The organism is Burkholderia sp. Bp8994, assembly GCF_003853805.1.
Taxonomy (GTDB): domain Bacteria; phylum Pseudomonadota; class Gammaproteobacteria; order Burkholderiales; family Burkholderiaceae; genus Burkholderia.
Window position 1 is genome coordinate 1 of record NZ_QTQH01000002.1, and the last position, 113,262, is coordinate 113,262.

Annotated in this window: 103 protein-coding genes (1 of these 103 only partly in view); 63 read left to right on the forward strand and 40 right to left on the reverse strand. The window is 67.8% G+C overall.

All coding sequences use genetic code 11. The annotated features are described in order from the left end of the window. Positions 1 to 348: 348 nt before the first annotated feature. The 3 genes from DIE04_RS01840 to DIE04_RS01850 all read left to right on the forward strand — a co-directional run bounded on the left by DIE04_RS01840 (position 349) and on the right by DIE04_RS01850 (position 4,372). Positions 349 to 732 carry a hypothetical protein gene (locus DIE04_RS01840; RefSeq protein ID WP_185500301.1) on the forward strand — a complete coding sequence of 128 codons (384 nt, stop codon included), beginning with the start codon at positions 349 to 351 and terminating at the stop codon, positions 730 to 732. A 47-nt stretch (positions 733 to 779) separates the two neighbouring features. Then, a complete protein-coding gene (mgtA, locus tag DIE04_RS01845; RefSeq protein ID WP_124520662.1) occupies positions 780 to 3,560 on the forward strand; it encodes a magnesium-translocating P-type ATPase in 2,781 nt (926 codons plus the stop codon). Between the two features lie 68 nt (positions 3,561 to 3,628). After that, positions 3,629 to 4,372, forward strand: coding sequence for a transporter (locus DIE04_RS01850; protein ID WP_124489633.1), 744 nt, complete (start codon positions 3,629 to 3,631; stop codon positions 4,370 to 4,372). Positions 4,373 to 4,424: 52 nt separating this feature from the next. On the opposite strand, the gene DIE04_RS01855 is transcribed toward DIE04_RS01850, so the two are convergent. Both DIE04_RS01855 and DIE04_RS01860 read right to left on the reverse strand, forming a co-directional pair. After that, complete coding sequence (locus DIE04_RS01855; protein WP_124520664.1) at positions 4,425 to 4,709, reverse strand: transcriptional regulator; 285 nt, start codon at positions 4,707 to 4,709, stop codon at positions 4,425 to 4,427. Positions 4,710 to 4,780: 71 nt separating this feature from the next. Further along, complete coding sequence (locus DIE04_RS01860) at positions 4,781 to 5,656, reverse strand: LysR family transcriptional regulator (protein ID WP_124520666.1); 876 nt, start codon at positions 5,654 to 5,656, stop codon at positions 4,781 to 4,783. 93 nt (positions 5,657 to 5,749) lie between these two features. Between DIE04_RS01860 and DIE04_RS01865 the strand changes: the two genes are divergently transcribed. The 6 genes from DIE04_RS01865 (at position 5,750) to DIE04_RS01890 (ending at position 10,269) form a co-directional block, all read left to right on the forward strand. Continuing rightward, positions 5,750 to 5,986, forward strand: coding sequence for a hypothetical protein (locus DIE04_RS01865; RefSeq protein WP_185500292.1), 237 nt, complete (start codon positions 5,750 to 5,752; stop codon positions 5,984 to 5,986). Between the two features lie 195 nt (positions 5,987 to 6,181). Next, positions 6,182 to 7,261: a serine hydrolase gene (locus DIE04_RS01870; RefSeq protein ID WP_124520670.1), complete on the forward strand. Its 1,080-nt coding sequence runs from the start codon at positions 6,182 to 6,184 to the stop codon at positions 7,259 to 7,261. A 46-nt stretch (positions 7,262 to 7,307) separates the two neighbouring features. Beyond that, entirely contained in the window at positions 7,308 to 7,544 is a 237-nt protein-coding gene (locus DIE04_RS01875; RefSeq protein WP_044843266.1) for a hypothetical protein, read from the forward strand. 184 nt (positions 7,545 to 7,728) lie between these two features. Further along, positions 7,729 to 8,184, forward strand: a complete 456-nt coding sequence (locus tag DIE04_RS01880) for a MarR family winged helix-turn-helix transcriptional regulator (RefSeq protein WP_124489628.1) — start codon at positions 7,729 to 7,731, stop codon at positions 8,182 to 8,184. Positions 8,185 to 8,254: 70 nt separating this feature from the next. Next, a complete protein-coding gene (locus DIE04_RS01885) occupies positions 8,255 to 8,818 on the forward strand; it encodes a cysteine hydrolase (RefSeq protein ID WP_124520672.1) in 564 nt (187 codons plus the stop codon). Further along, a complete protein-coding gene (locus DIE04_RS01890) occupies positions 8,815 to 10,269 on the forward strand; it encodes a DHA2 family efflux MFS transporter permease subunit (RefSeq protein WP_124520674.1) in 1,455 nt (484 codons plus the stop codon). Before DIE04_RS01885 ends, DIE04_RS01890 begins: the two co-directional genes overlap by 4 nt. Before the next feature lie 34 nt (positions 10,270 to 10,303). Here DIE04_RS01890 and DIE04_RS01895 read toward each other — a convergent pair whose 3' ends face one another. Beyond that, positions 10,304 to 10,900 carry a LysE family translocator gene (locus tag DIE04_RS01895; RefSeq protein ID WP_124520676.1) on the reverse strand — a complete coding sequence of 199 codons (597 nt, stop codon included), beginning with the start codon at positions 10,898 to 10,900 and terminating at the stop codon, positions 10,304 to 10,306. A gap of 95 nt (positions 10,901 to 10,995) precedes the next feature. On the opposite strand from DIE04_RS01895, the gene DIE04_RS01900 reads away from it, so the two are divergent. After that, on the forward strand, positions 10,996 to 11,871 hold the full coding sequence (locus tag DIE04_RS01900; protein WP_044843261.1) for a LysR substrate-binding domain-containing protein: 876 nt from the start codon (positions 10,996 to 10,998) through the stop codon (positions 11,869 to 11,871). Between the two features lie 131 nt (positions 11,872 to 12,002). Here DIE04_RS01900 and DIE04_RS01905 read toward each other — a convergent pair whose 3' ends face one another. Further along, the gene (locus tag DIE04_RS01905) at positions 12,003 to 13,721 is read right to left on the reverse strand and encodes a SulP family inorganic anion transporter (protein ID WP_124520678.1); all 1,719 of its coding nucleotides are present in this window, start codon (positions 13,719 to 13,721) and stop codon (positions 12,003 to 12,005) included. A 312-nt stretch (positions 13,722 to 14,033) separates the two neighbouring features. Here DIE04_RS01905 and DIE04_RS01910 point away from each other — a divergent pair, with 312 nt between their 5' ends. Beyond that, a complete protein-coding gene (locus DIE04_RS01910) occupies positions 14,034 to 15,275 on the forward strand; it encodes a mechanosensitive ion channel family protein (RefSeq protein ID WP_044843259.1) in 1,242 nt (413 codons plus the stop codon). 67 nt (positions 15,276 to 15,342) lie between these two features. On the opposite strand, the gene DIE04_RS01915 is transcribed toward DIE04_RS01910, so the two are convergent. Next, a complete protein-coding gene (locus tag DIE04_RS01915; RefSeq protein ID WP_124489623.1) occupies positions 15,343 to 16,764 on the reverse strand; it encodes a PLP-dependent aminotransferase family protein in 1,422 nt (473 codons plus the stop codon). Positions 16,765 to 16,917: 153 nt separating this feature from the next. Here DIE04_RS01915 and DIE04_RS01925 point away from each other — a divergent pair, with 153 nt between their 5' ends. From DIE04_RS01925 to DIE04_RS01955, 7 genes are all read left to right on the forward strand, one after another. Beyond that, positions 16,918 to 19,242 (forward strand): FdhF/YdeP family oxidoreductase, encoded by a 2,325-nt coding sequence (locus DIE04_RS01925; RefSeq protein WP_124520680.1) that lies wholly within the window; start codon positions 16,918 to 16,920, stop codon positions 19,240 to 19,242. A gap of 12 nt (positions 19,243 to 19,254) precedes the next feature. Beyond that, a complete protein-coding gene (locus DIE04_RS01930) occupies positions 19,255 to 20,175 on the forward strand; it encodes a bestrophin family protein (RefSeq protein ID WP_124520682.1) in 921 nt (306 codons plus the stop codon). Between the two features lie 135 nt (positions 20,176 to 20,310). After that, positions 20,311 to 20,640 carry a hypothetical protein gene (locus DIE04_RS01935; RefSeq protein ID WP_124521816.1) on the forward strand — a complete coding sequence of 110 codons (330 nt, stop codon included), beginning with the start codon at positions 20,311 to 20,313 and terminating at the stop codon, positions 20,638 to 20,640. A gap of 247 nt (positions 20,641 to 20,887) precedes the next feature. Then, positions 20,888 to 21,220: a sugar ABC transporter ATPase gene (locus DIE04_RS01940; RefSeq protein ID WP_124520953.1), complete on the forward strand. Its 333-nt coding sequence runs from the start codon at positions 20,888 to 20,890 to the stop codon at positions 21,218 to 21,220. 138 nt (positions 21,221 to 21,358) lie between these two features. Next, positions 21,359 to 22,948 carry an ABC transporter substrate-binding protein gene (locus DIE04_RS01945; RefSeq protein WP_124520684.1) on the forward strand — a complete coding sequence of 530 codons (1,590 nt, stop codon included), beginning with the start codon at positions 21,359 to 21,361 and terminating at the stop codon, positions 22,946 to 22,948. A gap of 79 nt (positions 22,949 to 23,027) precedes the next feature. After that, positions 23,028 to 23,570 carry a class I SAM-dependent methyltransferase gene (locus DIE04_RS01950; RefSeq protein WP_124520686.1) on the forward strand — a complete coding sequence of 181 codons (543 nt, stop codon included), beginning with the start codon at positions 23,028 to 23,030 and terminating at the stop codon, positions 23,568 to 23,570. Between the two features lie 26 nt (positions 23,571 to 23,596). Continuing rightward, the gene (locus DIE04_RS01955) at positions 23,597 to 24,850 is read left to right on the forward strand and encodes a hypothetical protein (protein WP_124520688.1); all 1,254 of its coding nucleotides are present in this window, start codon (positions 23,597 to 23,599) and stop codon (positions 24,848 to 24,850) included. 36 nt (positions 24,851 to 24,886) lie between these two features. Here DIE04_RS01955 and DIE04_RS01960 read toward each other — a convergent pair whose 3' ends face one another. Both DIE04_RS01960 and DIE04_RS01965 read right to left on the reverse strand, forming a co-directional pair. Beyond that, a complete protein-coding gene (locus DIE04_RS01960; protein WP_124520690.1) occupies positions 24,887 to 26,218 on the reverse strand; it encodes a type II toxin-antitoxin system HipA family toxin in 1,332 nt (443 codons plus the stop codon). Positions 26,219 to 26,221: 3 nt separating this feature from the next. After that, the gene (locus tag DIE04_RS01965; protein ID WP_044843249.1) at positions 26,222 to 26,470 is read right to left on the reverse strand and encodes a helix-turn-helix transcriptional regulator; all 249 of its coding nucleotides are present in this window, start codon (positions 26,468 to 26,470) and stop codon (positions 26,222 to 26,224) included. 257 nt (positions 26,471 to 26,727) lie between these two features. Here DIE04_RS01965 and sapR point away from each other — a divergent pair, with 257 nt between their 5' ends. The 9 genes from sapR (at position 26,728) to DIE04_RS02010 (ending at position 34,690) form a co-directional block, all read left to right on the forward strand. Continuing rightward, positions 26,728 to 27,609 carry a sap1 transcriptional regulator SapR gene (gene sapR, locus DIE04_RS01970; protein WP_044843248.1) on the forward strand — a complete coding sequence of 294 codons (882 nt, stop codon included), beginning with the start codon at positions 26,728 to 26,730 and terminating at the stop codon, positions 27,607 to 27,609. Between the two features lie 15 nt (positions 27,610 to 27,624). Beyond that, positions 27,625 to 28,188: a D-alanyl-D-alanine dipeptidase gene (ddpX, locus tag DIE04_RS01975; protein WP_124489615.1), complete on the forward strand. Its 564-nt coding sequence runs from the start codon at positions 27,625 to 27,627 to the stop codon at positions 28,186 to 28,188. A gap of 64 nt (positions 28,189 to 28,252) precedes the next feature. Then, a complete protein-coding gene (locus tag DIE04_RS01980; protein WP_124520692.1) occupies positions 28,253 to 29,854 on the forward strand; it encodes an ABC transporter substrate-binding protein in 1,602 nt (533 codons plus the stop codon). A gap of 10 nt (positions 29,855 to 29,864) precedes the next feature. After that, positions 29,865 to 30,935: an ABC transporter permease gene (locus DIE04_RS01985; protein WP_124489613.1), complete on the forward strand. Its 1,071-nt coding sequence runs from the start codon at positions 29,865 to 29,867 to the stop codon at positions 30,933 to 30,935. A 66-nt stretch (positions 30,936 to 31,001) separates the two neighbouring features. Next, positions 31,002 to 31,916, forward strand: coding sequence for a nickel transporter permease (gene nikC / locus DIE04_RS01990; RefSeq protein ID WP_124492228.1), 915 nt, complete (start codon positions 31,002 to 31,004; stop codon positions 31,914 to 31,916). Between the two features lies 1 nt (position 31,917). Beyond that, the gene (locus DIE04_RS01995) at positions 31,918 to 32,832 is read left to right on the forward strand and encodes an ABC transporter ATP-binding protein (protein ID WP_124520694.1); all 915 of its coding nucleotides are present in this window, start codon (positions 31,918 to 31,920) and stop codon (positions 32,830 to 32,832) included. Then, positions 32,829 to 33,590 carry an ABC transporter ATP-binding protein gene (locus tag DIE04_RS02000; RefSeq protein WP_124520696.1) on the forward strand — a complete coding sequence of 254 codons (762 nt, stop codon included), beginning with the start codon at positions 32,829 to 32,831 and terminating at the stop codon, positions 33,588 to 33,590. Before DIE04_RS01995 ends, DIE04_RS02000 begins: the two co-directional genes overlap by 4 nt. Positions 33,591 to 33,735: 145 nt before the next feature. After that, positions 33,736 to 33,990 (forward strand): GlsB/YeaQ/YmgE family stress response membrane protein, encoded by a 255-nt coding sequence (locus tag DIE04_RS02005; protein WP_124488210.1) that lies wholly within the window; start codon positions 33,736 to 33,738, stop codon positions 33,988 to 33,990. Positions 33,991 to 34,354: 364 nt separating this feature from the next. Beyond that, positions 34,355 to 34,690: a type 1 fimbrial protein gene (locus DIE04_RS02010; RefSeq protein ID WP_124520698.1), complete on the forward strand. Its 336-nt coding sequence runs from the start codon at positions 34,355 to 34,357 to the stop codon at positions 34,688 to 34,690. A gap of 31 nt (positions 34,691 to 34,721) precedes the next feature. Here the strand turns inward: DIE04_RS02010 and DIE04_RS02015 are convergent, their stop codons facing one another. From DIE04_RS02015 to DIE04_RS02025, 3 genes are all read right to left on the reverse strand, one after another. After that, positions 34,722 to 35,594, reverse strand: coding sequence for a LysR substrate-binding domain-containing protein (locus DIE04_RS02015; RefSeq protein ID WP_124520700.1), 873 nt, complete (start codon positions 35,592 to 35,594; stop codon positions 34,722 to 34,724). Between the two features lie 221 nt (positions 35,595 to 35,815). Continuing rightward, entirely contained in the window at positions 35,816 to 36,706 is an 891-nt protein-coding gene (gene bla / locus DIE04_RS02020; protein ID WP_124488122.1) for a class A beta-lactamase, read from the reverse strand. Positions 36,707 to 36,895: 189 nt separating this feature from the next. Beyond that, positions 36,896 to 37,732 carry a peptidoglycan DD-metalloendopeptidase family protein gene (locus tag DIE04_RS02025; protein ID WP_124488123.1) on the reverse strand — a complete coding sequence of 279 codons (837 nt, stop codon included), beginning with the start codon at positions 37,730 to 37,732 and terminating at the stop codon, positions 36,896 to 36,898. A gap of 536 nt (positions 37,733 to 38,268) precedes the next feature. On the opposite strand from DIE04_RS02025, the gene DIE04_RS02030 reads away from it, so the two are divergent. Continuing rightward, on the forward strand, positions 38,269 to 39,165 hold the full coding sequence (locus DIE04_RS02030) for a LysR substrate-binding domain-containing protein (protein ID WP_124520701.1): 897 nt from the start codon (positions 38,269 to 38,271) through the stop codon (positions 39,163 to 39,165). A gap of 51 nt (positions 39,166 to 39,216) precedes the next feature. Beyond that, positions 39,217 to 39,603, forward strand: coding sequence for an ester cyclase (locus tag DIE04_RS02035; RefSeq protein ID WP_044843235.1), 387 nt, complete (start codon positions 39,217 to 39,219; stop codon positions 39,601 to 39,603). Between the two features lie 19 nt (positions 39,604 to 39,622). Here DIE04_RS02035 and DIE04_RS02040 read toward each other — a convergent pair whose 3' ends face one another. Together DIE04_RS02040 and DIE04_RS02045 are read right to left on the reverse strand one after the other, a co-directional pair. Then, positions 39,623 to 40,363: a sulfite exporter TauE/SafE family protein gene (locus DIE04_RS02040; protein ID WP_124488125.1), complete on the reverse strand. Its 741-nt coding sequence runs from the start codon at positions 40,361 to 40,363 to the stop codon at positions 39,623 to 39,625. A 231-nt stretch (positions 40,364 to 40,594) separates the two neighbouring features. Then, on the reverse strand, positions 40,595 to 41,611 hold the full coding sequence (locus DIE04_RS02045) for an aldo/keto reductase (protein WP_124520703.1): 1,017 nt from the start codon (positions 41,609 to 41,611) through the stop codon (positions 40,595 to 40,597). 138 nt (positions 41,612 to 41,749) lie between these two features. Here DIE04_RS02045 and DIE04_RS02050 point away from each other — a divergent pair, with 138 nt between their 5' ends. Then, positions 41,750 to 42,661 (forward strand): LysR family transcriptional regulator, encoded by a 912-nt coding sequence (locus DIE04_RS02050; RefSeq protein ID WP_124488127.1) that lies wholly within the window; start codon positions 41,750 to 41,752, stop codon positions 42,659 to 42,661. Between the two features lie 51 nt (positions 42,662 to 42,712). Here DIE04_RS02050 and DIE04_RS02055 read toward each other — a convergent pair whose 3' ends face one another. Beyond that, positions 42,713 to 43,867 (reverse strand): porin, encoded by a 1,155-nt coding sequence (locus DIE04_RS02055; RefSeq protein ID WP_044843230.1) that lies wholly within the window; start codon positions 43,865 to 43,867, stop codon positions 42,713 to 42,715. Positions 43,868 to 44,248: 381 nt separating this feature from the next. Between DIE04_RS02055 and DIE04_RS02065 the strand changes: the two genes are divergently transcribed. Both DIE04_RS02065 and DIE04_RS02070 read left to right on the forward strand, forming a co-directional pair. After that, positions 44,249 to 45,352, forward strand: a complete 1,104-nt coding sequence (locus DIE04_RS02065; protein ID WP_044843341.1) for an OpgC domain-containing protein — start codon at positions 44,249 to 44,251, stop codon at positions 45,350 to 45,352. A gap of 61 nt (positions 45,353 to 45,413) precedes the next feature. Beyond that, positions 45,414 to 46,352: an esterase family protein gene (locus tag DIE04_RS02070; protein WP_124520705.1), complete on the forward strand. Its 939-nt coding sequence runs from the start codon at positions 45,414 to 45,416 to the stop codon at positions 46,350 to 46,352. Positions 46,353 to 46,482: 130 nt separating this feature from the next. Here DIE04_RS02070 and DIE04_RS02075 read toward each other — a convergent pair whose 3' ends face one another. Beyond that, positions 46,483 to 47,721, reverse strand: coding sequence for an SfnB family sulfur acquisition oxidoreductase (locus DIE04_RS02075; protein WP_124520707.1), 1,239 nt, complete (start codon positions 47,719 to 47,721; stop codon positions 46,483 to 46,485). 293 nt (positions 47,722 to 48,014) lie between these two features. On the opposite strand from DIE04_RS02075, the gene DIE04_RS02080 reads away from it, so the two are divergent. Both DIE04_RS02080 and DIE04_RS02085 read left to right on the forward strand, forming a co-directional pair. Beyond that, on the forward strand, positions 48,015 to 49,280 hold the full coding sequence (locus DIE04_RS02080; RefSeq protein WP_124520709.1) for an acyl-CoA dehydrogenase family protein: 1,266 nt from the start codon (positions 48,015 to 48,017) through the stop codon (positions 49,278 to 49,280). Then, entirely contained in the window at positions 49,277 to 50,677 is a 1,401-nt protein-coding gene (locus DIE04_RS02085) for an LLM class flavin-dependent oxidoreductase (RefSeq protein WP_124520711.1), read from the forward strand. The genes DIE04_RS02080 and DIE04_RS02085 overlap by 4 nt, the downstream gene beginning before the upstream one ends. 116 nt (positions 50,678 to 50,793) lie before the next feature. On the opposite strand, the gene DIE04_RS02090 is transcribed toward DIE04_RS02085, so the two are convergent. Further along, entirely contained in the window at positions 50,794 to 52,008 is a 1,215-nt protein-coding gene (locus tag DIE04_RS02090; protein WP_124520713.1) for an FAD-dependent monooxygenase, read from the reverse strand. A 183-nt stretch (positions 52,009 to 52,191) separates the two neighbouring features. Here DIE04_RS02090 and DIE04_RS02095 point away from each other — a divergent pair, with 183 nt between their 5' ends. The 3 genes from DIE04_RS02095 (at position 52,192) to DIE04_RS02105 (ending at position 55,124) form a co-directional block, all read left to right on the forward strand. Next, positions 52,192 to 53,136 (forward strand): LysR family transcriptional regulator, encoded by a 945-nt coding sequence (locus tag DIE04_RS02095; RefSeq protein WP_124488134.1) that lies wholly within the window; start codon positions 52,192 to 52,194, stop codon positions 53,134 to 53,136. 113 nt (positions 53,137 to 53,249) lie between these two features. After that, the gene (locus DIE04_RS02100; RefSeq protein WP_124520955.1) at positions 53,250 to 54,008 is read left to right on the forward strand and encodes an SDR family oxidoreductase; all 759 of its coding nucleotides are present in this window, start codon (positions 53,250 to 53,252) and stop codon (positions 54,006 to 54,008) included. 138 nt (positions 54,009 to 54,146) lie between these two features. Beyond that, complete coding sequence (locus DIE04_RS02105; RefSeq protein WP_124520715.1) at positions 54,147 to 55,124, forward strand: helix-turn-helix domain-containing GNAT family N-acetyltransferase; 978 nt, start codon at positions 54,147 to 54,149, stop codon at positions 55,122 to 55,124. Between the two features lie 13 nt (positions 55,125 to 55,137). On the opposite strand, the gene DIE04_RS02110 is transcribed toward DIE04_RS02105, so the two are convergent. From DIE04_RS02110 to DIE04_RS02130, 5 genes are all read right to left on the reverse strand, one after another. After that, positions 55,138 to 55,470 carry a cupin domain-containing protein gene (locus DIE04_RS02110; RefSeq protein ID WP_124520717.1) on the reverse strand — a complete coding sequence of 111 codons (333 nt, stop codon included), beginning with the start codon at positions 55,468 to 55,470 and terminating at the stop codon, positions 55,138 to 55,140. 104 nt (positions 55,471 to 55,574) lie between these two features. After that, positions 55,575 to 57,002 carry an MFS transporter gene (locus DIE04_RS02115; RefSeq protein WP_124520719.1) on the reverse strand — a complete coding sequence of 476 codons (1,428 nt, stop codon included), beginning with the start codon at positions 57,000 to 57,002 and terminating at the stop codon, positions 55,575 to 55,577. Between the two features lie 311 nt (positions 57,003 to 57,313). Beyond that, a complete protein-coding gene (locus tag DIE04_RS02120; protein WP_124488138.1) occupies positions 57,314 to 58,792 on the reverse strand; it encodes a sensor domain-containing diguanylate cyclase in 1,479 nt (492 codons plus the stop codon). A gap of 142 nt (positions 58,793 to 58,934) precedes the next feature. Further along, positions 58,935 to 60,029, reverse strand: coding sequence for a TrkA family potassium uptake protein (locus DIE04_RS02125; protein WP_044843218.1), 1,095 nt, complete (start codon positions 60,027 to 60,029; stop codon positions 58,935 to 58,937). Positions 60,030 to 60,089: 60 nt separating this feature from the next. Then, on the reverse strand, positions 60,090 to 61,424 hold the full coding sequence (locus tag DIE04_RS02130; RefSeq protein WP_124520721.1) for an FAD-binding oxidoreductase: 1,335 nt from the start codon (positions 61,422 to 61,424) through the stop codon (positions 60,090 to 60,092). A gap of 246 nt (positions 61,425 to 61,670) precedes the next feature. On the opposite strand from DIE04_RS02130, the gene DIE04_RS02135 reads away from it, so the two are divergent. Continuing rightward, on the forward strand, positions 61,671 to 62,318 hold the full coding sequence (locus tag DIE04_RS02135) for a hypothetical protein (RefSeq protein ID WP_124520957.1): 648 nt from the start codon (positions 61,671 to 61,673) through the stop codon (positions 62,316 to 62,318). A 230-nt stretch (positions 62,319 to 62,548) separates the two neighbouring features. Here DIE04_RS02135 and DIE04_RS02140 read toward each other — a convergent pair whose 3' ends face one another. Both DIE04_RS02140 and DIE04_RS02145 read right to left on the reverse strand, forming a co-directional pair. Continuing rightward, a complete protein-coding gene (locus DIE04_RS02140; RefSeq protein ID WP_124520723.1) occupies positions 62,549 to 62,833 on the reverse strand; it encodes a hypothetical protein in 285 nt (94 codons plus the stop codon). Positions 62,834 to 63,185: 352 nt separating this feature from the next. After that, complete coding sequence (locus DIE04_RS02145) at positions 63,186 to 63,395, reverse strand: hypothetical protein (protein WP_044843214.1); 210 nt, start codon at positions 63,393 to 63,395, stop codon at positions 63,186 to 63,188. Between the two features lie 533 nt (positions 63,396 to 63,928). Between DIE04_RS02145 and DIE04_RS02150 the strand changes: the two genes are divergently transcribed. The 4 genes from DIE04_RS02150 to DIE04_RS29995 all read left to right on the forward strand — a co-directional run bounded on the left by DIE04_RS02150 (position 63,929) and on the right by DIE04_RS29995 (position 68,376). Continuing rightward, entirely contained in the window at positions 63,929 to 64,783 is an 855-nt protein-coding gene (locus DIE04_RS02150) for a helix-turn-helix domain-containing protein (RefSeq protein ID WP_044843213.1), read from the forward strand. Positions 64,784 to 64,903: 120 nt separating this feature from the next. Continuing rightward, the gene (locus DIE04_RS02155) at positions 64,904 to 66,571 is read left to right on the forward strand and encodes an ATP-dependent helicase (protein ID WP_124520725.1); all 1,668 of its coding nucleotides are present in this window, start codon (positions 64,904 to 64,906) and stop codon (positions 66,569 to 66,571) included. Between the two features lie 189 nt (positions 66,572 to 66,760). Beyond that, positions 66,761 to 67,978 carry a DUF6402 family protein gene (locus tag DIE04_RS02160; protein WP_185500293.1) on the forward strand — a complete coding sequence of 406 codons (1,218 nt, stop codon included), beginning with the start codon at positions 66,761 to 66,763 and terminating at the stop codon, positions 67,976 to 67,978. Beyond that, complete coding sequence (locus DIE04_RS29995; protein WP_260426896.1) at positions 67,945 to 68,376, forward strand: hypothetical protein; 432 nt, start codon at positions 67,945 to 67,947, stop codon at positions 68,374 to 68,376. The genes DIE04_RS02160 and DIE04_RS29995 overlap by 34 nt, the downstream gene beginning before the upstream one ends. 202 nt (positions 68,377 to 68,578) lie before the next feature. Here the strand turns inward: DIE04_RS29995 and DIE04_RS02170 are convergent, their stop codons facing one another. Beyond that, on the reverse strand, positions 68,579 to 70,138 hold the full coding sequence (locus DIE04_RS02170; RefSeq protein ID WP_124520727.1) for a methyl-accepting chemotaxis protein: 1,560 nt from the start codon (positions 70,136 to 70,138) through the stop codon (positions 68,579 to 68,581). A gap of 230 nt (positions 70,139 to 70,368) precedes the next feature. On the opposite strand from DIE04_RS02170, the gene DIE04_RS02175 reads away from it, so the two are divergent. After that, the gene (locus DIE04_RS02175; RefSeq protein WP_124488142.1) at positions 70,369 to 71,883 is read left to right on the forward strand and encodes an MDR family MFS transporter; all 1,515 of its coding nucleotides are present in this window, start codon (positions 70,369 to 70,371) and stop codon (positions 71,881 to 71,883) included. A gap of 91 nt (positions 71,884 to 71,974) precedes the next feature. Here DIE04_RS02175 and DIE04_RS02180 read toward each other — a convergent pair whose 3' ends face one another. Then, positions 71,975 to 72,973: a quinone oxidoreductase gene (locus tag DIE04_RS02180; RefSeq protein WP_124520729.1), complete on the reverse strand. Its 999-nt coding sequence runs from the start codon at positions 72,971 to 72,973 to the stop codon at positions 71,975 to 71,977. Positions 72,974 to 73,098: 125 nt separating this feature from the next. On the opposite strand from DIE04_RS02180, the gene DIE04_RS02185 reads away from it, so the two are divergent. Beyond that, positions 73,099 to 74,091: a LysR family transcriptional regulator gene (locus tag DIE04_RS02185; RefSeq protein ID WP_124521824.1), complete on the forward strand. Its 993-nt coding sequence runs from the start codon at positions 73,099 to 73,101 to the stop codon at positions 74,089 to 74,091. A gap of 13 nt (positions 74,092 to 74,104) precedes the next feature. On the opposite strand, the gene DIE04_RS02190 is transcribed toward DIE04_RS02185, so the two are convergent. Together DIE04_RS02190 and DIE04_RS02195 are read right to left on the reverse strand one after the other, a co-directional pair. Continuing rightward, positions 74,105 to 75,163, reverse strand: a complete 1,059-nt coding sequence (locus DIE04_RS02190; RefSeq protein ID WP_260439257.1) for a porin — start codon at positions 75,161 to 75,163, stop codon at positions 74,105 to 74,107. A 130-nt stretch (positions 75,164 to 75,293) separates the two neighbouring features. Continuing rightward, complete coding sequence (locus tag DIE04_RS02195; RefSeq protein WP_124520735.1) at positions 75,294 to 76,658, reverse strand: MFS transporter; 1,365 nt, start codon at positions 76,656 to 76,658, stop codon at positions 75,294 to 75,296. Positions 76,659 to 77,057: 399 nt separating this feature from the next. Here DIE04_RS02195 and DIE04_RS02200 point away from each other — a divergent pair, with 399 nt between their 5' ends. The 5 genes from DIE04_RS02200 to DIE04_RS02220 all read left to right on the forward strand — a co-directional run bounded on the left by DIE04_RS02200 (position 77,058) and on the right by DIE04_RS02220 (position 81,284). Next, the gene (locus DIE04_RS02200) at positions 77,058 to 78,077 is read left to right on the forward strand and encodes an AraC family transcriptional regulator (protein ID WP_124520963.1); all 1,020 of its coding nucleotides are present in this window, start codon (positions 77,058 to 77,060) and stop codon (positions 78,075 to 78,077) included. Between the two features lie 100 nt (positions 78,078 to 78,177). Next, a complete protein-coding gene (locus DIE04_RS02205) occupies positions 78,178 to 78,741 on the forward strand; it encodes a GNAT family N-acetyltransferase (protein ID WP_124520737.1) in 564 nt (187 codons plus the stop codon). A 9-nt stretch (positions 78,742 to 78,750) separates the two neighbouring features. Beyond that, complete coding sequence (locus DIE04_RS02210; RefSeq protein ID WP_124521827.1) at positions 78,751 to 79,608, forward strand: MerR family transcriptional regulator; 858 nt, start codon at positions 78,751 to 78,753, stop codon at positions 79,606 to 79,608. 123 nt (positions 79,609 to 79,731) lie between these two features. Further along, complete coding sequence (locus DIE04_RS02215) at positions 79,732 to 80,712, forward strand: sulfonate ABC transporter substrate-binding protein (protein ID WP_124520741.1); 981 nt, start codon at positions 79,732 to 79,734, stop codon at positions 80,710 to 80,712. 170 nt (positions 80,713 to 80,882) lie between these two features. Next, entirely contained in the window at positions 80,883 to 81,284 is a 402-nt protein-coding gene (locus DIE04_RS02220) for a cupin domain-containing protein (RefSeq protein ID WP_124520743.1), read from the forward strand. 136 nt (positions 81,285 to 81,420) lie between these two features. On the opposite strand, the gene speB is transcribed toward DIE04_RS02220, so the two are convergent. After that, a complete protein-coding gene (speB, locus tag DIE04_RS02225) occupies positions 81,421 to 82,383 on the reverse strand; it encodes an agmatinase (protein ID WP_124520745.1) in 963 nt (320 codons plus the stop codon). 433 nt (positions 82,384 to 82,816) lie between these two features. On the opposite strand from speB, the gene DIE04_RS02230 reads away from it, so the two are divergent. From DIE04_RS02230 to DIE04_RS02250, 5 genes are all read left to right on the forward strand, one after another. Next, entirely contained in the window at positions 82,817 to 83,488 is a 672-nt protein-coding gene (locus DIE04_RS02230) for a lysoplasmalogenase (RefSeq protein WP_124520747.1), read from the forward strand. A gap of 247 nt (positions 83,489 to 83,735) precedes the next feature. After that, positions 83,736 to 85,328, forward strand: coding sequence for an NAD(P)/FAD-dependent oxidoreductase (locus tag DIE04_RS02235; RefSeq protein WP_124520749.1), 1,593 nt, complete (start codon positions 83,736 to 83,738; stop codon positions 85,326 to 85,328). Positions 85,329 to 85,349: 21 nt separating this feature from the next. Next, a complete protein-coding gene (locus tag DIE04_RS02240) occupies positions 85,350 to 86,288 on the forward strand; it encodes an SDR family oxidoreductase (RefSeq protein ID WP_124520751.1) in 939 nt (312 codons plus the stop codon). Beyond that, positions 86,285 to 87,190 (forward strand): metal-dependent hydrolase, encoded by a 906-nt coding sequence (locus DIE04_RS02245; RefSeq protein WP_124520753.1) that lies wholly within the window; start codon positions 86,285 to 86,287, stop codon positions 87,188 to 87,190. The genes DIE04_RS02240 and DIE04_RS02245 overlap by 4 nt, the downstream gene beginning before the upstream one ends. A 4-nt stretch (positions 87,191 to 87,194) precedes the next feature. Further along, entirely contained in the window at positions 87,195 to 88,118 is a 924-nt protein-coding gene (locus DIE04_RS02250; protein ID WP_124520755.1) for an alpha/beta fold hydrolase, read from the forward strand. Here the strand turns inward: DIE04_RS02250 and DIE04_RS02255 are convergent. Then, positions 88,079 to 88,633, reverse strand: a complete 555-nt coding sequence (locus DIE04_RS02255; RefSeq protein WP_124520757.1) for a putative glycolipid-binding domain-containing protein — start codon at positions 88,631 to 88,633, stop codon at positions 88,079 to 88,081. The two genes, DIE04_RS02250 and DIE04_RS02255, sit on opposite strands and share 40 nt — an antisense overlap. A gap of 243 nt (positions 88,634 to 88,876) precedes the next feature. On the opposite strand from DIE04_RS02255, the gene DIE04_RS02260 reads away from it, so the two are divergent. From DIE04_RS02260 to DIE04_RS02280, 5 genes are all read left to right on the forward strand, one after another. After that, a complete protein-coding gene (locus tag DIE04_RS02260) occupies positions 88,877 to 89,770 on the forward strand; it encodes an urea transporter (protein WP_124520759.1) in 894 nt (297 codons plus the stop codon). Further along, complete coding sequence (locus DIE04_RS02265) at positions 89,745 to 90,521, forward strand: class II aldolase/adducin family protein (RefSeq protein WP_124520761.1); 777 nt, start codon at positions 89,745 to 89,747, stop codon at positions 90,519 to 90,521. The genes DIE04_RS02260 and DIE04_RS02265 overlap by 26 nt, the downstream gene beginning before the upstream one ends. Positions 90,522 to 90,571: 50 nt before the next feature. Beyond that, on the forward strand, positions 90,572 to 90,760 hold the full coding sequence (locus DIE04_RS02270) for a 4-oxalocrotonate tautomerase (RefSeq protein ID WP_124520763.1): 189 nt from the start codon (positions 90,572 to 90,574) through the stop codon (positions 90,758 to 90,760). A 114-nt stretch (positions 90,761 to 90,874) separates the two neighbouring features. Next, positions 90,875 to 91,096, forward strand: a complete 222-nt coding sequence (locus DIE04_RS02275) for a hypothetical protein (protein WP_124520765.1) — start codon at positions 90,875 to 90,877, stop codon at positions 91,094 to 91,096. A gap of 149 nt (positions 91,097 to 91,245) precedes the next feature. Further along, on the forward strand, positions 91,246 to 96,087 hold the full coding sequence (locus DIE04_RS02280; RefSeq protein WP_044843192.1) for an NAD-glutamate dehydrogenase: 4,842 nt from the start codon (positions 91,246 to 91,248) through the stop codon (positions 96,085 to 96,087). Positions 96,088 to 96,102: 15 nt separating this feature from the next. Here DIE04_RS02280 and DIE04_RS02285 read toward each other — a convergent pair whose 3' ends face one another. The 4 genes from DIE04_RS02285 to DIE04_RS02300 all read right to left on the reverse strand — a co-directional run bounded on the left by DIE04_RS02285 (position 96,103) and on the right by DIE04_RS02300 (position 100,563). Then, entirely contained in the window at positions 96,103 to 96,963 is an 861-nt protein-coding gene (locus tag DIE04_RS02285; RefSeq protein WP_124520767.1) for a class I SAM-dependent methyltransferase, read from the reverse strand. Positions 96,964 to 97,057: 94 nt separating this feature from the next. Continuing rightward, positions 97,058 to 97,891: an arylamine N-acetyltransferase gene (locus DIE04_RS02290; RefSeq protein WP_124520768.1), complete on the reverse strand. Its 834-nt coding sequence runs from the start codon at positions 97,889 to 97,891 to the stop codon at positions 97,058 to 97,060. Between the two features lie 117 nt (positions 97,892 to 98,008). Continuing rightward, positions 98,009 to 98,701: a hypothetical protein gene (locus DIE04_RS02295; protein WP_124488168.1), complete on the reverse strand. Its 693-nt coding sequence runs from the start codon at positions 98,699 to 98,701 to the stop codon at positions 98,009 to 98,011. 377 nt (positions 98,702 to 99,078) lie between these two features. Continuing rightward, entirely contained in the window at positions 99,079 to 100,563 is a 1,485-nt protein-coding gene (locus DIE04_RS02300) for an amidase (protein WP_124520770.1), read from the reverse strand. 381 nt (positions 100,564 to 100,944) lie between these two features. Between DIE04_RS02300 and DIE04_RS02305 the strand changes: the two genes are divergently transcribed. From DIE04_RS02305 to DIE04_RS02320, 4 genes are all read left to right on the forward strand, one after another. Then, the gene (locus DIE04_RS02305; RefSeq protein ID WP_044843188.1) at positions 100,945 to 101,379 is read left to right on the forward strand and encodes a universal stress protein; all 435 of its coding nucleotides are present in this window, start codon (positions 100,945 to 100,947) and stop codon (positions 101,377 to 101,379) included. 486 nt (positions 101,380 to 101,865) lie between these two features. Then, positions 101,866 to 102,114 (forward strand): adhesin, encoded by a 249-nt coding sequence (locus DIE04_RS02310; protein WP_124520772.1) that lies wholly within the window; start codon positions 101,866 to 101,868, stop codon positions 102,112 to 102,114. Between the two features lie 461 nt (positions 102,115 to 102,575). Next, positions 102,576 to 103,862: an Nramp family divalent metal transporter gene (locus tag DIE04_RS02315; RefSeq protein WP_124520774.1), complete on the forward strand. Its 1,287-nt coding sequence runs from the start codon at positions 102,576 to 102,578 to the stop codon at positions 103,860 to 103,862. A 104-nt stretch (positions 103,863 to 103,966) separates the two neighbouring features. After that, positions 103,967 to 105,202: a DUF2252 family protein gene (locus tag DIE04_RS02320; protein ID WP_124520776.1), complete on the forward strand. Its 1,236-nt coding sequence runs from the start codon at positions 103,967 to 103,969 to the stop codon at positions 105,200 to 105,202. Positions 105,203 to 105,267: 65 nt separating this feature from the next. Here DIE04_RS02320 and DIE04_RS02325 read toward each other — a convergent pair whose 3' ends face one another. From DIE04_RS02325 to DIE04_RS02360, 8 genes are all read right to left on the reverse strand, one after another. Beyond that, positions 105,268 to 105,669 (reverse strand): PPC domain-containing DNA-binding protein, encoded by a 402-nt coding sequence (locus tag DIE04_RS02325; protein WP_124520778.1) that lies wholly within the window; start codon positions 105,667 to 105,669, stop codon positions 105,268 to 105,270. A gap of 160 nt (positions 105,670 to 105,829) precedes the next feature. Next, positions 105,830 to 106,381, reverse strand: a complete 552-nt coding sequence (locus DIE04_RS02330) for a GNAT family N-acetyltransferase (RefSeq protein WP_124520780.1) — start codon at positions 106,379 to 106,381, stop codon at positions 105,830 to 105,832. 132 nt (positions 106,382 to 106,513) lie between these two features. Further along, complete coding sequence (locus tag DIE04_RS02335) at positions 106,514 to 107,914, reverse strand: MFS transporter (RefSeq protein WP_044843182.1); 1,401 nt, start codon at positions 107,912 to 107,914, stop codon at positions 106,514 to 106,516. A gap of 38 nt (positions 107,915 to 107,952) precedes the next feature. After that, entirely contained in the window at positions 107,953 to 109,197 is a 1,245-nt protein-coding gene (locus DIE04_RS02340) for an NAD(P)/FAD-dependent oxidoreductase (RefSeq protein ID WP_044843181.1), read from the reverse strand. Beyond that, positions 109,194 to 110,156, reverse strand: a complete 963-nt coding sequence (locus DIE04_RS02345; RefSeq protein WP_124520782.1) for a VOC family protein — start codon at positions 110,154 to 110,156, stop codon at positions 109,194 to 109,196. Before DIE04_RS02345 ends, DIE04_RS02340 begins: the two co-directional genes overlap by 4 nt. A gap of 18 nt (positions 110,157 to 110,174) precedes the next feature. Next, positions 110,175 to 111,665: an aldehyde dehydrogenase gene (locus DIE04_RS02350; RefSeq protein WP_124488176.1), complete on the reverse strand. Its 1,491-nt coding sequence runs from the start codon at positions 111,663 to 111,665 to the stop codon at positions 110,175 to 110,177. 111 nt (positions 111,666 to 111,776) lie between these two features. Then, complete coding sequence (locus DIE04_RS02355; protein ID WP_124520783.1) at positions 111,777 to 112,604, reverse strand: aspartate dehydrogenase; 828 nt, start codon at positions 112,602 to 112,604, stop codon at positions 111,777 to 111,779. Beyond that, a protein-coding gene (locus DIE04_RS02360) for a thiamine pyrophosphate-binding protein (protein ID WP_124488177.1) crosses the window boundary here: on the reverse strand, positions 112,597 to 113,262 show its final stretch. It continues 1,005 nt past the right edge of the window; 666 of the gene's 1,671 nt are visible here — the last part of the coding sequence; its start codon lies off the right edge, out of view; its stop codon occupies positions 112,597 to 112,599. Before DIE04_RS02360 ends, DIE04_RS02355 begins: the two co-directional genes overlap by 8 nt.

Sequence of the window (113,262 nt, forward strand, 5' to 3'; positions counted from 1 at the left end):
GGGTGTTCTTCTCGGTCCCCCCCTCGCGGGCCCGCCCCCCCCACACCTCCCGCCCGCGGCCCCCCCCCCCCCCGCCCGCGCCGGGCCCTCCCCCCCCCGCGCGCGACTCGTGCGTTTTCTGCCGTCCGGCGTCCCGACTGTCCGGCATCGCGCCGATAACATTTCGCAAGCATCTTCCGACAAAAGGGTTGACGCTTCGCACAACGAGCCTTTACCATCGCCCCCGTCTGAATTACATGGAGTGTTCTGTGAACACCGATGCGAGTTGTAGTTGGTCCTCGACCAACTTGACTGCTGCCTGAGGAAACCGCGCAGAGCCTCGTCTTCTGCCGCATCCCGGGAAGCAGGATGCGGCGTCCTTCCGGCCTGACCGGCCAGAATCCCCCGCCGAATTTTTTCGATATCGCCGAATGTCCGCGCTGCGCAACCCTGCGTTGCAGCGTGCGTACGTTCGTGCTGCGCGCAGCGCAAGCTGCGTGCGTGTTCCGTTCGCGTGCCGTCCGGCCGCGCGCCCTCGTGCGTGCGCGGCTTCCGATCGCCCGTGCCGCCTACTCGCAACCGACAGGAGTGCAGATGAACTCGGACGACAGTAGTCGATTACCGCTCGCCGGTGCGACGCCGCGCATCGATCCTTCGGCCGCACTCCGCGCGCCGGCGAGCGTTCCCCCCTTCACCGATCCACAGCCGATCGCGCCTGACGCGATGCGGCGGGGAGCGCTCGTGCGTCGCTGACGTCACGGTCGCTCCCCGCCCGCCGCCTCGTGCGCAAGGAGCGACTCATGACACGACACAACACTTCGCAAACATCGCAAAAGAAACAGCGCGGCTTCATCAACGCCGGCCCCGGTCAGCAGAACGAACCGCGCAACATGCGCGCCGCGCAGGAAGCGGCCCGCCCGCTCGAAGAAACCTTCAAGTCGCTGCGCACCAGCACGCGCGGCCTCACCTACGACCAGGCCGCCGATCGCCTGCAGCACAATGGTCCGAACGAGATCGCGCACGACAAGCCGCCGCTCTGGACGCGCCAGCTGCTGCACGCGTTCCACAATCCGTTCGTCTACGTGCTGCTGGTGCTGGCCACGATCAGCTTCTGCACCGACGTCTACTTCGCGGCGCCCGGCGATCGCGACTTCGTCGGGATGACGATCCTGCTGACGATGGTCACGATCAGCGCGCTGCTGCGCTTCGTGCAGGAATTCCGGTCGCTGCGCGCGGCCGAAAAGCTCAAGGCGATGGTCCGCACGACGGCGACCGTGCAGCGCGCGTTGACCGACGTGTCCGAGCCCGCTCGCCGCGAGGTGCCGATGCGTGAAGTGGTGGTCGGCGACATCGTGCACCTGTCGGCCGGCGACATGATCCCCGCCGACGTGCGCCTGCTCGCGTCGCGCGACCTGTTCATCAGCCAGGCCGTGCTGACCGGCGAAGCGCTGCCGGTCGAGAAATACGACACGCTCGGCGCGGTCGCCGGCAAGTCGGCCGGCGCAGGCGCGACGGGCTCGTCCGCCGCCGCGAACGATGCGTCGAAGTCGCTGCTCGATCTCGAGAACGTGTGCTTCATGGGCACCAATGTGGTGAGCGGCACCGCGACGGCCGTGGTCGTCGCGACCGGCGAAGACACCTACTTCGGTTCGCTCGCACGCAACGTCGTGAGCCACAAGCGCATCGAGACCAGCTTCGACCGCGGCGTCGCGAGCGTGAGCTGGCTGCTGATCAGGTTCATGTTCGTGATGGTGCCGATCGTGTTCATGATCAACGGCCTGACCAAGGGCGACTGGCTGAGCGCGCTTACGTTCGCGCTCGCGGTGGCCGTCGGCCTCACGCCCGAGATGCTGCCGATGATCGTGAGCGCGAACCTCGCGCGCGGCGCGATCGCGATGGCGCGTCGCAAGGTCGTCGTGAAGAGGCTGAACTCGGTGCAGAACTTCGGCGCGATGGACGTGCTGTGCACCGACAAGACCGGCACGCTCACGCAGGACAAGATCATCCTCGAGCACCATCTCGACCTGTCCGGCCACAAGAACGAGGACATCCTGCGGCTCGGCTGGCTGAACAGCTTTCATCAGAGCGGCCAGAAGAACCTGATCGACATCGCGGTGGTCGCGCGCGCCGACGAGATCGGCGAGCGCGTGAAGCCGCACGGCTACAAGAAGATCGACGAGCTGCCATTCGACTTCGTGCGGCGCCGCCTGTCGGTCGTGGTCGAGGACACGCACGGCACGCACCAGCTGATCTGCAAGGGCGCGGTCGAGGAAATGCTCGCGGTGTCGACCCACGTGCAGGACGAGGACGGCGTACGTCCGCTCGATTTCGTCGCACGCAACCGGCTGCTCGAACAGGCGAACGCGTACAACGAGGACGGCTTCCGCGTGCTGGTGCTCGCGACGCGCACGATCCCGCGCGGCGACGAACTCGAACAATACCGCACCGCCGACGAGCGCGATCTCGTCGTGCGCGGCTTCCTGACCTTCCTCGATCCGCCGAAGGAATCGGCCGCGCCGGCGCTTGCCGCGCTGCGCGAGAACGGCGTGTCGGTGAAGGTGCTGACGGGCGACAACCCGACCGTCACGATGAAGGTCTGCCGCCAGGTCGGCCTCGAACCGGGCAAGCCGATGCTCGGCGCCGAAATCGAGGCGCTCGACGACGCGACGCTCGCCGAGGTCGTCGAACGCACGACGGTGTTCGCGAAGCTCACGCCGCTGCAGAAAGCGCGCATCGTGAAGGCGCTGCAGGCGAACGGCCACACGGTCGGCTTCCTCGGCGACGGCATCAACGACGCACCGGCGCTGCGCGACGCCGACGTCGGCATCTCGGTCGACAGCGGCGCCGACATCGCGAAGGAAACCGCCGACATCATCCTGCTCGAGAAGAGCCTGATGGTGCTCGAGGAAGGCGTGATCAAGGGCCGCGAGACGTTCGGCAACATACTGAAGTACCTGAACATGACCGCCAGCTCGAACTTCGGCAACGTGTTCTCGGTGCTCGTCGCCAGCGCGTTCCTGCCGTGGGAGCCGATGCTCGCGACCCAGCTGCTCGTGTTGAACCTGATCTACGACACGTCGCAGATGCTGCTGCCGTGGGACAAGATGGATCCCGAGTTCCTGAAGAAGCCGCGCAAGTGGGAAGCCGGCAACATCGGCCGCTTCATGCTGTGGGTCGGGCCGACGTCGTCGGTGTTCGACATCACGACCTACGTGCTGATGTGGACCGTGTTCGGCGCGGGCGCGATGTATCACCTGCACGGCGGTTCGGGCGGCCAGATCGTGATGAACTCGGGCTGGTTCATCGAGAGCCTCGTGTCGCAGACGCTCGTCGTGCACCTGCTGCGCACGCAGAAGATCCCGTTCCTGCAGAGCACGGCCGCGCTGCCGGTGCTGCTGTCGACGTTCACCGCGATCGCGATCGGCTGCTGGCTGCCGTTCTCGCCGTTCGCGGATTCGCTCGGCTTCATGCACCTGCCGGGCACCTACTGGCTGTGGCTCGCGGCGACGATGGTCGGCTACATCCTGCTCGCGCAGATCGTCAAGACGATCTATGTGCGTCGCTACAAGCAGTGGTTCTGATCGCCTCCGAAACGACGGCGTGCCGGCCCGCGCGGGCCGGCCGCCCACGACACGACAACGGTGACTTCATGAAAAGAATGCTTTCTCTCGCGGCCGCGAGCGCCCTGCTCGCGCCGTTGTACGCGTACGCAGCCCATCCGCTCGTCAGCGACGACACGGGTACGCAGGGCAACGCGAACTGGCAGTTCGAGTTCAACGGCGAGCAAACCTCGAAGCAGGACGAAAACGGCCGCCATCAATTGTGGAACGCGACACTCACGCGTGGGTTCGGCGAGCACGTCGATCTCTACGTGAACGCGCCTTACACGCATCTGCAAACGCGCACCGACGACCACGGCGCAGGCATCGGCGATGTCGAGATCGGCATGAAGTGGCGCTTCGTCGAACGCGGGCCGCTGTCGCTTGCGCTGAAACCGCAGGTGACGATGCCGACCGGCAACGACGATCGCGGGCTCGGCACAGGCCGCGTCGGCACCGGCGCCACGCTGCTCGCGCAAGCCGACGTCGCGCGCTTCTCGCTGCTCGCGAATGCGGGCCTCGCGTACCAGCCGAACCGCCAGGGCGACCTGCGCTCGGTCTGGGCCGTGTCGGCCGCGGCGCTTTACAAGGCGACCGACAAGGTGCAGCTCGTGGCCGACATCGGCCTGTCGCGCAACACCGAGAGCACGGCCGGCGCGAATCCGGCGTTCGTGATCGCGGGCGCGATCTACTCGCCGAAGCCCTGGCTCGATCTCGACGTCGGCTACCGGCATGGGCTGAACGACCAGACCTACCGTCATTCCGTCATGGGTGGGGTGACGGCGCGGTGGTGATGTTGCATGTCGAACCGCAATATGACGGGTCGCCTTCGGGCGACCCGTTTTTTCATCTGCGGTCGTTCCCACCGAACAGTTGCGCGCACACGGCGCGCCCCTCTTCGGTCAAGGCGGCGCTGCCGGTGCCGTCGTCGTTCAGCGTCGTCGCGCTCAGGCCGGCGGCGTCGAGTTGCGTCAGCACGCGGCGCAGCGTGCTCATCGGCAATTGCGTGCGCTTCGCGATCTTCGGCAGCGACCACGTTTTGCCGGACGGATCGGTCGCGGCTTCATGCAGCGTCGCGAGCGTCGCAACGAGTGCGGGATCGAGCGGGGAGTCGTCGGGTTCTGAAGTCATCGGGTCGGGTTCGTGAGCCGGCGCCGGGCCGGCATTCGGGCGGAAGGCGATCGCGGACACTATACGCCCGGTCACGCGCCCTTGATCGAGGCGCGCATGAACGACACGAAACGCGTGGTCACGGGATCGTCGCGGCCGGACAGCCACGCGAGCCCGACGCGCCATTTCGCGTCCCTGCCGGCGAGCGGCAACACGGTCGCGTCGCGCAGCAGGTACTGCGCGTGCGACGGAATGAACGCGACGCCGACCCCGGCCGCGACCGACGTGAGCACCGATTGCACGTCCTCCGCCTGCTGCGTGACCTGCGGCACGAAGTGCCGCCCGACGCACCACCGGTCGATCTGCGCGGCGAGCCCGGGGCCGCGTGCGCGCTGCAGCGCGATGAAGCCGATCTCGTTGAGCACGTCGAGATCGGCCGGCACGCGCTTGAAGCCGAGGTACGGCGGCACCGCGAGCGCGAGCGCCTCGTCGATCACCTTGAACGACGACAACCCTTCATCCGACGGCAAACGCAGGAACCCCGCGTCGAGCTTGCCCGCGCGCATCCGGCGGGTTTGCTCGGACGACGACAGGTCGCTCAACGTGACCGCGACACCCGGATTGCGGCGCCGGAATTCCGCGACGAGTTTCGGCACGAGCGTCAGCACGGACAGGCAGATGCCGAGCCGCAGATGGCCGCGCTGCCCGCTGGTCGCCTCCCGTGCACGCGCGAGGATTTCGTCGGCATCGCGCACGAGCGCCTGCGCGTCGGGCAGGAAGCGTTCACCGAACGGCGTCAGCTCCGCGCCATGCCTGCCACGTTCGAACAGCTTGCCGCCGAGGCTCGCCTCGAGCGCGCCGATCTGCTTGCTAAGCGCCGGCTGGCTCATGTGCAGCGTGTCGGCCGCGCGGCTGAAATGGCTGAGTTCGGTGACCGTCAGGAAGGTTCGGAGCAGTTTCAATTCCATTCTTTTAAGGAATCGTAGCGATCGAAACATTCATTTTACTGATCGAACCGCGTGGCGTTCAATACGGGCATGCCCTTCGCGGAATTCACTGTCATGCCTGTTGATCATCTAGCCGAGTGCCTGACCGATATGTCGTGCGATACGGTCGTCGCCGACACGGGCGGTGTCGAGCCCGACACGCCGATGCCCGAGCGTCGTACCGCACGCTCCGACGGACGCGGCCGCCGCTTCCGCTTCGGCGATGCGCTGGACGACACGCCACCGCGTGTCGTCACCGGTTCGATCGCGATCAGCTTCGCGGTCGTGTCGCGGCGGAACTGGCCGCGCTGATTCGACGCAGCGGGCGCCTTTTGCCCGCCGCACGCGTTCGGCGCTTCACAAAAGCCTCGACATTCCGCCCGGATCGCACACGATTGCGCGCACATCCATCGTCATCGCCACACAATCGACCTTATAATTTCCCGCACCCGCTGACCGCCCACGCATTTCGCGCCGCCGCAACGCGCGTGAAAAGGAGACTCTCGCTTGACCGGACTCATCGCGCGCCTGCCTCGTGCCCGGACCACCCTGCTCATCGCCCTCTCGTTCCTGACACTTGCGTTCGCAACGAACGCGTCGGCGCAGCGTGCGCAGCCGCATCGCACGGCGACGCCCCATGCGCATGCGAAAGTCGTCAAGAAACAACCCGCCCACCGCAAGCACAAGGCCGTCAAGCACCGCCGCCCGCGCGTGACGCATCATGCAGTCAAGCGTCACGCGGCGCCCGCACCGCAGCACCGGCGCGCGAAACGCACGAACGCGGTTCGCCCGCGCCCCGCCGCGCAGCCGCGCCTGCTCGCGAGCTGCGGCTACAGCCCGCGAGCGGTGAGCTCGCTACATTCGCGCGCGGCCTACGTGCTCGACGTCGACTCCGGCACACCACTGCTCGCCCGCAACGCACGCACGGTGCGGCCGATCGCGTCGATCTCGAAGCTGATGACCGCCGTCGTCGCACGCGACGCGGACCGGCCGATGAACGGCGTGCTGCGCGTCACCTCTCGCGATCGCGACACGATCAAGTTCACCGGTTCGCGGCTGCCGATCGGCGCCGAACTGTCGCGCCGCCAGATGTTCCATATCGCGCTGATGTCGTCGGAAAATCGCGCGGCCGCCGCGCTGAGCCGCGACTATCCGGGCGGCCGTGCCGCGTTCGTTAAGGCGATGAACCGCGAGGCGCGCCGGCTCGGGATGCGCGATACGCATTTCCGCGAACCGACCGGCCTGTCGCCGCACAACGTGTCGACCGCCGAGGATCTCGCGCGGCTCGTCGGCGCGGCCGCGCAGGATCCGCTGATCCGCTATTTCTCGACGGACACGTCGACCACCGTGCAGGCCGGCGACGGCGAGCTGCTGTACGTGAACTCCGATCCGCTCGTGCGTAACGGTCGCCTGCCGATCCGACTGCAGAAAACCGGCTTCATCAACGAATCTGGGCACGGCGTCGTGATGCGCATGCGCGTGAAGGGCCGCCGCGAAACGGTCGTGCTGCTCGGCGCACCGACGCGCGCCGGCGTGTCGAGCGATGCGCTGAAGATCCATCGCTGGCTGACCTGCTCGATCCGGTAAACGCGACGCGCGCGGCCGGCACATTCATCCACGAAGGAGCGATGCCATGCAGGACGAGTACCGTTTCAACGCGTTCGGACGCCTGCTCGCCGTCGTGCGGACGAACGGCCGCTGGGCGGTGTTCGATCTCGGCACCGAAGGCAAGCGGCGACCGGCCAACCTGCATGTTCCGTCCGCGCTCGCCGCGGACGAACTCGCGCAATATCTCGGCGACCTGCTGCACGAAAATGCGTCGCCGAAGTACAACGACGTCGTGCCGGTTCCGTTGCCGCGCCGCGCGTAGCGTCCGGCCGCACACTGCCCACAGTCCGACAATCGGCGGTTGCCGAGCCGCCGCCCGCTGTTCCTCTCCCGGCCTCGCCGGCGCATCGTGCGTCGGTGCGCGGTGCGTCGTACGTCATGCGCCGTGCATCGCGAACGCCCGCCAAACTAGACAGTTAAACTTGCAAGTTTAACTGTCGTGTTCTATGATCCGCCGCATGACTCCGCCACGCACACCCCGCATTTCCGCCGACACCGTCGCCGCCGACTTGACCCTCGCGGTCGGCCAGCTGATTCGACGGCTGCGCGCCGAGATCGAATCCGAAGGGCTCGGCATGTCGCAGACGAGTGCGCTCGCGCGGCTCGAACGACAGGGCCCCATGACGACCGCCGACCTCGCGCGCGCCGAGGCGATGAAGCCGCAGTCGATGAAGGCGATTCTCGCGGGTCTCGAGGAAGACGGGCTCGTCGAACGCGAGCCGCATCCGACCGACGGCCGCCAGATCCTGTTCCTGCTGACCGCGGCCGGCCTGGCGGCACGGCGCAAGCGCAACACCGCGAAGCACAAGTGGCTTGGCGCCGCGATCGAGAAGCTCGACGCCGAAGACATCCGCACACTCGCCGCCGCGATTCCGCTGATCCGGCGCATCGGCGAGCAGTGATCCTGCGTGCGTGCCGCGCGGCATTCGTACGGCACGTGCCCCTTCTCCCCATGCACGGAGCATCCGCATCATGAGCACAACCCGTCTCGACACGCATACGGCACTCGTCGTCATCGACCTGCAAAAGGGCATCGTCGCGCTGCCCACCGCCCACCCGGTCGCACCGGTGATCGAGCGCACGCGCGAACTGCTCGACGCCTTCCGCAGCCGCGGCCTGCCGGTCGTGCTTGTCAACGTCGCCGGCGGCGCACCGGGCCGGACACAACTGCCGCCGCGCAAGGATCCGTTCCCGGCCGACTGGGCCGAGCTCCTGCCCGAACTGAACCGCCAGCCGGGCGACCACGCCGTGACGAAGAAGACCTGGGGCGCATTCACCGGCACCGATCTCGACGCGTACCTGAAGGCGGCCGGCGTCACGCAGATCGTGCTGGCCGGCATCGCGACGAGCATCGGCGTCGAATCGACGGCCCGACAGGCGCACGAACTCGGCTATAACGTGACGCTCGCGGTCGATGCGATGACCGACCTCAACGCGGACGCGCACACGAACAGCGTCGAACGGCTGTTCCCGCGTCTCGGCGAGACGGGCTCGACGCACGAGATCGTCGCGCTGCTCGACCGCCGCGGCGCGTGAACGACCCACGCGCGCGGCCGGCGCCGGGCCGTGCGGCCGAACGGCTCGGTCCGTCGATCTGGAAAGTCAGCGCGGTCGCGACGCTCGGCTCGCTGCTGTCGCAACTCGACGCGACGATCGTCAACGTCTCGCTGTCGAGCCTCGCGACCGACCTGCACGCGAGCCTGTCGACGATCCAGTGGGTGACGAGCGGCTACCTGCTCGCGCTCACGCTGGTGTTGCCGCTGAACGGCTGGCTGGTCGATCGCATCGGCGCGAAGGCGCTGTACCTGTGGTGTTTCTCAGCGTTCACGCTGACGTCGGCGCTGTGCGGGCTCGCGTGGTCCGCGCCGTCGCTGATCGCGTTCCGCGTGCTGCAAGGCGTCAGCGGCGGGCTGCTCGCGCCGATGGCGCAGATGATGATCGCGCGCGTGGCCGGCCAGCAGATGGCGCGCGTGATCGGCTATGCGGCGGTACCCGTGCTGATCGCACCGATCCTGGGGCCGGTCGTCGCCGGTACGATCCTGCAGTACGCGTCGTGGCGCTGGCTGTTTCTCGTGAACCTGCCGGTCGGCGCGCTGGCGCTGGCACTGGCCGTGTGGTTCCTGCCCGGCGACCGCGAGGAAACGCAGCAGCGCGAACTCGACTGGGTCGGCCTCGCGCTGCTGTCGCCGGCGCTCGTTCTGTTCCTGTATGGCGCGGAGCGCATCGACGCGGTACCCGGCATCGCCGCGATCGCGGGCTCGGTGCTGCTGCTCGCCGCGTTCCTGCGCGTCCAGCTGCGCAAAGGCGAGCGGGCGCTGATCGACCTCGCACTGTTTCGCTCGCGCGTGTTCGGCGCGGCGGCGGCCACGCAGTTTCTGTCGAACGGCGCGATCTACGCGGGCCAGATGCTGATTCCGGTGTTCCTGATCGAGGCGTGCGGCCGCTCGCCCGGCGAGATGGGCTGGCTGCTGGCGCCGCTCGGGCTCGGCATGCTCGTCACCTATCCGTCGATGGGCGCGCTGACCAGCCGGTTCGGCGTGCGCCGGCTGGCCGCCGCCGGCGCGCTGCTCGCGCTCGCCGCGACGCTGCCGTTCGTGTATCTCGCGCTGGCCGGCTACGATCCCGCCGTGCTGGTGCCCGCGCTGATTCTGCGCGGGATGGGCCAGAGCGCGATCGGCGCGCCGTCGATTTCCGCCGCGTATGCGTCGGTCGAGCGGCACAACCTGCCGATGGCGACGACGTCGCTCAATATCGTCCAGCGCCTCGGTGGCCCGACGTTCACGACGATGTGCACGCTGTTTCTCGCGTGGCGGCTGCAGGCCGAATCCGCGTCGACGGGCGGCACGCACGGGGCCGCCTACGCGTGGACGTTCGGCCTGCTTTGCGCACTGCATGCGGCGAGCTTCGCGACGACACTGCGGCTGCCGCGATGGTCGAGCGGCGCGGGCGGACGGCCCGCGGGGGCCGCGCGGGACGGTTCGCGCTGAGTGTCGGGGCTGCGCCGTGCGCGCAGCGCCGCTGCTACAGCCACATCGGCACGATCGAAGCCGCGAGCAGGATCCCCAAGCCCGCATTCACGCAGCGCCACTGCCGCTCCGTGCGGAGCACGCGCGCGAACAGCAGCCCGGCACAACACCAGAGCGACAGCGACGCCATCGCCGCCACGCCGAACGCCAGCCCGAGCAACGCGCCGAGCCGCACGGGGCCGGACGCGAGCGCGGCGAACGACGCGGCCGCGCCGAGCGTCATCGCCCAGCCCTTCGGGTTGTGCCACAGCATCCATACGCCGCTGACGAATCCTTGCGGCCGCTGCGCGGCCGCGTCGACACCGGGCTTGCCGCCGCGCGCGATGCGCGTGGCCAGCCACAGCAGATACAGCGAGCCGAGCACCTTCATCCCGAGCTGCAGCGCGGGCAGGGCCAGCAACACGCTGCCGAGCCCGGCCGCCGCCGCGGCGGCCATCGATGCCAGGCCGGCCGCGATGCCCGTCATCATCGGCAGCGAACGCCGATAGCCGAAATGCGCGCCCGATGCGGTTGCGAGGGTCGTCGCGCCACCCGGTGTCACCGTGGACACGATCACGAACAACAGCAGCGGCAAATAGTCTTGAAGCGGCACACGGGCTCCCGGTTCGGGTCGTCGAAGCTCCGTTTTACCCGCGCTCCGTGCATTACGACAGCGAAAGATTTTTATGCCAGTCATTAGCATTCATAATGCGAACCATGACACGCAACCTCGACATCGCCCTGCTTCGCGCCTTCGTCACGGTCGCCGATCACGGCAGCATGACGGCGGCGAGCCGCGCGCTGCACCTGACGCAAGGCGCGGTCAGCCAGCAGGTCGCGCGGCTCGAAACGCTGTCCGGCCCGCTGTTCGTGCGCGAGCATCGCAACCTGCTGCTCACGGCGGACGGCGAGCGTCTGCTCGCGCAGGCGCGCCGGCTGCTCGCCGCGCACGACGCACTGCTGACCGAGCTGACGGCCGGTGCGATGGAAGGCGCTGTGCGCATCGGCGCGCCGCAGGATCTCGTCGGCAGCTGTCTCGCGCCGATCCTGAAAGGCTATGCGCACGCGCATCCGCAAGTCGCGCTGTCGCTCGTGTGCGCGGCGTCGCCCGCACTGCGCAAGGCGCTGAGGCAAGGCGAGATCGATGTCGCGCTGATCGAGGCGCCGGTCGGGCCGTCGCGCGGCGAATGCATCGCCGTCGACCGTCTGGTCTGGGTCGGCGCGAAAGGCGGTAGCGCCCATCTGCAGACGCCGCTGCCCGTGTCGATGGTCGACCAGACCTGCGCGTTCCGCCCGACCGTGCTCGACGCGCTACGGGCCTGCGATCGCGCGTGGCGCACCGTGTTCGAGAACGGCAGCATCGACGCGACGGCCGCGACCGTGCGCTCCGATCTCGCGGTGACCGTCTGGCTCGCGTCCACCGTGCCGGCCGATCTCGACATTCTGCCGGCCGACAGCGGCCTGCCCGCCCTGCCGAACTTCGCGATCAACCTGCATCTGCCGCGCGGCCAGCACGCGCCGGCCGCGGCGGAACTGGCCCGCCATTTGCGCAACGGCTTCGCGCGCGTGCGCGCAGCCGCTTAGCGGTGAAGCTTCCCGCGTTCCGCCTCCCGCCTCCCGCGTTCCCCCAGCTTTCCGCTTTCCGCTTTCCGCTTTCCGCTTTCCGCTTTCCGCTTTCCGCTTTCCACCTCTCGCCTTCCGCCTTCCAATTTCCGCTACGTGACCCCCGGCTCCTGCTGCGCCGGCGTCACGCCCGCCGCTTCCAGCGCCTGGTGCAGTGTCGGGAAAATGCACGACGCGCCGACGATCTCCGTGATCCGGTGGCGCTCCATATCGGCGTGCAGGTAGCGGTTCACGCGCCCGAACAGCACGCCGATCCGGCGCGCGTGCAACGCCTTGACGAGATCGGTGATCGTCCGCGCGGCGGAGTAATCGAGATCGGTGATCGCGCCCGCGTCGACGATGAACCAGCGCAGCGGTACCGGCGACGCGTCGACGAGTTCGGTCACTTCGGCGGCGAACCGATGGTCGTTCGCGAAGAACAGGTCGGAGCCGAACCGGTAGACGATCAGCCCCGGCGCCGTCATCGCGCCCGGCCGGGCCGGCACCGGCAGCCACCGCCCGTTGCCGTCGGCGGCTTCGAGCACCATCGTGTGCGGCTGATAGCTGTGCCGCACGTGCCGCATCAGCGACAGCGCGACGGCCAGCAGGATCCCGTGCTCGACACCGACCGTCACGACGGCCGCGGCGGTGACGAGCGCGAGCGTGAATTCGCCAGGGCTTTCCCTGCGGATCGCCGCGAGGCTGCGCACGTTGATCAGCCCGAGCGCGATCGTGAACACGATGCCGGCCAGCACCGCATGCGGCAGGTACTGCAGATACGCACTCAGGAACAGCAGCACCGCCGCGACGACCGCGGCGAACGCCAGATGCCCGATCTGGCTGCGCACGCCCGCGCCGTCGGCCATCGCGGTCTGCGTCGGGCTGCCGTTGACGACGAACGCGCCGCCCACCGCCGCCGCCGCGTTCGCGGCCGCGAGCCCGAGGATGTCGGCGTTGGTGTCGACGTCCTCGCCGTACTGCTGCGCGAACACGCGGGCCGCCGCCGCGCTCTGTGCGATGATCATCACGAAGCACGACGCGGCGACCGGCACGAGATCGAGGAACTGCTGCCACGTGACGGACGGCCAGCGCAGCGGCGGCAAGCCGCCCGCGACGGGCCCGAGCACGGCGATGCCTTGCGCGGCGAAGCCGAAGCAGTCGCTCGCGGCGATGCTGCCCGCCACCGCGATCATCGGCATCGGCACGCGCGGCACAAAGCGCTTGCACGCGAGAATCGCGACGACGACGAGCGCCGCGAGCGCGAGCGTCGGCCGATGCGCGTGGATCGCATGCGTGACGACGTAGTCGAGCTGGGCGACGCTGCGCGATGCCGGATACGGCACGGACAAGCCGAGCATGTCGCCGAGCATCGCGATCGACACCTGCACGCCGACGCCGGCCAGGAAGCCGACCAGCACCGTGCGCGACAGGAAATCGGCGAGAAAGCCGAGCTTGAAGATGCGCGCGAGCAGCAGCATCGCGGCGGTCAGCAGCGCGACCATGCCGGCCAGCGCGACGTACTCGGCGCTGCCCGCCGGCGCCATCGACGACAGGCGGCTCGCGAAAATGGTCGCGGTCGCGGAGTCGGCGGCGACCACCAGATGGCGCGACGCGCCGAAGCACGCGAACGCGATCAGCGGCAGGAACACGGTATAGAGGCCCGTCACGGCCGGCATGCCGGCGATGCGCGCATAGCCGAGCACCTGCGGGATATCCATCGACGCGAGCGAGATGCCCGCGAACACGTCGCGGATGGCCGACGCGCGCCGAACCGGCAGAATGCCCTTCAGCAGCCGCACGCGTGACGGCTGGCTTTCGTTGGAATCTTGCATGCGTGAAATGCGTGGTTGACCGGAACGACGTGGAAGCGGGGTTCGCGAAGCCGTTCGCGCATCGTGCCCCGAGCGGGCGATGCGTGGCAAGTGCACAGTATGTTGCGCGGCGTGAACACACTGACTCAAGGACTCAAGGACTCGAGGAAAATCCGCGCAACGGCGAGAATGTTGAGGAGCCCTGCGTCATGCATTCGCGGCATCAGGCCGGAACCCGATGGCACAATCACGGTCCCTTTCATGTGCCCTTCACCGGGCGCGCGCCGCGTCGCGGTACAGATTCAACGCACGAGAAGGCCCCTGTCCACCCTTATGACCCTGAACGAATCCTGGTTTGCGCCGCTCGTCGGCATCCTCATCCTGCTCGCCGCCGCCGGCGCGATCGCCGCCGCCGTCCATTTCCTGCTGTTTCGCGTAGTCGCGCGCCTCGCGCGGCTGTCGGCCACCCGCATCGACGACGCGCTGTTCGAGTTCGGCGCATTCAAGTGGCTGAACCGCATCGTGCCGTTCGTCGTGATCAAGCTCGGGCTCGGCGCGGTGCCCGGCATTCCCGCCGTGGCCGCGCAGGCTGCCGACAAGGTGCTGTTCGCGCTGATCGTGTTCCTGGTGTCGATGACGATCAGCGCGACGCTGTCCGCGCTCGAACACTCGCATCGCACGAGCCGGCGCGACCAGCCGCGCCTGTCGCTGAAAGGCGCGATGCAGCTCGTCAAGCTCGTGATGTTCATCACGGCCGCGCTCGTCGTGATCGGCGACGCGACCGGCAAGCAGATCGGCCTGCTGCTGTCGGGCATCGGCGCGATGTCGGCGGTGCTGATGCTGATCTTCAAGGACACGCTGCTCGGCCTCGTCGCCGGCGTGCAGCTGTCGTCGAACGACATGCTGCGGATCGGCGACTGGATCACGATGCCGTCGGCCGGCGCGGACGGCACCGTCATCGACATCACGCTGAACACGGTCAAGGTCGCGAACTTCGATCACACGATCATCACGGTGCCGACCTGGAAGCTGATCACCGAGAGCTACCAGAACTGGCGCGGGATGACCGAGGCCGGCGGGCGCCGCATCAAGCGCGCGCTGTTCATCGACGCGACGAGCGTGCGCTTTCTCGGCAACGACGAGATCGAACGGCTCGAACGCCTGACGCTGCTGAAGGACTACCTGGCAGACAAGGTCGACGCGATCGCGCAATGGAACGGCACGCTCGGCGCGGCCGGCGAATGCCCGGCGAACCGCCGCCAGCTGACGAATCTCGGCACCTTCCGCGCGTACGTCGCGAACTACCTGAAGGGCCATCCGCACATTCGCCGCGACATGACGTGCATGGCGCGCCAGCTGCCGCTGACGGCCGAAGGCATTCCGCTCGAACTGTACTGCTTCACCGACACGACGACCTGGGTCGATTACGAGGCGATCCAGTCCGACCTGTTCGATCACCTGATCGCGGTGCTGCCGGAGTTCGGGCTGCGTGTGTACCAGCATCCGTCGGGCTTCGACATGCGCCGGATGGTCGACACGGCGCAAGCCGGACTGCCCGCGCCGTCCGCGCGGTGACGCTTGCCTGCGCGGCCGGCAACGGGTCGCCGCCAGGAACGCGGTGTCGCGGCGGGCGCCGCGCCGCTCACCGCCCCGCGCACTCGGACGCGAGCCGCCCCACCACCTTCAGCGCCTCCTCGATCTGCCGCGACCACGGATAGCTGTAGTTGAGCCGGATGAAGTGCCGATAATCGGCGGTTGCCGAGAACATGTGGCCGGGCCCGATCGTGATCCCTTGCGCGAGCGCGAGCGCATACAGCTTCATCGCATCGACCTGCCGCGGCAGCTCGACCCACAGCACGTACCCGCCCTGCGGCTGCGACAACCGCGTGCCTTCCGGGAAGAAGCGCCGCACCATCGCGCTCATCAGGCTCGCCTGCTGCGCATACTGCTTGCGCATCCGCCGCAGATGAAAATCGTAGCCGTCGTGCTTCAGGTATTCGGCAATCGCGAGCTGCTCGATCGCGGGCGTCGCGAGCGTGTTCAGGAATTTCAGTTTCTCGACCTGGTCGCGGTAGCGGCCGGGCATCGCCCAGCCGATCCGGTAGCGCGGCGACAGGCTCTTCGTGAACGATGCGCAATGCAGCACGAGCCCGTCGCGGTCGTACGACTTCAGCGCGCTCGGCGTCGTGTCGCCGAAATGCAGCTCGTGATAGACGTCGTTCTCGATCGCGGGCACGCCGTGCTTCGCGAGCAGCTCGACGAGCGCGCGCTTGCGTGCATCGGGCATCTGGAAGCCGAGCGGATTCTGGAAATTCGGCATCACCATGCACGCGGCGATGCGCTCGCGCGCGAGGATCCGTTCGAGCGCGTCGAGATCGATGCCGTCGCCCGGATGGGTCGCCACCTCCAGCGCGCGCATGCCCATCCGCTCGATCGCGTGCAGCATCGCGTAGAACGTCGGCGACTCCACCGCGATCGTGTCGCCCGGTTTCGCGACCGCCTGCAGGCACAGGTTGATCGCCTCGGTCGCGCCGATCGTCATCACGATCTCGCCCGGCTCGACCGGAATTCCGCGCTCCGCGTAGCGCCGCGCGATCTGGCGGATCAGCTCCGGGTTGCCGGGCGGCAGGTCGTCGATCACGCCCCAGCGCGTGCGGCGCCGCCCGATCGTCTGCGCGTAGCGTGCGAGACGCTGCACCGGGAACTGCGACGCATCGGGATACGGCGAGCCGAGCGGCACCGCGTCGTCGCGCGAGATCGTGCGCAACGTCGACAGCACGAGCCGGCTCACGTCCACCGCCGACGGCTCGGCCGCCGGCGCCGACATGTGCAGCTCTGCCTCGGCCGGCGCCGTGGCGCGCGCCCGCACGAAGTAGCCCGACTGCGGCCGGCTCTCGATCAGGCCGCGGCTCTCCAGCACGAGGTACGCGCGCAGCACGGTCGTGACGCTGAGCTGCTGCTGCCGGCTCGCCTGGCGCACCGACGGAATCCGCTCGCCGGGCCGGTACACGCCGCGCTCGATCTGCGCCTGCAGATCGTCGGCCAGTTGTTCATAACGCTTCACGCGCCTCCCTTTCAACTTCCCTTCAACAACACAGTTGCGGTCCGCACTGCCCGGATGGCCGAAACTGTACTCTTTTTTGAAGATGAAAGGTGTACACACAGCGGCCGGAGCGCCGCGCGTACTCTGCGTGCATCGCCCCTGACACCCTGCATCATGAAAAAGAAATCCGCCGCCGCGCGCATCGAACCGTACACCCACCCGGCTGCCGGCTGGGGCGCGCTGAAAGCCGTCACGATCAACCTGATCAAGGAAAAGGTCACCGGCGGCAACTACCGCACGCTGCTGCGCCAGAACCAGCCCGACGGCTTCGACTGCCCGGGTTGCGCGTGGCCGGACCGCCAGCACGCATCGACGTTCGAATTCTGCGAAAACGGCGTGAAGGCCGTGGCCGCCGAAGCGACGAGCAAGCGCGTGACGCCCGAATTCTTCGCCGCGCATACGGTCACCGAGCTGCTCGAACAGTCGGATTTCGAGCTCGAACAACACGGCCGCCTGACCGACCCGATGGTGTACGACGCGCAGACCGACCGCTACGTGCCGATCGCGTGGGACGAAGCGTTCGAGCTGATCGCGCGCCACCTGCGCGCGCTGCCGGACCCGAACCAGGCCGCGTTCTACACGTCCGGCCGCGCGAGCAACGAGGCGGCGTTCCTGTACCAGTTGCTGGTGCGGCTGTACGGTACGAACAACTTCCCCGACTGCTCGAACATGTGCCACGAGGCGACGAGCCGCGGACTGCCGGCGTCGGTCGGCGTCGGCAAGGGCACCGTCACGCTCGACGATTTCGAGCACGCGGACATGCTGCTGATCTTCGGCCAGAACCCGGCGACCAACCATCCGCGGATGATGGGCGAGCTGCGCGAATGCGCGAAGCGCGGCGCGACGATCGTGTCGATCAACCCGCTGAAGGAACGCGGGCTCGAGCGTTTCGCCGATCCGCAAAGCCCACTCGAGATGCTGACGATGTCGGGCACGAAGATCGCATCGACCTTCATCCAGCCGACGATCGGCGGCGATTTCGCGCTGATCAAGGGGATGGCGAAGCGCGTGCTGGAGCTCGACGATGCCGCGCGCGCCGCCGGCGCGCCGCGCGTGCTCGACACCGCGTTCATCGACGAGCACACGGCCGGCTTCGACGCGTTCGCCGACGATCTGCGCAATGAAAGCTGGTCCGCGCTGACGGCCGAAAGCGGCGTGCCGTACGAGCAGATCGACGGCCTTGCGCAGCGCTACGCGCGCAGCGAGCGCGTGATCGCGACGTGGGGCATGGGCATCACGCAGCACAAGCATTCGGTCGCGACCGTGCAGATGCTGACGAACCTGATGCTGATGCGCGGCAACATCGGCCGCCCCGGCGCGGGCCTGTGCCCGGTGCGCGGCCACTCGAACGTGCAGGGCAACCGCACGGTCGGGATCGAGGAAAAGCCGTCGCAGGCGTTCCTCGACCGGCTCGGCCACGTGTTCGACTTCGAGCCGCCGCGTCACCACGGCTACGACGTCGTCGAAACCATCGAAGGGATGCTCGAAGGCCACGTGAAGGTGCTGATCGGCCTCGGCGGCAACTTCGCGATGGCGACGCCCGACACGCCGCGCACGTGGGCAGGCATGCGCCGCTGCGATCTCTCCGTGCACATCACGACGAAGCTGAACCGCAGCCACCTGATCCACGGCCGCGACGCGCTGATCCTGCCGACGCTCGGCCGCACCGAGATCGACCTGCAGGACAACGTCGCGCAGGGCGTGACGGTCGAGGATTCGATGAGCATGGTCCACGTGTCGTACGGGATGAACAAGCCGGCGTCCGCGAACCTGATGTCGGAACCGGCGATCGTCGCGCACATGGGCCACGCGCTGTTCGGCAGCGGCAAGATCGACTGGCTCGCGTACAAGGACGACTACGCGAAGATCCGCGACGCGATCGAGGCGACGCTCGACGGCTTCTACGACTACAACACGCGTATCGCGCGGCCGGGCGGCTTCCACCTGCGCGTCGCGTCGCGCGATCGCGAATGGCTGACGCCGACGGGCAAGGCGAACTTCATCGCGCATGCGCTGCCGACCGACACGCCGATCCAGCGCGCCCGCGCACTGCACGGCGAGCGCCTGATGACGCTGATGACGACGCGCTCGCACGACCAGTACAACACGACCGTCTACGGGCTCGACGACCGCTATCGCGGCGTGTACGGCCAGCGCCGCGTGGTGTTCGTCAACCGCGACGACCTCGCGATGCTCGGCCTGAAGGCCGGCGACCGGGTCGACATGGAAACCGTGTGGCACGACGGCATCGAGCGGCGCGCGGACGGCTTCCTGCTCGTCGAATACGACATCCCGCGCGGCTGCATCGGCGCGTATTACCCGGAAACGAACCCGCTGGTGCCGCTCGACAGCGTCGGCGACGTGTGCAACACGCCGACGTCGAAGTCGGTGCCGGTGCTGCTGCACCGCGCGGCCGCGCCGGCGTCGGCTGCCGCCTGACGGAGCGCCGCGATGATCGTCCGGCCGCGCGAGCACTGGCTGCGGATGCTGCTCGTCTGGAACGGGTCGGTGCTGCCGACCATCCTGCCGCAGCTCGTGCTGACGCTCGCGATCAGCCTCGTCGCGGTGTGGGGTGGCGGCCGCGTGCTCGGCGAGAAGGTGCCGCTGAACCCGACGCCGTTCACGCTGATCGGTCTCACGCTCGCGATCTTCGCGGGGTTTCGCAACAACGCGAGCTACGAACGCTATCGCGAGGGCCGGCAGCTGTGGGGTGGCGTGCTGACCGCCACGCGCACGCTGGTGTCCCAGGCGCTCTGCTACGGCGCGGTCGACGGCGACGATGCCTCACGGCAGGCGTTCGTGCGCAAGGTCGTCGCGTTCGTCTATGCGCTGAAGCATCAGCTGCGCGGCACCGCTCCGGCGCCGGACCTGCGCACGCTGCTCGACGACGCGACCTATGCACACATCGTCGCCGCCCGGTTTGCGCCGATCGCGATCGTTCATGAACTGCGCGAAGCCTTCGCCGCGCGCGCCGATGCGGGCCGTCTCGCCGATACGCGGCTGTGGATGCTCGACGCGCGCCTCGACGATCTGGTGTCGATGGTGAGCGGCTGCGAGCGCATCGCGTCGACCCCGATCCCGTTCTCGTACGACGTGCTGCTGCACCGGACCATCTATGCGTACTGCGTGCTGCTGCCGTTCGGTCTCGTCGATTCGATCGGCGCGGCGACGCCGTTCGTCACCGTGTTCGTCGCCTATACGCTGATCGCGCTCGACGCGATCGCGCATGCGATCGCGGAGCCGTTCGGCGACGGGCCGAACCACCTCGCGCTCGATGCGATGACGCGCACGATCGAGCGCACGCTGCTCGAACTGAACCGCGAGCCGCTGCCGGCGGAGGTGACGCCCGGCCCGGCGTATCGGCTCACCTGACGGGCCGATACGGCCGACGCGCTGTAATAAACACTTGCAAGCGATACAGCCGGAAACGTCAACAGCCGGGGCCCGCACAGCGTTTTTTCGACAAGCGCGCACGTTTCGTGACGCGCAACGACAGGAGAAAACGTCATGCGAGCCCTTACCCGCCATCTCGCGATCGCCGCCACCCTGATGTCGGTGCTGACCGGCACCGCGTTCGCCGAAACGCCGTGGCAGCAGGCGCATCCGCGCCGCGAGGAGGTCAACCAGCGTCTCGCCAACCAGAATCGCCGGATCCGTCACGAAGTGAAGGAAGGCGAGATGTCGCACGCCCGGGCCGCGCGCCTGCACCGTGACGACCGCAGGATCCGCCGGGAAGAGCGGGACATGGCCACGCAGGATCGCGGCCACATTACGCAGAGCGAAAAGCACGTGCTGAACCAGCAGGAAAATGCGGTCAGCCACAAGATCGGCCAATAACGCCGGCAAACGTCGATTCGCCATCGCTTGAAACGCCCGCTGCCGCCGCGCGACAGCGGGCGCTTGTTGTTGTATCGAATCGTTTCAGCCGGCCGTTCGTGTCAAGTGCCGCGGGTATACTCCGACGTCAGCCGCCGCCCGTATCGACCGTCAAAAACGGCACGATTGCGGCGGTTTCGTCGCGAAGCTTCGCGTTTCGCGTACCCCGCGCCCCAGCCTCGACACGAGACACACGACGATTCCGATCATGAAACGATTCCTGCTGCTCATTCCCGCCGCCCTGCTCGCCGCCTGCGGTTCCGCGCCCTCGTCCGACTCGGCCGCGTCCGGCCCGGCGCCGATGATCTACGTGTCGTCGGCGCGTCCGGCCCACGCGATCGCCAACTGCCTCGACAGCCGCCTGTCCGGTACCGAGCAATCGCAGCACAACGGCGTGACCGACATCACCGTCGGCTCGCGCTCGTACTTCGTCACGCTCACGCCGTCGGGCCACGGTTCGGTCGTCAAGGTCGTGCGCGGCTCGGGCAGCGAGCCGGCCGAGGAAGCGATGCGCTTCGCGATCGCGCGCTGCGTGATCTGACCGCCGCCGCTGCCGGGCACCGCGCCCGGCACGCAAGCCGCTTCCCCCGGGCGCCGTTCCGCGCGCCCGTCGAATTTTTTCATCCGGGCGGCCGTCGATGAGAGAATCGCACCACGATTCCCTTTCCACGGAGCCCGCATGAAGCACCTGCTGTCCCGGCTGTTCGTCAGCGCCGCGCTCGTCGCGCTTGTTCCGGCGCTGCCGGCGCAGGCCGCGACGCCGCCCGGCATTTTCGTCGTCGCCACCCAGCTCGGCGAATTCACGACCCTCGATCCGAGCGAGATCTACGAGCTCGTGCCGTCCGAGTACGTCGCGAACACCTACGAACGGCTCGTGCGGGTCGACCTGAAGGACCCGACGCGCTTCGACGGGCAGATCGCGCAATCCTGGACGGTCGGCGCCGACGGGCTCACCTATACGTTCAAGCTGCGCCCCGGCCTCGCGTTCCACTCCGGCAACCCGGTCACCGCCGACGACGTCGCATGGTCGCTGCAGCGCACCGTCCTGCTCGACAAGGGCCCGGCCGGCGTGCTCGCCGATCTCGGCCTCACGAAAACGAACGTGATGCAGAAGGTGCGCGCGGTCGACCCGCAGACCTTCGTGCTCGAAACCGACCGCAAGTACGCGCCGAGCTTCGTGCTCAACGTGCTGAGCGCGTGCCCGGCGTCGGTGCTCGACAAGAAGCTGCTGATGTCGCACCAGCAGGGCAATGATTTCGGCAGCGGCTGGCTGAAGACCAACGACGCGGGCTCGGGCCCGTACCAGCTCGCCAAGTGGACGCCGAACGAAAGCATCGTGTTGCAGCGTTTCGACAAGTACCGCGCGCCGTACCCGATGAAACGCGTCGTGCTGCGCCACGTGCCCGAGGCATCCGCGCAGCGGCTGCTGCTGGAAAACGGCGACGTCGACGCCGCGCGCAACCTGAGCCCCGACAGCCTCGCCGCGCTGACCAAGGCCGGCAAGATCAAGGTCGCGTCGTGGCCGGTGTCCGCGCTGCTGTACCTGAGCCTGAACACGAAGAACCCGAATCTCGCGAAGCCCGAGGTCCAGCAGGCGATGAAGTGGCTGGTCGACTACGACGGCATCCAGCGCAACATCGTCAGCACGACCTACAAGGTCCACGAGACCTTCCTGCCGGAAGGCTTCCTCGGCACGCTGAATGCGAACCCGTACAAGCTGAACGTCGCGAAGGCGAAGGCGCTGCTCGCTAAGGCCGGCCTGGCGAACGGCTTCGACGTGACGATGGACATGCCGAACGATTATCCGTACCTCGAGATCGCGCAGGCGCTGCAGGCCAACTTCGCGCAGGGCGGCATCCGCGTGAAGCTGATCCCGGGCGATGCGAAGCAGGCGATCGGCAAGTACCGCGCGCGCCAGCACGACATCTTCATCGGCGAATGGTCGCCCGACTACATGGACCCGAACAGCAATGCGCGCGGCTTCGCCTGGAATCCGGACAATTCCGACCAGTCGAAGACGAAGATGCTCGCGTGGCGCAACAGCTGGGACATCCCGCAGCTGACGAAGGACACCGAGGCCGCGCTGGTCGAGCCGTCGCCCGCGAAGCGCGCGCAGCGTTACGAGGCGCTGCAGAAGGCCGTGCTCGCGAACTCGCCGTTCATCATCATGTTCGAGAAGGTCGTGCAGGTCGCGACGCGCCCCGGCACGACCGGGCCGGAGATCGGCCCGATCAACGACCTCGTGTCGTACCGGACGCTGGCGAAATAAGGCCGGCTGCCCGCGCGACCGGCAACGCCGGCGCGCGGGCGCATCCGTCATCCAATACGCTTCGCTCGGGGACTACACAATGCGCTCATTACAAGACCTGCGGCTGGAATTCCTCCAGTACAAGATCGAACCGATCGGCTGGCTCGGCGACAGCCCGTCGCGCTTCGACTTCTATACCCGCACGGCCGCCGGATGCGACAGCATCCTCGAGCTGGGCGTGTTCACCGGACTGACCACGACGGCCTTCATGCTCGCGCAGCCGAAGCGGCTCGTGTCGGTCGACATCACCGATCAGTATTTCCACATCCAGGACGAGCTGAAGCACGCGGCGCAGGAACTGGCGATCGACTTCGAATTCAGGATTGCCGATGACCTTGCAATGGACCCGCTCGCGTGCGACCTGCTGTTCATCGACACCACGCACACGTACGAGCAGACGCTCGCCGAACTGAACCGGTTTGGCCCACTCGCGCGCAAGAAGATCGTGCTGCACGACATGAACACGTCGGGCGTCTACCAGGCCGTATTCCAGTGGCTGTGGGACAACAAGCAGTTTCACATCACGTATCACGACAGCCGCGGCTGCGGCGCGGTCGTGTGCGAGCGTCACGTCGGCTATTGAGCCGCGCACGCGCAACGGGAGGCACCATGCATGCGAACGGACACGCGGTCTGCGTGGCGATCAACGACAACAACCGCGCGTGGTACGAGATGCTCGTGCCGTTCCTGCTGTCGCTGCGGCAGACAGGCTACGACGGGCAGGTGGCCGTCATCGGCTACGGACTGTCCGAACGCAAGCGGCGCATCCTGGAAAGCCAGTCGGTCGACGTGATCGAAGCGTCGAGCGCGCATGCGCTGCCGGTCGGCCGCTTCATCGAGGCCGCCGACTATTGCGCGCGCAATCCGCACATCACGAAACTCGCGCTGTACGACGCGGACATCTGGTTCTGCGCGTCCTCGTTCGACCTGTTCTCCCGGATCGCCGACGACCGCCTGTACGCATGCCCCGACCCGCTGTTCTGCACGTTCGTCGTCACGCCGCTGATCGGCGAGCGGCGCGACGCGCACTGGCGTCTCGTCGTCGACGACGTGCAGGCGCGTCACGGCGGTGCGCTGCAGGCCGGACTGGTCGCCGGCACGGCCACCGCGTGGGCGCGTTTCGCGGCGCATCTGCGCGACTGCGTCGCCCGCATCGGCACCGACTTTCAGGAATGCTTCGGAATCGACACGACGTTCCTGCACCTGTGGGGCGCGCGCGGCGAAACCGCGCTGCTCGACCCGGTCCAGAACTTCGTCAGCAAGAACGGCATTCACGAATCGTTCGATCCGAGCAACGGCACCACGACGTTGCGCTATCAGGGCGAACCGATCCGCGCGCTGCACATGACCGGCGACATCCGTTTCTTCGATCGCTGGCGCTACTACGCGAACCATGTCGACGCCGCATTGCGCGACGGCATGCCGTTCGCGCTGTCGGACGGCACGCCGGCACTGTCCGACACGGCCGCCGCCCGCATCGCCGCGACCGAATACGTGCGTTCGGCCGGGCTGACCGTCAACTCCGCCGCGATCGAGGGCAGCGCGGGCGCGTACCTGCAGGCGCTCGACGAACCGGGCGGCACGATGCTCGTCGGCAGCGGGAACCACGAGATCGTGTTGACCGCGACCCGCGACATCGCGCGGCTGAACGTGTACATCACGCACCCGTCCGGCTCGCCGTCGCCGCTGCGATGCGAGGTGCTGATCGATGGGCAGGCGCAGCACAAGGGCCCTGATCTGATGACCCATTTCTGGTATCGGATCTCGGCCGGCACCGTCATCACGCTGCGCTCGACGAGCCTCGGCGGCCAGCAGTGCAACGCGATCTGGCGGCTGCGCGAGGCGCCGGACATGCAGCAGTAGGCAGTGGACGACGCGTAGGCGGTTCGCCGCCCGACGTCAGGCGCGCGGTGTTTCGGCGAGACGTTCGGCGGCGAACCGCAATCCGCCCAGAATGCGTTCGGCGATCCGCGCCGGAAACCCGGCCGGCAGCGTCGCGCCGACCGACTCGATCACGTGCGGCGTCGCGGCGACCAGCCGTTCGATGATCGGCGTCGCGATATCGCCGAGCAGACAATGCTCGGCCATCGCACTGAAGTGACTGCGTGTGATGTCGCGCATCGCGTAGTGCTTGCGCTTGCCGTGCACGGCCATCGCGAGTTTGGCCTTGTGCCACGACCACTGGTTCGCGCCGTCGCCCTCGACCGGCCAGATCGACATCACGTCGTAGAGCGGCGTCAACCGGAACCGACCGCCCGGCAGCAGGCGCAGGCTGAAGTTCTTCGCATGCCCGTCCGGTGCGGCAAGCATCCAGAACACGATCAGTGCGGCAAACAGCGTGTCGAGGTCAGCCTGCGCCGTTTCCGACCGGCGCAGGATGGCGGCCAGATCCGGCACGCCGGGGCCGCCCTGCGATTCGTATTTCAGATGCGGCGGCACGCCGAGCGCCTGGCAGAAATCCTCCTGCGGCAAGCGCAACAGCCATCCACCTTCACGATGCAGCGCACGATCGAAACGCGCGACCGACAGCACCTTGTGCTCGCCGAAACGCACGATTTCGGCATCGGCCGTCGGCAGGCCGTACGCGCGCAGGATCGCGAGACACAACCACTCGTTTTCGACGGAAGCGGTGAGATCCGCACGCTTGTTGCCGACCAGACCGAGCGGCAGCTTGAGGATATGCGTCGTCGGTGTCGCGCCATGCGGGCGCATCCATCGCCCTTCGTGAAACAGCAGCGCGGTCTTTTCCTGCGCGCCGGCGAGCGACAGGCGGAAGTCGTCGTCGTGTGCGCCACCTGCCACCCCGCTCGCCTGATCGAGCACGCGCGCGACCTCGTCGTCCGACAACGGCGTACCGTCGATGCGGTCATGGCCGGCCGGTACTTCGTCCTCGCCGAGCAGTTGCACCGCGCCGACGCAGTCGCGGCCGAGCGCGGCGAGCAGATCGAACGGCTCGATCGTCGCCGTGCCGAACCGGGATGCCAGCCGGCGACGAATGGCGTCGCTGTCCGGCAGCAGATTGTCGAAGTAGTGGTTCACACGCTCGCCGCGCAACGGCGTATCGCCGACGCCGAACGGCAGCGACAGCGACAATGGGCGGCCCGCGGCGGACTGCTTCCAGCCGGCGTCGTACCGCAACTCCATGTCGCCGCGCGCCGGGATCCGCCATGTCCCGACCCGCTGGCCGTTGGCCCAGATCGACAGCGCGCGGGTGTGCGAGTTGCGCCCCATCGCTTACCAGTCGATGTCGGCAGCGTCGCGCCCGTCCTTTGTGCGGACGCTGAGCTCGAGACCGTACAGCGCGGTCAGTTCGAGCAATTGGCTGAGCGACAGGCTGGCGGTGCGCGTGGTCTCGAGCGACGACAGGCGCGACTGGCCGACGCCGATGCGCGCCGCCGCCTCGGCTTGCGTCAGCCCCTTGGCCTGACGCGCGGACGACAGGATTTCGCCCAGTTGCGCGGGCGTATTGACGATGAAATCCACGGCTCGGGTCCAGTAGGCAATAAATGCAGTATATCTCTGACAGACATAAACGCAAATTATTGCTGACAGACATAAGCGTAAAATATCTCTGTCAGAAATAATCTGCGTGATTACGCATCGCGACATTGCCGTCGGGGACGCGTACCCGACCCTATCACCCTCCGCCAAACCATAGTTTTTATCCGCTGGCGCGAATGATTTTGGTTTTGTTAGATGGATGACACCGAATCATCCGATGACAAACATCTAACAGACCGATGACCTGCGCGTTCGCCCATACCGTCGAATCCCGCTTTGCCGAGCTGACGCCGACCGCGAAGCGCATCGCGAGCTACATGCTCGCGAATCTCGACCGTCTCGGGCTCGAAACCGCCGACCAGATCGCGCAGCAGGCCGGCACCAGCGGCATCTCGGTCGGGCGCTTCCTGCGCAGCATCGGCTACCGGAACCTCGACGATCTGAAACGCGAACTGCGCGGCGGCAGCGATCGCCCGTGGATGATCACCGATCGCCTCGACGAATATCGCCGCGCCGCCGGCACACACGTGAGCGACGGCGACGGCACCCGCAGCGACGGCACGCTGGCATCGTCGCTCGATCGCGAACTCGACGCGATCCGCCACGTCTACCGGCTCGCGGAAGAACCCGTGTTCGCGCAGGTCGCGGACCGGATCGCGCATGCCGACGCCGTGTTCATCCTCGGCATCCAGTCGACCCGCGGCATCAGCAATGCGTTCAGCAGCTATCTCGAATACCTGCGCCCTCGCGTGTTCTATTCCGACGGCCAGTCGGGCTCGTACGTCGATTCGCTGAACTCCGAATTCGAGCGGCCGTACTGCATCGTCACCGATACGCGTGCCTATTCGCGCAGCGCGCGCCGCTATTGCCAGGCGGCCGCCGAGCGCGGCCAGCCGTTCGCGCTGGTCACCGATCTCTATTGCCCATGGGCGCGTGAATGGCCGGCCGACCTGCTGCAGGTGAAGACCGACGTCGGCCAGTTCTGGGATTCGCTCGCGCCGCTCACCTGCCTGTTCAACCTGCTGATCACCGCCGTGGTCGACCGCCTCGGCCCCGCGATCGACCGGCGCGTCGCGCGCAACCGCGAACTGCAGCGCACGTTCGACCAATTCGAATCCTGAGCGCCCCGACCGCCGATGAACCCTCCCCGCCTCGTCGAAATCACGCCCGCCACGCATCGCGTCGAGATCGATCTCGTCTACGCGACCGAGCGCAACCTGACCGGCAAGGCGATCTACCGCCGCGCGCATTGCCTGCTGCTCGAGCCTGCCGAAGCCGCGCTGCGCCGCGCGGTCGACGTCGCCGCGCAGGCCGGCTTCACGCTGCGCGTCTACGATGCGTACCGGCCGCCGCAGGCGCAGCAGGTGCTGTGGGATTTCCTGCCCGACCCGAACTTCGTCGCCGATCTCGGCCGCGGCTCGAACCACAGCCGCGGCACCGCGCTCGACCTGACACTCGTCGACGCGAACGGCGAGGCGGTCGACATGGGCACCGGCTTCGACGAGATGGTGGCCGCGTCGGGCCACTTCCACGCGGGGCTGCCCGAAGCCGTGCAACGCAACCGGCTGCTGCTGCTCGGCGTGATGCACGCGGCCGGCTTCGCGCATATCGACAGCGAGTGGTGGCACTACGAGCTGCCCGGTTCGCATGCGTTGCCGCAGATCGACAACGCCGCGAGCGGCCCGTGGCGCCTGATGTAACGACACTGCACGTTCCCTTCACCGTTCACGTTCAACGACTTCAACGACACATGGAGAAACGCACATGAAGCCCCTGACCTCCCGGCTCGTCGCGGCGCTGGCCGCCGCGTCCGTGCTCGCCGCCGTTCCGCTTGCCGCCGCACGCGCGGAAACGCCGAAGGACATGTTCGTGATGGCCACGCTGCTCGACGAATTCACGACACTCGATCCCGGCGAGATCTACGAGCTGGTGCCGGAGGAATACGTCGCTAACACGTACGACCGGCTGGTGCGCGTCGACCTGCGCGATCCGTCGAAATTCAACGGCGACGTCGCGCAGTCGTGGACGGTGAGCCCCGACGGGCTGACCTATACGTTCAAGCTGCGCCCGGGCCTCAAGTTCCACTCGGGCAACCCGCTGACGGCCGACGACGTCGCCTGGTCGATCCAGCGCGCGGTGCTGCTCGACAAGGGCCCGGCCGCCGTGCTGACCGGCATCGGCCTCACGAAGGCGAACGTCGTCGCGAACGTGAAGAAACTCGACGACCAGACGGTGTCGATCACGACCGACCACAAATACGCGCCGACCTTCGTGCTGAACGTGCTCGGCTCGTGGCCCGCGTCGGTGCTCGACAGGAAGCTGCTGCTGTCGCACCAGCAGGGCGACGACTTCGGCAACGCATGGCTGAAGACCAACGAGGCCGGCTCCGGCGCGTACAAGCTGGTCAAGTGGGCGGCCGGCGACAGCATCGTGCTGCAGCGCTTCGACGGCTACCGGCTGCCGCTCGCGATGAAGCGCATCGTGCTGCGCCACGTGCCCGAAGCGGCGAGCCAGCGCCTGCTGCTGGAAAACGGCGACGTCGACGCGGCGCGCGACCTGAGCCCCGACGATCTCGCGTCGGTCGTGAAATCCGGCAAGGCGAAGGTGATGGCCTCGCCGCAGGCGACGCTGCTCTATCTCGGCCTGAACACGAAGAACCCGACGCTCGCGAAGCCCGACGTGCAGGAAGCGCTGAAGTGGCTGATCGATTATTCCGGCATCCAGACCAACGTCGTGAAGACGACTTACAAGGTGCACCAGACCTTCCTGCCCGAAGGCTTCCTCGGCACGCTGAAGGCGAACCCGTACAAGCTCGACGTCGCGAAGGCGAAGGCGCTGCTTGCGAAGGCCGGCGTGCCGAACGGCTTCTCGGTGACGATGGACGTGCGCAACGACTATCCGTATACGGAGATCGCGCAGGCCGTGCAGGCGAACTTCGCGCAGGCGGGCGTCAAGGTGCAGCTGATTCCCGGCGACAACAAGCAGACGCTCGCGAAATACCGTGCGCGCCAGCACGACATCTATATCGGCGAATGGTCGGCCGACTACATCGACCCGCACAGCAACGCGCAGGGTTTCGCATGGAACCCCGACAACTCCGACAAGTCGAGCTATAAAATGCTGGCCTGGCGCAACAGCTGGGACATTCCGCAACTGACGAAGGAGACCGACGCCGCGCTCGCCGAGCCGACCGCCGCGCAACGCGCGCAACGGTATCAGGCGATGCAGAAGGACCTGCTCGCGCGCTCGCCGTTCGTGATCATGTTCGAGAAAATCGCGCAGGTCGCGACGCGGCCCGGCGTGAGCGGGCTCGAAGTCGGACCGATCAACGATCTCGTGTCGTACCGTAACCTGAAGAAGCAATAAGATTCGCCGCATGTCGACTCCCGTCTCCTCCCTCGAAGCACTGCGCACGCTGCCCGCGCGCCGCCCGGCCGTACGCTGGGCGCTGCGCGTGCTGCGCTGGGCGCTCACGCTCGCCGTCACGTTCGCGGGGCTGCTCGCGCTGACGTTCGTGATCGGCCGCAAGGTGCCGATCGATCCCGTGCTCGCGATCCTCGGCGATCGCGCGTCGGCCGAGGCGTACGCGGCCGAGCGCCTCGCGCTGGGCCTCGACAAGCCGCTCGTCACGCAGTTCATGATCTACGCGCGCGACGTGCTGCACGGCGATCTCGGCATGTCGCTGCTGACGTCGAACCCGGTGCTCGACGACATCAGGCGCGTGTTCCCCGCCACGCTCGAACTCGCGACGATCGCGACGCTGATCGGCATCGCGATCGGCGTGCCGCTCGGCGTCGCGGCCGCGGTGAAGCACAACCGGCCGATCGACCACGTCGCGCGCTTCGTCGGCCTGATCGGCAATTCGGTGCCGGTGTTCTGGCTCGGGCTGATGGGGCTGCTGCTGTTCTATGCGCGGCTGCACTGGGTCGGCGGCCCCGGCCGGCTCGATCCCGTGTACGACGGGATGGTCGACCCGCGCACGGGCAGCCTGCTGATCGACGCGGCGCTCGCGGGCGAGTGGGACGTGTTCCGCAACGCGGTGTCGCACATCGCGCTGCCGGCCGCGATCCTCGGCTACTACTCGGTCGCGTACCTGAGCCGGATGACGCGCTCGTTCATGCTCGACCAGCTGAGCCAGGAATACATCGTCACCGCGCGCGCGAAAGGCTTGTCCGAGCGCCGCGTGATCTGGCGGCACGCGTTCGGGAACATCGCGGTGCCGCTCCTGACCGTGATCGCGCTCACGTACAGCAACCTGCTCGAAGGCTCGGTGCTGACCGAGATCGTGTTCGCGTGGCCGGGGCTCGGCTCGTACCTGACGGGTGCGCTGCTGAACGCCGACATGAACGCGGTGCTCGGCGCGACGCTCGTGATCGGCGCGATGTTCATCACCGTCAACCTGCTGACCGACGCGCTGTACCGCGTGTTCGATCCGCGTGCGCGCTGAGGGCTGCCGCGACATGACTGCTGCCGCCCTGCTTCCTTTCCCGTCCATGCCGAAGGTGTCCCGATCATGAATGCCGAGCGTCTCACGCTGCGCGCGTGGCTGCTTTCCGATGCGCCCGCGTCGCGCGCGCAGGCCGCGTTCGGCCTTGCGTATCGCCGCTGGCGCCGCTTCGCCGCCAATCCGCTCAACCTGTTCGGGCTCGCGATCCTGGTCGCGCTGATCGTCGTCGCGATCGTCGGCCCGCTGATCATGCCGCACGATCCGCTGCGCCAGGTGCTGTCCGACCGCCTGCTGCCGCCCGGCTCGCCGTCGCACTGGCTCGGCACCGACCAGCTCGGCCGCGACATCCTCTCGCGGCTGATCGACGGCTCGCGCCTCACGCTCGGCATCGCGCTGCTCGTGGTCGTGATCGTCGTGCCGATCGGCCTCGCGATCGGCACGACGGCCGGCTATTGCGGCGGTTTCGTCGACAGCGTGCTGATGCGCATTACCGACATCGCCCTCGCGTTCCCGAAGATCGTGCTCGCGCTCGCGTTCGCGGCCGCGCTCGGGCCCGGCGTGATCAACGCGGTCGTCGCGATCTCGATCACCGCGTGGCCCGCCTATGCGCGGCTCGCGCGCGCGGAGACGATCCGCATCGCGCAGGCCGACTACATCCACGCGGCGCGCCTGCAGGGCGCATCGGGCCCGCGGATCCTGCTGCGCTACATCGTGCCGCTGTGCATGTCGTCGGTGATCGTGCGCGCGACGCTCGACATGGCCGGCATCATCCTGACCGTCGCGGGCCTCGGCTTCCTCGGCCTCGGCGCGCAGCCGCCGAGCCCCGAATGGGGCTTCATGGTCGCGTCCGGCCGCAACGTGCTGCTCGACGCGTGGTGGGTCGCGACGCTGCCCGGCGCGGCGATCCTGCTCGTCAGCCTCGCGTTCAACCTGCTCGGCGACGGGCTGCGCGACGTCTTCGATCCGCGTCATGGAGCGTGACATGTCACTGAATTCCGTCAACGCCGCCGCGCCGCTCTGCGAGATCGACGGCCTGAAGATCGGGTTTCGCGGACACGACGGCGTCGTGTCCGACGCGGTGCGCGACCTGTCGCTGACGCTCGCGCCCGGCGAACGGCTCGGCATCGTCGGCGAATCGGGCTCCGGCAAATCGCTGACGGGCCGCGCGCTGCTCGGCCTGCTGCCGGAAGCCGCGCGCTGGTCGGCCCGCACGATGCGCTTCGCGGGCCACGATCTGCTCGCGATATCGGCGAGCGAACGCCGGCGCCTGTGCGGCAGCCAGATGGGGATGATCCTGCAGGATCCGAAGTATTCGCTGAACCCGGTGATGACCGTCGCGAAGCAGATGGGCGAAGCATTCCGGCTGCATGAGCCGGGGCTGCGCGGCCGCGCGCTGCGCGAACGGATCGTCGATGCGCTCGCGGCCGTGCAGATCCGCGATCCGGCGCGCGTCGCCGATGCGTATCCGCACGAGCTGTCGGGCGGCATGGGCCAGCGCGTGATGATCGCGATGATGGTGTCGACCGGCCCGCGCCTGTTGATCGCCGACGAACCGACCTCCGCGCTCGACGTCGCGGTATCGATGCAGGTGCTCGCGGTGCTCGACGCGATGATCGCGCGGCACGGCACCGGCCTGATGTTCATCAGCCACGACCTGCCGCTCGTGATGTCGTTCTGCGATCGCGTCGCGGTGATGTATGCGGGCCGCGTCGTCGAAACCTGCGCCGCGCGCGACCTGCGCAATGCCACGCATCCCTACACACGCGGGCTGCTCGCGGCGAACCCGCCGCTCGCGAACCCGCCCGACGAACTGCCGGTGCTGCGGCGCGATCCGGCGTGGCTCGATACGGTTTCGCCTGCAAGCGCTGCGACGGCACAACAGGAGTCCGCACCATGATCGACGTCGATCACGCCTCGATCCGTTTTCCGACCCGCACGGGCCATGTCGACGCCGTGCGCGATGCGAGCTTCGCGGTGCGCGACGGCGAAGTGTTCGGGCTCGTCGGCGAATCGGGCTCCGGCAAGTCGACACTGCTGCGTGCGCTGACCGGCCTCGTGCCGCTCGCGGGCGGCAGCCTGTCGATCGACGGCCGGCCCGTCGGCGGCACGCCCGACCGCGCATTCCGCCGCCACGTGCAGATGGTGTTCCAGGATCCGTACGCGTCGCTGCATCCGCGCTTCACGGTCGACCAGACGCTGCGCGAGCCGCTGTCGATCCACGGGATCGACGACGCCGACGCGCGCATCGCCCGCGCGCTGTCCGAAGTCGGGCTCGGCCCGGCGTTCCGCTTCCGCTATCCGCACCAGCTGTCGGGCGGCCAGCGCCAGCGTGTCGCGATCGCGCGTGCGCTGATCGTCGAGCCGCGCGTGCTGCTGCTCGACGAGCCGACCTCCGCGCTCGACGTGTCGGTGCAGGCGGAGATCCTGAACCTGCTGCGCCGCCTGCATCGCGAACGCAACCTGACGATGATCCTCGTCAGCCACAACCTCGCGGTGATCGGCTTCCTGTGCCAGCGCGTCGCGGTGATGCAGCATGGCGAGATCGTCGAACAGCTGCGGATCGAGGACGTGCGCGCCGGGCAGGTGGCACGCGACTACACGCGCACGCTGCTGCGCGCGACAGAAGGGTACCGCCGGCTCGATCCGGTCGCCTGACATGTGCGCGACGCGCGGGCGTGCGATACTCGGCACCCCGTGCGTCGGTGCGCCAGTGCGCCGACGCGCCGCCGAATGGAACCCTCGCGCGCCGCGCGGGTCCATGTCCTTTCGTCAACAGCTCAACAGCTATAGGGAGGCGTTCATGCTGCAATTCATCGAAACCCTGGTGGTCGGGCTCATCGTCGGCCTCCTCGCCCGTGCGCTCAAGCCCGGCGACGACAAGATGGGTATCCTGATGACCATCGTGCTCGGCATCGTCGGCTCGCTCGTCGCGGGCTACATCGGCCGCGCTGCCGGCTGGTATGCGCCGGGCCAGGGCGCGGGCTGGATCGCGTCGATCATCGGCGCGATCGTGCTGCTCGTGATCGTCGGCGCGGTGCGCAAGCGCGCGGGCTGACCGCCGCATCGCCCGCGTCGGTGCACAACGGCCGCTCGTTCACACGAGCGGCCGTTTTTCTTTTTGCACACCTCAATTCGCGCCCGCCTCGAATCGTTGAATCCTCAACGATTTACCGGCAAATGCCGCATCCATTGACGCCCCTTCCGCAAGCGTACGCCACCGGCAATACCCTGACTTGCGGCCGCACAAATTTGAGATAAATTGATTGAAGGAATACGGCGTCATTTGCTTATTGCCGTTATTTCCGTCTTTTCATTCAAGAGGTCCGATGGATTTGCCGTTTACGCATACAGCACCGCAGCGTTGACGGACTGCCATTCGAGCGGCCCCGCTGCGACGCGCTTCCTCTCTGGAGCCTGTCATGAAGCATCGCCTGTTTGCCGCCTCGTTTGCCCTGGCTGCCGCGCTTCTGGCCTCGTCCTCGTCATTTGCCGCCGGCGCGTCCGGCATCATCCACTTCACCGGCATGATCGTCGAGCCGCCGTGCTCGTTCGCGCTCGACACCGCCGATATCGCGCATGCCCACGTGCGCACCGACTGCCCGCGTCCGGCGACCGGACAGGTCGCGTTCGTCGACGCGGCCAGCCTGCGCACGATCAAGACCACGACCTTTACGCAGGCGTCGCGCGCAATCGTTTTACCGGACCGCCCGGGCAACGCGCATGCGCCGATGATCGCCGTCGTCACCTATCAGTAAGCAACACGCGCCGCCGGCGTCGCGTGGCGCGTCAGTCGCGATGGCTGGCGATCCAGTCGCTGAACGCGCGAATCTTCTGCTGGCTGCCGATGCTCTCGGGATAGACGAAGAAATAGCGGGCGCCGGTCTCGAGCACGATGTCGAACGGCCGTTCGAGCCGGCGCGCGCTGACGTCGTCGTCGACGAGCGTCACGTCGCCGATCGCGACGCCGAAGCCCTGCATCGCCGCGTTCGTCGCGAGATCGAGCGTGTCGAAGGTCGGCCCGCGCTCCGCGTCGACGGCACGCTCACCCGCGTAATCGAGCCACGCGCGCCAGTCGCGATGGTCGCGCGTCGGATGCAGCAGCGTATGGCGCGCGAGATCGCCAACCGCATCGAGCGGCGTCGCGTACCGCAGCTCGGGTGCGCACACCGGCGTCAGCCGCTCGTCGAACAGCGGCAGCGCGAACACGCCCGCGCCCGGCGACGTGCCATAGACGACCGCCGCATCGAACGGCTCGGCCGAGAAATCGACGACGTGCTGCCACGCGGTCGTGATCTGCACGTGGAGATCGGGATGCTCGCCCTGGAAGCGCATGATGCGCGGCAGCATCCAGCGCATCACGCAGGTCGGCACCTTCAGCGCGAGATCGGTGCGCTGCCGCGTGAGCTTCATCGAGATGTCCTCGATCCGCGCGAAGCTCTCGTTGACGACCGGCAGCAATTGCTCGCCCTCCGCCGTCAGCGTGAGGCCCTTCGCGTGCCGCTTGAACAACGGAAAGCCGTAGTGCGCTTCGAGTGTCAGGATCTGCCGGCTCACCGCGCCCTGCGTGAGGCACAGCTGCTCGGCCGCGCGCGTGAAGCTGCGGTGGCGAGCCACGGTCGAGAAGATCTGCAGCGCGTGCAGGGGCGGAAGTCGGCGCATGACGAAGCGGGTAAGGCGGGTAAACGGACCGCGGATCGCGGATCGACCGCGCCGGACGACGGCGCGGCAGGACCGCGCGTCGACATCGGCGCGCGCTGATCGACACGATAAGCCAAACGCGGGCTTTACGCGAGGTGCGCCGGGCGCTCAGGTCGTAGGAACTAGCGCGCCCGCCGCGATGCGTGACGCCGACGCGACGACGTCCGCGCGTGCCGCCGCGCTCAGGCGGTGGGAACGAGCGCACCCGCCGCGATACGCGCCGCCGACGCGACGACGTCCGCGCGTGCCGCCGCGTCGGCACGCGGCTGCGTGAACGACACGGCCAGCACGATCGGCGCGCGCGATGGCGGCCACAGCACCGCGACGTCGGTCGTCGTGCCGTAGCCGCCGGTGCCGGTTTTGCCGGCACTGCGCCAGCCGGGCGGCACGCCGGCCGCGATTCCGGTCGCGCCGCCGGTCATCCATTCGGTGAGCTGCGCACGCTGCGGCTCGCGCAGCGTGTCGCCGAGCAGCAGCCGCTGCAGCATGTCGACCATCGCGACCGGCGTCGACGTATCGCGCTCGTCGCCGGGCGCGGCCTGGTTCAGTTCGGGTTCCCAGCGGTCGAGCCGGAACGCGGTGTCGCCGCTTTCATGCGCGAACGACGTGACGGCCTGCGGACCGCCGAGCACGCCCATCAACAGGTTCCCCGCGCCCTTGTCGCCCGACTGCAGCAGCGCGGTGCAGAGCTGCGCGATCGTCATCCCCGTATCCACATGGCTTTCCGTCACCGGCGACCCGGCCACGACCTCGTAGCGGCGATACAGGATGCGGCGCGGCAGCAGCGATGCGTCGAGCGAACCGCGCGCGAGTATCGCGGCGGCGGCGACGACCGCATAGGTGCCGCACAGCGGGAAGCGCTCGCGCGCGTGATGCGCGATGCGCGTGCCGTTCGACGTATCGAGTGCGGCGACGCCGAGCCGGCCGTTCGACGCTTTTTCGAGCGCGGCGAGTTCGGCCTGGGCGACGTGGGCGCGCCCCTGGTCGGCGACGGGTGCCGACGAGCAGGCGGCGACGAACGGCGCGGCGACGGCGGCGAGCAACAGCGAGCGGCGTGTCGGAGAGTGTTCCATGGATGAAGGCTGTTCGGTCGGAAACGGTGGCACGGAGCAACGCACGCGCGCAGCGGCGATGCGCGCGTGTTCACGCCGACGGCCGGCTCGCGACGGCATTCGCCGCGCATCCCCGAAGACGTCCGTCGGCCCCGCATGCGGCGGGACTCACATGAACAGACCCTAGCGTAGCAGCGCGCGCCGCTCGCGTCAGCCTTGCGACGAAGGCAGGTACGGCATCGGATTGACGGGCTTGCCGTCACGCCGCACCTCGAACAGCAGCGCGACACGCGAGTTGTCGAGGTCGCCCATCTCGGCGATCTCGTCGCCCTGGCGCACGATGTCGCCGGTCTTCACGAGCAGCTTGCGGTTGTGCGCATAGGCCGTGAGGAAATCGGCGTTGTGCTGGACGATGATCAAGGTGCCGTAATCGTTCAGGCCGGTGCCCGCGTACATCACGCGGCCGTCGGCGGCCGCACGAACCGGGTCGCCCGGCCGGCCGGCGATCTGGATGCCGCGGTTCTGCCCCGGCTTGAATGCGTCGACGATCTTGCCCTGCGCGGGCCATCTGAGCGCCACCGCGCCCGCATGGCGCCGGGTCTCCTTCACGACCTGCCGGTCGCTCGCCGTCGATGCGCTCGCCTGCGCGGCGCCCGCCGCATTGCTCGCGGCGGCCGGTGCGGCCGCCTGCGCGCTGGCCGACGCGCCCGGCGCCTGCAGCGGCTGCTGCCGGACGATGCGCAGCACCTGCCCCATGCGCAGCCTGCCGCGCCCGTCGAGCTTGTTCCAGGTCCGCAGGTCGGCGACGCTGCAGTCGTTGGCGGACGCGATGCCCGACAGCGTGTCGCCGCGTTTCACCACGTACTTCTGCGCGACGAGAATGGGCGCCGGCGGCGCCGCCGGCGCGGCGGCGGGCTGGCCCGACGTCGAGCCCGCCAGCGTATCGCTCGGCGGGACGGACGGCGTACTGGCGCAACCGGCCATGACGAGCACCGCGGCCAGGCCGGACAGCCACGCCGACTTGCGGCAAATCTCGCGCTGTTTCATGGACGATCGACTCCGGTTTGACAATCTTTCAAGCATCTCAAAAACGGAACGGGCGACGTGTAACCGGATGCAAACAATGATGACAAACGATCACGAACCGGGTGCCGGCAAACACTTGTTACCGGGAATACGGTCGGATTCGGAAAAACTTGACGGTATTGGACGGGCGATTCGGAAGAAATTTCGCGATGCGCCGATTATTTCGAACGGCTTTCATTGCGCGCGTGAGCGCGCCGGCGAGCCAATGCGGCCCGCACCGCCCGCCCGCTCAACGCAGCCAGTCGACCAGCTCCGCGCAGGCCCACGCGATGCCGATGCAGAGGAACAGCACGTGCAGCGCGATCTTGAACGACACGCCCCACGACGAATCGACCCGCATGACAGTCTCCCCCGGTTGATATGCGGCCATGATCCGGCATCGATCCCGCCCCGAAAATGCGGAACCGGCGAACGGGGCCTCAGGCCCAGCCTGAGACCGGTGCGGCGGTTCCTGCTAACTTATCGGCCATACCCATCCTTACGCGCCCCCACCGATCATGCGCTTCGACCTGACCGACCTGCGGCTCTTCCTGAACATCTGCGAGGCCGGCACGATCACGGGCGGCGCCGAGCGCACCCACATCACGCTGCAGGCCGCCAGCGAGCGGATCCGCGGGATGGAGGACGAGCTCGGCGTGCCGCTGCTGCACCGGACCAAGTCGGGCGCGCAGGTAACCGACGCCGGCCGCGCGCTCGAGCACCACGCGCGCACGGTGCTGCAGCAGATCGACCACATGCGCGGCGAGCTGCAGCAATACGGCCAGGGGCTGCGCGGGCATATCCGGCTGCTGTGCAACACGGCGTCGCTGAGCGAATACCTGCCCGACGCGCTCGCCGCGTATCTGCCGCTTCACCCGAAACTGTCGATCAGCGTCGAGGAGCGCTCGAGCCAGGAAATCGTGCATGCGATCCGCAACAGGACGGCCGAGGTCGGCATCGTCGCCGATTCGGTCGGACTCGGCGGGCTCGAACAGAAGCCGTTCAGAGAGGACTGGCTGATCGCGGTCGTGCCGGCCGGTCATCTGCTCGCCGCGCGCGACAAGGTCGCGTTCGACGAGATCGCCGACGCGGACTTCATCGGGCTGACCGACGGCAGCGCGCTGCAGGTCCATCTGGCGGACCAGGCGCGTGCGCTCGGCAAGCGTATCCGCTACCGTGTGCAACTGAAGAGTTTCGATGCGATCTGCCGCGTGATCGCAAGCGGCGTGGGGATCGGCATCGTGTCGCGCCATGCGGCCGAACGCGCGATGCAGACGATGGACGTGCGGCTCGTCGAGCTGTCCGATGCGTGGAGCCACCGCAAGCTGACGCTCTGCGCGCGCTCGTTCGATGCGTTGCCGAAATACACGCAGGCGTTCGTGTCGTATCTGTCGGGCGACATGCCGCCACGCTGAACGTCGCGCGCGCCGCAACAGCGTGGCGATACCCGAGGAGACATCGCAGCCATGACCGGACCCGAACTCGCGATGCACTATCGCGCCTACATCGACTGCCTGAACCGGCAGGACTGGCCGGCGCTCGGCCGGTACGTCGCCGACAACGTGATCCACAACGACCGGCCGCTCGGCCTGGCCGGCTATCGGGCGATGCTGGAGCAGGATTTCCGCGACATTCCGGATCTCCATTTCGAGGTCCGGCTGCTCGTGTGCGAACCGCCGCGCATCGCATGCCGGCTGCGCTTCGCCTGTGCGCCGAAAGGGACCTTCATGGGGCTCGCCGTCGACGGCACGCGCGTCACGTTCGCCGAAAACGTCTTCTACGAATTTCACGACGGAAGGATCCGGCAGGTCTGGTCGGTGATCGACAAGGCCGCGATCGAGGCGCAGCTGTGACGCTGCCGGCCGTCACTGCTTACCGCAGCCCCGACACGGCCATATAGGCGCCGAGCGCGATCATCCCGACGAAGAAGCAGCGCTTGAACGCCTTCTCGCTCATCACGCGTCGCGCGTACTGCCCGCCGATCATCCCCGCGAGCGCCGGCACGAGTGCCAGCGCCGATACGCCGAGATCGACCGTCTGCAGCGCGCCCGTCACGCGCAACTGCAGGCCGAGCGTGATCGTCGACGCGGTAAACGACAACCCGAGCGCCTGGATCAGGTCGTCCTTCGACAGGCGCAGCGCCTGCAGGTACGGCACGGCCGGCACGACGAACACGCCGGTCGCGGCCGTCACGACGCCCGTCAGGTAGCCAACCGCGGCCGACAGCCACTTTTCGTGACGGCCCGGCGCGGGCAGCCGCGCGGCGGCGAGCCCCCAGCCGCCGTATGCGACCAGCACGATGCCGAGTGCCGCACGGGTCCACGCGCTGCCGGCCGCGAGCGCGGGCAGCCCGCCCGTCAGCGTGCCGAGCGTCAGCCCGGCGAGCAGCGGCCACAAACGCCGCAGCAATGGCCCGAACGACGGGCCGAGCCACAACTGCCACACGTTGGTGATGAACGACGGCACGAGCAGCAGGCTCGCGGCGGCTGACGGCGACATCGCGAGCGTCAGCAGCCCCATCGCGATCGTCGGCAGCCCGAGGCCGATCATGCCCTTGACCGCGCCGGCGAGCAGAAAGACCAGCACGATGATCGTGAGCGTATGCGTTTGCATGGCGGGGGTTCGGTCCGGTTGAATACGGCGCCGATGGTGAACCACCGTCACGCCGTCGGCCATCTGGCTTTGCCTGAGGCTGGCTCGGGCCCGCCCGGCGGGGCCTGTCACCCCGCTACCCCGCCACCCATCGCCTCATCGCCTCATCGCCTCATCGCCTCATCGCCTCATCGCCTCATCGCCTCATCGCCCCGTTGCCCCGTCGCCCCGTCGCACCGCCATGCGCGCCGTTCAGGCACCGTGCGCCGGCCCCCGTCCCTGCTCGCTGTCGAGGTGCGCCATCTGCGCGGCCGGATAACGCTCGCCGGCAGCCGCCCCGGCGGGAACCGCCGCTTCGATGCGGGCGAGATCATCGACCGTTAGTTGCAATTTAGATGCCTGAAGCGCGTCCTGGAGTTGCGTGCGCTTGCGTGCGCCGATCAGCGGCACGATGTCGTCGCCGCGCGACAGCGCCCATGCGATCGCGATCTGCGCCGGGTTGCTGCCCTTCTCGTCGGCGATCGCGCGCAGCGCGTCGACCAGCGCGAGGTTGTGCGCGAGGTTCTCGCCCTGGAACCGCGGGCTGGCCGCGCGGAAATCGCACTCGCCCTGCCGCGCCGCGCTCCAGCCGCCGCCGAGCAGCCCGCGCGACAGCACGCCGTAGGCCGTCACGCCGATCCCGAGTTCGCGGCACACCGGCAGGATGTCCGTCTCGATCCCGCGCGACAGCAGCGAGTATTCGATCTGCAGGTCGGCGATCGGCGCGACGGCCGCCGCGCGGCGGATCGTGTCGGCCCCGACCTCCGACAGGCCGATGTGGCGCACGTAGCCGGCCTTCACGAGATCGGCGATCGCCCCGACCGTCTCTTCGATCGGCACCGCCGGATCGACGCGCGCCGGCCGGTAGATGTCGATGTGGTCGGTGCCGAGCCGCTTCAGCGAATACGCGACGAAATTACGGATCGCCTGCGGCCGCGCGTCGTAGCCGACGAACGCGCCGGCCGGATCGCGCAGCGCGCCGAACTTCACGCTGATCAGCACCTGGTCGCGCGTGCGGCCGCGCAGCGCGTCTCGGATCAGCATCTCGTTGTCACCCATCCCGTAGAAGTCGCCGGTATCGAGCAGCGTGATCCCGTTGTCGAGCGCCGCGTGCAGCGTCGCGATGCTTTCGTCGCGATCCGCGGGCCCGTAGAGATCCGACATCCCCATGCAGCCGAGCCCGATCGCCGATACCTGCGGGCCCGTGCGGCCCAGTTGACGCTTGTCCATGTCCGTTTCCTCGCGGTGGTGAGTGAATGAACGGGATTCTGGGCGTAATGCGGCGCGCGATAAACGCGAAACGCCCAACCAAATCATTCGACGCTGATTAACAATGGAGCCTCCCGATCCGTCACGTTTCCGCCCCGCATGGACCATCTGCATGCAATGCGCATCTTTGCGCGCGTCGCCCACCTCGGCAGCTTCACGAAAGCCGCCGAGCAGTTGCAATTGCCGCGCCCGACCGTCAGCAATGCCGTCCAGTACCTGGAGAAGCACCTGAAGGTGCGCCTGTTGCAGCGGACGACGCGGCGCGTCGCGCTGACCGCGGAAGGCGCGACCTACTACGAGCGCTGCACGCGGCTGCTGGCCGACCTGGACGACGCCGAGACGCTGTTCGACGAAGCCGGTGCGTCGCCGCGCGGCCTGATCCGCGTCGACCTCCCCGAGCGCTTTGCACTGGACAAGGTGATTCCGGCGCTGCCGGATTTCCACGCACGCTATCCCGACCTGCGCGTCGTGCTGAGCACGACCGACCGCTTCGTCGATCTCGTCGCCGACGGGATCGACTGCGCGGTGCGGGTCGGCGTGCTGTCCGACACGTCGCTGGTCGCGCGGCGCGTCGGCGAGATGGCGCAGATCAACTGCGCGTCGCCCGCGTATCTTGCGCGATACGGCATGCCGCGCTCGCCGGACGATCTGCCCGACCACGTCGCGGTCGGCTATTTCTCGAGCCGCACGGGCCGCGAGCTGGACTGGGAATATGCGGACATGGATTCCGGCGCGCTGCAGACCGTGAAGATGCGCAGCGTGGTCGCGGTGAACAGCTCGCACGCGTATCTCGCGTGCTGCCTCGCGGGCCTCGGGCTGATCCAGGCGCCGCGCGACGGGCTCGCGCCGCTGCTGGAAGACGGCTCGCTGGTCGAGGTGCTGCCGGAATGGCATGCGGCGCCGCTGCCGGTGTCGGTCGTGTTTCCGAACGGCCGGCATCTGGCGCCGCGCGTGCGGATCTTCGTCGACTGGCTCGCGCACACGCTCGACGACGCGCACCGGGCGCAATGACGACGGCCGGCGCCAGGGCAACCCACCCCGGGCGCCGACCGGTCAAGCGCATCAGAACTTGTGGCGGATCGCGGCGCGCACCGCGAACTGGTTCGCCGACGACGACGGACCGTCCGTCCCGACCACGTAGCCGCCGTCGGCCGCGGTGCCCGTCTTGTCGCCGGCGACCTTCTGCCATGCGCCCTGCAGGTAGACGTCGGTGCGCTTGGACAGGCTGTAGTCGGCCATCAGCCCGACGGTGTGATATTTCGGCTTGAACGAACCGGCCGCGGCGTCGAACTTGCCGTCGGTATACACGTACTGCGCGCCGAGATAGAAATCGGGCGTGAGCTGGTACTTGCCGTTGATCTCGAAGTTCTGGAACCTGGTCGCCGTGAGCCCGAGGCCGTCGAATGTCGACGCCGGCAGGTAGACGGTCGACACCGGGTTCTTCACGTCGGTCTTCGTATAGACGAAGCCGACCGTCGCCGGACCGAACGTATAGTTGATGCCGCCGCCGAAGATCCGCAGGCGGTCGGCGACGAAGTTCGCGTCGTCGGCCGCGATCGCGCCCGCATTGCCGACGCCCGGGCTGTTCGCCTGCAGATACGCGGCCGCGACCTGCAGCCCGGCCAGCGAATACTGCGCGCCGATGCTGTACTGGCGGTTGGTCGAGAAGCCCGTGCTGTTGCTGAAGCTGTAGGTGCCGCCGAACGACAGCCCGTTCCAGTCGGGACTCGCGTACTTGACCGTGTTGTTGACGCGGAAGGAGTTGTCCGTGTTGTCGTTGTCGAACGGGTGCGAGAACAGCGTGCCGCCCCAGTTGCCGTTCGCGGTGAGCGGCGCGAGATAGTCGACGACCGCATCGTACTGGCGGCCGAAGGTCAGCGTGCCGAAGCGCGACGCGCTCAGCCCGACGAACGCCTGGCGGCCGAACATCCGGCCGCCCTGGTTGAACCGGCCGTTGTTCACGTCGAAGCCGTTTTCCAGCGTGAAGATCGCCTTCAGCCCGCCGCCGAGGTCCTCGCTGCCCTTCAGGCCCCAGCGGCTGCCCTGCGCATAGCCGCTCGCGAGCTGGTAATTCGTTTTTCCGACCCCGTTCACGCTCACGTTGTTCGTGTAGTTGAAGCCCTCGTCGATCAGGCCGTACAGCGTCACGCTGTCCTGCGCGAAGGCCGGCGCGGCGAAAGCAGCCAGCGCGGCGGCAAAAATGACGTGCTTCTTCATGACGGATCTCCGGAGCCGGGTGCCGGGCAGGCCATTCGCCCGGCGATTGTTTGGTCTGTTTTATAGAGGTGGCCCGCAGGGCGGACTGCGCGGTGTGCGGCCGCGAGGACAAAATGGTGTCACGTCGCAAACCGCCCGTCCATCGGGGCGTGGGCGCGGCCAGCAAAGCGTTGCGCTCGTCCAACTGCCCTGTTTTTCCGATGCCATGAGCACGCTTATCGGCAGCGGCCGGCCGGCCCGCTATCCGCGTAAACCCGGACGGCACCGTATCGGTGGCACAATGCGCATCCGTTCGTCATTTCTTCACGAATTCATGCTTCACCCCGATTCATGCGCGGCAGGTGCCGGCCGCGCACGCGGCGCGCGCCGGGAGGCGGCCCGATGACCGCCGCCGCCCGGGCCGGCCGCTACGCCGAACTCGATTTCTTCCGCGGCCTCGTGCTGCTGGTGATCGTCGTCGATCACATCGGCGGCAGCATCCTGTCGCGCGTGACGCTGCATGCGTACGCGCTGTGCGATGCGGCCGAGGTGTTCGTGTTCCTCGGCGGTTTCGCGACCGCCATCGCGTACAACTCGCTCGCCGAGCGCCACGACGAGGCCGCCGCGCGCCAGCGTTTCATCCGCCGTGCGTTCGAGATCTACCGCGCATTCCTCGTGACGGCCGGCCTGATGCTGCTGATCACCGCCGTGCTGAACGCGTTCTCGATCGACGGCCCGAACATGCCGACCAACGATCTCGACGGCCTGCTCCACAAGCCGCTCGCCGCGCTGCGCGACATCCTGCTGTTCCGCCGCCAGCCGTATCTCGCGTCGGTGCTGCCGATGTATGCGTTCTTCGCGCTGCTCGTCCCGCTCGCGCTGCCGCTCGCGCGCACCCAGCCGTGGCTGATGCTCGCGTTCAGCGGCTCGCTCTGGTACGCGGCGCCGCACGTCGCGCGCTTCTTGCCGACCGTCGAAGGCGCGCCGTGGGACTTCAACCCGTTCGCGTGGCAGTTCCTGTTCGTGCTCGGCGTGATCGCGCGCTGCCAGCCCGTCTACCAGACGCTCGCGCCGAAACCCCAGGGCTGGCTGCTGACGGCCGTGTCGCTCGCGATCGTCGCGGCCGGCGCGTACTACCGGCTGCGCGTCGAGCCGTTCCCGACCGATCCGTCGATCAAGCAGAACCTCGGCGCGCTGCGGCTCGCGAACTTCCTCGCGATCGCGTGGCTCGCGGCCAAGCTCGTGCACCTCGGGTGGATGAAGAAGGTCGCGCACGCGATGCCGTGGATCGGCACGATCGGCCGCCAGGGGCTGCTGTGCTTCGTCGCCGGCACCGGCATCTCGCTCGCGGTCGACTCGCTGCTCTACCAGGCGACCGAAGGCTATCTCGACGTGCCGCTCGGCCTGGCCGCCGACGTCGTCGCGATGGGCCTGCTGTATCTCGTCGCGAAGCTTTATGCGCCGCTGGTGTCGCGGCTGTCGTTCCCGTTCCGTACGCGGCGATGACGTGCCGCGCCGTCACGCGCCGCTGCTACGATAGCGGGCGCCTCTCCTGAAACGCTTCGCCATGCGCCGACTCGCCCTTCCGTTCGCCGTCGCCCTGATCGCCGGCTCCATCGCCACTGCCCACGCCACGCCGGGCGGGCCCGCGGCCGCGCCGGCGACGTCCGCGCCCACGATCGTCCCGCCCGCAACGGTGGCGCCGGCCGCCCAGGAACCGCCGGTGAATCCGGGCAGCAGCGTCGTGCTGCGCGCGTTCCGGTCGGCGTCGCTCAAGCGCGACTGGTCGTACACGGTCTACCTGCCGCCCGGCTATAACCCGGAAGGCGCGCGCTACCCGGTGCTGTACCTGCTGCACGGCAATGCCGGCAATGCAAACGACTGGATCACGCAGGGCCGGCTGCAGGCCACGGCCGACACGCTGATCGAACGCCGCGAGATCCCGCCCGTCGTGATCGTGATGCCGCAAGGCGGCACCGACTGGTACGTCGACCGCAAGGAGAAGATGCAGAGCGCGTTCCTGAACGACCTGCTGCCGGAAGTCGAAGCGCACTTCGCGGTGTCGAACCAGCGCGCGGGCCGCGCGATCGGCGGCGTGTCGATGGGCGGCTTCGGCGCGCTGCGTTTCTCGCTGCTCGAACCGGGCCTGTTCTGCGGCGCGATGCTGTTGAGCCCGGCGATCTACGCGAACGAGCCGCCGCTCAATTCCGCCGCGCGCTATGTCGGCGTGTTCGGCGACCGGCAGTTCGACCCGCGCGTGTGGCACGAGCTGAACTACCCGGCCCTGATGCGCGGCTATTTCGCGCGCAACTGGCGCGTGCCGATGTTCATCGCGGCCGGCGACGACGACCTGACGATCCAGGCCGAATCGAGCGTGCTGTACACGCAGCTGCGCCGCGCGCAGAACCCGGCCGAACTGCGCATCGTCGATGGCGGGCACACGTGGGACGTGTGGCGCGGGGTGCTCGGGTCGGGGTTGAAGTACGCGCTGGAATGCGTGAAGTAATGCGTGACGTAATGGAGCCGGCCGACGCGTCAGGCAACCGCACAACGATCACCTGACGCCGCTTCCTACTCTGCGCCGGCGTCACCGGCGCAAGGCGCGCGCCGCGCTGTCGCGCTGCCTCGCGGCCGATTCAATTCCACGCGTGACGCGCCGGCCGAACGCCGTTCAGGTAGTAGTTGCCGACGAGGTGATACTTCCACCGCACCGGATCATGCAGCGTGTGCGTGCGCGCATTGCGCCAGTGCCGGTCGAGATTGTGTTCGGCGAGCGTCGACTGCGTGCCCGCCAGCTCGAACAGCTTCTCGCCCGCTAGCAGCGCGATCTCGGTCGTCAACACCTTCGCCTCGCCGACCGCGACCGATGCACGCGCGACATCGTCGTCGGTCACCGTGCCGCGCGCGCCGATCTCGTCGAGCGTGCGCGCCGCACGTTCGAGCAGCGCTTCCGCCGCATGCAGCTGGATGTGCAGACGGCCGATCTCGCGGACGATCAACGGATCGTCGGCCGCCCGCTCGACGCCGCTGTCGACCCACGGCCGCGTGCGCGTGCGCACGAACGCCTCCGTATCGGCGATCGCGGCCTTCGCGATGCCGGCATCGATCGCCGCCTGAATGATCTGCGACAGCGGGCCGTTGAGCGTCGGCTCGTCCGACACGCGCTGCGCGTGCAACACATGCGAAGCCGGCACGCGCACGCTGTCCAGCACCACCGTGCCGCTCGCGGTCGTGCGCTGCCCGAAGCCCGACCAGTCATCGATCACGGTCAGCCCCGGCGTCGGCTGCGGAATGTAGGCGAGCCATGCCTGCTGCGTATCGTCGAGGCCGAGCACCGGCACGTAATGCGCGAACAGTGCGCCGGTCGAATAGAACTTCGTGCCGTCGACGACATAGTCGTCGCCGTCGCGCCGCACGCGCGTCTTCAGGTCGAGCACGTGCTTCGTGCCCTTCTCCGAGAAGCCGTTGCCGAAGCGCTTGCCGCTCAGGATCTCCGCGAAGAAATGGCGCTTCTGCGCATCGGTGCCGGCCAGCGCGATCACGTCGACCAGCCCGAAGTGGTTCTGCGGCAACTGCCCGAGCGACGCATCGGCCGCCGCGACGATCTTGATCACCTCGGTGAGCGTCACGTTCGAGACGCCCGCGCCGCCGTAGGCCTTCGGCACCGTGATCGCCCACAGCCCCGACTGCGAGAACCATTCGATCTCGTCGCGCGGCAGCCGGCGCTCGCGGTCCCGCTCGGCCGCCCCTTCGGCCAGCCGTTGCGCGAGTGCCTGCGCAACCGCGATCGCCTGCGCGTCGTCGGCGATCACGCGGGCCACCTGCGGTCTTGCGTCGGCCGGCCGGTCCTGAATCGTCGCGCTCGTATCTGACATCGGGCTCTCCTGTCGAATCACGAAAGCACTCAATCTAGCAGCGCGCCGCAGGCCGGCAAACCGAGCGATTCTCGTAACGATATTCCTTCGGATAACAAACGACATCGCACGGCACCGCATCCGCTTCCGCGCTTCGGCGTCGCGATCGACGCCCTGGCGTCGACGTTTCACGGTGCCGTTCGCATAATGCGCAGCGACGATAACGATCTGCGAATCCGTTATTGGAACGTGCGCGTCGTGCTTCCTATACTGGGCTCCCGGTGCAAACGGCCCCGCCCTACGAGGAACCCCGCATGACTTCGTCGCACGCAGATACCGAATTGTCCACCGGCACCGACTACGACGCGCTCGCGAGCCGGTTCCGGCCGATCTTCGACCGGATTGCCGCCGGCACCGCCGAGCGCGAACGCCGCCGCGAACTGCCGTACGAAGCGATCGGCTGGCTCAAGGCCGCCGGCTTCGGCGCGATACGGCTGCCGGTGCGTGACGGCGGCGCCGGCGCGTCGCTGCCGCAGCTGTTCCGGCTGCTGACCGAACTCGCCGCCGCCGACTCCAATCTGCCGCAAGCGTTGCGCGGCCACTTCGCGTTCGTCGAGGACTGGCTGAACGCGCCGCCCGGGCCGCAGCGCACGACGTGGTTCGATCGTTTCGCGACCGGCCAGCTCGTCGGCAATGCGTGGTCGGAGGCCGGCGACGTTCCGCTCGGCCAGACGATCACCAAGGTATCGGAGCAGAACGGCCGGCTCGTGTTGAACGGCCGGAAGTTCTACAGCACCGGCAGCCTGTTCGCGGACTGGATCGACGTGTTCGCGCAGCGCGAAGAGGATGGCAGCGACGTGATCGTCGCAATCGCCACCGGGCAGCCCGGCGTGATACTCGAAGACGACTGGGACGGCTTCGGCCAGAAAACGACCGGCAGCGGCACGACGCGCTTCGAGAATGCGGCGGTCGACGCCGACCACGTGATCGATTTCGCACGCCGCTTCAAATACCAGACCGCGTTCTACCAGCTGTTCCACGTCGCCACGCTGGCTGGCATCGGCCATGCGATCGTGCGCGACGCGGGCGAGCTCGTGCGCGGCCGCACGCGCGTGTACAGCCACGGCAACGCCGCGCGCGCCGGCGACGATGCGCAGCTCCAGCAGGTGATCGGCGAAATCGCGTCGTGGGCCTATGCGGCCGATGCGCTCACGCTGCGCGCCGCGCAACCGCTGCAGCAGGCGTACGTCGCACGCTTCGGCGGCGACGACGAAGCCGAACATGCCGCCAACGTCGCCGCCGAAATCGAATCCGCGCAGAGCCAGCTCGTCGTGTCGGAACTCGTGCTGCGCGCGGCGACGCGCCTGTTCGACGCGCTCGGCGCATCCGCGACGCGCAGCACGACCGCGCTCGACCGTCACTGGCGCAACGCGCGCACGGTGTCATCGCACAATCCGCTCGTCTACAAGGCGCGGATCGTCGGCGACTGGGTCATCAACGGACGCACGCCACCGTTCGTCTGGCGCGTCGGCAACGGTGCAGGTGCGCAAGCCGGCACGGAAACGGGAGCGGCGCGATGAGCAAGACCATCCGCTTCAACGCGTTCGAAATGAATTGCGTCGGCCATCAGTCACCCGGCCTGTGGGCGCATCCGCGCGATCGTTCGTGGCAGTACAAGGATCTCGACTACTGGACCGATCTCGCCCGCGTGCTCGAACGCGGGATCTTCGACGCGATCTTCATCGCGGACGTGATCGGCTACTACGACGTCTACCAGGGCAGCAACTACCACGCGCTGCACCAGGCCGCGCAGATCCCCGTCAACGATCCGCTGCAGCTCGCCGCGCCGATCGCAATGGCGACCGAGCATCTCGGTATCGGCATCACCGCGTCGACGACGTTCGAGCATCCGTACACGTTCGCGCGCCGGCTGTCGACCGCCGACCATCACACGAAGGGCCGGCTCGCGTGGAATATCGTCACGTCGTATCTGGAAAGCGGCGCGAAGAACGTCGGCGACAACGGACTGCGCACCCATGACGACCGCTATGCGGTCGCGGCCGAATACGTCGAGGTGCTGTACAAGCTGTTCGAAGGCAGCTGGGAAGACGGCGCGGTCGTGCGCGATCGCGACGGCCGCGTGTTCACGCATCCGGAGAAGGTGCACGAGATCGGTCACAAGGGGCGCTTCTTCGACGTGCCCGGCTATCATCTGTGCGAGCCGTCGCCGCAGCGCACGCCGGTGCTGTTCCAGGCCGGCGCGTCCGGCCCCGGCAAGGCGTTCGCCGCGCAGCACGCCGAATGCGTGTTCGTCGCCGCGCCGACCCGCCCGCAACTCGCGCGCTATGTCGCCGACGTGCGCGCGCAGGCCGCCGCCGCGGGCCGCGACCCGCACGACGTGCTGATCTACAACCTCGTCACGGTGATCGTCGACGAGACCGACGAGAAGGCGCAGGCCAAGTTCGACGAGTACCGCCGCTATGTGTCGTACGACGGCTCGCTCGTGTTCATGTCCGGCTGGACCGGCATCGATTTCGGCCAGTACGCGCCGACCGATCCCGTCCGGCGCGTCGAGACGAACGCGATCGTGTCGGCCGTCGAGCATCTGGCCGGCGGCGATACCGCGTGGACGATCGAGGAACTGGCCGCGTGGGGCGGCATCGGCGGGATGGGGCCCGTGTTCGTCGGCTCCGCGCAGACCGTCGCGGACATCCTGCAGGAATGGGTCGCCGCGACCGACGTCGACGGCTTCAACCTCGCGTATGCCGTTGCGCACGAAACCTTCGAGGACATCGTGCGCTACCTCGTGCCGGAGTTGCAGCGGCGCGGCGTCTATCCGACCGAATATGCGCCGGGCACGCTGCGCGAGAAGCTGTTCGGTGCGTCGGCGCGGCTGCCGGACGCCCATCCGGCCGCGAGGTTTCGCGACATCGAACAGGTCAAGCGCGACGCGCAACAGGTGGCCGACTACGCGTGACGGCCAGCCGGGCTGGCCAGCCTGCACGAGGGCGGCCAGCCGCCCCGACGAACGACCGCGCAACTGCCGCGCCGATCACCGGTCGCGCTGCCGCCGATCGCACCGCGCCCTGCCGCTCACAGCCACGTCCCGCCCTGCCGCTCGTTCGGTTCATCGGCGAGCGCGTCGAAATCGTGAATCCAGTCCAGGTGATGCAGCACGCTGTCGCGCTCGCCGAGACGCGCATTGCGCGCCTGCGCGGCCGGCCCGTCGGGCAGATGCAGCACGTCGGCCGCGGAGATCGACGCGTACTGCACCTTGCGCGTGCGGCCGCGCCGCAGCCGCTCGTACGCTTCCTGCGCCTCGCGCCAGTTGCCGCGCCCGGCCTTCGCCAGCTGCGCGGCCAGCACCATCGCGTCCTCGATCGACTGGTTCGCGCCCTGCCCGTGATGCGGCACCAGCGCATGCGCGGCGTCGCCGATCAGCGTCACGCGCCCGCGGCTCCAGCGGCCGAGCGGCGGCCGGTGGAACAGCCCCCAGCGCTGGCTGATCGGCACCGCGGTGATCATCTGCACCACCGCCGGATGCCAGTCCTTGAACAGGCGCAACTGCTCGCCCTCTTGCGCCGGCATGACCCAGTCGCGCGACGGCCACGGCGACGGATGACGCTCGACCAGCAGGAAGTTCTGGTCGCCGTTGTCGCCGATCGGATAGTGCAGCAGATGGCCGTGCGGCCCGACCCAGAACTGAATGGTCTCGGGATCGGGCAACAGGTCCATCCGCTCGGCCGGCACCACGCCGCGAAAGCCCGAGCACCCCGAATACAGCACGTCGTCGTAGCCGAGCATCCAGCGCCGCGTGATCGAACGCGCGCCGTCCGCGCCGATCACGAGATCGGCGTCGACGCGTGCGCCATTGGCGAAGCTCAGCGTGACGCGATCCGGATGCTGCGCGAGATCGACGAGCCGATGGCCGAGATGAATCTGCCCGACACCGACCGCCTTCGACAGGATCGCCTGCAGGTCCGCGCGATGCACGCCCCAGTACGCGCCGCCGAACTGCCGGCGATAGTCGGGTTCACCGCGATGATGGCCGATCACCGTGCCGCTGCGCCCGTCGCGATAGACGAGGCCGGGAATCTCCGCGCACACCGCGTCGAAAGCCGGCCGTAATCCCATCCGTTCGTAGAAGCGCGTCGCGTTGGCCGACAGCGCGACGGCTGCCCCCACCTCGCGCAGCACGTCGGTCTGCTCGTACAGTTGCGCGTCGATGCCCAGCTCGCGCAATGCAAGCGCCAGCGTCAAGCCGCCGATGCCGGCCCCGACGATCGCGATCCTCAGATTCGTCTGCATGATGAACGTGTCTCCGATATTCAGATGGTGAGTGGTCGAGGCCGCGGTGCGCGCGCCCCGCGCGGCGCGCCTGTCGAATGCGAGCGCCGTATCGGTATTTTCAGCAGCGCCCCCTTATCCCACAATAAAATGCAGGGAATCTGCTTCATCACCAAATGGAATGATCGGAGACAACCCGGAACCATGGAACTGAGCGAGATCGACCTCAATCTGTTGCTGCTGTTTCAGCGACTGATGCAGGAGCGGCGAGTGTCGACCGTCGCCGAGCAGATGAACATGAGCCAGCCGGGCGTCAGCAACGCGCTCGCGAAGCTGCGCCGCCGGCTCGGCGATCCGCTGTTCGTGCGCGGGCCGGGCGGCGTGGTGCCGACACCGTTCGCGCTGCGCCTGGCCGAACCGGTTGCGCACGCGCTGTCGACGCTGCATGCCGCGCTCAACCCCGAGACCGGTTTCGATCCGCTGCGCGCATCGCGCACGATGACGATCGGGATGACCGATATCGGCGAAGTCGTGTTCCTGCCCGCGCTGCTCGAACACCTGTCGCGCACGGCACCGGGCATCGCGCTCAATACGGTGCGCAACACGAGCGTCAATCTCGCCGACGAGATGGCCGACGGCCGCGTCGATCTCGCGATCGGCCTGCTGCCGCAGTTGCAGGGCGGGTTCTATCAGCGCCGACTGTTCGATCAGCGATACGTGTGCCTGTTCCGGCGCGGGCATCCTCTCGAGGACGCGCCGCTGACCGTCGACGCATGGCGAGCGGCCGAGCATCTCGTCGTGGTGTCGGCCGGCACCGGTCACGGCCAGGTGGACGAATGGCTGAAGCGCCGCCGCGTGAAGCGCCGCGTGCGGCTGACGGTGCCGCATTTCATGAGCGTCGGCTATATCCTGCAGCGCACCGACCTGATCGCGACCGTGCCGGAACACCTGGCGCTGCAGCTCGCCGCGCCGTTTTCGCTCGGCTGGCGCGCGTTGCCGGTCACGCTGCCGGGCGCGCCGATCCACATGCTGTGGCATGCGCGCGTGAATCAGGATGAGGGCAACCGGTGGCTCAGGGACGTCGTGGTCAGCCTGTTCGCGGAAGCCGGAACGCGTGGACGCAAGGCCGCGCCGACGCGCAAGGCATAGCCGCTCGCGTCGCGAAATCCGGCGTGCGCGGTAGGATGTCGCTTCGACCGGCGCGGCGAGTCCATCGCGCGCCCGCCGCCGCTTTCCTCATCCAACCCGCAGGAAATCAAGCCATGTCTGCCTCGAAGAAGTTCGCCGCCGTCACGGGCGCCGGATCCGGCATCGGTCGTGCCGCGGCAATCGCGCTCGCGAACGCCGGATTTGCCGTCGCGCTGCTCGGACGCAAGGAAGCCTCGCTGCGTGAAACGAAAGAGGCGATCGTCGCCGACGGTGGCGACGCACACGCGTTTCCGGCCGACGTCACCGACGAAGCGTCGGTCGAACACGCATTCGCGCAGATCGCGCAGCGGTTCGGGCGGCTGGACGTCCTCTTCAACAATGCCGGGCGCAATGCGCCGGCCGTGCCGCTCGACGAGCACGAGTTCGACGTGTGGAACGACGTCGTCGCGACGAACCTGACGGGCGTCTTTCTGTGCGCGCGGGCCGCGTGGCGCCTGATGAAGGCGCAAACGCCCCAGGGTGGCCGGATCATCAACAACGGCTCGATCTCCGCCTATACGCCGCGCCCGAACACGATCGCGTACACGGCCACCAAGCATGCGGTGGCCGGCATCACCAAGTCGCTCGCGCTCGACGGCCGTGCATACAACATCGCGTGCAGTCAGATCGACATCGGCAACGCGGCCACGTCGCTGACGGATCGCATGACGGAAGGCGTGCTGCAGGCCGACGGCCGCATGGCGCCCGAGGCGCGGATGGACGTCACGCATGTCGCGAATGCGGTCGTTCAGATGGCGACTCTTCCGCTGGACACGAATATCCTGAACATGACGATCATGGCGACGACGATGCCGTTCGTCGGACGGGGATAAAGCCCGGCGCCGCGCCGTTTCTGCCGCGCCGGGCCGCGATGCCGGGCACGTCGCCCGGCTGCCCGGCGCCGCTCGTCCTTGACAAGTTGCGTGTCGCAACTAATATTACTTGCGACACGCAACTTTCCCGGGCTCGCCATGGACCTCATCGATATTCCGTCGAAGACGCGCGAAGCGACGATCCTCGAGCTTCGGGACTTCTCGCGCAAACTGGTTCGCGAACTGGGTTTCATGCGGGCGACATTGGCCGACAGCGATCTGGCGCCGTCTGCCGTTCACGCCGTTCTCGAGATAGGCATGGCGCCCGGCATCAGCGCGAAGGATCTGGGCAGCATTCTGCGTCTGGATAAATCGAACACGAGCAGGCAGCTTTCGCGGCTCGAAATGGCCGGCTTCGTGACGCGCCGCATCTCGCCCGACGATGCGCGTGCGACGCAGCTGTACCTGACTGCCGACGGGCAGAAACTGCGCAAGAAGATCGACCAGTTTGCGACACGTCAGGTGTCGAATGCGTTACGCCGGATGGTTCCGGCGGACCAGCAAACCCTCGTCCGCGCCCTCGCGCTTTATAGCGATGCGCTCGCGCAAGACAATGCCACCGACGCGCGCACGCCTAAAGCGGACACCACGCAGATCGTCGACGGCTACCAGCCCGGCTGTATCGGCGACATAGCAAGCCTTCACGCGCGGTTCTATTCGGAACACTGGGGGTTCGGCGCTTTCTTCGAGAAAAAGGTGGCGACCGAACTCGCGGAATTTGCCGGCACCCTGCCGGCCGAAGGCAAGGCTCTGTGGCTCCATGCCGAACACGGCCGCGCGCTCGCCTCGGTCGCGATAGACGGGAATAAAGCCACGGGAATCGCACATTTGCGGTGGTTCATCGTCGACGATGGATTGCGTGGCTTCGGGATCGGACGGGAACTGATGACGCGCGCCATGCATTTCGTCGATGAGCAGCAGTTCGACGAGACCTACCTGTGGACGTTCAAGGGGCTGGATTCGGCACGCCACCTATATGAATCGTTCGGTTTTGCGCTGACCAGCGAATCGGAGGGCGCGCAATGGGGAACCAACGTCGTCGAGCAGCGCTTCAGCCGGCGGCGGCCAGGTCGATAAGTCGCCGCACGTTTCATCGATCGTGATAGATCGCGAGCCAGACCGACCGTTCTTCAAGATGCGTCCACGCGACACGATGCCGGCAATGCGGTTCGATCAGCACGTAATCGCCGGGGCGCATGTCGTGCAGCGTCGCGTCCGCTTCGAACTCGAGCACCGCGGCGCCTGACAGCAGCACGACCCATTCGGCACGCGAATCGTCGTACCAGAATCCATCGGGACTCGTGTGCCCCATCGACACGATCCGCTCGACGTTCAGGCGCGATCCCGCGACGAGCACGTCGACGCGCTCGTCGTCGCCGCGCGCACCTTCGAGGCTGAACAGGTTGCCGGTCTGGCGTTGCATGGTTCGACTCCGGGTCGGCCTTCGGCTGAAGGCGAATGACGCCAATGTAGCGCGAAGGCCGGCATCGCGGCGAACTTGTTTGCGGGTTCCGGCAAGCGCTGCATTCACGCGGCCGCCTCGGCGTCGATATCGCGCGCCGTCGGTTCATGACGCACGATCAGCAGGAACACGATCGGCGTGGCCGCGCTGACCGCGACGACCCAGAACATGTCCGTGCCGAGACGGGCCTGCAGGATCGGCAGCACGAACAGCGCGAGCGCCTGGCCGATCCCGCACAGCGAGCGCCCGAAGCCGACACCGGTGCCGCGGATCGCCGCCGGATACGACAGCGTCGGATAGATCATCATCTGCGCACCCGGCCCGAAACCTTCGGCGAACAGCCATGTGCCGAGCATCAGCAGCACGAGGCCGATCGCGAGCGCGCCGTGCGGATGCCCCGCCAGCGCGAGCGCGACGAGTGCGACGAACTGCAGCGCGAAGCCCGCGATCGCGACGTGACGCGACGGATATCGATACGCGAGACGCATGCCCAGCAAGCCGCCCGTCAACGCGAACAGCACGTTCAGCGCAAGCGACGCCGCGATCGTCTCGAACACGCCCGCGCCGAGAAACTGCGACAGGATCGACGGCAGGAAGAACGCGATCGCCGTGTATTCGAACGGAATGCACAGGTTCATCACGCTGGCGACGATCGTTCGGCCGAGATACGGACGCTGGAACAGCACGCGAATCCGCACGGGCGGCGGGCTAGGCTCGCGCGGCGCGTCGTCCGCTTCATGGGCGTGAATGCCGTACGACTCGCGCAGGATGCGCGCGGCATTGGCCAGGTCGCCCTGGTTCGCGGCCCACAACGGCGATTCGTTCATGAAGCGATTCCGGACCAGGATGATGACGAGCGCCGGCACCGCGCCGAAGATCAGCGACGCGCGCCACAGCCAGCCCGCATGCTCGGCCGGCAGCAGGAAATACATGCCGAAGATCAGCAGGAAGCACACCGACGACGCCACGTACCACATCGGGCACCATGCAGCGAGCCGCGACGCCTTGTTGCCGCGGCCGTTGAACTTCGAGAATTCCGCGAGAAACGCCATCGCGACGGGCAGGTCGATGCCGACCCCGAGCCCCATCACGAAGCGCGCGGCAATCAGCACCCAGACGTTCGGTGCGAGCCCGGCCGCGATCGCCGCGACGACGAAGAACAGCATGTCGGCCATGAATACCTGATAACGGCCGATCCTGTCGGTCAGCCATCCGCCGATCAGGCTGCCGAAGATCGTGCCGATCATGATCGCCGAGCCGACCAGCCCCGTCAGCGCGGGCGTCAGGCCGAATTCGCGCGCGACGTCGTCGATGCCGTACGACAGTGTCGTCAGGTCGTACGCGTCGAGAAACACGCCGCCGAGCGCGAGCAGCACGATCATCCGCGCGTGGCTGACGGAACTGTCCGTCGTATTGATCAGGCGCGCGACATCGCTCGCGGAGCGGATGGGCGCGGAAACCGGCGTGACTGCGTTCAGATCGATCGAACTCATCGCATTCCCTTGTTCGCCGCATGGCCGGCGATGTCCACATGGAGACAGGAACCCGACACGTGCATGCACGCTCGCCATCACATGAAAAGTGGATGCTGGAGCGTCGACACACAGGCATTCGGGTTCCGGAAGCGACGATTCTGTTCCCGCGATCCGGCATTCCCAACCGATATAAACCGATAAATTATTCGGTGTACGTCATAAAGTTTCGCGGCCGCGTACGCCTGGCAGGCACGCGCAGGTGCAATCGCGACCGCGGCGGGCTCGAGGCAATTCGAGCGCGGCCACGCGCCTGCACGTCGCGCCACGCGTCATGCCGGCGGCTGAAACGCGACGACCTTGTTCCGGCCGGTCGCCTTCGCGTAGTACAACGCTTCGTCGGCAGCCTTGATCACGGCCTCGGCCTCGGCATCGTGCTCGGGCGTCCAGCTCGCCAGGCCGATACTGGCCGTGACGTGCCCGTGTTCGCTGCCGGCGTGTTCGAGCGGCAGCTCGTCGATCGCCGCGCGAATCCGCTCGGCAATCTGGGCGGCACCCGTCTCGGCGGTATCGGGGAGCAGCACGACGAATTCCTCTCCGCCATAGCGGGCTGCGGTGTCGGCCGGCCGGCGAATGTTGTCGCCGATGCAGCGCGCAACCGCAGCCAGCGCATCGTCTCCCGCCTGGTGGCCGTAGGTATCGTTGTAGGCCTTGAAGCGGTCGACATCGACGAACAGCAACGAGAACACCGATCGCGCGCGCCGCGCGCGGCGCCATTCGCGGTCCAGCACTTCCGCGAAGCTGCGGCGATTGTTCAGGCCGGTGAGACCGTCGGTGCGGGCGAGCAGCACGAGTTCCGACTCGGCGCGCATCCGGCGCCGGAGTTGCGTGCCGAGCATGAAGGACACCCCGATGAACGCGGCGCCGAACGTCGCCACCAGCGCGCCGATCGTCACGGCGCGGTGCCGCCAGGCCGCATAGATATCCTGCTCCGCTTCCGCGACCATGATGATCAGCGGGAGCTTGGGTAGATGTTTGAAGTAATAGAGACGGCGCACGCCGTCGATCGACGACGTTTCAGAGAACGAGCCCTCCGGCGCGGTCTGGAATCGCCGGAAGGTCGCGGCTTTGCTGATGTTGCGCCCGATGGTATGCACGTCGTACGGCTGGCGCATCACCATCACGCCGTCGTTGCCGATCAGCGAGATCGAGCCGTGCTGTCCAAGCGACAGGCCGGCGAACAGTTGGTGGAAATACTCGAGGTTGACCGCAATGAGCACGACGCCGGCAAACGAGCCGTCCGGGTTCGAGATCCGCCGCGAGAGCCCGATGCTGGGCGAGCCTCTTCGCAGGCGCGATATGAACGGATCGCTGACGTAGAGCCCTGCGTCCGGATTGTCGCGGTGGATGGTGAAATACTTGCGATCGGCGAAATTGCCGTGACGCGGCTCGTCGCCGGCGGAATCGAGGACGATGTTGCCGCTGGCGTCGAGCACCAGCATCGAGCCGAGAAACTCTGCCGTCATGGCGTGATCGAACAGCACGGCGCGCCGCAAGCTCGCGGGCGCGGTCATCACGTCGTGACGTTGAAGCCCCGCGATGACAGCCTGCAGCGACAGGTCGTAGAGTTCGAAATTGCGTTCGATGTCGCGCTCGGCGATCAGGCCGAGATTGCGGGAGGTTTCGCTCGCCCGCGCGAGCGCGTCGTTACGGCTCTGGAACAGCTGCAACACGCACAGACCCATGAGCGCGCACGCAATCACGATACCGATCACGACGATGGTATAGGGCGCCGTCGACCTGAATTGCATGTGTCTCCTCGATGATCACGCTCGTGCGCGGCGCACGACGCGATTACCTCATACTAAATAACGCGCGGGGACATATCAAGCGGGGTTGCCCCGGTCACCGCGCGGCATGGCGCACGATGCCGGGATGCTGCACAACCGTCCCTCACACATCCGGATCCGGAATTCGCGCCGACTGAATCACGACCAGCGTATCCCCCGCCTCGATCCGGCACGGCGGATCCTCGTAGAACGAATGGATCTTCCCGCAGCGATCGAGCCCGACGACGATCGCGCCCGGCACGACGTTCGTCATGCAGCCGATTTCGTGCGGCAATGCCTCGCGCTCCAGCAGCGTCGCGCGCCCGCGCGTCGACAGCATGTCGTTCACGAACGGCACGATGTAGCGGCTATGCACCGCATCCGCGAGCAGCAGCGCGCCGATCTTCGTCGACGACACGATCACGTCCGCGCCCGCCTGCCGCAGCTGCCGCTGATACAGGTTCTCCTGGATCCGCACGACGATCTTCGTCTCGGGCGCGATGCTGCGCACCGACAGCGTCAGCAGGATCGCGGTCGGGTCGTCGGTCACCGAGATGATCACGGCCTTCGCCGAGCGCACTTGCGCCTGCTGCAGCAGATCCTCGTGCGCGGGATCGCCGAGCAGCCCCGTCACGCCGAGCGACGTCGCTGCCTCGAGCGCCTGCTGCTGCGCGTCGATCACGATGACCGTCGACGGATCGACACCGCTTTCGAGCAGCTCGCGCACGGCGATCGACCCCGACAGGCCGTAGCCGCACACGACGATGTGATCGGACAGTTGCTTCTGCAGGCGTTTCATGCGGAATTCCTCGATGACGCGCTGGATCACGAACTGATACGCCGTGCCCAGGAAGATGAACCAGATGCCGATGCGGATCGGCACGATGAAGAATGCATCGATCAGACGCGCGCGCGCGGTGACCGGCACGATGTCGCCGTAGCCGACCGTCGCGACCGTGACCATCGTGAAGTACACGAGATCGGCGACATTCATCGGCGTGCTCTTGGTCGAATCGCGCAGGCCGTCGCGATCGAGATACAGCACGAGAAACGCGAGCATGCACAGCACCACGACCGCGCCGAGACGGAACAGCAGCGTGCGCCGCGGCGACGTCGCGGGACGCGTGAACAGCGTGCGCGCACGCGGCGCCTGCCACGGATCGCGGGCACGACGCAGGCGTGAGCGCAACGAGCGGCGCTTGTCGGAGGGCGTTGCCAACGGGGAATCTCCTGAAGATTGCGGGCTCGATTCTACGACGGGAACACGCGGGCCCGTCCGCTACAGCATGCTGCGCGGCCGCACCATCGTCCCGTCGGCGAAACGCCCGGCGCGGAACGCCGCCAGGTCGAGCGACGGCGCGCCCGTATCGACCCATTCGGCCAGCAGCCGCCCGACGATCGGCCCCATCGCGAAGCCGTGCCCGCAGAAGCCGGTCGCGATCGCGAGCCCGGACGGCGTGCCGGGCGCGTCGATCACCGGAATCCCGTCGGGCAGCACGTCGATCAGGCCGGCCCAGGCCTCGACGATCTGCGCGTCCTTCAGCGCGGGGAAGATCGCCTTCAGCTTCGCGAGCGCGCGCGGCGCATGCGCGCGATTCGGCTGCGGCTGCGGATCGCGCGGCTCGATCGGCCCGCCTCCGCCGCCGATGCGCGCGCAGGCATCGCGCCACGCGGCGCCATTCAAATGCAGCCGGAACTTCTCGCGCTGCGACCAGAATTCCGGCCAGAACAGGCTCAGGCCGCGCAGATGGCCGAGCGTCAGGTCGACGTCGACCTGCATGTCGTCGGCGAGATTGATCGCGCCGTTGCTGCGTTGCCGGATGCCGAGGCCGTGCCCCCAGATCGTCGACGCGGACACGTCGGGCAACACGTTGGTGCGCATGCAGGTGCCGCGCACGGCCTGCTGCGGCAGCCGGATGCCGACGCCGTCGAGCAGCCGGAAGCTGGTCGCGCCGGCCGCGCAGATCACGCGCCGCGTGCGGATCGTGCCGCGCTCGGTCACGACGCCGACGACCGCGCCGCCGGCCGTCTCGATCGCCGTCACGCCGCAGCCTTCGAAGAAACGCGCGCCGGCTTGCGTCGCGCGCGCCGCGAACGCGGCGGCCACGCGGCGCGGTTCGGCCTGCCCGTCGGTCGCCGTATACAGCCCGCCGAGCGTGCGCGCCTGCGTCGACAGCCCGGTCACGCGTTCGTCGATTTCCGCGCGCGTCAGCGTGCGCGTGTCGAGCCCGTGTTCGCGCGCAACGGCGAGCCACGCCTGGAACGACGCCCAGTCGTCGTCGTTGTCGGCGATATAGAGGCAACCGCCCTGCCGCCATTCGAGGTCGAAGCCGAGCGCCTGCTCGAGCCCTTCCCAGATCCGCATGCCGGCCATCATCAGCGGCACTTCGGCGGACTCGCGGCCCTGCTGCCGCACGAAGCCCCATGCGCGCGTCGATTGCTGGCCGGCAATGCGCGACTTGTCGAGCACGACGGCCTTCAGGCCGCGCAGGCCGAGGTAGTAGGCGGCCGCGCAGCCCATGATGCCGGCGCCGGCGATCACGATGTCGGCTTCGGCCGGAAACGCCGTGTCGGCGTGCGTCAATGCGTCGTGCAGCGGATAGGTGGTCGTCATTGTTCTCTGTTGGCGTCGATACGCCGGCACACTCATCGGCGTTCGCGATGGCATGCGCCGGACAGGCGCCCGGATTGAGGATCGGGAGGGCGAACGTGGGGGAAAGTCGATGAACGATCCGGTGCGCGGCCGCGGCCCCGCCATCGGTGACGGTTGCCCGTCGACCGTCCCTGTTTTTTCGCCTTGACGGCGCTATGTTACCGCGCGATAAACTGTATATCCATACAGTATTTCTTCAGCAGTAACATGATCCTCCCCCCATTCGATCCCCCGAAGCTGAACGACCTCACCGAATGGTGGACGAAGTGCACCTACGCCGACGTCCAGCGCCTGATCCTCGAGGTGCAGCACCTTCGTCTGACGCTGTGGGAACTGAAAGCGCACGTCGCGGATGCATCGCGCGGGATCCGCGTGCTCGATCCGGCCATGCTCGCGCACGGTTCCGCACTGAGACGGCTGACCTACCTGCTCGAAAAGGAAATCGAGCGCGCGAATCCGATCGGCCGCTCGCGCGACGTGTATGCACCGTTTTCCGATGAATGGCGCGCGCGTGAAGTGCTGCGATGTGCATTGCGCGCGCAGCCCGAACCCGCGGAAACCGGCACGCTTCCCTGCACGATTCCGGAATTCCAGCGCATCACCTGGGCCGAGCTTCGCGATCGCTGGCGCCATCTGAGCGACAGGCAATCGAGCCGGCAGAACATCGAGCAACGCATGGTGCTCGAGATCGCGCGTCAGCGATCCGTGATCCTCGCGCGCGCGCGAAAACTCGTCGATGCCGCGATCGCCGAAGCGGCCGCGGAAGGCAAGCAGTTGTTCGCGCTCGATCAACTCAAGCGGCTGCTGTCCGTCGAGCGGGAAGACGGAGAGCCGTTCACGTATATGCCGGCGTAAGGCGATTCGAATTCGGTGGTCGTTTTTCGAGGGTTCTTCGATGTCGTTCGTTTTCCTGATCATGACGACATGACGATACTTTCCCGTGCAATGCGTCGGGCAGGCCATGCTTCATTGATCAATGCCGAAGGCGCGATGACCGCGAGGTCATCGCGCCACATGGACGTTATCGAAGATCGAAAGGCGCGGTTCGCGCCGGGACGATCCCGGTGCAACCGGTATCGGGGTGATCAGTGTGGATAGCTCAACCGACGCGTTTGCGCGCGCACCGTGCGGTTGTACGGCTGAAGCCGCGCGAGCTGTTCGATCGACATCGTGACGACTTCGAGCACATGCCGTGCGATCTCGTCGTCCGTCATGCCGGCGTCGACGTACTGTTCGATGCTCATCGTTCGGGGCGGATGGCTGCCCGCGTCGGCGTCGACGATGTAAATCCTGGCAGTACGGTGCTCCGACGACAACATGAGCTGGACAGTTTTACCGAGAACGACGATCTGCATGCACAAAGTGGCCATTCGCTGCCTCCAATTGCGTTGCCTTCAATCGAGCATCGAACGATACCTCACAACCCGGGCGATGAATCTACTCGCTTCCCCGGATATTCGAAACCATCAGGAATCAATCGCGGGCCGGCTGTCCATCGCCTTCCGCGAACCTTTCTGCCGGGCGCGACGATCCGGGCGCGTCGCCATGCGGCAACGGCGCCACGCGGCAAAGGCGAGAAGGTGCGCGCGACCCCGCCGCGCCTCCGGGCGTTACTCGTGATTTTCGCTTTGAATGGGGGGCGCCCGTTCGGCGCCCTAATGGCTCACAGTGCATGCACCGGCCGGTCGAGCCGGCGCCCGTCGTGCCCGGGCAAACGACGCGCTACGCGTAGCGGCTCAACCAGGCTTCGGAGAATGCTTTCGCGTAGGCGACGGCGTCCGCTTCGGTATCGAATTCGCCCAGCTTGCGGAAAGCGGCCTCGCGGCTGAAACCCAGCTTCGTGACCTCGACCTGGGCGGCATATTTGCCGTCCTCCGTCACGCGCGGTTCGCAGTTCATTTCGTACCCGCGCATCACAAATTTCTTCTGCATCGCTTCAACACTATTTTGAGACGGGCGAATCGTAGCATGGGGTTCCGCCGCGTTCATGCGCGTGCCCGACCAGAGCATCCCCATCGGTTTCATTAGAGTAAGCCGTCGAACCATCCGCGTGTAAGATCCGGGGCCAGCTGGCACGACTCGGACGCCATGTAAAAATTTGTCGCCGACGCAGCGGCACGATGCCGCGCTTCGGGTCGCCGACACGCCCTGCTCTGGTGCATTTCGTCGGCAGTGCGGTGCGATTACGTGCCGCTCGGCGAGGAATCGTGTCCCGGCGTCTCGCGATCCGCGTCCGAAGGTTGCGAACGGGCCAGTGGTGCCTGACGCACGCCTGTGGATCTAGCGTAACGTCGTGACACACCTTTCACAGAAAGGCACCGATTGCGACATGGAATGACACTCGTTTTGCGGTAAAGTTATCTTTTCCGCGCGTGGCCGGTCGGCTCGCCCCTGGACGTCGTAAAGACTGTCCGCCGAGACTGCCGCAAGGCGTCGTTCTGAACGTCACGATCCGTTCCCGTAGCATGACCACTGAAGCAATCACCACGGATTCCCTCGCGGTTGCCGAGCGCGTGCGCGAGCTGATGACCCGCAACGGCATCGGCAAGCGCCAGCAAACCACCGAGCTGTGCCGCATCCTCGACCTGAGCTTTTCGCAGGGTCACCGCAAGCTGCGCGGCAGCAGCCCCTGGACGCTCGCGCAAATCAAGAAAGTCGCCGAAGCCTACGGCGAGCCCGCCGCTCAACTGTTCGGCGCGCAGACGCTCGACCCCGGCATGGTCGGCGCCTATTCGCAGGAGGCCGTCCTGTACGCCGGCGTCGCCGAAATTCCGTGCACCGCCTGGATCGGCGCGCCGCTCGAAGCCGGCGCGCGCCCCGAGTTCGTCGCGTACGAACAGAACGGCCGCTGGCGCGTGCTGCGCCATACGGGCGTGCTGTATCAGAACGCGTACGACGTGCACAAGATCGAGATCTATCCGCGCCGCGCGGAGAGCGACAAGCTCGTCGTCGCGGTGATCGATCCCGATCGCGTCAGCGCGACCGAGTTGTGCCGCTATCTCGAGCGGCAGGGATTCTCGACGGCCGCGTTCGACGGCCTCGCACCGTTCGTCGACGCGCTGCAGGGCCAGGCGTTCGACGCGGTCGTCACCGAATGGCTGTTCGACGACAGCACGGCCGCCACCGCGATCAAGGCGGTGCGCACGTCCGACAATCCGGGCGCGCCGATCTTCGTGCTGACGGGCGACCTGCTCACCGGCCGCGCGAGCGAAGCGGACATCAGCGAAGTGATCCGCGCATTCGACGTCGTCTGCTACGAAAAACCCGCGCGCATGGCGATCCTCAGCGCCGACCTCGCGAAGCGGCTCGCACGCGGGTAATTCCCGCACGCCGTCTACCTCTTTCGCATGGCCGGCGCCCCGGCGGCGCGGCGGTCGTGAACAGGTTCCTCAGTACAATAGCCGGACCCCGTTCACGACCGGCATCCGCCGCCCGACTTCATGGCCCGCCTCATTCCCGACGACTGGAAAAGCCTCGCCGCCACCGGCGCGGCCGAACGCGAGCGCGAGACGCTTGCCGCCCTCGAACACGCGCTGCCGGACAACTACACCGTCTATCACGGCGTGCACTGGACGCGTGCCGACCAGGGTTTCTCGGTGTTCGGCGAAGCGGCGTTCGTCGTCGTGAGCCCGGCCGGCCGCGTGCTGCTGATCGAGCAGAAGGCCGGCTTCCTGCGCGAAACGCCGAAGGGGCTCGTGAAGGTCTACCTGCAGAAGGAGCGCAACGTCCCGATCCAGCTCGCGCGCACGCAGGAGACGCTGCACCGGCGGCTGACCGCTGGGCTCGGCGCGGGCGTCTATGGCGTCGAGGCGCTGCTGTACTGCCCCGACTACGCGATCCGCGAGACGGCGATCGCCGGCGTCGCGGCCGACCGCATCGTCGATGCGTCGCGCAAGGCGCAGCTCGCGCAGGTGATCCTGCAGATCCTGCCCGAGCACGACGAGCCGCTGCCGAACGCAGCGAAGCTGCATCACTTCCTCGCGGACGAACTGGCGCTCACGCCCGACACGAGCGCGCTCGTCGGGCAAGCCGGCACGCTCGTCACGCGGCTGTCGGGCGGGCTTGCCGAGTGGGCGCGCCAGCTCGAGTTCACGCCGTTCCGCTTGCGCGTGACGGGCACCGCGGGTTCGGGCAAGACGCAGCTCGCGGTGCAGGCGATGCGCGACGCGGTCGCGGCCGGCAAGCGCGTGCTCTACGTGTGTTTCAACCGGCCGCTCGCCGACTACATCGCGCGCATCGCGCCGCCCGGCGCGAAGATCGCGAACTACCATCAGCTGTGCGACTGGGTCGCCCGCGACGGCGGCTATACGCCCGACTTCGACACGCCCGGCGCGTTCGAGCGGCTCGAGGCGCGCTTCGCGCAAGCGCCGATTCCGGAACGCTGGCGCTTCGATGTGCTGATCGTCGACGAAGGACAGGACTTCCACGCGCCGTGGGCGGCGGCACTGGAGCGCCTGCTGGCGCCGGACGCCGCGTGGTGGTGGCTGGAAGACCCGCTGCAGAACCTCTATCTGCGCGAGCCCGTCGCGCTGCCCGGCTGGGTCACGCTGAAGGCGCTGACGAACTACCGCAGCCCGCGCGACCTGCTCGAATTCGTGCGCGACGTCGTCGGCCGCGTCGAGCCGCTCGCGGCCGAACTGCGCTCGGGCAGCCCGTTCGACGGTTCCGATCCGTCGGTGTCGTCATACGGGGAAGACGGCGCGTCGGGCGACGCACTCGCCGAAGCGTGCATCGACGCGACCAAGCGCGCGATCACGCACGCGCTGTCGCTCGGCTTCCGCAAGCAGGACATCGCGGTGCTGTCGTATCGCGGCCGCGAAAGCTCGGTGCTCGCGCGGCTCGACCAGCTCGGCCCGCACCGGGTCAAGCGCTTCACCGGCAAGTACGACCTGTTCGGCAACCCTGAATATCGCGAAGGCGACGTGCTGCTCGATTCGATCTACCGCTTCAAGGGCCAGTCCGCGCCGTGCGTGATCCTCACCGAGATCGACTTCGACACGCTCGATGCGCGTGCGGCCCGCAAGCTGTTCGTCGGCGCGACGCGCGCGACGATGAAGCTGCTGCTCGTCGCGTCGGCTCGCTCGGCGGCGCAGCTTGCGGGTGGATGACGCGGCGGAACGACTCTCTCGGCACGAGGATGCTCTCCGTCGTGATGTTCATTGACAATCGGGCACATTTCGTTCTGCCCGGCGCGCTTATCCAGCCGTCTTTCGCCCGGTTCCGGCAGCACCTGGCGATTTATCCGTTTGCAGCCTGTCAGTACGATGCCAGGCCATTCGTTGCAAACGGAATATTCCATGACCGATGTAAAAAAGGTGCCGTACTACAAGCCGCAAAAAGGCTGGTTCGGACCAGAACTGAAGGAATACAAGGGCCATCGGGGATGCATTCCTCTCGATACGCAGAGAAGCGTGTCCATCGACAGGCCTGCACCGGGGCAAAAGCCACCGCCTCCCGAGACAATTTCTCAAGCCTCGAAACTGCCGAAACAAAGTGCCGCGCCTCAATCTCGGCCTCAGCCGAAAGCCGCTCAGACGATCACGCAGGAACCGCCGAAGCAACGGGAATCGGAAGTTTGCGACAACCCACCGGCCTTCGACCTCCAGGACGTGCCGATTGCGATGGACAATCTGGGCTGGAAAGTCTCAGCCAAGCTTGCGCGAATCTGGTTCGCTGGTTCTGCGCATACGTACAACGACGAGCCAACGTCACCCCAGCCATTGAACGACGACAGCATCACACTCGATTGGACGTTGAAATTTGGCAGCATCCGGAGGAAATTCGAATACCTCCTCGCGAACGGCATTTATAGCAGGCGATCCGTAGAAACAGCAACCAACATCGCCAAGCCTTTCGTTAAAAAACTATTTCTCGAAAGAAATTCAACATTCAATTTCAACACCTCACGATTCATCCGCGATTTGCCAAAATTTCACAACGATTGGCAATTTCAGCTGCTACCAATAATAAATTGGGATACCCTGGAAAATCTCTCCCCAACGGATCTCACGGGAGCACTGGCCAATTTCAACATCTACATCGCCATAGGAAATGTTGAGATTTCAAGTGAAAGATACTTCAAATACGAGAAATCAGGAAACCTCTACTGCATCAATGCCACCGGAAAAATCACGCACATCTATGCCTACGTGAAAGACAACTATTCATTCAACGGAAAGCAGTATTTGGGGCATTGGAACAAGTTCGGAGTGGTCATTGCGCCGGGCTCAATGCTCGCCGACTCCAGTTCGCCAAAGCGGGAAACCGACCTCGATATTTGGGCGAAAAGCATCAACAAACCCGTAGACACGCGAAAAGGCTTGCTTGGAAAATTCAAAAAATCCGACGTTTACTTTCCAGTCTACAACGCGGACTATAATCGCTGGAGAGAAAAGCATCAACGAGGCAAGGACTTCATGATATATTCAAAACCCGTCTATCTAAAGCTGAATAAGCCGATCGATCTCAATCTTGGTGAGATATGCAGACTAGAACCATCAGATACATTGGCTTAGTTGTTATCTTTTATATCGCCACCGGCCTGGCCATTCACCTCAACCGCCCTGCCTATGGACGATGCGACTTTTACGATCACCCGGAAACATTAGACGGCGGCATAAGACACATGAATGGAGTCTACTATCGATTCATGATGTGCGGCACTGGCGGAAATGATCAGAACGGGACGAATGACAAAATAGAACTGAAGGTTTTCAACGACAAGGGCGAGCTCGTGGCGAAGAGATACTTCTCCGTCAACTGGTATCACGGGAAAAGCTTTCACCAACCCTTAAGCTATGAGGGCAATGTGGTCCGCTACATCGACTTGACCGATGAGTCAAACCACAACAAATATCTGAAAATTCCGCCCACCAAGTGGGATTGGCTTCGCGCCAGATTGCCTTTGTTTTGAGCGTGTCGAAGCGAACGTATTCCAAGATGAGCTCGTGGAAGGATGTAAATTGATCGGCTCTGAAAGCCCTGCGGACGACGCCAGTGTTCTCGACCGGATCATTCGGGACAACCTGGACTGAGCCTCATCGCGAAGCGCGTCGCGGGCGCCACGCCTGAACAGCCACGATGCCGCCCCGGTGTGTTGCCCGCCCCGCTAACGATCACGCCACCCGAAACGCCCCCACCGCCCGCCGCAGCCCATCGGCCTGCTCCTCGAGCGACGCCGCAGCCGCCGCCGCCTGCTCGACCAGCGCCGCGTTCTGCTGCGACACCTGATCCATCTGCGACACCGCGCGGTTCACCTGCTCGATCCCGTCGCGCTGCTCGTTCGACGCGGCCGCGATCTCGGTCATGATGCCCGTCACGCGGCCGATCGCCTGCTGGATGTCCTGCATCGTCGCGCCGGCCACGCCGACCAGCCGCGACCCCGTCGCGACGCGCTCGACCGACTCGCCGATCAGCGTGCGGATCTCCTTCGCGGCCGACGCCGAGCGCTGCGCGAGCGTGCGCACCTCGCCCGCGACCACCGCGAAGCCGCGGCCCTGCTCGCCCGCGCGCGCGGCTTCGACCGCCGCATTCAGCGCGAGGATGTTGGTCTGGAACGCGATGCCCTCGATCGTGCCGATGATGTCGGCCACCTTCTGCGAACTCTGGTCGATCTCGTTCATCGTGCCGATCACCTCGCCGACGACCGTCGCGCCGCGCGTCGCGATCTCGCTCGCGTTGTCCGCGCACGCCTGCGCCTCGACCGCGTGATCGGCGTTCTGCTTCACGGTCGCCGTCAGCTGTTCCATGCTCGCGGCCGTCTCCTGCAGCGCGGACGCCTGCTCCTCGGTACGCTGCGACAGGTCGGTGTTGCCGGCCGCGATCTGGTGCGTCGCGGTCGAGATCGCTTCGGAACCCTGGCTGACCTGGCGCACCGTATCGGCAAGGCTGCGCTGCATGCCCGTCACACCCTTGACCAGCTCGGCCATCTCGTCACGCGACGACCAGCGCACTTCCGACGTCAGGTCGCCGTCCGACAGGCGGCGGAAATGCGACAGCAGGCGGTTCACCGGTTGCGTGATCGCGAAATGCAGGCCGACCGCGCAGCCGAGACACGCGGCGAGACCGAACGCGATGCCGGCGATCGCGCCCGCGCGCATCCAGCCGTAATAGGTCTGCGCGGTGTCGTAGACGTCCTTGCCGCGCGCGGCCTGGTACGCGTCGAGCGCGTCGGTCGCCTGCGTGAGCGCGACCGACAGCGGCGGCGCGACCGTCATCAGCAGGCGGTCGGCGTCGTCGCGGCGTCCCGCGCGGATCGCATCGATCATCGGCTTCAACGCCTGTCCGATCAGCGCCTGGCGCGCGGCGTCGAGCCGGGTCGCGAGCGGGCCTTCGTCGCCGTCGTGCGGCATCGTCGCGTAGGTGCGCCACGCGGCGTCGGCCTTCGCGAGATAGCCCTCGGCCTTGTTGACGAGCTCGGGCACGTCCGGCGCCTCCGGATGCAGCATCGCGCGGTCGAGCGTGGTGCGCACGATCGTCAGGTTCAGGCTCGCGGCGGACAGCGCGGTCTTCGCGGCCAGCTCGCGCGTATAGGCTTCGTCGAGCGCGCGGTTCGAGCGCTGCATGCCGGTCAGGCCGATCAGGCCCGACACGACGAGCAGCACGGCGACGAGCCCGAGCGTGGAAAAAATCCGCGTACGGATCGAGAAACGGGAAAACAGGGCGTTCAGGTTCATGACGGGACGGGAGCGATAAAGGGTGCCGCGGCAATCGGTCCGCGGCACTCTGGATTACGGTTTGCCTGCAAAAAACTTGAGTCCGGTCCGCCGTCGGGCTGATCGCGATCAATTTTTCCCGGCCGGCAATCTCCTGTTACCGATGCAACAAATCGAGGCCCGGCAGAAATTGACCAGGCAATAAATTATCTCTATATTTCGCTCAATTCCCTGCCATGGCAGATATCTCGATGAGAACCGATACCCTCCTTGCCCCGCCGGCCGCCGACGCGGCCCGCCGCGACGCGCCGACCGGGCTGATCGTCGCCGCGCTGTTGCTCGTCATGCTGCTGTCCGCGCTCGACCAGACGATCGTGTCGACCGCGCTGCCGACCATCGTCGGCGAGCTCGGCGGCCTCGACCAGCTGTCATGGGTCGTCACCGCGTACCTGCTGTCGTCGACGGTCGTGCTGCCGCTGTACGGCAAGCTCGGCGACCTGTACGGCCGCAAGATCGTGCTGCAGGCCGCGATCGTGCTGTTTCTCGCCGGCTCCGCGCTGTGCGGCATCGCGCAGGACATGACGCAACTGATCGTGCTGCGCGCGCTGCAGGGGCTCGGCGGCGGCGGGCTGATGGTCGTCACGATGGCCGCGATCGGCGACCTCGTGCCGCCCGACCGCCGCGCGCGCTATCAGGGGATGTTCGGCGGCGTGTACGGCCTCGCGACGATCGTCGGGCCGCTGCTCGGCGGCTTCCTGGTCGAACACCTGTCGTGGCGCTGGATCTTCACGATCAACCTGCCGCTCGGTTGCGTCGCGCTCGCGGTGATCGGCATCGCGTTCCGGCCGCATACCGCGCACGTGAAGCACCGGATCGACTACATGGGCGCGGCGTTCCTCGCAACGGCCCTCACCTGCGTGATCCTGTTCACGAGCGAAGGCGGTTCGCTGCTGCCGTGGTCGTCGCCGCAACTATGGATGACGCTGGTGCTCGGCGTGGTCGCGGTCGGCGGCTTCATCTACGAGGAGCGGCTCGCGGCCGAGCCGATCATGCCGCTCGAACTGTTCCGCCAGCGCACCTTCGTGCTGATGAGCCTGATCGGCTTCGTCGTCGGCATCGCGCTGTTCGGGTCGGTCACGTTCATTCCGCTCTATCTGCAGGTCGTGAAAGGCTCGACGCCGTCGCAGGCCGGGATGCAGCTGCTGCCGATGATGGGCGGGATGCTCGCGATGTCGGTGGTCAGCGGTCGGCTGATCTCGCGGCTCGGCACGTATCGGCCGTTTCCGATCGCGGGCACGCTGATCGGCGGTGTCGCGATGGCGCTGCTGTCGACGCTGTCGCTCGACACACCGCTGCACACGATGTACGCATACATGGCGCTGCTCGGGATCGGGCTCGGCATGGTGATGCCGGTGCTGACGCTCGCGGTGCAGAACACGGTCGAATTCCGGCACATGGGGGTCGCGACGTCGGGCGCGACGCTGTTCCGCTCGATCGGCGGTTCGCTCGGCGTCGCCGCGTTCGGCGCACTGTTCTCGCACGGGCTGCAGTCGCGGATCGTGCAGGCGCTGCCGGCCGGCACCGAGCTGCCGCCCGCGCTCGGCCCGGCGGCCGTGCACCAGTTGCCGGATGCGGTGCGCGATGCTTACCTGCATGCGTTCGCCGGGTCGCTGCATGTGGTGTATCTCGCGGCGGCCGGCGTGATCGCGATCGCGTTCGTGCTCGCCTGGTTCGTCGAGAGCGCGCCGCTGCGCAAGCACAACTGATTCGCAGGCCGGCGGCAGCGATCGCCGGCCGATCGAAGCCACGAGGCGACCGTTCTCCCGATTTGCGATCGCCGTGCCGCCCCGCCCGCCGTCACGGCACCAGCACCACCCCGCCCGTCGTCTGCCGCGACTCCAGCAAGCGATGCGCGTCGGCCGCCTGTTCGAGCGGCAGCCGCGCGCCGATCTCCACGTGCATCCCGCCCGCGAGCCGCTCGAGCGTCGCGCGCGCCGCTTCCCGATACCCCGCCACGTCACGCGCGATGAAACCCAGCACGCTCGGCCGCGCCAGCGCGATCGAGCGGGCCGGCCCGAGTTCGTCGAGATCGATCGTCTGCCGCGCGCCGATCGCGGCGACCTGCCCGATGCTCGCGACCATCCCGAACGGCCGGACCGCGCCGAGCGTACGCGTCAGCACGTCGCCGCCGATCCCGTCGATCGCATAGTCGACACCCGCGCCGCCGCCGAACGCGCGGGCCGCCGCGACGAAATCCGCCTCGCGATAATCGACCACCGCTTCCGCCCCGTGTGCGCGCACCAGCGCCGCCTTCGCGGCCGAGCCGACCGTGCCGATCACCCGTGCGCCGAGCGCGCGCGCCCACTGCGTCGCCAGCAAGCCGACGCCGCCGGCCGCCGCATGCACGAGCACGGTCTCGCCGGCGCCGACCTGCCGCACGCGGTGCAGCAGCATGTAAACAGTAATGCCTTTCAGCAGCCCGGCCGCGGCCGCGTCGTCGCTCACGCCGTCGGGCACGGGCACCACGCGCTCGGCAGGCAGCGTGCGCAGGCTCGCATAGCTGCCGGTCGGCAGTCCCGCATAGGCAACGCGCTGGCCCGGGACGAGCGCCGTCACGCCGGGCCCGACCGCCTCGACCACGCCGGCCGCCTCCACGCCGAGCGCGTCCGGCAATGCCGGCAACGGGTGCGCGCCGGTCCTGAAATAAATGTCGACGAAATTCACGCCGACGGCGGTCTGGCGAATCCGCACCTCGCCGGCGCCGGGCGGCGCGACGGGCGCATCGACGCGGCGCAGCACGCCGGCGTCGCCGTAGCGGTCGATCCCGATCCGGGTGGCGGTGGCAGTTTGGGTCATGACGTTCCTCGCAATCGAATGAAGTGACACGATCATCCCATCGTGCATAATCGAACGGAATTCCCGTTATGCGCCCATCTACCGTGCAAAATTCGACCGAACCAACGGCAGTGTCCGCGCCGCCGATGAGCTGGGACGACCTCCGCTATTTCCTCGCGGTGATGCGCGGCGGCAGCCTGTCGGCCGCGGCGCGGGCGCTGCAGGTCCAGCATTCGACGGTTGCCCGGCGCATCGACGCGCTGGAGTCCGCGCTCGGCATCCGGCTGTTCGACCGGCTGCCGCGCGGCTGGCCGCCGACCGACGAAGGGCTGCATCTCGCCGAACATGCGGCGCGCGTCGAAACCGACGTACATGCGTTCGCGCGCGCCGCGCAGGGGGCGGCGGCGCTCGAGGGGGTGGTGCGCGTGTCCGCGTCGCCGGTGTTCGCGAGCCACTTCCTCGCGCCGCGGCTCGCCCGCGCGCAGCGCGCGTGGCCCGCGCTGCGGATCGACCTGATGGGCGAAATGCACGCGGCCAACCTGTATGCGCGCGAAGCCGACCTCGCCGTGCGCTTGTCACGACCGAACGAGCCGGGGCTGGCCGCGCGCCGGCTCGGCACGATGCGCTTCGCGCTGTGCGCGTCGCCCGACTGGGCCGCCACGCCGCCCGACACCTGGGCATTCCTCGGTTACGACGACGCGCTCGCGCAAATGCCGCAGCAGCAATGGCTCGAGCGCTTCGCGGCCGGGCGCCGCTTCGCGTTCGTCGCCAACGACCTGGCCGCGCTGCATCGTGCGTGCGTGGCCGGTGCGGGAATCGCGCTGCTGCCGCGCTTTCTCGTCGACGATCCAGCACTCGACGCCCTGCCGGCAGCGTCCCGGTCGCCCGGCGAATCCGAAACCGGCGGTCCCCGCGCCGCGGCCGGTGCCCGCGCCAACGCCCACCAACCCGCCCGTGCCGCCGCGGCAACCGACGCAGCCGCCCCCGCGGCGCTCGTCGAACTCACTGCCGCACCACGCTGCGACATCGAGCGCGAAATCTGGCTCGTCGTTCATCCTGACGTGCGCCGGTCGCCGCGCGTGCAACGCGTCGCGGATGCAATCGCCGACGCGGTGCATGCGGCCGAGGGGCGGCTCTGACGCCCCGGCCCCGTCAGAACTTCTGCTGCAACCCGGCCATGATTCCCAACTGGTCACGCCCCGCGTCGACCGTCCCGCCGGCGGCGACGGCCTTGGCCGCCGTCGGGCCGTTCAGCATGTAGCCGACCGACGTATAGACGCGCGTGCGCTTCGACAGCAGGTAACTGGCACGCCCGACCAGCAGGGTCGCGCTCGCGCCGGTATTGCGCGCCGACCCGCGTTGCAGGTAGCGCGTGCCTTGCGCGTCGAACGATACCGCCGGCGTCCGCGCGTAGGTCACGCCGGCGAACAGGATATCGGTCTGCACATGGGCCGAGGCCGCGACGTTGTTTCGTATCCACCCCGCGCCGAGCTTCGCTCGCCCCACCAACGCGTAGCCGTCGACGACGGTGTGCGTGCTCGTATGGGCGCTGCTGCCGAGCGGCGCCGCCGCGCCCGGTCCGCCGCGCTTGACATCGCCGGACGCGGCGAAACCGAAACGCGGCGTGTCGTATGCGACCAGCGCCGTATATTGCCGGCACGCGAGCGGATTGCCGGGCACCTGCCCCGCGCAGCCGGTGGCGGAGGGGCCGGCCGGCCCGGCGGCGTCGCGCCCGAAGCTGTAGGTGCCGCCGATCGTGAATCGGCCGAACTTGCCCAGGTAGCCGATCGCATTGTCGCTTCGAGCATTCGGCAGATACGCGTCGAAGTTGCTCGGGGAATGGATCGACGGCCCGATCACGTCGGCGTTGGCGAGCGCATGGGCCGTCATGTTCATCTGCCTGCCGAGCGTGAGCGTTCCATAGGCGCCGCCCAGCCCGACGTTCGCCTGCCGGCCGAACAATCGCCCGCCGCCACCGAGCCGGCCCGTGCCGGGCTGGAAGCCGCTTTCCAGCACGAAGAACACCCGGTATCCGCCGCCGATCTCCTCGACGCCCTTCACGCCCCACCGCGACGGCATTGCGCCCGTCAGGTGCGGCATGTCCACCGTCGATCCGCCCTTCGCCGCTCGGTTGTAATAGGAAACGCCAGTATCGACAATGCCGTACAACGTCGTGCCGCCTTGCGCATGCGCGATGCCGGATGCCGCCATCAGCGCCCATGCAAGCGCTCGCCGCTTCGCAACCGTCCGCCTCTCAGCGGAACCGGTCCGCATGACCGGGGCTTTCCATGCGCCACACGACGCAGCGCCCCGTCGTGCCGCATTTGCGCCGGCGCACTGCTCAGGATTGCTTGACATATGCCTGCTGCCGTTCGCCGGGGCTGCCCGCCTGATCTCGATGCGAAGCCGAGCGTCGATGATCGATCAGGCCGACCGCGAGCGCCGCCGCCAGCGCGGGCAGCCCGATCGCCATGAAGTTGCGCTCCAGCGGCAGATCGATGCCGACCAGCACGCCGATGACGATCGGCGCCAGGATCGCCCCGCCGCGGCCGATGCCCAGCGTCCAGCCGATGCCGGTCGAGCGGATCGCGACCGGGTAGAACTGCCCCGCATACGCGCAGTTGACGATCTGCGTGCCGATGGTCGACGCGCCGGCCAGCCCGACCAGCACGAACAGCAGCGCAGTCGGCATCCTGTAGCCGAGCAGCGTGATCGAGATCGCCGCGAGCAGATACATCGAAACGAGCACCGTCTTGATCGGAAAGCGATCGGCCAGCCAGCCGCCGCCGATCGCGCCGACCATCGCGCCGGCGTTCAGCACCAGCACGAACGTCAACGCGGAACCGAGGCTGTAGCCCGCCCCGGCCATCAGCCGGGTCAGCCACGAACTGAGCGCGTACACCATGAACAGGCACATGAAGCAGGCAATCCAGAACATGACCGTGCTGAACCCGCGACCGTCGTCGAACAGCCGGCGCACCGGCGCGTTGCCCGCCTGTTCCTCCCGCGGCAAGACATGGCAGTCGTCCGGTCGGGGCCGGTAAGCGGGATCGAGCCGGCACGCGATGCGCGCGAGCTCGCCCGTCCTGCCGCGCCTGATCAGGAACGACATCGATTCCGGCATCCATTTCATGAGCAGCGGGACAAGCAGCACCGGCGCGCCCGCGGCGACGAACACCGACCGCCATCCGTACGCCTCGATCATCCCCTTGCCCATCACGGCCGCCAGCATGCCGCCCACCGAATAGCCACTGAACATCAGCGTCACCAGCGTGCTGCGCATGCGGCGCGGCGCGTACTCGGTCATGTGGGCGATCACGTTCGGCATCACGCCGCCGATGCCGATCCCCGCCAGAAAGCGGGCGGCGCCGAACAACGCGGGCGTCGGCGCCAGCCCGGCCGCCGCGGTAAAGACGCTGAACAGCGTCAGGCAGGCCGCGATGGCCCGCCGGCGCCCGATCCGCTCGGCGACGGTCCCGAACACGATGTTGCCGAACATCATGCCGAACAGCGCCGAACTCACCATGAAGCCGGCATGCGCGGGGCTGACGCCCATGTTCTTCATGATCGCCGGCAGCGCGATGCCGGCCACCGCGAGATCGTAGCCGTCGAACACGATGATCAGCGCGCACCAGAACAGCACGACACCGTGCAGCGGGCCCAGCCGCGCATCGTCCGAGAGCGCCTGCAGATTGATTTGACGCATGGAGTTCCTTCCTTTTCCAGTGGGGAGGCTTCGAATCAGTACGATCGGCCGGCCCGCATATTTAGTAGTTATCCGAATTTATTTACGAGATGCACCGGCTTCCGGTCGAACGTCGACGCAGTGTAGGAAGCCACAATGATTCCCACTATCCGGAATTTGCAGGCCGCGCACGAATTCAATCCGTTTTTTTCTCACGCCGGGCGCTATCCGGATTTTTCCTGAGCGGGGACAGGACTGTCCGATTCTTGCAACCCCGTGCGATACCTTAGACAAGCCTGACGAAGATCAATATCATCCATTCAGGAGATTTCGCGCACGCAAGAAAAACCGATGCGGCACGACGCGCATCCGCGGCCCAGCCGGATGCACTGCACGGAAATGCCGCACAGGAGACGCCCCATGCCCCTCACGCCGAATGCGGACGTGCTGTCCGCGCTGTACCGGAATTGCCTGTTCCGATCCGGATCGCGCACGGATGCGCACGAGCAGGTTTCGGCGGAACTGGCCGAGCATGTGCTGCGCTGGAAGCACGGCGTGCCCGACGCTGCGCTTTTCAAGGGGCGACTGAATCGTCTGAGCGTCTACGCGCTGCAGTACGGCGCCGAAGTCGAGGTCGTGCCGCGCCCGTTCGACGGCTTTTCGCTCGTCCACACGTCGCTCGCCGGCGGCGCCGAAATCGACTGCGACGGACATGTGATGGACGTGCTCGAAGGACGGACCGCCGTGCTCGCGCCCAGGACGCGCGTGCGCCTGCGCTGGCGGCCCGGCACCCGGCAACTGATCGTCAAGGTCCCCGATGCGCTGCTGCGGGCGGTTTCCGGCCACCCGCCCGACGACGGACCGCCCGCCCTCGCGCCGGGATTTCTGTTGCCGCCTGCACTGGCCTCGCAATGGGACCTGATCGCACAGTCGCTGCTCAACGTCCTCGCGCTGGCCGGCGACGGCGGCATTCGGGCCGAGTGGCGCGACCACTTCGAACGCAGCCTCGCGTTATTCCTGCTCGTACATTGCCCGCCGCCGTCGGCAACCGGGAATGCCCTCGCGTCACCGGAAGCGTGCAACCCACCGGTGACATCCGGATCCCCGGGCGGCATCCGGCAAATGGACGCGCTCCTCGAATTCATCCATGCGCGACTCTGCGCGCCCATTTCGCTCGAGGATCTCGCCAGGGCGGCCGGCGTCAGCTTCCGGACGCTGAACGTGCTGTGCCGCCGCTACCACGGCGCAACCCCGATGGAACTGCTGCGCAACATCCGGCTCGACGCCGCCCGAGTGCAACTGCTGACCGACCCGATGGCCAGCATTACCGATACGGCGCTGACGTTCGGTTTCGGCCACCTCGGCCGCTTTTCGGGCTATTACTTCGCCCGCTTCAACGAGTTGCCGCGCGATACGCAGAGGAAGCGGCTGCCGAACTGAATGCGACGACGCGCGACGTCCGGCCGTCGCCCGGCCGTCGCTTTACGCGCCGGGCAATCGCCCGCATAGTAAGGGTTTGCCCATGCCTCCGCCCGTTGCCATGTCCGCCACACCCGCCGCCTGCGTCGTCCGCGACGCGACCGATGCCGATCTCGACGCCATTCACGCGATCTACGCGCACCACGTGCGCCACAGCGTCGCGTCGTTCGAGGAGGCGCCGCCCGACGTCGACGAACTGCGCGCGCGCCGCGACGCAGTGCTGCGTCACGGGCTGCCCTATCTCGTCGCGGAATGCGACGGCCACATCGCCGGCTACGCGTACGCAACGCCGTATCGCACGCGCAGCGCGTACCGCCACACGATCGAGGATTCGATCTACATCGACGACACGCAGCGCGGCCGCGGCATCGGCCGCGCGCTGCTCGCGGCACTGATCGCGCGCTGCGAAACCGGCCCGTGGCGGCAGATGATCGCGGTGATCGCCGACGGCGGCACCGGCGGGTCGACGTCGCTGCACCGCGCGTTCGGTTTCGAGCCGGCCGGCGTGCTGAAGGCGGTCGGTTTCAAGCACGGCCGCTGGATCGACACCGCGCTGATGCAGCGCGCGCTCGGCGACGGCGCACGCACGCTCCCCGCCGCGCCCGAGCCTGTCGCGTCGCGCTAGAATGGCCGCATGTCAAAACAGACTCCAACCATGCCAGACGAGGCCGCGCCGGATTCCCGCAACGAGTACACGGTCGATGAACTCGCTCGCGTGTCCGACACGACCGTGCGCAACGTCCGCGCGTACCAGGATCGCGGGCTGCTCGCGCCGCCCGAGAAGCGCGGGCGCGTGGGCATCTACGACGACACGCACGTCGCGCGCCTGAAGCTGATCAACCACCTGCTCGCGCGCGGCTACACGCTGTCGAACATCCAGGACCTGATCATGGCGATCGACGAGGGTCACGACCTGCGCTCGATCCTCGGCCTGGAAAACGCGATCGGCGGCCGCTGGTCGCACGAACTGCCGAAAACCTATTCGCTCGCGCAACTCGCGCAGATGTTCGGCCCGCAGACGGCGTCGCAACTGTCGCGCGTGACCGAACTCGGCCTGCTCGAACGGCGCGGCCTGTCGTTCGTCGCGAAAAGCCCCGCGCTGCTCGAGGCGGCAGCCGCGATGACGAAGGAAGGCATCCCGCCGCGCGAGCTGCTCGACGTGATCAGCCTCGCGCGGCCGCACTTCGACGCGATCGCGCGGCTGCTCGTCGATCTCGTCGTGAAGCGGCTCGACCGCTATGACGAAGGCACGCTGCCGCCCGTCACCGACGTGCCCGCGCTCGTCGATGCGATCTGGCGCCTGCGCCCGCTCGCGGCCGTGTTCGTCGAGGGCGAGACGAACCGCGCGCTCGAGAACGCCGCCAGTGCGTATCTGGGCGGCCGCGTCGCGACGATCCTCGACAGGAAACTCAGTGACGAAGCGGCACGCCAGGCCGGCACGTCGGATAGGTCCGATGCGTCCGGCCCGCAAGGCGACGGCGACAAAGCATAGGACCGCCGCCGTCATATTCATATCGGCATTGCTTGGTTTGCGGGCCCGACCGCCCATGCGACGATTCTTCCAACCGAGCGGCACACGCCGCTCCCCGAAGACGTTTCGCATGGAGTCCGTTCGATGATTCGTTTCACCCGCTGGATCACCCGCACCGCCGCGACGGCGCTCGTCGCCGTCGCCGCCACATCGGCGTTCGCGCAAGGCAGCGCCGACAAGGTCGTGCGCATCGGCTACCAGAAGGCCGGCCTGCTGTCGGTCGTCAAGACGCAGGGCTCGCTCGAGACGCGGCTCAAGCCGCTCGGCTACACCGTCCAGTGGTTCGAATTCCCGGCCGGCCCGCAACTGCTCGAGGCGCTGAACGCGAACAGCATCGACTTCGGCTACACGGGCGCGCCGCCGCCTGTGTTCGCGCAGGCGGCCGGCGTGCGCTTCGTGTACGTCGCCGCGGAACCGCCGTCGCCGCACAACGAGGCCGTGTTCGTGAAGGCCGATTCGCCGGTCCGCTCGCTCGCCGACCTGCGCGGCAAGAAGGTCGCGCTGCAGAAGGGTTCGAGCGCGAACTACCTGTTGCTCGAAGCGCTGAAAAAGGCCGGCGTACGCTACGACGAAATTCACCCGGTGTACCTGCCGCCCGCCGACGCGCGCGCCGCGTTCGAGAGCGGCAACGTCGACGCGTGGGCCGTGTGGGATCCGTATTACGCGGCCGCGCAGAATTCGCTGAAGATCCGCACGCTGTCCGACTACACGGGCCTCACGCCCGCGAACAACTTCTACGAGGCAACGCGTGGCTTCGCGGAGCAACATGCCGACGTGGTCGGCACGATCCTGAAGCAATTGCGCGAGACGGGCCTGTGGGTCAACGGGCATCCGGCCGAGACGGCCGCGCTGATCGCGCCGAAGGTCGGCCTGCCGCAGCCGCTCGTGGAAACGTGGATCAAGCGTGTGCCGTTCGGCGCGGTGCCGGTCGATGAGAAGATCGTCGCGGTTCAGCAGGGCGTGGCCGATGCGTTCCATGCGGCGAAGCTGATTCCGCAGAAGCTGAACGTCGCCGATAACGCGTGGACCGACAAGGGCGTGGCAAGCGCGCTCGCGGCGAAGTAACGCACGGTTCGCACTCGTTTCGAACAGGCCGACGGGTACCCTGCCCGTCGGCCTGTTTTGGTTCTGCTCGGACAATTACGTCGACGTCCCCGCGTGCGTGCCGCTACCGATTGCTTTCCGGATCAGTTCGGTATTTCATTTTCCACTGACCCATTCCTTCGGAGGGGTGCATGGAACATTTTCTTCCCGACGCGCCGCAGCGTTTCGTCATCAGCCATTACGCGGAGGACGACTTCAAGACTGGCGGCCTGCGCGGCTACTCCACTTACCGGGACTTGGGCGTTGCGGCGGCAACCAGCGGCCTTGTCAGAGCGCACGTAGTCCGCATGATTGCGCCGTTCCGTCCGGAATTGAGCGTGCGACACCACCACGACGTGCAGTTTCAGCTGGTTTACTGCCTGAAGGGCTGGTTTCAGACCGACTTTGAAGGCATTGGACCGCAGCGGCTGGTGGCCGGGTCGTGCTGGATTCAGCCACCGGGCATCCGCCATACCGTAATAGGCTGGTCGGATGATTGCGAGCTGCTCGAAATCCTGATCCCGGCAGAGCCCGAAACGGTCAACGATCCCTGAGCGGCAAGCGGTGTTGCCGGGCCGCATGGGGCTTTATGCGTCGGGTTGAACGTCCTCTTTTCGGCTTGACGTTGGGGCGTTGAAGGTCGGCAATGGGCCGGGAAGCTATGGCCGTGTCCGCCAGCCCCACCCGACTTCAAAGCCCCGCCACCTTCTTCTGCCGCCACAGACACAGCAAATCGCACGCAACATGCGCAGCGGCGATCGCGGTGATGTCCGCGTGATCGTAAGCAGGCGCAACCTCGACGACATCCGCGCCGACCAGATTCACCGCCCCGAGCGCACGCACGATCGCGAGCGCCTGTGCGGACGACAACCCGCCCGCGACCGGCGTCCCCGTGCCGGGCGCGAACGCCGGATCGAGACAGTCGATATCGAACGTCAGGTACGCGGGCCGCGCGCCGACGATGTCGACAATCCGCTCCACCGCCGCGCGCGGACCATGCTCATGCACCCACGCGGCATCGAGCCGCTCGATCCCGAGGAAATCGTCGTTCCACGTACGGATGCCGACCTGCACCGACGTCGCCGGATCGATCAGCCCTTCCTTCACCGCCTTGTAGAACATCGTGCCGTGATTGAGGCTGTCCGGCTCGTCGTCGGCCCACGTATCGCAGTGCGCATCGAAGTGGATCAGCGACAGCGGCTTGCCGTAGCGCTCCGCGTGCGCGACCAGCAGCGGATACGTGATGTAGTGATCGCCGCCGAGCGTCAGCATCTTCGCGCCCGAGCGCAGGATCGTGCGCGCATGTTCGACGATCGCCGGCTTGATCGACAACGGGTTGTGCGCATCGAACCAGCAATCGCCGTAATCGACGGTCGCGAGATCCTCGAACGGATCGAAGCCCCACGGATACGGCTTGAGCTCCGCGAGCTGCACGCTCGCCGCGCGGATCGCGGCCGGCCCGAGCCGCGCGCCCGAGCGATAGGTCGTCGCGAGGTCGAGCGGCACGCCGGAAATCGCGACGTCGACGCCGTCGAGCGCGCGCGAATAGTTGCGACGCATGAACGACAGCACGCCCGCATAGGTGTTTTCGATCGAGGAGCCGTATGGCGTCGTGCGACGGATCGCGCCGTCGCCGTGGAGCAGTTCGGTCATGTCGAACCTGTTGGTCAGGAGGACCGGCCCCTGCCACTGCATCGGGTGCGCTGGCGGGACTCGGCACGGATTCAATGAAAACGCGGCGGCATGCCCTCGCCGGGCGCGGCCGTCGCGCCGGCCTGCGAACCCTGTAGCGCGGCCGGGCGGGACAACGTCGATACGCGGCGATGATAGCAAGCCGAAACCGCCGTGTTGCCCCGGTTCGACCGGGGCAAACGCATCGAAACGATCAGCGCGGCGGCAGGCGCACCGGCGCCGCATCGCCCGATCCCATGCCGCCGGACCGCCGCACCGCCGCCCCCCGTCGCCATGCCGCGCCTAGAAGGATTCGCCGGTTCTCGCCCGCCCTTTCTTCCGGATAATGGCCGCAGCCGCGCCCCCGCCGGCGCGCCGTCCACCGCAGACGACGACACCCCCGGAGACACCCGCCTTGATCGCCACGCTTCCCGCCCCCTATCGCCGGCTCTGGCCGCTCGCCATCGCCGCCGCGCTGCTGTACGGGCTGTCGCTCGCCGCCGCGCCCTATCCCGGCCAGGCCGCCGCGAAAGCCGCGATGGGCATCCTGCTGCTCGCGGCCGGCAGCGCCTGCGCGGCACCGCGCGAACGCGCGTGGCTGTGCGCGGCGCTCGTCACGGCCGTGCTCGGCGACGTGCTGCTCGCGCTGCCCGAGTGGCCGCTGTCGTTCGTCCTCGGCCTCGGTGCGTTCCTGCTCACGCACCTGTGCTACTGCGCGATCTTCGTGCGCTGGCGCGCGCGGCCGCACGGCTGGCGCTTCCTCGCACTGATCGGGCTGTGGATCGCCGCGCCGGCGTTCTATGCAGCGTTCCTTCCGCATCTGGGCGAACTACTCGTACCCGTCGCCGTCTACATGCTCGTGCTGTGCGCGATGGCGAGCTTCGCGCTCGCGGCCCGCACGCGCGGCCCGCTGGTCGCCGTCGGCAGCCTGATCTTCGTCGGCTCCGACACGCTGATCGGCGTCGGACGCTTCCTCGGCGGCTTTCCCGGCATCGACTACCTGATCTGGGGCCTCTACGCGCTCGCGCAGATCACGATCGTCGCCGGGGTTTTCCATGAGACGGCCGCCCGCCCGATCCGTCCCTGATAGCGTTTCAAACAGGTCGCCGCGTGTCGGCGGCCTTCGTCTCCCGCCTCTCCAGCCCTGCCGGCGGCCGTTTCCGCACATTCCGCAATGCGGAAAGCAGACCGTTCCAAACCCCGCTCAGCCTTTTCCCGCGCGGCTTCCGGCCCTTAGAGCGCCGCTTCTAGCCTCTTGCGGTTTCCGGGTTCACCCACTATCGTTACATCAACCAATGTAACATTAAAAAATGAGCCAAATCGGAGACACCCGGATGAATGCTCGCACGTTGCCTTTCGGCCCGCCCGGCCACGACGGCCCGGACGAAACCACCGACATCGCCATCATCGGCACCGGCTTCGCCGGTCTCGGGATGGCCATTCGCCTGCGGCAGACCGGCGTGACCGACTTCGTCGTGCTCGAGAAGGCCGCGTCGGTCGGCGGCACGTGGCGCGACAATCATTACCCCGGGTGTGCCTGCGACGTGCAATCGCACGTCTATTCGTTCTCGTTCGCGCCGAACCCGCGCTGGACGCGCATGTTCGCGCCCCAGCCGGAGATCCGCGCGTACCTGGAAGACTGCGTGCAGCGCTTCGGCGTCGGCCCGCACCTGCGCCTGAACCATGAGCTGCAGCGCGCCGAATACGACGAGGCCGCACGACGCTGGCGCCTCACGTTCGCGAACGGCAAGCGGCTGTCGGCGCGCGTGCTGGTGTCGGGGATGGGCGGGCTGTCGCGCGCCGCGCTGCCGGCGATTCCCGGCGTCGAGACCTTCAAGGGCCGCGCGTTCCATTCGCAGCAGTGGGATCACGACTACCCTCTCGAAGGCAAGCGCGTGGCGGTGATCGGCACCGGCGCGAGCGCGATCCAGTTCGTGCCGCAGATCGCGCCGCGCGCGAAGACACTCGCGCTGTTCCAGCGCACGCCGCCGTGGATCATGCCGAAGCCCGACCGCAAACTGAGCGGCTTCGAGAAGTGGCTGTTCCGCACGCTGCCGTTCACGCAGAAGGCGGTGCGCAGCGGCATCTACTGGATGCTCGAATCGCGCGTGCTCGGCTTCGCGATCCATCCGTCGCTGATGAAGAACGTGCAGAAGCTCGCGCTGCGCCATATCCGCAAGCAGGTTCCCGATCCGGAACTGCGCCGTGCGGTCACGCCCGACTACACGCTCGGCTGCAAGCGCGTGCTGATCTCGAACGACTACTACCCGGCGCTGTCGCGCAAGAACGTCGACGTGATCACGACCGGCATCGAGCGCATCGAAGCCGACGCGGTCGTGACGACCGACGGCAAGCGTCATGAAGTCGACTGCCTGATCTACGGCACGGGCTTCCAGGTCGCCGATCCGTTTCCGCGCGGCGCGATCATCGGCCGCGGCGGCCTCGACATCGTCGATGCGTGGCGCGACGGCGCGCACGCGTATCTCGGCACGACGCTGCCGGGCTACCCGAACTTCTTCATGATCGTCGGCCCGAACACCGGCCTCGGCCACAACTCGATGGTGTTCATGATCGAGTCGCAGATCGAATACATCCTCGGCGCGCTGAACGCGATGCAGCGCGAACGCGCGGATGCGATCGAGGTGCGCCCGCTCGTCGAGGCGCAGTTCAACACCGACCTGCAGGGCCGGCTCCAAAAGGCGATCTGGTCGACGGGCGGCTGCAAGAGCTGGTACCTCGACCCGCGCACCGGCAAGAACACGACGCTGTGGCCAGGCTTCACCTGGCGCTTCCGCCAGGCGACCGCGCACTTCTCGATCGCCGATTACCACGCGTATCGCGCGCCGCACCACGACACGAGCGGGCGGCCCGTCGCCGCGCCCGCCGCGTCCGCCGCTTCCGCTTCCACGTCCGCCGAAGCGGCCTGAGCCAGACAAGGAGCCAACGACATGAGAGATTTCGCCAACAAGGTCGCCGCGATCACGGGCGCCGGCTCGGGCATGGGCCGCTCGCTCGCGGTCCAGCTCGCACAGGCCGGCTGCCACGTGTCGCTCGCCGACAAGAACGGCGTCGGCCTCGCCGAAACCGAGCGGATCGTCCGCGCGATCGCGCCGAACGTGCGCGTGTCGACGCGCGTGCTCGACGTCGGCGACCGCGACGCGATGTTCGCGTGGGCGGACGATACCGCGCAGGAACACGGCAAGGTCAACCTGATCTTCAACAACGCGGGCGTCGCGCTGTCGAGCACGATCGAAGGGATGGAATACGGCGATCTCGAGTGGATCGTGAACATCAACTTCTGGGGCGTCGTGCATGGCACGAAGGCGTTCCTGCCGCACCTGAAGGCGAGCGGCGACGGTCACGTGATCAACACGTCCAGCATCTTCGGGATCTTCGCGCAGCCGGGCATGAGCGGCTACAACGCGACCAAGTTCGCGGTGCGCGGCTTCACCGAATCGCTGCGCCAGGAACTGGACATGATGAAGTGCGGCGTGTCGGCCACCTGCGTGCATCCGGGCGGCATCCGCACCAACATCGCGCAGTCGAGCCGCGTCGCGAAGAACATGGTCGGCTTCATCGTCGAGAGCGAGCAGCAAGGCAAGGACAGCTTCGAGAAGTTCTTCATCACGACCGCCGACGACGCCGCGCGCACGATCCTCGCCGGCGTGCGCCGCAACAAGCGGCGTGTGCTGATCGGCCGCGACGCGAAGGCCGCGGACTGGATGGCGCGCATCCTGCCGGCCGCGTACCAGGCGCTCGTCGTGCTCACGACGCGCCGCGAGGCCGCGAAGGCCCGCCGCGCGGCCGCCCGCTACGGCACGCCGGCCGCCGCGCCGCTTCACGCCACCTACAACAACGCAGGCAATCAGGGAGGAGAACAATCATGACGACCCCGAACATGATGCCGGTGCGGCGCGACATCCGTTTCGCGCTGCCGCCCGAACGCGCGAAGGACTGGCACGTCCAGGGCGTGCCGGTCACGCACTTCATGAACGCGCTGTCGCTGCTGTTCCCGGCCGGCGAGCGCTTTTTCATGGATTCGGTGCGCCACTACCGCGACCGCATCGAGGATCCGGAGCTGAAGAAGCAGGTGCTCGGCTTCATCGGCCAGGAAGCGATGCACACGCGCGAGCACATCGAGTACAACGACCTGCTGCAGTCGTCCGGCCTGCCCGCGCACAAGCTCGACAAGCGGCTCTGGACGATCCTCGGCTTCTTCAAGAAGACGCTGCCGCACTCGATGCAGCTCGCGATCACGATCGCGCTCGAGCACTACACGGCGATCCTCGCGAACCAGCTGCTGTCGGGCCACGAGCACCGGATCGACGGGTCGGTCGAAGGCTATCAGCAGATGTGGATGTGGCACGCGATGGAGGAAACCGAGCACAAGGCGGTGTCGTACGACGTATGGAACGCCGTGATGAAGCCGGGCCTCGGCAGCTACCTGCTGCGCACCAGCACGATGCTGCTCACGACCCTGATGTTCTGGACGATCGTGTTCGACTTCCACGTGCGGCTGATGCGCGCGCACCGTCGCGAACACGGCAGGTTCGGCGGCATGTGGCGGCTCGTGAAGTATCTGTACAGCCCGCGGACCGGCGTGTTCCCGAGCATCACGCGCGAATGGCTCGACTACTTCCGTCCGGGCTTCCATCCGTGGGACCACGACAACCATCAGTACCTGCAAGGGCTCGACACGCTGCTCGCGAACATCGACGCGACCAACGCGCGCCATGCGGCCCAGGCCGCCCCGCGCCGCGTGCCGCTGCATCCGGTTCCGCAGGCATGACGTCATGGCGCGCACGCACGAGATGCTGACCGTCCGCTCCGGCGACGTGAAACTCGCCGTCCACGTCAGCGGCCCGCGCCGCGCGCCGCCGCTGATCCTCGTGCACGGCTATCCCGATTCGTCGGCCGTGTGGGCGCCGGTCCGCGCGCGGCTCGCGAAGCGCTACCGCGTGATCGCGTACGACGTGCGCGGCGCCGGCGCATCCGATGCGCCGCGCCGCCGCGCGGACTACACGCTGGCGCGGCTCGCCGACGACCTGAAGGCCGTCGCCGACGCGACCTGCGGCGCGCGGCCGTTCCATCTGGTCGGTCACGACTGGGGGTCGATCCAGTGCTGGGAGGCCGTGACCGACCCTGCGTTGCGCGGCCGGATCGCGTCGTACACGTCGATCTCCGGCCCGTGCCTCGACCACGTGTTCCGCGCGAAGATGCGGCTCAGGCAGAGCCTGAAATCGTGGTACATCGCGTTCTTCCACCTGCCGGTCGTGCCGTCGCTGGTGTGGCGCCTCGGCGGCGCCGCACTGTGGCCGCGCTGGCTGCAGTTGACCGAACGCGTGCGGCCCGAGCGCGATCCCGCGCAATTGAAGAACGCGCTGAACGGGTTGCAGCTCTACCGCGCGAATTTCCTCGCGCGGGCGAGAAAGCCGCGCGAGCGGTATGCGCAGGCGCCGGTGCAGATCCTCGTGCCGGTGCACGACCGCTACGTGACGCCCGAAATGTCGGTCGATCTCGAGCGCTGGCTCGGCGAGCACGTGCGCGAGGAAATCGACGGCGGGCACTGGGTCGTGGTGCACAATCCCGACCTGATCGCGGCGCGGATCGACCGGTTTGCCTCGACGCATGAACGACCGGCGGTCGCGGCAGCACCCGCGGCACCGCGAGCGGCGGTTCAGCGCAACGGCGGCAGGCGCTTGAACAGCGTTTCGTAGTCGATCACGAGCCCGTCGGCGTCGACGTCCATCTCGGCCGTGAAATTCCGGAAGATGCCTTCGTAGCGGTAGCGCCGGCCCGGCTCGATGCACGCGTATGCCTGCTTGACCGGCGTCACCTTCAGGTCCGGCGTCGAGATGTATGCGACGTCGATCGCTCGCCGCTCGCCGTGTGCGAGCCCGAGGCGGCCGATCGGCAGCGCGTTCGTGAACGGCGTCGCCGCGATGTCGATGTCGACGCAGCCATCCAGCTCCGGCAGCGCGCTGCCTGAACCGTCGCGCCAGTGCCCGGCCCCGTCGCCATGCAGTTCCAGCGTGCCGCCGCCCATCACCTTGAGCACCGCATACCTGACCCGCCATTGCGGATCGCACTCGACCCGGTACGCAAGCCCGTACGCGCGGCCGTACCGCTGGCCGACCACGGCACTTTCGACGACGATGCCGGCGTCCCCCCGGTCGAACGTCAGGTGTTCGATTCCGTCGCCCTCGAGCGACGCCCAGCGCAGTTCACGCATTCGTTCCTCCCCGAAAACGCCGACGCGTCAGCATACGCACGAAAAATCCGGCTGCGGCCAAAATTTCGCTTCCCGGCCCCGCAATCCCGCGAAAGCGCCATTGCCCCGGGCAGACAAGACGCCGAAACTCGCGCCCCGCCCCAACTCAGGGCATGCGCCACAAATCCTGACTATCCAGAATTCCCTATTCCGGTGCACGGCATTGTGTCCTATGCTCGCGGCTCGTCCTGTTCCACCGCCGCCATGCCTACCGCCCGCCCCGCCTCGCCGTCGATCGACCTGCGCATCCTGCTGCGCGGCATCGGGCAGATCGTGCTGCAGGCGCATGCCGTCACCGGCGCGCTGCTGCTCGCCGCGCTGGCACTGACCGACCTGCGGCTCGCGTCCGCGGCGCTGGTCGGCTCGGCCGCCGCCAGCATGACGGCGGTGCTGACGGGTGCCGAGCGCCGCGACGTCGAACAGGGGCTGCACGGCTTCAACGGTGCGCTCGCCGCGCTGATCGCCGTGCTGTTCGCGCCTGCCTCGCTCGCCGCCGTCGCGCTGGTACCGCTGGCAGCGATCGGCGCGGCGCTCGTGCAACGCGCGATGCGTGTGCCGCTCGCCCGCTGGCGCCAGTGCCCGTATTCGAGCCCGTGCCTCGCCGTCACCGCGCTGTGGCTGCCGTTTGTCGCGCCGCAGCATGCGGGCGACGCGACAGCCGGTGCGCCGCTGACGCTGCCTTCCATCGCCGACGCGCTGCTGTCGGGCGTCGCGCAAACCACCTTTGCGCAAGGCCCGTGGGCCGGCGCGCTGATCGTCGCCGGCCTCGCCGTCGCGTCGCGCCGCGCGGCTGCGTTCGCGCTCGGCGGCACGATCGTGTCGACCGTGCTGCTGATCGCGGCCGGCGCGAACGGCGCGTCGTTCGCCGACGGCCTGCTCGGCTTCAACGGCGCGCTCGCCGCACTCGCGCTGATGCCGCGCGGGCCGCGCGCGGCGTTCGCGGCCGCCGCGCTCGCCGCGCTGATCCAGTGGCTCGCGACGCGCGCGGGCCTCCCCGCGTTCACGGCCCCGTTCGCGATCGCCGCGTGGATCACGGTGATCGTCGCGCGCCGCTTCACCCTCGGAGAACCCGATGTCGTCGTTCGCACACCGTCCTGACACCGTGAAGCCCGGCGGCCCGATCTCGGACGCCGAGCGCCGGTTGCGCGTCGATCTCGCCGCCGCCTATCGCCTCGTCGCGCTGAACGGCTGGGACGACCTGATCTACACGCATCTTTCCGCGACCGTGCCCGGCGAACCCGGGCACTTCCTGATCAACCCGTTCGGCCTCGCGTTCGACGAGGTTCGCGCATCGAATCTCGTGAAGATCGACCTGGCCGGCAACCGGATCGGCGAGAGCGAATACGCAGTCAACGTGACCGGTTTTGCACTGCACGCGGCCGTGCACGCCGCGCGGCCGGACGCCGTCTGCGTGATGCACCTGCACAATACGGCCGGCATCGCCGTGTCGATCCAGCGCGACGGGCTGCTGCCCGCGTCGCAGCACGCGCTGCGGTTTCACGGCGACCTCGCGTACCACGACTACGAGGCGCTCGCGTTCTCGCCGGCCGAAGGCACGCGGCTGACCGCCAGCCTCGGCGCGAAATCCGCGATGCTGCTGCGCAACCATGGCACGCTGACGGTCGGCCGGACCGTCGCCGAGGCATATGTGCTGATGGATACGCTGATCAAGGCCTGCGACATCCAGGTGCGCGCGCAGGCAGGCGGCGGGCCGCTCGTGCTGCCCGAGCCGGCCGTCGCCGAGCGCACCGCCGCGCAGTTGCGCGACGGCGGCGCGATCGAGGGCGAACTGGAATGGCCGGCGCTGCTGCGCCGCCTCGACCGGATCGATCAGTCGTATCGCGACTGACGCCGCTCGCGTCCCGACTTCCCTACCCCCAACCATCGGAGCATCCAGTCATGCCGACTTTCAATATCCAGTTGTTCGAAGGCCGCACGGTCGAGCAGAAGCGCGCATTCGTCGAAGCGATCACGCGCGTCACGTGCGAGACGCTCGGCTGCGACCCGGGCTCGGTCGACATCATCCTCGCCGACGTGAAGAAGGGGAACTGGGCGACGGGCGGCAAGCTGTGGAGCGACGAACGCTGACGCGCCCCGGGATTGGTGTGCGTCCGGCCCTTGGACGCATGCCACTTGGCGCCAGTTTGTCATCTCTGCGTCAACAGTTGTAACGCGTTGGCGGGATGCCAAAAAGGCAAAAAAGTGATCTCTGACAAGCAAATCGCAAGTGCCCTTAGCGACATGATCTTGCAAATGGGAGCCGATCTGGATCGCTCCCTGCTGACCGTCAAGGCGTCGTGTCCGGATTCGGAATTCGTCGCCTACCGCGAATTCGTGTCGCAACTGCTGACCACGATGCTGCTCGATTTCATGAATCCGCTCTACGCGCGGCACCCCGACCTGAAGCCGCCGGACCTCGCCTGACCCGCCCGTGCGACGCCGGCCACCGGCGTCGCACGCGGCCTTCGTTCCCTGCGCCGCGTTGTGCGCCCGCACATCGCGTTGTCACGCAATCGGCGCATATAATGCGGCACAGACGCAGCAGCCAATGGCCACCCGACCAGGAGACCGCCATGGAAGCGAAGAACGAAGAAGTCGTCGCACACCTGCTCTCCGATGTCGTCGAATTCGCGCGCGGACGCCTGCCCGAAGCCACGTTCCGGATCGTCGAACCGTTCCTGCGTCATTACTACGATTTCGTCGACGCCGATGATCTGCAGAATCGCGGCATCGCCGACCTCTACGGCGCCGCGATGGCGCACTGGCAGACCGCCCAGAAATTCGTGCCCGGCAGCGAGCGGCTGCGCGTGTACAACCCGATCCTCGAACAGCACGGCTGGCACTCCGACCACACGGTGATCGAGATCGTCAACGACGACATGCCGTTCCTCGTCGACTCGGTGACGATGGCCGTCAACCGCCTCGGGCTCGCGCTGCACTCGGCGCTGCACCCGGTGTTCCGCATCTGGCGCGGCGGCGACGGCGCGATCGAGCGCGTCGACGCCGGCGGCGCGACGGCCGGCGACGGCCAGTCGCAGCTCGCGTCGTTCATCCACTTCGAAGTCGACCGCTGCGGCGACGCCGCGCTGCTCAACACGCTGCGCAACGACATCGCGCGCGTACTCGGCGACGTGCGCGCATCGGTGGAGGACTGGCCGAAGATCGTCGACATCGCGCGCGCGACGATCAAGGACATGAAGGCCCGCGAATCCACCGCGGAAGACATCGAGGCGCGCGCGTTCCTCGAATGGATGGTCGCCGACCACTTCACCTTCCTCGGCCAGCGCGACTACGCGCTCGTGTCGGACGGCACGGGTTTCGGCCTGCGCGGCGTCGAAGGCTCCGGCTGCGGCCTGCTGCGCGAATCGCTGCGCGCGCCCGGTGCGCCGGACGTGACGCCGCTGCCGCCGGCCGCCGCCGAGATCATCACCGGCCCCTGGCCGATCTTCCTGACGAAAGCGAACTCGCGCGCGACCGTGCACCGGCCCGGCTATCTCGACTACGTCGGCGTGAAACTCGTCGGCGCCGACGGCAAGGTGACCGGCGAACGGCGCTTCATCGGACTCTACACGTCGACGTCCTATTTCGGTTCGTACACCGAGATACCGATCGTGCGCCGCAAATGCGCGAACATCGTGCGGCGCGCGGGCTTCCTGCCGAAGGGGCATCTCGGCAAGTCGCTGGTGACGGTGCTCGAAACCTATCCGCGCGACGAACTGTTCCAGGCCGACGAAGACCAGCTCTACGACATCGCGTTGGGCATCCTGCGCCTGCAGGAACACCAGCGCACGCGCCTGTTCGTACGGCGCGACCGCTTCGACCGCTTCGTGTCGTGCCTCGCGTTCGTGCCGCGCGACAAGTACAACACCGACCTGCGCCGCCGCATCGCGAAGCTGCTCGTCGATGCGTACAACGGCGTGAACGTCGAGTTCACGCCGCTGCTGTCGGAATCGGCGATCGCGCGGATTCATTTCGTCGTCCATGCGGAACCGGGCACGATGCCCGACGTCGACACGCGCGAACTCGAAACGCGGCTCGTGCAGGTGGCACGCCGCTGGCAGGACGATCTCGCCGACGCGCTGCTCGACGCGTTCGGCGAAGAACAAGGCAACCGCCTGCTGCAGCACTATGCGGACTCGTTCCCGGCCGGCTATCGCGACGACTATCCGGCGCGCACGGCCGTGCGCGACATCGAGCTGATCGAGCGCGTGAAGGCGTCGGGCCAGCTGGCGATGAACCTGTACCGCCCGATCGAGGCCGACGCGCGCGCGTTCCGCTTCAAGGTGTATCGCGCGGGCGACCCGATCGCGCTGTCGCGCAGCCTGCCGATGCTCGAGCATCTCGGCGTGCGCGTCGACGAGGAGCGGCCGTACCGGATCCAGACGCAGGATGCCGCGCCCGCCTGGGTGCACGACTTCGGCCTCGAACTCGCCGACGATACCGAGTTCGACATCGAGCGTGTGAAAGGCCTGTTCGAGGATGCGTTCGACCGGATCTGGAGCGGCCGGATCGAGAACGACGACTTCAACCGCCTCGTGCTGCGCGCGCACCTGAGCGCGCGCGAAGTCACGATCCTGCGCGCGTATGCGAAATACCTGCGACAGGTCGGCTCGACGTTCAGCGACGCCTATATCGAGCGCGCGCTGACCGGCAACCCGGCGATCGCAAGGCAGCTCGTCGAGCTGTTCCTGGTGCGCTTCGACCCGGCCACGGGCGGCACGCGCGACGTGCAGGCCGAACGCCTGCTGAAGGCGATCGAGACGGCGCTCGACCAGGTGCCGAACCTCGACGAGGACCGGATCCTGCGCCAGTTTCTCGGCGTGATCAACGCGACCGAGCGCACCAACTATTTCCTGCACGACGCGAACGGCGAATCGAAGCCGTACCTGTCGTTCAAGTTCAATCCGGCGAAGGTGCCCGGCCTGCCCGAGCCGAAGCCGATGTTCGAGATCTGGGTGTACTCGCCGCGCGTCGAGGGCGTGCACCTGCGCGGCGGGCGCGTCGCGCGCGGCGGGCTGCGCTGGTCCGACCGTCGCGAGGATTTCCGCACCGAGGTGCTCGGGCTGATGAAGGCGCAGATGGTGAAGAACGTCGTGATCGTGCCGGTCGGCTCGAAAGGCGGCTTCGTCGTGAAGAACCCGCCGCCGCCGAGCGATCGCGAAGCGTGGATGCGCGAAGGCATCGCGTGCTACCAGACCTTCCTGCGCGGCCTGCTCGACCTGACCGACAATCTCGCCGGCAACGCGATCGTGCCGCCGCCCGACGTGGTGCGCCACGACCCCGACGATCCGTATCTCGTCGTCGCGGCCGACAAGGGCACGGCCACCTTCTCCGACTACGCGAACGCGATCTCGCACGAATACGGTTTCTGGCTCGACGACGCGTTCGCGTCCGGCGGCTCGGTCGGCTACGACCACAAGAAGATGGCGATCACCGCGCGCGGCGCGTGGGAATCGGTGAAGCGGCACTTCCGCGAGATGGGCATCGATACGCAGACGACCGACTTCACCGTGGTCGGCGTCGGCGACATGTCGGGCGACGTGTTCGGCAACGGGATGCTGCTGTCGCCGCATATCCGGCTCGTCGCGGCGTTCGATCATCGCCACGTGTTCCTCGACCCGAACCCCGACCCGGCGACGAGCTTCGCGGAGCGCCAGCGGATGTTCGCGCTCGAACGCTCGAGCTGGGCCGACTACGACACGTCGGTGATCTCGGCGGGCGGCGGCGTCTACCCGCGCACCGCGAAGACGATCCCGCTGTCGCCGGCCGTGCAGGCCGCGCTCGGCATCGACGCGCAGGCGCTGCCGCCGACCGAGCTGATCCGCGCGATCCTGCAGGCGCCGGTCGACCTGCTGTACAACGGCGGCATCGGCACCTACGTGAAGGCCGCGCGCGAAACCCACCAGCAGGTCGGCGATCGCGCGAACGACGCGGTACGCGTGAACGGCGCGGACCTGCGCTGCAAGGTCGTCGGCGAAGGCGGCAACCTCGGCTGCACGCAGTTCGGCCGCATCGAGTTCGCGCAGCGCGGCGGGCGCATCAACACCGACGCGATCGACAACTCGGCCGGCGTCGATTGTTCGGATCACGAAGTCAACATCAAGATCCTGCTCGGGCTCGTCGTCGGCGACGGCGAGATGACCGAGAAGCAGCGCAACGCGCTGCTCGCGGAAATGACCGACGAAGTCGGGCTGCTCGTGCTGCGCGACAACTACTACCAGACGCAGGCGCTGTCGATCGCGGGCCGCTACGGCGTCGAGCTGCTCGACGCCGAGGCGCGCCTGATGCGCTGGCTCGAACGCGCGGGCCGCCTGAACCGCGTGATCGAATTCCTGCCGACCGACGACGAGATCGCCGAACGGCAGGCCGCGAAACAGGGCCTCACGTCGCCGGAGCGCGCGGTGCTGCTCGCGTACAGCAAGATGTGGCTGTACGACGCGCTGCTCGAATCCGACGTGCCCGAGGATCCGCTCGTCGCCGCGATGCTCGTCGACTATTTCCCGAAGCCGCTGCAACAGCGCTTCAGCGAACCGATGCAGCGCCACCCGCTGCGCCGCGAGATTCTCGCGACGCACCTGACCAACGCGCTCGTCAACCGGGTCGGCTGCGCGTTCGTGCACCGGCTGATGGAGGAAACCGACGCGAAGCCGGGCGACATCGTGCGCGCCTGCATCATGGCGCGCGACGTGTTCGATCTCGATGCGGTGTGGCGCGACATCGACGCGCTCGACAACCGCGTCGCCGACGACGTGCAGGCGCGCATGTTCGTCGACGTCGCGCGGCTGCTGGAACGCGCGGCGCTGTGGTTCCTGCGGCAGTTGCAGTCGGGCACGGTGGCCGACGGCGGCGTCGCCGGCCTGATCGCGCGGTGCCGCGACGCGGTGCAGCGCATCGCGCCGCAATTGCCGTCGTTGCTGCCAACCGCCGATCTGGAGGCGCTGTCCGAGCGGCAGCGCGCGCTGGTCGAAGCCGGCGTCGAGAGCGCGCTCGCGGTACGCGTCGCGAGCGGCGACATCTCGGCCGCGCTGCTCGACATCGCCGAAGTGGCCGCGACCTGCGATCGCAGCCTCGAGCTGGTCGCGGGCGTCTACTTCTCGCTCGGCACGCTGTTGAACTACGGGTGGATCGGCGAACGCGCGGCCTCGCTGCCGACCCCGACGCACTGGGACATGCTGGCGCGCGCGGCCGCGCTCGCGGAAGTCGCGCGGCTCAAGCGCACGCTCGCCACCAGCGCGCTCGCGGAATCGGCCGACTCGACGGCGCCCGAGACGATCGTCCACGCGTGGCGCGAACGCCGCGAAGCCGCGCTGCAACGCTACGAGCACCTGCTCGCCGACCTGCGCGCCTCGGGCGGCGCGAGCCTCGCGGTGCTGCTCGTGATCGTGCGCGAGATGGCCGTGCTCGAACGCGCGTGATGGAAGGTCGCGACGTCACACCGTCGCGACCAGCAGCTCTTCCGCGTTGTCCGGCGGGCGCAGGCCGTCGCTGCGATCGGCGAAGTAGCGGCGCGTGAGTTCCGCGGCCGACACATGCTCGGCCCGCGCGAAGCCGGCCCCGGTCGCGAGCGCGCGGATCTCCGCCGGCATGAAGAAGCTGATGAACGGCGTGCCGCTCGCGCGCGCGCCCTTCGCGGCCATTTCGAGCCCCGGGCGCACGTCCGGATCGGCATGCTCGAGCGGCAGCAGGAACGTCATCGCGAACGTCGAGCCCGGCGCGAGCGACGCGACTTCGCGCAGCGCCGCCGCGTTCGCGTCGCGCGTCAGGTACATGCTGACGCCGGTGGACACGACGACCGCCGGCTTGCCTGCATCGAAGCCCGCGCGCACGAGCGCGTCGCGCCACGACTGCTTCGCTTCGAAATCGACCGGCACGAACCGCAGCCAGTCCGGCACGCCGAAGCCGAGCTCGGTCAGCCGGCGGCGCTTCCACGCCTGCGGCGCGGGCGGATCGACCTCGAAGACGGTCAGGCGCGACGCCATCTCGGGCCGGCGCTGCGCGAAGCTGTCGAGGCCCGCGCCGAGGATCACGTACTGGCTCACGCCCCGCGCGGCCTGCTCGACGACGAGATCCTCGATGAAGCGCGCCCGCGCGACGATGGACGCGCGAAACGGCCGCGTGAATTGCGGATCCATGTCGCCGCGCTGCTGCCAGCCGGGCGCCGGCGCGAGCAGGCGCAGTCCGATTTCGTCCACGAGCACGTGCGGCGGCGCATCGAGCTCGACGTGCAGCGCGCGCCACAGCGCGACGCGCGCGGCGGTGCTGTCAGGGGCGTCCGGATGAAGGTCGGTCATCGTCTCGTCCTCATGCGCGCGGCTGGTGCGGCGCCCGCAGGCGCCACGCACGGCCGTCGGGATTGCGTACGCTCATGTCGCGGCCCGCGACGCATTACATCGTGTTCGCCCGCGCCGCCACCCGCGCGAACAACGCGTCGAGGTCGAAGCCGGTCGTATCAATGCCGATCGTGTCGCGCAGGCACGCGCCCCACGCGGCCGCGTCGTCGAACGTGACGGTGCGCCCCGCGCCCGCCGCGTCGCGCAGCGTCAGCACGGTGTTGAACAGCGCCGCCCGGCCGTCCGGCAGCACGCGGCAGGCGATCAGGTCGTTGACGAAGATCGACTCGGGATAGGTCGACGTGAACCAGTTCGCGGCGTCGTAGTCGATCCACTCGGCCGGCTTCAGCGAAAACCGGTAGGTCGTCTGCCAGCCGTCGGGGATCTGGAACTGCATGTCGAGTTCGCCGTCGACCGGCGCGTCGACGACGCGAAACGCCCCATGCGGCGTCAGCTGCCGCTCGCCCGGCACGAAGCGCAGCGGCGCGGTGAGCGTCGCGCTGCCGAAGCCGATGTCGGCGAGCCACGCCGCGCCGTCGAGATCGATGCGCAGCAGCATGTGGGTCTGCGCGGTGACGAGCTCGGGCGGCCGCATCCAGCGCACGCGCGCGATCAGCGGCGTCACGCGAAAGCCGATCGTCGTGAGCGCGGTGTAGAAGAGCTTGTTGAGTTCGAAGCAGTAGCCGCCACGGCGGCGCCCGACCACCTTGTCGACGATCGCGGGCAGGTCGAGCGCGACGCGCGCGCCGGTCAGCGGATTGAGGTTTTCGAACGGAATGGCCTGCGGCTGCAGCAGGTGCAGCCGTCGCAGCACGTCGAGCGTCGGCTCGGCCGGGCCGTCGTAGCCGATGCGGGCGAAGTAGCGCGAGAGGTCGAACGAGTCAGTCATGAACCGGCACCGGAAACGGGGAACACGCCACGATAGCATCGAGCGATATCCCCATGTTGCGCGGGGCCATCCCGGATCGCCGCGCGCGCGGCCGGCGCCGCAGCGGGTGCGGCCGCGTTACGGCAGCAGCTTCAGCGCGGACGACGCGACCGACGGCACCGCAATGCCCTGGCTCGTCGCGAACTGCACGGCCTGGCTGAGCGTCGACGCGAGCGACTGCAACTGGCCCGGCGCGCTTTGCGCGATATACGACGCGGCCTGCATGTTCTGCGGATTCAGGCCCGACTGCAGCAGCGATGCCGCGCTGGTCGAACCGAGATTACCGAGCCCCGACTGCAGCTGCGAGTACTGCGTCAGACCCTGGCCGAGCGATGCCAGACCGTTGCTGAACGCCTGCTTGTCGATCGGGCCGTGCGACGCCCCGCCGCTCGCGAACGCCTGGCCGAGCGCCTGCGACACCGACTGCTGCGCGCCGCCCATCTGCGACAGCGCGGCCGGCGTCAGCGCATTGCCGCCGCCGAGCAGGCCGGCGGCCTGCTGCGCCTGACCGGCCGCGCCGGTGAGCCCCATCGCCGACGCGAGCGACGACTGCCCGACCAGCACCTGCTGGTTCGCGCCGACGTACGCCTGCATCAACTGCGCGACGCCGCCCTGCGCGGGTGCGGCCTGCTGTTGCCCGCCGCCGAGCAGCGCCGTGCCGATCGACTGGAGGTCGAGTTGTGCATGGGCGGTGCCGTTCACGCCGAGCATGATGCCGAAGGCGATGCCCGCCGATGCCAGGTGCTTGCCCGTCGCGCGAATGTGCTTCATGTGTTTCCCTCGTGCCCGAATATGTTTGAGGCCGATATTGTCGAAGCGCGCCGCGCGCCGCCGCAACGACTGAAACACATCGATACGAAATCGCCCGGCACGACCGTCGCCCGGCGCGCGGATTCATCCGGATTTGCCGCGCGATATAGGGCTGGCGCCGCGATTCGTTCCTGCATCGCGGCAATCCCGGCGACGCCCGGTATGCGCCGGCGCTGCGCCGGTGTCGGCCGGCGCTGTTGTGCGACAGCGTGATGCCCGGCGCACGAATGGCAGGATTAGCCAGCGCGTTTCGAGGTGTGGAAACGAACCGGGCGGCACGCGGCCGCCCGGTTCGTCACTTGCGTTCGGCGTGTGTCACCGGCCCGCCGGCCGTCGCATTACGCAGCCATCCAGCCCGGCAGCCGCCGGCCGACCCAGTCGGCCGCCTGCTCGTAGCCGCGCGCGAGCTGCAGCACGGCGAGATCCGCGCGCGGTCGGCCGATCAGCTGCATCCCCATCGGCAACCCCGCATCGTTGAAGCCCACCGGCACGCTGATCACCGGGCAGCCGGCCAGCGTCCACGGCACGACCGTTTCCATCCAGCGGTGGTAGGTATCCATCGCGCGGCCCGCGATTTCCTTCGGCCAGCGCTGCTCGACGTCGAACGGGAACACCTGCGCGGTCGGCGCGGCGATGAAGTCGTAGCGATCGAAGAAGCCCAGCACGGCCTGGTGCCACGCGGTGCGCTCGACGCTCGCGTCGAACACCTCGGCCCCCTGCATCGCGAGCAGCCCTTCGACCTCGTAGATCGCCTCGGGCTTCAGCAGCGCACGCCGTGCCGGGTCGCGATAGTGCGCGAGCAGCCCGCCGCCGGACAGCAGGTGCCGATGCGCGAGCCACAGCCGCCAGATGCGCTCCGGTGCGAACGCCGGCAGCGCGGCATCGACCTCGCAGCCGATCTCGCGCAGCGTCGCGAGGCCCTGTTCGCACTGCGCGAGCACGCCCGGCTCGGTCGCGAGATAGCCGTTCCAGTCGCCGACCCACGCGATGCGCTTGCCGCGCAGGTCCGTGTCGAGCGGCTTCGCGAACACGGCCGGATCTTCCGCGAGCGACAGCGGATCGTTCGGGTCGTAGCCGGCCTGGATCGCGAGCAGCTGCGCGACGTCGCTGACCGTGCGGCCCATCGGCCCTTCGATGCCGAGCTGCTGCATGAACACGTCGACGCCCGGCCAGCGCGGCACGCGGCCCTGCGACGGACGCAAGCCGTAGATGTTGCAGAACGCGGCCGGATTGCGCAGCGAGCCGCCGAAGTCGCTGCCGTCCGCGACCGGCAGCATGCGCGCGGCCAGCGCCGCCGCCGTGCCGCCGCTGCTGCCGCCCGCGCTCTTCGTCAGGTCGTACGGATTGCGCGTCGCGCCGTGGATTTCGTTGAACGTATGCGAGCCGAGGCCGAACTCCGGCGTGTTGGTCTTGCCGATGAAGATCGCGCCCGCCGCGCGCATCCGGCCGACGCCGACCGAATCGGCCTGCGGCACGTGATCGCGGAAGATCGGCGAGCCGTAGGTCGTGCGCAGCCCTTTCGTCATCGCGAGATCCTTCGGCGCCTGCGGCATTCCGTGCAGCCAGCCGTGGTACTCGCCGCGGGCGAGTGCCGCGTCCTTCTGCGCCGCTTCGGCGAGCAGCGTGGCGCGATCGCGCAGCGAAATCAACGCGTTCACCGCGCCGTTCACGCGCTCGATGTGATCGAGATACGCACGCATCGTCTCGACGCACGAGACCGCCTTGCCGCGGATCGCCGACGCGAGTTCGCCGGCCGACAGGCGCACGATCGGGTCGACTGTGATGGAAGCGGGTGCGAGAAGCTGCGGGGCGCCATGCGGCATGCGAGGTCTCCTGGAATCGGAATGGGATGGCGGGCCGCAGCGTGGCGGCGGTCCGTCCCGAACGGCCTGGACAGCCCGGGAGAAGGCCGCGCCGCGGCGATGCACTACTCTACGCGACGCCGGATCGCTGACCTCCGATATTTTCCGCCGCGATTCATTGAGGATCCGACTAAATCGGCGTGGTGCGCCACTCGACGGCCCGCCCCGGGCCACCGCCCGGCCGGTCAGTGAAAACGTTTATGCGCATAAACTTAAATTTCTTATATTTCTAATAGGCGCGGCGGACGTTGACGACATTTTTACGCGGCCGCCCGATCTCTTTAGGTCGGGCGATCCGGCGCCGCGCTACGCTGCAAACATCTCGATTCCGGAGCATCTCCCATGCTCAAACTGCTGGTTCCGGTCGGTCATTCGCCGCGTTCGCTGCAGGCGGTCCGCCATGCGACCTTCCTGTATCGCGAACGCTGCGCGTCGGAAATCGTGCTGATCAACGTCCAGCCGCCGCTCGAAGCGACGCGGCTCGAGGCATTTCACTCGCTGTCGCGACTGCGCTCGATCGAGGACCAGTTCGCGTGCGACGATCTGGCGACGGCCGAGCGGGTGCTGCGGGAAGCCGGCGTCCGATACAGCGTCGTGAAGAAGGTCGGGCCGGTGGCCGACACGATCGCGGCCGTTGCGGCCGAGACGGGCTGCGACGAAATCGTCGTCGTCGCGCCGCGGCACGATCCGTTTCATCAGATGCTGTCGATGTTCGGTCGCAGCATGATGGGCCGCCTCGTGCGGATTTCGAACGTGCCGGTGACGGCGGTCAGATGAGCGGCACGCGATGCGGCGCTTGCCGCTTCTTACTTGATGACCTTGCGCCAGAACACGAGATAGGTCGCGGCTGACGATGCAACCAGCAGAATCGCCCACATCGGCGCGAGACTGATCAGGACGGACGATACGTTAAGCATTTGGATTCCTCACTAATTCGATAGCGGTGTTCAATACGTACCCGCTGCATTCGGAGCCGCAGCGCCCATCGCCTGCCGCGCATCGCGTTCCGTTGAAACATGCATTCATGCTATCGCTCTGACCGCCGGCACGACCGTCTCGCCCTGCCCGCCGTCTGACATTCGTCAAGCTCGCGTCAATCGCGCGGCGGTGCGGGCGGCCAACGTGCCTTTTCGTCGTCCGCACGGTAAAAACGGGACGCGATCAGCCGGGCTCATCGTCATTTCTGCAGACGTTTACCGGGGGAAGCCCCAAGTGCTTCGAGAAACGTCTCCGCGTTACGCTTGAGCGACGAGGAGACGAACCATGAGACGAGTCGTACACATCGCTTTTTTCGCGCTGCTGGTCTATCTGATCGGCGATCGCGCACTGCTGCACGCGCAAGGCCGCGATGCCAGCCCGACCGCCTGCTCGCAGGGCGCCGAGCAGGTGAAATACGCCGCGCTCGGCAAGGGCTTCGGCAGCGCGGCGGCCGACAGCCAGAGCGAAGCGTTCATGTCGAGCTGCCTCGTGTCCGGGCGCGGTAATCAGGACGTCGCGGTGGCCGCCCGTTGAGGCCGACCGGGCGCCGCGCCGGTCGCATGCGTGTCGCGGCGCCTGGGCGCCAACTGTGATCCGTGGCGCCTTCCGAGGTTCTTTCGCTTGCCACCGGCGGCATTGGCTCGCCGGTAGCGGCAGTACGAATACGCCAACCATCCGACGATCGCGGCGACCGATGAGCGTTCGCCGCGACACGTCACGCACGTCGCAGCGATAGCGACTTGCGCGAATCGCTCGGCACCGTCCATCGCTTCTCCTACCGGGTTCCCCCCGTCACGAGCACGCGAGCACGTCGTGCGCTCCCTTTCGTACCGCCGCTTCCCGCCCGTTAGCCGAGCCGGTTTTCCATCGCGTCAAGTTGCGTTCGGTTGCACCGCGTCTGGCTGCCGCATCCCGTAACCCGCCCGCCCCAGCCGCCCCTTCCTCCTGGGCATGCCAATTGCGACTCGATTGCCCCCTCCCCACGAGTCGCGATCATGAACGACAACGAGCCCCTCGATTCCGCGGAGCAGCGTCCGCGTGCCGCAACGTGGCTCCGCCGCCTCGGGCCGGGCCTCGTCACCGGTGCCGCGGACGACGATCCGTCCGGCATCGGCACGTACTCGCAGGCGGGCGCGCAGTTCGGCTTCGAATTGCTGTGGGCGCTCCTGCTGACGTATCCGCTGATGACGGCGATCCAGCTGGTCAGCGCGCGCATCGGCCGCGTGACGGGCAAGGGCCTCGCGTCGAACATGCGCACGCACTATCCGCCGTGGCTGCTCTACGTCACCGTCGTGCTGCTGATCGTCGCGAACGTGATCAACATCGCGGCCGACCTGTCGGCGATGGGCGCAGCGGTCAAGCTGCTGCTGCACGGCCCGCAAGAACTCTACGTCGTGTGCCTCGGCGGCGCATCGGCCCTGCTGCAGATCCTCGTGCCGTACGACCGCTACGCGCGCCTGCTCAAATGGACCGCGCTGGTCCTGCTCGCCTACGTCGCCGTGGCGCTCATCGTGCCCGTCCCGTGGGGCGAGGTCGGCCGTGCGCTCGTGTTGCCGCGCGTCCAGTACTCCGCCGCCTACCTGACCACGGTCATCGCCGTGCTCGGCACCACGATCAGCCCGTACCTGTTCTTCTGGCAGGCATCGCAGGAAGTCGAGGAACTGCGCGCGGTGCCGAACCAGCAGTCGTTGCGGCACGCGCCTCACCAGGCCCCCGCGCAGCTGCGCCGGATCAACTTCGATACGTGGGTCGGGATGGGCGTGTCGAACGTCATCGCGTTCTTCATCACGCTGACGGCCGCGGCCACGCTGAACCTGCACCACATCGACGTGAAGACGTCGGCGGATGCCGCGCGGGCGCTCGAGCCGATCGGCGGCCACTTCGCGTACGTGCTGTTCGCGCTCGGAATCATCGGCACCGGCCTGCTGGCGCTGCCTGTCCTCGCGGGATCAGCCGCCTATGCGGCCGCGGGCACTTTCCGCTGGCGCAGCAGCCTCGCGCTGCAATTCGGCGTCGCGCGCGAGTTCTATGCGGTCATCGCACTGGCGATCATCGGCGGCGTCGCGATCACGTTCATGCATTTCGACCCGATCCGCGCGCTCTACTGGAGTGCGGTCATCAACGGCGTGACCGCCGTGCCGATCATGGTCGTGATGATGCTGATGGCCCACAGCACGCGCATCATGGGCAAGTTCGCGATCACCGGCCTGCTGGCCTGGGGCGGCTGGCTCGCGACGTTCGCGATGGCGGTCGCGGCGTTGGGCGTGTTCGTGCCGGGTTGAGCAGGTGAAGCCGCGCCGGCCGGCGCGGCGCCGGATACACCGGCGTCACGCGAGCCGGCACACGCACCGGCGACGCATGCCGCGGAACAGAAGGAGAACGCATCGTGGCGAAGAAAGCATCGGGATCGGCACGGCTGCCGTCCAGCGACCAGCGCGCGCAGATTCTCGCGCGCCTGCGCAGCCTCAAGATGGCGCGCTCGATACACACGTATACGCGCGGCAGCGCCGAGCGCTTCTACGCATGGCTCGCGGACCATCGCTCCGGCACCCTGCCCGACGGCCCCGCGGTGTGGATCGGCGGCGACTGCCATCTCGGCAATCTGGGGCCCGTCGCGGCGAAGACGGGCGAGGTTGCCGTGCAGATCCGCGATCTCGACCAGAGCGTGATCGGCAATCCCGTACACGACCTGCTGCGTCTCGGCTTCTCGCTCGCGACCGCGGCGCGCAGCTCCGATCTGCCCGGGATCATCACGTGGCGGATGGTCGAAGCGCTCATCGCCGGATACGAGCAGGCGTTCGACAGCCGGCACCGCGCCGAGACCAGTCACCTGCAACGCCCAGCCGCGATCAAGATCGCGATGAAGGCGGCGCTGCACCGATCGTGGCGCAAGCTCGACCGGCAGACGATCCAGAACGTCACGCCGCGCATTCCGCTCGGCAAACGCTTCTGGCCGTTGTCCGAGCGCGAGGGGAGCGCCATCCACGCGCTGTTCGAATCCACCCCGGATTCGTCGATCGGCGCGGCGCTCAGCCGCGCGCCACACCGCGACGCGAGGATGAAGGTGCTCGACGCCGCCTTCTGGGTAAAGGGATGCAGCTCGCTCGGACGGCGCCGCTTCGCGGTCATGCTCGATATCGACGACGCGTGTTCCGACGGCCATCCGCCGTATCTGATCGACATCAAGGAGGCCGCGGCGGCGAAGGCCCCGAAGGATCCCGGCGTGCGCATGCCGCGCGATCCCGCGCAACGGGTGCTCGAAGGCGCGCGGCACGTATCGCCGATGCTGGGCAGCCGGATGTGCGCGGCACGCCTCGACGGATGCCCCGTCGTCATACGCGAATTGATGCCGCAGGATCTGAAACTGGACGCGGAACGGATGTCGGAGGCCGATGCGGTCAAAGTCGCGCGCTATCTGGCGCTGGTGATCGGCAACGCGCATGCCGCGCAGATGGACCACGCGACGCAACGCGCGTGGTGCGGCGAGTTGCGGCGCCAGCACCCGAAGACGGCCGACGCGCCGTCATGGCTGTGGCGAAGCATCATCGAACTGATGGCCGCGCACGAAGAGGCGTATCTCGAACATTGCCGGCGCCATGTGGTCGGCAAGACGGTCCGTTGACGTCGCCGCCGGTCGTGCGTCGTTGCGATGGACGCACGATCGTGAACGACTCGGCCCGCGCGATCTCAGTCTTTCGCCGGACGAACCACCAGCTCGTTGAACCCGGTGAGCGCATCGTGCTCGCGGGAAAAACGATGCGCGGGCAACGATACGAGCAGGATCTCGGCGGTCGTGCGCACCACGCAGCCGCTCGCGACGTGGCCGCCCGAGACGCGGCCGTGCGCGTCGGACACCGCCATGTGCAGGTGCGCGCCGTCCGGCGAGACCGAGCCGGCAAGCGTCAGGATCTCGAGATCGCCGCGCAGCTCGGTCGGCGCAGCGACGCCGGCATAGCGCAGCTGCGCGACGTTCAGGCTGCCGATGCCCTGGATCACGAATGCTGCATGCGCGTCGAGTCGACGCAACGCCTGCTCGATCGACGCGCGCAGATCGTCGCCGGGGGAAAGACGCAGAGGATGGGCTTGCATGGGCGGTAACCTGCTGATGGAGTCGGGGGTAGGCAAAGCGTACGTTCGACACGGCAATCCGGCAAGCCGCCGACCGGATCGGCCGCCGCGCCTGCGTCGCGACTACGGGAACGATGCCGATGCGTCATTCGTTCGCACCGGACACGCCGCATCACCCGCATCACGCGCGACGATCGCGCGCGAGCAACCCGTACAGCGCGCTGTCCGACACCTCGTCGCCGACGATCCAGCGTTCGCGCAACACGCCTTCCCTGACGAACCCGAGCCGTTCGAGCAGCGCGGCGGATGCGACGTTGCGCGGATCGATGTCGGCCTCGATGCGGTTCAGGCGCAGCGTGCCGAACGCGTGGTCGATGACCGCCGACGCGGCCTCGAGCATATAGCCGCCGCGCCAGTAGCGGCGCCGCAGGCTGAAGCCGATTTCCGCACGCCGGCATTGCTCGTGCGCATGAAACAGCACGCATTCGCCGAGCACGTCGCCGGTGTCCCGGGCTTCGAGCACGCAGACGAGATCCTGGCCGCTGGCGGTCGTCGCGAGGTTGCGCGCGACGCGCTCGGCGGCCTGCCGCCAATCCGTGAGCGGCGCGAACGACGAATAGCGCATCGCTTGCGCATCGGACCAGAGGTCGAAGAACGCGTGAGCGTCCGTGTCGCGAAGCGGACGCAGGACGAGTCGGGACGTATGCAGCGTGACGGGTTCGAACAAGGGCATCGCAGCGGCCGGGGAAAAAACGCAAGCATGAATTAGAACACGCTGTCCGGCACGCACGATCCGCTGCCCGAAACGAAAAAAGCCCGGACACATCGTCCGGGCCTTCCACATCGCCTTTGCCACGCGCCGCGCTTATGCCTCGAGCGCTTCGAGCACCTTCCCCTTCGTCTCGATCCCGACGAAATGAACGGTCACGGCGGCGATCAGCGGCACGATGCCGATCAGGTAGAACGCCGGCGCGAGATTGCCGCCGATGATCGCGTGCGGAACGATCATCGGCGCCGCGAACGACGCGATCTTCAGCCACGCGCTGCCGAGCCCGCAGCCCGACGCGCGGATGCTCGTCGGATACTGTTCCGGCGTATAGACGTACGCGGTGATGAAGCCCGATGCCATCAGCCCCAGCGACAGCGAGCAAAAGGTCGCGACGACGTACACCGACGACGCGTGGTAGATGCCCGCGAACGCCAGCGACAGCGCGCACAGCACGAACGACCACACGATCACCGGCTTGCGGCCGAGCTTGTCGACCAGCAGCGCGGACGCGAGCGAACCGAGCACGCCCATCACCGAGCCGATCACCGCGAGATTCAGCGCGAGCTGCAGCGGCGCGTGATAGAAGTTCTTGTAGATCGTCGGCAGCCACGTGGACAGCCCGTACTGGATGAACCCGCAGGTCGCCCACAGCGTCGCCACCGCGAGCGTGCGCTTGCGATACGCGGCGCTGAACAGGTCGCTCATCCGGCGCTTCGGGTGCTGGCGCACCATCTCGTCGTACGCGGCCACCTGCGTGACCGGCGGCAGTTCGCCGCGCACCGACGCTTCGAACACGCCGACCGCGCGCCCGGCTTCCGGGAGCCGCCCGCGCGACGCGAGCCAGCGCGGCGATTCCGGCACCAGACGCGTGAGCACCAGCGCGAGAATCAGCGGCAGCCCGCCGACGAAATACATGATCTCCCAGCCGAACCGCGGCACGAGCCACGCGCCGAGCGCCATCGATACCAGCAGGCCGATCGGGAACACGATTTCGTACAGCAGCACGAAGCGGCCGCGGCCGTGCGCGCGCGTGATTTCGTTGATGTACGTCGCCGCGACCGGCAGCTCGCCGCCGAGGCCGAGCCCCTGCAGGATCCGCAGCAGCACGAACACCTCGAACGTCGGCGCGAAGCCGCACGCGATGCTGGTGATGCCGATCACGGCGGAACTCCACGCGATCGCCTTCACGCGGCCATGCTTCTCCGCGAGCGCGGGAAACAGGAATGCGCCGATCAGCTGGCCGATCGCGCCGGACGCGATCAGCATGCCGATCTGCGTCGGCGACAGCCCCCACTTGTGAATCAGCAGCGGCAGCGTCGCCGCGATCGTGATCACGTCGAAGCCGTCGAAGAACGTCGCGGTGCCGATCAGCACGCGCGCGCGGATCTGCATCGCGTTGGCCGGAAGCCGCTCGAGCCGCGCGATGATCGCGCCGGGCGTGGAGGCGGCAGCTTCCATCGTGGCCCTGCCGGCCACGACGTTGTCGAAAGTGCTCATGCGAGGTGTCTCCTGGGTCTTTGTACCGGTTTCGCCGGTCAGGCAAGCGCTTGGGTCGTGTCCGCCAGGGCTTCCGTGTTCACTGCCCGGCCCTGGTTCATCCACTTGCGTGCGAGCTTGAGCTCGCGCGCGTTGTTGATGGCGATGACACCTCTCACATGTCCGTCGCCCACGAAAAACAGCGTCGCACGTCGCGCGGCGAGATCGCCGCGCACGACGAGCTGCGCATCGGCCGGCAGATCGCCGAGGATCTGCAGGTTCACGTCGTATTGATCGGACCAGAACCACGGAATCTCGGCGTACGGCGCGCGCACGCCGAGCACGGCCTTCGCGGCCGCGATCGCCTGGTTCTGCGCGTTCGCCCACGATTCGAGCCGCACGCGCCGCTTCAGCCAGCCGTTGTGATGGTTCGCGACGTCGCCGCACGCGAAGATCGCCGGATCGCTGGTCGCGCCGAACTCGTCGACCACGATGCCGTCGTCGACTGCGAGGCCCGCGTCGCTCGCGAGTGTCGCGTTCAGCGCGAGGCCGATGCCGGCCACCGCGAAATCGGCGTCGATCGTCGTGCCGTCCGCAAGCGTCGCGCGCACCTTCGATGCGTCGTCCGGCTGCGCGTCGAGCGATGCGAGCGCCGCGCCGAGGCGCACGTCGACACCGTTCGCGCGATGCAGGTCGAGCAGGAAGTCCGACACGACCTGCGGCACCGAGCGGCCGCACAGCCGCGGCGCGCCTTCGACGACCACCGCTTCGACGCCGAGCTTGCGCGCGGTCGCCGCGACCTCCAGGCCGATCCAGCCGCCGCCGATCACGAGCACACGCCGGCTCGCGCGCAGCTTCTCGCCGAGCGCGGCCGCTTCGTCGAGCGTACGCAGGTAATGCAGGTTCGGGGTCCTGACGATCGAGTCAGGCAAGCGGCGCGACGTGCCGCCGGTCGCGATCACGAGGCGGTCGTATTCGACTTCGAGGCCGCTTTCGATTTTCACCACGCGGCGCGCACGGTCGATCGACACCGCGCGTTCCGGCTGCCATGCCTCGACGTTCAGCGCGGCGAATTCGTCCGGGCGCACGACGCGCACGGTCTCGATGTCCGCGTCGCCGGCCAGCACGGCCTTCGACAGCGGCGGACGCTCGTACGGCAGATGCGGCTCGTCGGCGATCATCACGAGACGGCCCGCGAAGCCTTCCGCGCGCAGCGTCTTCAGCACCCAGCCGGCGGCCTGGCCGCCGCCGATCACGACGACCGTGCGAGGCGCGGCCGGTTCCTGCGAGTTCGTTGCGCTCATGATTTGCGCTCCGTCATGAACTTGCCTTCCGGCGCCTTCGCATTCTTCTGCCGGCGCGTGTTGCCGTCGAGGCCGCCGTCGACGGCCCATTCGGCGAACACGGTCGGGCCCGGTTCGAATTCGCGCGGCTGCCATTCGGGCGTCAGCACGTCTTCGTCCGCGTAGTACTCGATCAGCGCGCCGGCCGGGTTCTGGAAGTACCAGAAATACGCGGACGACACCGGATGACGCCCCGGGCCGAGCTGCGTTTCCCAGCCGCAGCGGTCGATGTGCATGCCGCCGCCGAACACTTCGTGGATGTCGCGCACGGTGAACGCGACGTGGTTCAGGCCGCGCTTGCCATTGGGCAACGCGAGCAGGAACAGGTCGTGGTGGCCGCCGTGCGGCGCGCAGCGCATGAACGCGCCGCGGCCCGGATAGCGGTCCGACGTCTCGAAGCCGAGCAGCTCGTGATAGAACTTCTCCTGCGCGTCGAGGCAGTTCGTGAAGAACACGACGTGGCCGACCTCGACCGGCTCGGCGCGCGCATAGATCGGGCTGGGCTGGTCGACCCGAGCCGTCCGGCCCCACACGTTCGACGGCGAGCCGGTGATGTCGAGTGCGCGCTTGCGCGTCACCTCGATGCGGATCGCCATCCCGTTCGGATCGATGCAGCCGACCGCATCGTCCTGCGCGTAATAGCCGGGCTGGCCGGCCAGCTTCGTGCGCAGTGCGTCGACTTCCTGCTGCGTCGCGACGCCCCACGTGACTTCGCGCAGCGTCGGGCCCGCTTCGAATGCGGGCGGCAGCGACGGATCGTCGGCCTTCACGACCAGCACGGTGCAGCCGTTCAGCGTTTCGAAACGTGCGCGCGTGTCGTCGTGCGCGACTTCCTTCAGGCCCCAGTCGGCGAAAAAGCGCCGGCACGTCGCGAGGTCGTCGACACCGTACGTGATCTGCTCGATACCCAAGATGCTCATTGCGTCATTCCCCTTCGCTCAGTTCGCCCACGGCAGCGGCGCGTCGTTCAAGCCCCAGTAGAGGCTCTTCTGCTGCATGTACTCGCGGATGCCGAGACGGCCCTTCTCGCGGCCCATCCCGCTCTCCTTCCAGCCCGAGAACGGCGTGGAGATCGAAAACAGCTTGTACGTGTTGATCCAGACGGTGCCCGTCTCCAGTGCCCGCGCGATGCGCCATGCGCGCTTGTAGTCGCGCGTCCAGATGCCGGCGGCGAGGCCGAACACGCTGTCGTTCGCCTGCGCGATCAGCGACGCTTCGTCGTCGAACGGCATCGCGACCAGCACCGGCCCGAAGATTTCCTCCTGGCAGATGCGCGCGCTGTTCGGCAAGCCTTCGAGAATCGTCGGCTGGTAGAAGAAGCCGTCCTCGCGCCCGTCGCCCGACGGCCGTTCGCCGCCGCACAGCAGGCGGCCGCCTTCCTCCAGCCCGAGCGCGACGTAGCGTTCCACCGATTCACGATGCTTCGCGGTGATCAGCGGGCCCATCTGCGTGTCGGGCCGCGTCGGGTCGCCCACGCGCAGCTTGCGTGCGCCCGCGACCAGGCGCTTCATGAACTCGTCGTATACCGAGCGCTGCACGAACAGCCGCGAACCCGCGATGCACGCTTCGCCCGACGAGCTGAAGATGCCGTACAGCACGCCGTTCACCGCGTGATCGAGATCCGCGTCGTCGCATACGATCGTCGGCGACTTGCCGCCGAGTTCGAGCGATACGGGCATCAGCTTTTCCGCCGCGATGCGCGCGATGCCGCGGCCCACTTCGGTGCCGCCGGTAAACGACACTTTCTTCACGAGCGGATGGCGCACCAGCACGTCGCCGATCACCGAGCCCTTGCCCGGCAGCACGCTCAGCACGCCCTTCGGCACGCCGGCTTCCTCGCAGATGCGGGCCAGCGCGAGCGACACGAGCGGCGTCACCTCGGCCGGCTTGAGCACCACCGCGTTGCCGCCGGCGAGCGCGGGCGCGAGCTTCTGCGCGTCGGACGCGATCGGCGAATTCCACGGCGTGATCGCCGCGATCACGCCGATCGGCTCGTGCACGCTCATCGTCAGGTAGTCGCCGCGCGACGGCGTCAGTTCTTCGTCGAGCGTTTCCAGGCACGCCGCGAAATAGCGGAACGTGTTGGCCGCACTCGCCACCAGCACGCGCGTCTCGCCGATCGGCTTGCCGTTGTCGCGGCGCTGCAGGTTCGCGAGCGCCTCGTGACGCTGCATGATCAGGTCGGCGATCCGGTACAGCACCAGCGCGCGCTGGTGCGGCTTGAGGCCGGCCCAGTCGGCGCGCCGCCACGCGGCGTCGGCGGCCACGACGGCGTCGGCCGCGTCTTCCGCGTTCGCCGTCGAGACTTCCATGTTCAGCGACTGGTCGGCCGGATAGATGCTCGCGTAAGGCGCGCCGCGGCCGCGCCGCCACTCGCCGCCGATCAGGATGTCGCCGTTGGGTACGAGGCTCGTATCGAATGGAGTCATGTCACAAGTCCCACAAATCTGTCTCTGCGCAGCCGCCCGCGCCGTGGCGCCGGCGGCCGTTCAATGGCCCGAATGGCCGCGTCGGCCTGGTTGTCCGGGTTGTCTGCCTGCTCAGATCACGCAGCGGGCCGCGCGGTTGCGCAGCGCGCGGATCGCGCTGTACGCGGTCAACGCGGACGTCTTCGGGTTGTCGGGCAACGGCTTGCCGCTCATTTCGAGCGACATCTCGCCGAACGCGCCGCGCGCGGTGATGCGGTGCACGTTGCGTTCGACCGCCGGATCGGCGATCAGGCGCACGTGCGTCGCGTCGAGGCCGAGGCCCGCGAGCGCGACCGTCGCCGCGACGTTCGCGTTCTTCGGATACAGGCGCGCGGCGTCGCGCGCACTGCCTTCGAAGATCACCTTTTCCCCGGTCATCGCACGCAAGTCGCACACCTCCTCGGCAGGCGTGCCGAGCCAGCCGAGCGGCGGCTTGCGGCCGACGTACAGTACTTCGTCGAGGCCGCCCTGCTTCGCGGACGCCAGCGCGTCGATCCCGCCGATCGCGCCGGACAGCAGCGTCACCGTCGTGCCGCCCTCGTCGGCCGCCTGCGACAGCACGTCGAGCAGCGCGAGGTCGGACAACGCGCCGATCGATGCGACCGCGCAGTCGGTGCCGGCCTTCAGCAACGGCACGACGTGATCGACGAGCGCGCTGTGACCCGCGCATTCGAGCGCGAACTCGGGGCGGCGAGCCAGCGCGTCGACCGACGACACGACCTCCACCGCACCGCCGAGCTCGCGCTGCACCGCGTCGCGCTGATGCTCGGGCACGATCACGTGCGCGACGCGCAACGACGCATCGTGCTCGACCGCGTGATACACGGCGGCACCGATCGCGCCGAAGCCGATCATCGCGACGTCGACGGGCGCATGCCCGTGTCGCTGGCCGTTATGCATACTGGCGCTCCGACGGCGTCTCTTCCTTCTTCACCGGCGGGCCCGCGAACTGCGATGCGAACGAGCCGACCGACAGCATGTCGACTTCGACCATCACCGGCCCTTCCTTCGCGATCCCTTCGCGCACGATCGCTTCCGCCTGGTCGAGCGACGTGATCCGGTAGTGCGTGAGGCCGAAGCTCGCGCAGAACTGCGCGAAATCCGGCTGGTGCAGTTGCACGAAGCAGCGGCGGCCGCCGTAGTGCGCGTCCTGGATGTTGCGGATCACGCCGTAGCACTGGTCGTTCATCAGCACGATCATCACGTTCGCGTTTTCCTGCACGGCCGTCACGAGCTCGCCGACGTTGACCATCAGGCCGCCGTCGCCGACCAGGCAGACCGTCTTCGCCGCCGAGCCGGCCAGCGCCGCGCCGATGCCCATCTGGATGCCCTGGCCGATGCCGCCGCCGAGCGCATGCACGCCCGCGCGCGGTTCGAAGATCTTCAGCAGGCGGTTGCCCCACGTGCTGTTCGAGATCGTCACGTCGCGCACCCAGTTGTAGTCGCGGCCGACCGCGCCCTGCAGCGTGTCGACCAGCTGCTTGTACGGCCCGAGGCCTTCCGCCACGCTCGCGACGGCCGCTTCGCGCGCCGCCGCGAGATCGGCCGCGAACTGCGG

What these genes read in the sequence shown, in the direction of transcription:
- DIE04_RS02095 (WP_124488134.1), top strand. Translation starts at nt 52,192, where the DNA reads ATGGAACTGAGCGAGATCGACCTCAATCTGTTGCTGCTGTTTCAGCGA.
- DIE04_RS02110 (WP_124520717.1), bottom strand. Translation starts at nt 55,470, where the DNA reads ATGCAACGCCAGACCGGCAACCTGTTCAGCCTCGAAGGTGCGCGCGGC.
- DIE04_RS02235 (WP_124520749.1), top strand. Translation starts at nt 83,736, where the DNA reads ATGAATGCTCGCACGTTGCCTTTCGGCCCGCCCGGCCACGACGGCCCG.
- ddpX (WP_124489615.1), top strand. Translation starts at nt 27,625, where the DNA reads ATGAACCCTCCCCGCCTCGTCGAAATCACGCCCGCCACGCATCGCGTC.
- DIE04_RS01865 (WP_185500292.1), top strand. Translation starts at nt 5,750, where the DNA reads ATGCCTGTTGATCATCTAGCCGAGTGCCTGACCGATATGTCGTGCGAT.
- DIE04_RS01840 (WP_185500301.1), top strand. Translation starts at nt 349, where the DNA reads ATGCGGCGTCCTTCCGGCCTGACCGGCCAGAATCCCCCGCCGAATTTT.
- DIE04_RS02145 (WP_044843214.1), bottom strand. Translation starts at nt 63,395, where the DNA reads ATGCAGAAGAAATTTGTGATGCGCGGGTACGAAATGAACTGCGAACCG.
- DIE04_RS02220 (WP_124520743.1), top strand. Translation starts at nt 80,883, where the DNA reads ATGGAACATTTTCTTCCCGACGCGCCGCAGCGTTTCGTCATCAGCCAT.
- DIE04_RS02195 (WP_124520735.1), bottom strand. Translation starts at nt 76,658, where the DNA reads ATGCGTCAAATCAATCTGCAGGCGCTCTCGGACGATGCGCGGCTGGGC.
- DIE04_RS02240 (WP_124520751.1), top strand. Translation starts at nt 85,350, where the DNA reads ATGAGAGATTTCGCCAACAAGGTCGCCGCGATCACGGGCGCCGGCTCG.
- DIE04_RS02175 (WP_124488142.1), top strand. Translation starts at nt 70,369, where the DNA reads ATGAGAACCGATACCCTCCTTGCCCCGCCGGCCGCCGACGCGGCCCGC.
- DIE04_RS01985 (WP_124489613.1), top strand. Translation starts at nt 29,865, where the DNA reads ATGTCGACTCCCGTCTCCTCCCTCGAAGCACTGCGCACGCTGCCCGCG.
- DIE04_RS02305 (WP_044843188.1), top strand. Translation starts at nt 100,945, where the DNA reads ATGCTCAAACTGCTGGTTCCGGTCGGTCATTCGCCGCGTTCGCTGCAG.
- DIE04_RS02260 (WP_124520759.1), top strand. Translation starts at nt 88,877, where the DNA reads ATGCCTACCGCCCGCCCCGCCTCGCCGTCGATCGACCTGCGCATCCTG.
- DIE04_RS02040 (WP_124488125.1), bottom strand. Translation starts at nt 40,363, where the DNA reads ATGCAAACGCATACGCTCACGATCATCGTGCTGGTCTTTCTGCTCGCC.
- DIE04_RS02005 (WP_124488210.1), top strand. Translation starts at nt 33,736, where the DNA reads ATGCTGCAATTCATCGAAACCCTGGTGGTCGGGCTCATCGTCGGCCTC.
- DIE04_RS02105 (WP_124520715.1), top strand. Translation starts at nt 54,147, where the DNA reads ATGGACCTCATCGATATTCCGTCGAAGACGCGCGAAGCGACGATCCTC.
- sapR (WP_044843248.1), top strand. Translation starts at nt 26,728, where the DNA reads ATGACCTGCGCGTTCGCCCATACCGTCGAATCCCGCTTTGCCGAGCTG.
- DIE04_RS02055 (WP_044843230.1), bottom strand. Translation starts at nt 43,867, where the DNA reads ATGAAGAAGCACGTCATTTTTGCCGCCGCGCTGGCTGCTTTCGCCGCG.
- DIE04_RS01945 (WP_124520684.1), top strand. Translation starts at nt 21,359, where the DNA reads ATGAAGCACCTGCTGTCCCGGCTGTTCGTCAGCGCCGCGCTCGTCGCG.
- DIE04_RS02325 (WP_124520778.1), bottom strand. Translation starts at nt 105,669, where the DNA reads ATGCAAGCCCATCCTCTGCGTCTTTCCCCCGGCGACGATCTGCGCGCG.
- DIE04_RS02285 (WP_124520767.1), bottom strand. Translation starts at nt 96,963, where the DNA reads ATGACCGACCTTCATCCGGACGCCCCTGACAGCACCGCCGCGCGCGTC.
- DIE04_RS01925 (WP_124520680.1), top strand. Translation starts at nt 16,918, where the DNA reads ATGAAAAAGAAATCCGCCGCCGCGCGCATCGAACCGTACACCCACCCG.
- DIE04_RS01850 (WP_124489633.1), top strand. Translation starts at nt 3,629, where the DNA reads ATGAAAAGAATGCTTTCTCTCGCGGCCGCGAGCGCCCTGCTCGCGCCG.
- DIE04_RS02355 (WP_124520783.1), bottom strand. Translation starts at nt 112,604, where the DNA reads ATGCATAACGGCCAGCGACACGGGCATGCGCCCGTCGACGTCGCGATG.
- DIE04_RS02270 (WP_124520763.1), top strand. Translation starts at nt 90,572, where the DNA reads ATGCCGACTTTCAATATCCAGTTGTTCGAAGGCCGCACGGTCGAGCAG.
- DIE04_RS02345 (WP_124520782.1), bottom strand. Translation starts at nt 110,156, where the DNA reads ATGAGCATCTTGGGTATCGAGCAGATCACGTACGGTGTCGACGACCTC.
- DIE04_RS01980 (WP_124520692.1), top strand. Translation starts at nt 28,253, where the DNA reads ATGAAGCCCCTGACCTCCCGGCTCGTCGCGGCGCTGGCCGCCGCGTCC.
- DIE04_RS02265 (WP_124520761.1), top strand. Translation starts at nt 89,745, where the DNA reads ATGTCGTCGTTCGCACACCGTCCTGACACCGTGAAGCCCGGCGGCCCG.
- DIE04_RS02170 (WP_124520727.1), bottom strand. Translation starts at nt 70,138, where the DNA reads ATGAACCTGAACGCCCTGTTTTCCCGTTTCTCGATCCGTACGCGGATT.
- DIE04_RS01905 (WP_124520678.1), bottom strand. Translation starts at nt 13,721, where the DNA reads ATGCAAGATTCCAACGAAAGCCAGCCGTCACGCGTGCGGCTGCTGAAG.
- DIE04_RS02030 (WP_124520701.1), top strand. Translation starts at nt 38,269, where the DNA reads ATGCGCTTCGACCTGACCGACCTGCGGCTCTTCCTGAACATCTGCGAG.
- DIE04_RS02090 (WP_124520713.1), bottom strand. Translation starts at nt 52,008, where the DNA reads ATGCAGACGAATCTGAGGATCGCGATCGTCGGGGCCGGCATCGGCGGC.
- DIE04_RS02115 (WP_124520719.1), bottom strand. Translation starts at nt 57,002, where the DNA reads ATGAGTTCGATCGATCTGAACGCAGTCACGCCGGTTTCCGCGCCCATC.
- DIE04_RS02010 (WP_124520698.1), top strand. Translation starts at nt 34,355, where the DNA reads ATGAAGCATCGCCTGTTTGCCGCCTCGTTTGCCCTGGCTGCCGCGCTT.
- DIE04_RS02155 (WP_124520725.1), top strand. Translation starts at nt 64,904, where the DNA reads ATGGCCCGCCTCATTCCCGACGACTGGAAAAGCCTCGCCGCCACCGGC.
- DIE04_RS02330 (WP_124520780.1), bottom strand. Translation starts at nt 106,381, where the DNA reads ATGCCCTTGTTCGAACCCGTCACGCTGCATACGTCCCGACTCGTCCTG.
- DIE04_RS01950 (WP_124520686.1), top strand. Translation starts at nt 23,028, where the DNA reads ATGCGCTCATTACAAGACCTGCGGCTGGAATTCCTCCAGTACAAGATC.
- DIE04_RS02000 (WP_124520696.1), top strand. Translation starts at nt 32,829, where the DNA reads ATGATCGACGTCGATCACGCCTCGATCCGTTTTCCGACCCGCACGGGC.
- DIE04_RS01930 (WP_124520682.1), top strand. Translation starts at nt 19,255, where the DNA reads ATGATCGTCCGGCCGCGCGAGCACTGGCTGCGGATGCTGCTCGTCTGG.
- DIE04_RS02135 (WP_124520957.1), top strand. Translation starts at nt 61,671, where the DNA reads ATGATCCTCCCCCCATTCGATCCCCCGAAGCTGAACGACCTCACCGAA.
- DIE04_RS02150 (WP_044843213.1), top strand. Translation starts at nt 63,929, where the DNA reads ATGACCACTGAAGCAATCACCACGGATTCCCTCGCGGTTGCCGAGCGC.
- DIE04_RS02315 (WP_124520774.1), top strand. Translation starts at nt 102,576, where the DNA reads ATGAACGACAACGAGCCCCTCGATTCCGCGGAGCAGCGTCCGCGTGCC.
- nikC (WP_124492228.1), top strand. Translation starts at nt 31,002, where the DNA reads ATGAATGCCGAGCGTCTCACGCTGCGCGCGTGGCTGCTTTCCGATGCG.
- DIE04_RS02130 (WP_124520721.1), bottom strand. Translation starts at nt 61,424, where the DNA reads ATGACGACCACCTATCCGCTGCACGACGCATTGACGCACGCCGACACG.
- DIE04_RS01960 (WP_124520690.1), bottom strand. Translation starts at nt 26,218, where the DNA reads ATGGGGCGCAACTCGCACACCCGCGCGCTGTCGATCTGGGCCAACGGC.
- DIE04_RS02200 (WP_124520963.1), top strand. Translation starts at nt 77,058, where the DNA reads ATGCCCCTCACGCCGAATGCGGACGTGCTGTCCGCGCTGTACCGGAAT.
- DIE04_RS02080 (WP_124520709.1), top strand. Translation starts at nt 48,015, where the DNA reads ATGACTTCGTCGCACGCAGATACCGAATTGTCCACCGGCACCGACTAC.
- DIE04_RS02310 (WP_124520772.1), top strand. Translation starts at nt 101,866, where the DNA reads ATGAGACGAGTCGTACACATCGCTTTTTTCGCGCTGCTGGTCTATCTG.
- speB (WP_124520745.1), bottom strand. Translation starts at nt 82,383, where the DNA reads ATGACCGAACTGCTCCACGGCGACGGCGCGATCCGTCGCACGACGCCA.
- DIE04_RS02070 (WP_124520705.1), top strand. Translation starts at nt 45,414, where the DNA reads ATGCGCCGACTCGCCCTTCCGTTCGCCGTCGCCCTGATCGCCGGCTCC.
- DIE04_RS01875 (WP_044843266.1), top strand. Translation starts at nt 7,308, where the DNA reads ATGCAGGACGAGTACCGTTTCAACGCGTTCGGACGCCTGCTCGCCGTC.
- DIE04_RS01995 (WP_124520694.1), top strand. Translation starts at nt 31,918, where the DNA reads ATGTCACTGAATTCCGTCAACGCCGCCGCGCCGCTCTGCGAGATCGAC.
- DIE04_RS02280 (WP_044843192.1), top strand. Translation starts at nt 91,246, where the DNA reads ATGGAAGCGAAGAACGAAGAAGTCGTCGCACACCTGCTCTCCGATGTC.
- bla (WP_124488122.1), bottom strand. Translation starts at nt 36,706, where the DNA reads ATGGAACACTCTCCGACACGCCGCTCGCTGTTGCTCGCCGCCGTCGCC.
- DIE04_RS02160 (WP_185500293.1), top strand. Translation starts at nt 66,761, where the DNA reads ATGACCGATGTAAAAAAGGTGCCGTACTACAAGCCGCAAAAAGGCTGG.
- DIE04_RS02035 (WP_044843235.1), top strand. Translation starts at nt 39,217, where the DNA reads ATGACCGGACCCGAACTCGCGATGCACTATCGCGCCTACATCGACTGC.
- DIE04_RS02290 (WP_124520768.1), bottom strand. Translation starts at nt 97,891, where the DNA reads ATGACTGACTCGTTCGACCTCTCGCGCTACTTCGCCCGCATCGGCTAC.
- DIE04_RS02245 (WP_124520753.1), top strand. Translation starts at nt 86,285, where the DNA reads ATGACGACCCCGAACATGATGCCGGTGCGGCGCGACATCCGTTTCGCG.
- DIE04_RS01955 (WP_124520688.1), top strand. Translation starts at nt 23,597, where the DNA reads ATGCATGCGAACGGACACGCGGTCTGCGTGGCGATCAACGACAACAAC.
- DIE04_RS01910 (WP_044843259.1), top strand. Translation starts at nt 14,034, where the DNA reads ATGACCCTGAACGAATCCTGGTTTGCGCCGCTCGTCGGCATCCTCATC.
- DIE04_RS02140 (WP_124520723.1), bottom strand. Translation starts at nt 62,833, where the DNA reads ATGGCCACTTTGTGCATGCAGATCGTCGTTCTCGGTAAAACTGTCCAG.
- DIE04_RS02025 (WP_124488123.1), bottom strand. Translation starts at nt 37,732, where the DNA reads ATGAAACAGCGCGAGATTTGCCGCAAGTCGGCGTGGCTGTCCGGCCTG.
- DIE04_RS02185 (WP_124521824.1), top strand. Translation starts at nt 73,099, where the DNA reads ATGAGCTGGGACGACCTCCGCTATTTCCTCGCGGTGATGCGCGGCGGC.
- DIE04_RS02050 (WP_124488127.1), top strand. Translation starts at nt 41,750, where the DNA reads ATGGACCATCTGCATGCAATGCGCATCTTTGCGCGCGTCGCCCACCTC.
- DIE04_RS01940 (WP_124520953.1), top strand. Translation starts at nt 20,888, where the DNA reads ATGAAACGATTCCTGCTGCTCATTCCCGCCGCCCTGCTCGCCGCCTGC.
- DIE04_RS02075 (WP_124520707.1), bottom strand. Translation starts at nt 47,721, where the DNA reads ATGTCAGATACGAGCGCGACGATTCAGGACCGGCCGGCCGACGCAAGA.
- DIE04_RS02210 (WP_124521827.1), top strand. Translation starts at nt 78,751, where the DNA reads ATGTCAAAACAGACTCCAACCATGCCAGACGAGGCCGCGCCGGATTCC.
- DIE04_RS01900 (WP_044843261.1), top strand. Translation starts at nt 10,996, where the DNA reads ATGCGAACCATGACACGCAACCTCGACATCGCCCTGCTTCGCGCCTTC.
- DIE04_RS02190 (WP_260439257.1), bottom strand. Translation starts at nt 75,163, where the DNA reads ATGGCGGCATCCGGCATCGCGCATGCGCAAGGCGGCACGACGTTGTAC.
- DIE04_RS02085 (WP_124520711.1), top strand. Translation starts at nt 49,277, where the DNA reads ATGAGCAAGACCATCCGCTTCAACGCGTTCGAAATGAATTGCGTCGGC.
- DIE04_RS01860 (WP_124520666.1), bottom strand. Translation starts at nt 5,656, where the DNA reads ATGGAATTGAAACTGCTCCGAACCTTCCTGACGGTCACCGAACTCAGC.
- DIE04_RS02300 (WP_124520770.1), bottom strand. Translation starts at nt 100,563, where the DNA reads ATGCCGCATGGCGCCCCGCAGCTTCTCGCACCCGCTTCCATCACAGTC.
- DIE04_RS02015 (WP_124520700.1), bottom strand. Translation starts at nt 35,594, where the DNA reads ATGCGCCGACTTCCGCCCCTGCACGCGCTGCAGATCTTCTCGACCGTG.
- mgtA (WP_124520662.1), top strand. Translation starts at nt 780, where the DNA reads ATGACACGACACAACACTTCGCAAACATCGCAAAAGAAACAGCGCGGC.
- DIE04_RS01855 (WP_124520664.1), bottom strand. Translation starts at nt 4,709, where the DNA reads ATGACTTCAGAACCCGACGACTCCCCGCTCGATCCCGCACTCGTTGCG.
- DIE04_RS01885 (WP_124520672.1), top strand. Translation starts at nt 8,255, where the DNA reads ATGAGCACAACCCGTCTCGACACGCATACGGCACTCGTCGTCATCGAC.
- DIE04_RS02250 (WP_124520755.1), top strand. Translation starts at nt 87,195, where the DNA reads ATGGCGCGCACGCACGAGATGCTGACCGTCCGCTCCGGCGACGTGAAA.
- DIE04_RS02180 (WP_124520729.1), bottom strand. Translation starts at nt 72,973, where the DNA reads ATGACCCAAACTGCCACCGCCACCCGGATCGGGATCGACCGCTACGGC.
- DIE04_RS02120 (WP_124488138.1), bottom strand. Translation starts at nt 58,792, where the DNA reads ATGCAATTCAGGTCGACGGCGCCCTATACCATCGTCGTGATCGGTATC.
- DIE04_RS02340 (WP_044843181.1), bottom strand. Translation starts at nt 109,197, where the DNA reads ATGAGCGCAACGAACTCGCAGGAACCGGCCGCGCCTCGCACGGTCGTC.
- DIE04_RS02255 (WP_124520757.1), bottom strand. Translation starts at nt 88,633, where the DNA reads ATGCGTGAACTGCGCTGGGCGTCGCTCGAGGGCGACGGAATCGAACAC.
- DIE04_RS02350 (WP_124488176.1), bottom strand. Translation starts at nt 111,665, where the DNA reads ATGACTCCATTCGATACGAGCCTCGTACCCAACGGCGACATCCTGATC.
- DIE04_RS01935 (WP_124521816.1), top strand. Translation starts at nt 20,311, where the DNA reads ATGCGAGCCCTTACCCGCCATCTCGCGATCGCCGCCACCCTGATGTCG.
- DIE04_RS02065 (WP_044843341.1), top strand. Translation starts at nt 44,249, where the DNA reads ATGACCGCCGCCGCCCGGGCCGGCCGCTACGCCGAACTCGATTTCTTC.
- DIE04_RS02045 (WP_124520703.1), bottom strand. Translation starts at nt 41,611, where the DNA reads ATGGACAAGCGTCAACTGGGCCGCACGGGCCCGCAGGTATCGGCGATC.
- DIE04_RS02215 (WP_124520741.1), top strand. Translation starts at nt 79,732, where the DNA reads ATGATTCGTTTCACCCGCTGGATCACCCGCACCGCCGCGACGGCGCTC.
- DIE04_RS02335 (WP_044843182.1), bottom strand. Translation starts at nt 107,914, where the DNA reads ATGAGCACTTTCGACAACGTCGTGGCCGGCAGGGCCACGATGGAAGCT.
- DIE04_RS02100 (WP_124520955.1), top strand. Translation starts at nt 53,250, where the DNA reads ATGTCTGCCTCGAAGAAGTTCGCCGCCGTCACGGGCGCCGGATCCGGC.
- DIE04_RS02205 (WP_124520737.1), top strand. Translation starts at nt 78,178, where the DNA reads ATGTCCGCCACACCCGCCGCCTGCGTCGTCCGCGACGCGACCGATGCC.
- DIE04_RS01880 (WP_124489628.1), top strand. Translation starts at nt 7,729, where the DNA reads ATGATCCGCCGCATGACTCCGCCACGCACACCCCGCATTTCCGCCGAC.
- DIE04_RS02295 (WP_124488168.1), bottom strand. Translation starts at nt 98,701, where the DNA reads ATGAAGCACATTCGCGCGACGGGCAAGCACCTGGCATCGGCGGGCATC.
- DIE04_RS29995 (WP_260426896.1), top strand. Translation starts at nt 67,945, where the DNA reads ATGCAGACTAGAACCATCAGATACATTGGCTTAGTTGTTATCTTTTAT.